The 115343-nt window shown below is 49.9% G+C and carries 98 protein-coding genes and 2 tRNA genes (2 of these 100 cut by a window edge); 52 read left to right on the forward strand and 48 right to left on the reverse strand.

What is annotated here, in order from left to right:
- Positions 1–1781: the 3' portion of an amylo-alpha-1,6-glucosidase gene (locus H6F90_RS17350; protein ID WP_190553586.1), read on the forward strand. Its footprint begins 340 nt before the window's first position; only the last 1781 of its 2121 coding nucleotides appear in the window; the start codon falls outside the window, past its left edge; it ends in the stop codon at positions 1779–1781.
- Here H6F90_RS17350 and H6F90_RS17355 read toward each other — a convergent pair whose 3' ends face one another.
- Positions 1782–2480 carry a hypothetical protein gene (locus tag H6F90_RS17355; protein ID WP_190434903.1) on the reverse strand — a complete coding sequence of 233 codons (699 nt, stop codon included), beginning with the start codon at positions 2478–2480 and terminating at the stop codon, positions 1782–1784.
- Between the two features lie 179 nt (positions 2481–2659).
- On the opposite strand from H6F90_RS17355, the gene H6F90_RS17360 reads away from it, so the two are divergent.
- The 3 genes from H6F90_RS17360 to H6F90_RS17370 are packed head-to-tail and all read left to right on the forward strand — an operon-like array spanning position 2660 to position 5565.
- Positions 2660–3382, forward strand: coding sequence for a Uma2 family endonuclease (locus tag H6F90_RS17360; protein ID WP_190553587.1), 723 nt, complete (start codon positions 2660–2662; stop codon positions 3380–3382).
- Between the two features lie 58 nt (positions 3383–3440).
- Positions 3441–4247, forward strand: coding sequence for a DUF1838 domain-containing protein (locus tag H6F90_RS17365; protein ID WP_190553588.1), 807 nt, complete (start codon positions 3441–3443; stop codon positions 4245–4247).
- Positions 4248–4254: 7 nt separating this feature from the next.
- A complete protein-coding gene (locus H6F90_RS17370) occupies positions 4255–5565 on the forward strand; it encodes a CHAT domain-containing protein (RefSeq protein ID WP_190553589.1) in 1311 nt (436 codons plus the stop codon).
- Positions 5566–5780: 215 nt separating this feature from the next.
- Here the strand turns inward: H6F90_RS17370 and H6F90_RS17375 are convergent, their stop codons facing one another.
- A complete protein-coding gene (locus H6F90_RS17375; protein ID WP_190553590.1) occupies positions 5781–6815 on the reverse strand; it encodes a VOC family protein in 1035 nt (344 codons plus the stop codon).
- A gap of 101 nt (positions 6816–6916) precedes the next feature.
- Between H6F90_RS17375 and cax the strand changes: the two genes are divergently transcribed.
- A complete protein-coding gene (gene cax, locus H6F90_RS17380) occupies positions 6917–8014 on the forward strand; it encodes a calcium/proton exchanger (RefSeq protein WP_190553591.1) in 1098 nt (365 codons plus the stop codon).
- Positions 8015–8208: 194 nt separating this feature from the next.
- On the opposite strand, the gene H6F90_RS17385 is transcribed toward cax, so the two are convergent.
- Complete coding sequence (locus tag H6F90_RS17385; RefSeq protein ID WP_190553592.1) at positions 8209–9477, reverse strand: acetylornithine/succinylornithine family transaminase; 1269 nt, start codon at positions 9475–9477, stop codon at positions 8209–8211.
- Positions 9478–9675: 198 nt separating this feature from the next.
- Between H6F90_RS17385 and H6F90_RS17390 the strand changes: the two genes are divergently transcribed.
- Positions 9676–11313, forward strand: a complete 1638-nt coding sequence (locus H6F90_RS17390) for a sodium:proton antiporter (protein WP_190553593.1) — start codon at positions 9676–9678, stop codon at positions 11311–11313.
- A gap of 112 nt (positions 11314–11425) precedes the next feature.
- Here the strand turns inward: H6F90_RS17390 and H6F90_RS31170 are convergent, their stop codons facing one another.
- Both H6F90_RS31170 and H6F90_RS17395 read right to left on the reverse strand, forming a co-directional pair.
- Entirely contained in the window at positions 11426–11551 is a 126-nt protein-coding gene (locus H6F90_RS31170) for a hypothetical protein (RefSeq protein ID WP_255525014.1), read from the reverse strand.
- Positions 11552–11701: 150 nt separating this feature from the next.
- Entirely contained in the window at positions 11702–12379 is a 678-nt protein-coding gene (locus H6F90_RS17395; RefSeq protein ID WP_190434922.1) for a TrkA family potassium uptake protein, read from the reverse strand.
- Positions 12380–12541: 162 nt separating this feature from the next.
- On the opposite strand from H6F90_RS17395, the gene H6F90_RS17400 reads away from it, so the two are divergent.
- Entirely contained in the window at positions 12542–13630 is a 1089-nt protein-coding gene (locus H6F90_RS17400; RefSeq protein ID WP_370588039.1) for a TrkA family potassium uptake protein, read from the forward strand.
- Here H6F90_RS17400 and H6F90_RS17405 read toward each other — a convergent pair.
- Entirely contained in the window at positions 13627–14268 is a 642-nt protein-coding gene (locus tag H6F90_RS17405; protein ID WP_190553594.1) for a zinc ribbon domain-containing protein, read from the reverse strand. The genes H6F90_RS17400 and H6F90_RS17405 overlap by 4 nt on opposite strands.
- A 220-nt stretch (positions 14269–14488) precedes the next feature.
- On the opposite strand from H6F90_RS17405, the gene H6F90_RS17410 reads away from it, so the two are divergent.
- Genes H6F90_RS17410 through H6F90_RS17420 form a run of 3 tightly spaced genes read left to right on the forward strand, consistent with a single transcriptional unit; the run spans position 14489 to position 17819 of the window.
- On the forward strand, positions 14489–15922 hold the full coding sequence (locus H6F90_RS17410) for a circularly permuted type 2 ATP-grasp protein (protein WP_190553595.1): 1434 nt from the start codon (positions 14489–14491) through the stop codon (positions 15920–15922).
- A 13-nt stretch (positions 15923–15935) separates the two neighbouring features.
- Positions 15936–16886 (forward strand): alpha-E domain-containing protein, encoded by a 951-nt coding sequence (locus H6F90_RS17415; protein WP_190553596.1) that lies wholly within the window; start codon positions 15936–15938, stop codon positions 16884–16886.
- Between the two features lie 30 nt (positions 16887–16916).
- Positions 16917–17819 (forward strand): transglutaminase family protein, encoded by a 903-nt coding sequence (locus tag H6F90_RS17420; protein WP_190553597.1) that lies wholly within the window; start codon positions 16917–16919, stop codon positions 17817–17819.
- 6 nt (positions 17820–17825) lie between these two features.
- On the opposite strand, the gene H6F90_RS17425 is transcribed toward H6F90_RS17420, so the two are convergent.
- Positions 17826–18593 (reverse strand): proteasome-type protease, encoded by a 768-nt coding sequence (locus tag H6F90_RS17425; RefSeq protein ID WP_190553598.1) that lies wholly within the window; start codon positions 18591–18593, stop codon positions 17826–17828.
- Positions 18594–18738: 145 nt separating this feature from the next.
- Here H6F90_RS17425 and H6F90_RS17430 point away from each other — a divergent pair, with 145 nt between their 5' ends.
- A complete protein-coding gene (locus H6F90_RS17430) occupies positions 18739–19740 on the forward strand; it encodes a nuclease-related domain-containing protein (RefSeq protein ID WP_190553599.1) in 1002 nt (333 codons plus the stop codon).
- 5 nt (positions 19741–19745) lie between these two features.
- Here the strand turns inward: H6F90_RS17430 and H6F90_RS17435 are convergent, their stop codons facing one another.
- The 3 genes from H6F90_RS17435 to H6F90_RS17445 all read right to left on the reverse strand — a co-directional run bounded on the left by H6F90_RS17435 (position 19746) and on the right by H6F90_RS17445 (position 21941).
- Positions 19746–19952, reverse strand: coding sequence for a glycogen debranching protein (locus tag H6F90_RS17435; RefSeq protein WP_190434961.1), 207 nt, complete (start codon positions 19950–19952; stop codon positions 19746–19748).
- Between the two features lie 134 nt (positions 19953–20086).
- Positions 20087–20602, reverse strand: coding sequence for a GNAT family N-acetyltransferase (locus tag H6F90_RS17440; RefSeq protein ID WP_190553600.1), 516 nt, complete (start codon positions 20600–20602; stop codon positions 20087–20089).
- A gap of 103 nt (positions 20603–20705) precedes the next feature.
- Positions 20706–21941 (reverse strand): RNA polymerase sigma factor, RpoD/SigA family, encoded by a 1236-nt coding sequence (locus H6F90_RS17445; RefSeq protein WP_242024514.1) that lies wholly within the window; start codon positions 21939–21941, stop codon positions 20706–20708.
- 774 nt (positions 21942–22715) lie between these two features.
- Between H6F90_RS17445 and priA the strand changes: the two genes are divergently transcribed.
- Entirely contained in the window at positions 22716–25232 is a 2517-nt protein-coding gene (gene priA / locus H6F90_RS17450; RefSeq protein ID WP_190553674.1) for a primosomal protein N', read from the forward strand.
- 18 nt (positions 25233–25250) lie between these two features.
- Here the strand turns inward: priA and H6F90_RS17455 are convergent, their stop codons facing one another.
- On the reverse strand, positions 25251–25739 hold the full coding sequence (locus H6F90_RS17455) for a hypothetical protein (protein ID WP_199295990.1): 489 nt from the start codon (positions 25737–25739) through the stop codon (positions 25251–25253).
- A 171-nt stretch (positions 25740–25910) separates the two neighbouring features.
- Here H6F90_RS17455 and H6F90_RS17460 point away from each other — a divergent pair, with 171 nt between their 5' ends.
- From H6F90_RS17460 to H6F90_RS17470, 3 genes are all read left to right on the forward strand, one after another.
- On the forward strand, positions 25911–27692 hold the full coding sequence (locus H6F90_RS17460; protein ID WP_190553601.1) for an NAD+ synthase: 1782 nt from the start codon (positions 25911–25913) through the stop codon (positions 27690–27692).
- Between the two features lie 30 nt (positions 27693–27722).
- Positions 27723–28178 carry a hypothetical protein gene (locus H6F90_RS17465; protein ID WP_190553602.1) on the forward strand — a complete coding sequence of 152 codons (456 nt, stop codon included), beginning with the start codon at positions 27723–27725 and terminating at the stop codon, positions 28176–28178.
- Between the two features lie 86 nt (positions 28179–28264).
- Positions 28265–29167, forward strand: coding sequence for a carbohydrate ABC transporter permease (locus H6F90_RS17470; protein WP_190553603.1), 903 nt, complete (start codon positions 28265–28267; stop codon positions 29165–29167).
- Here the strand turns inward: H6F90_RS17470 and H6F90_RS17475 are convergent.
- Positions 29153–29860 carry a DUF2834 domain-containing protein gene (locus H6F90_RS17475; RefSeq protein WP_190553604.1) on the reverse strand — a complete coding sequence of 236 codons (708 nt, stop codon included), beginning with the start codon at positions 29858–29860 and terminating at the stop codon, positions 29153–29155. The genes H6F90_RS17470 and H6F90_RS17475 overlap by 15 nt on opposite strands.
- 128 nt (positions 29861–29988) lie before the next feature.
- On the opposite strand from H6F90_RS17475, the gene cutA reads away from it, so the two are divergent.
- On the forward strand, positions 29989–30321 hold the full coding sequence (gene cutA, locus H6F90_RS17480) for a divalent-cation tolerance protein CutA (RefSeq protein WP_190553605.1): 333 nt from the start codon (positions 29989–29991) through the stop codon (positions 30319–30321).
- 100 nt (positions 30322–30421) lie between these two features.
- Here the strand turns inward: cutA and H6F90_RS17485 are convergent, their stop codons facing one another.
- From H6F90_RS17485 to H6F90_RS17495, 3 genes are all read right to left on the reverse strand, one after another.
- The gene (locus H6F90_RS17485) at positions 30422–31690 is read right to left on the reverse strand and encodes an inorganic phosphate transporter (RefSeq protein ID WP_190553606.1); all 1269 of its coding nucleotides are present in this window, start codon (positions 31688–31690) and stop codon (positions 30422–30424) included.
- Positions 31691–31727: 37 nt separating this feature from the next.
- Entirely contained in the window at positions 31728–33560 is a 1833-nt protein-coding gene (locus H6F90_RS17490; protein ID WP_190553607.1) for an EamA family transporter, read from the reverse strand.
- 351 nt (positions 33561–33911) lie between these two features.
- Positions 33912–34946 carry a diguanylate cyclase gene (locus H6F90_RS17495; RefSeq protein ID WP_190553608.1) on the reverse strand — a complete coding sequence of 345 codons (1035 nt, stop codon included), beginning with the start codon at positions 34944–34946 and terminating at the stop codon, positions 33912–33914.
- Between the two features lie 401 nt (positions 34947–35347).
- Between H6F90_RS17495 and alaS the strand changes: the two genes are divergently transcribed.
- Positions 35348–37978, forward strand: a complete 2631-nt coding sequence (gene alaS / locus H6F90_RS17500; protein WP_190553609.1) for an alanine--tRNA ligase — start codon at positions 35348–35350, stop codon at positions 37976–37978.
- A gap of 21 nt (positions 37979–37999) precedes the next feature.
- Here the strand turns inward: alaS and H6F90_RS17505 are convergent, their stop codons facing one another.
- Positions 38000–38602: a 5-formyltetrahydrofolate cyclo-ligase gene (locus H6F90_RS17505; protein ID WP_190553610.1), complete on the reverse strand. Its 603-nt coding sequence runs from the start codon at positions 38600–38602 to the stop codon at positions 38000–38002.
- Between the two features lie 401 nt (positions 38603–39003).
- On the opposite strand from H6F90_RS17505, the gene H6F90_RS17510 reads away from it, so the two are divergent.
- The 3 genes from H6F90_RS17510 to H6F90_RS17520 all read left to right on the forward strand — a co-directional run bounded on the left by H6F90_RS17510 (position 39004) and on the right by H6F90_RS17520 (position 44603).
- Positions 39004–41394: a response regulator gene (locus tag H6F90_RS17510; protein ID WP_190553611.1), complete on the forward strand. Its 2391-nt coding sequence runs from the start codon at positions 39004–39006 to the stop codon at positions 41392–41394.
- Positions 41395–41487: 93 nt separating this feature from the next.
- The gene (locus H6F90_RS17515; protein ID WP_190553612.1) at positions 41488–43401 is read left to right on the forward strand and encodes an ABC transporter ATP-binding protein; all 1914 of its coding nucleotides are present in this window, start codon (positions 41488–41490) and stop codon (positions 43399–43401) included.
- A gap of 74 nt (positions 43402–43475) precedes the next feature.
- Positions 43476–44603, forward strand: a complete 1128-nt coding sequence (locus H6F90_RS17520) for a sister chromatid cohesion protein PDS5 (RefSeq protein ID WP_190553613.1) — start codon at positions 43476–43478, stop codon at positions 44601–44603.
- On the opposite strand, the gene H6F90_RS17525 is transcribed toward H6F90_RS17520, so the two are convergent.
- The 5 genes from H6F90_RS17525 to H6F90_RS17545 all read right to left on the reverse strand — a co-directional run bounded on the left by H6F90_RS17525 (position 44600) and on the right by H6F90_RS17545 (position 49157).
- Entirely contained in the window at positions 44600–46267 is a 1668-nt protein-coding gene (locus H6F90_RS17525) for an ATP-binding protein (RefSeq protein WP_190553614.1), read from the reverse strand. The genes H6F90_RS17520 and H6F90_RS17525 overlap by 4 nt on opposite strands.
- 240 nt (positions 46268–46507) lie before the next feature.
- Positions 46508–47320 carry a cell division ATP-binding protein FtsE gene (gene ftsE / locus H6F90_RS17530; protein ID WP_190553615.1) on the reverse strand — a complete coding sequence of 271 codons (813 nt, stop codon included), beginning with the start codon at positions 47318–47320 and terminating at the stop codon, positions 46508–46510.
- A 44-nt stretch (positions 47321–47364) separates the two neighbouring features.
- A complete protein-coding gene (locus H6F90_RS17535) occupies positions 47365–48129 on the reverse strand; it encodes a WecB/TagA/CpsF family glycosyltransferase (protein ID WP_190553616.1) in 765 nt (254 codons plus the stop codon).
- A 386-nt stretch (positions 48130–48515) separates the two neighbouring features.
- Entirely contained in the window at positions 48516–48857 is a 342-nt protein-coding gene (locus H6F90_RS17540; RefSeq protein ID WP_190553617.1) for a hypothetical protein, read from the reverse strand.
- A gap of 30 nt (positions 48858–48887) precedes the next feature.
- On the reverse strand, positions 48888–49157 hold the full coding sequence (locus H6F90_RS17545; protein ID WP_190553618.1) for a hypothetical protein: 270 nt from the start codon (positions 49155–49157) through the stop codon (positions 48888–48890).
- A 992-nt stretch (positions 49158–50149) separates the two neighbouring features.
- On the opposite strand from H6F90_RS17545, the gene H6F90_RS17550 reads away from it, so the two are divergent.
- Positions 50150–53359 (forward strand): glycoside hydrolase family 15 protein, encoded by a 3210-nt coding sequence (locus tag H6F90_RS17550; protein ID WP_190553619.1) that lies wholly within the window; start codon positions 50150–50152, stop codon positions 53357–53359.
- Positions 53360–53446: 87 nt separating this feature from the next.
- Here H6F90_RS17550 and rpsU read toward each other — a convergent pair whose 3' ends face one another.
- Together rpsU and H6F90_RS17560 are read right to left on the reverse strand one after the other, a co-directional pair.
- Positions 53447–53635 carry a 30S ribosomal protein S21 gene (rpsU, locus tag H6F90_RS17555; RefSeq protein ID WP_190433231.1) on the reverse strand — a complete coding sequence of 63 codons (189 nt, stop codon included), beginning with the start codon at positions 53633–53635 and terminating at the stop codon, positions 53447–53449.
- A gap of 140 nt (positions 53636–53775) precedes the next feature.
- Positions 53776–54114, reverse strand: a complete 339-nt coding sequence (locus H6F90_RS17560) for an RNA-binding protein (protein ID WP_190433233.1) — start codon at positions 54112–54114, stop codon at positions 53776–53778.
- Positions 54115–54343: 229 nt separating this feature from the next.
- Between H6F90_RS17560 and H6F90_RS17565 the strand changes: the two genes are divergently transcribed.
- Complete coding sequence (locus H6F90_RS17565; protein ID WP_190553620.1) at positions 54344–55762, forward strand: cell wall metabolism sensor histidine kinase WalK; 1419 nt, start codon at positions 54344–54346, stop codon at positions 55760–55762.
- Positions 55763–55881: 119 nt separating this feature from the next.
- Here the strand turns inward: H6F90_RS17565 and H6F90_RS17570 are convergent, their stop codons facing one another.
- Positions 55882–56088 carry a hypothetical protein gene (locus H6F90_RS17570; protein WP_190433236.1) on the reverse strand — a complete coding sequence of 69 codons (207 nt, stop codon included), beginning with the start codon at positions 56086–56088 and terminating at the stop codon, positions 55882–55884.
- Between the two features lie 724 nt (positions 56089–56812).
- On the opposite strand from H6F90_RS17570, the gene H6F90_RS17575 reads away from it, so the two are divergent.
- The 3 genes from H6F90_RS17575 (at position 56813) to H6F90_RS17585 (ending at position 62290) form a co-directional block, all read left to right on the forward strand.
- Positions 56813–60730 carry a hypothetical protein gene (locus H6F90_RS17575; protein WP_190553621.1) on the forward strand — a complete coding sequence of 1306 codons (3918 nt, stop codon included), beginning with the start codon at positions 56813–56815 and terminating at the stop codon, positions 60728–60730.
- 65 nt (positions 60731–60795) lie between these two features.
- Positions 60796–61776, forward strand: a complete 981-nt coding sequence (locus tag H6F90_RS17580) for an ABC transporter ATP-binding protein (protein WP_190553622.1) — start codon at positions 60796–60798, stop codon at positions 61774–61776.
- A gap of 97 nt (positions 61777–61873) precedes the next feature.
- Positions 61874–62290: a fasciclin domain-containing protein gene (locus tag H6F90_RS17585; RefSeq protein WP_190553623.1), complete on the forward strand. Its 417-nt coding sequence runs from the start codon at positions 61874–61876 to the stop codon at positions 62288–62290.
- 171 nt (positions 62291–62461) lie between these two features.
- Here H6F90_RS17585 and H6F90_RS17590 read toward each other — a convergent pair whose 3' ends face one another.
- On the reverse strand, positions 62462–64861 hold the full coding sequence (locus H6F90_RS17590; protein WP_190553624.1) for a GAF domain-containing protein: 2400 nt from the start codon (positions 64859–64861) through the stop codon (positions 62462–62464).
- 259 nt (positions 64862–65120) lie between these two features.
- On the reverse strand, positions 65121–66593 hold the full coding sequence (locus H6F90_RS17595; RefSeq protein WP_190553625.1) for a glycoside hydrolase family 13 protein: 1473 nt from the start codon (positions 66591–66593) through the stop codon (positions 65121–65123).
- A gap of 193 nt (positions 66594–66786) precedes the next feature.
- On the opposite strand from H6F90_RS17595, the gene H6F90_RS17600 reads away from it, so the two are divergent.
- The 5 genes from H6F90_RS17600 (at position 66787) to H6F90_RS17620 (ending at position 71482) form a co-directional block, all read left to right on the forward strand.
- The gene (locus tag H6F90_RS17600) at positions 66787–67599 is read left to right on the forward strand and encodes a C39 family peptidase (protein ID WP_190553626.1); all 813 of its coding nucleotides are present in this window, start codon (positions 66787–66789) and stop codon (positions 67597–67599) included.
- A gap of 208 nt (positions 67600–67807) precedes the next feature.
- Entirely contained in the window at positions 67808–69097 is a 1290-nt protein-coding gene (locus tag H6F90_RS17605; protein ID WP_190433263.1) for a glucose-1-phosphate adenylyltransferase, read from the forward strand.
- On the forward strand, positions 69081–69644 hold the full coding sequence (locus tag H6F90_RS17610) for an AAA family ATPase (RefSeq protein WP_199295991.1): 564 nt from the start codon (positions 69081–69083) through the stop codon (positions 69642–69644). The genes H6F90_RS17605 and H6F90_RS17610 overlap by 17 nt, the downstream gene beginning before the upstream one ends.
- A gap of 143 nt (positions 69645–69787) precedes the next feature.
- Positions 69788–70219 (forward strand): Hsp20/alpha crystallin family protein, encoded by a 432-nt coding sequence (locus H6F90_RS17615; RefSeq protein ID WP_190553627.1) that lies wholly within the window; start codon positions 69788–69790, stop codon positions 70217–70219.
- Between the two features lie 249 nt (positions 70220–70468).
- Positions 70469–71482, forward strand: a complete 1014-nt coding sequence (locus tag H6F90_RS17620; RefSeq protein ID WP_190553628.1) for a DnaJ C-terminal domain-containing protein — start codon at positions 70469–70471, stop codon at positions 71480–71482.
- On the opposite strand, the gene H6F90_RS17625 is transcribed toward H6F90_RS17620, so the two are convergent.
- Positions 71479–72012, reverse strand: coding sequence for a peroxiredoxin (locus H6F90_RS17625; protein WP_190553629.1), 534 nt, complete (start codon positions 72010–72012; stop codon positions 71479–71481). The two genes, H6F90_RS17620 and H6F90_RS17625, sit on opposite strands and share 4 nt — an antisense overlap.
- Before the next feature lie 122 nt (positions 72013–72134).
- Entirely contained in the window at positions 72135–72746 is a 612-nt protein-coding gene (locus H6F90_RS17630; protein WP_190553630.1) for a peroxiredoxin, read from the reverse strand.
- A gap of 238 nt (positions 72747–72984) precedes the next feature.
- Here H6F90_RS17630 and H6F90_RS17635 point away from each other — a divergent pair, with 238 nt between their 5' ends.
- A complete protein-coding gene (locus H6F90_RS17635; RefSeq protein WP_190553631.1) occupies positions 72985–73809 on the forward strand; it encodes a DNA adenine methylase in 825 nt (274 codons plus the stop codon).
- A 97-nt stretch (positions 73810–73906) separates the two neighbouring features.
- On the opposite strand, the gene H6F90_RS17640 is transcribed toward H6F90_RS17635, so the two are convergent.
- On the reverse strand, positions 73907–74953 hold the full coding sequence (locus H6F90_RS17640; RefSeq protein WP_190553632.1) for a zinc-dependent dehydrogenase: 1047 nt from the start codon (positions 74951–74953) through the stop codon (positions 73907–73909).
- 89 nt (positions 74954–75042) lie between these two features.
- On the opposite strand from H6F90_RS17640, the gene H6F90_RS17645 reads away from it, so the two are divergent.
- The 3 genes from H6F90_RS17645 to hetR all read left to right on the forward strand — a co-directional run bounded on the left by H6F90_RS17645 (position 75043) and on the right by hetR (position 78760).
- The gene (locus tag H6F90_RS17645) at positions 75043–76935 is read left to right on the forward strand and encodes an FAD-dependent oxidoreductase (RefSeq protein WP_242024515.1); all 1893 of its coding nucleotides are present in this window, start codon (positions 75043–75045) and stop codon (positions 76933–76935) included.
- A 197-nt stretch (positions 76936–77132) separates the two neighbouring features.
- Complete coding sequence (gene patX, locus H6F90_RS17650) at positions 77133–77354, forward strand: heterocyst-inhibiting protein PatX (protein WP_190433277.1); 222 nt, start codon at positions 77133–77135, stop codon at positions 77352–77354.
- A 491-nt stretch (positions 77355–77845) separates the two neighbouring features.
- Positions 77846–78760, forward strand: a complete 915-nt coding sequence (gene hetR, locus H6F90_RS17655; RefSeq protein WP_190553633.1) for a heterocyst differentiation master regulator HetR — start codon at positions 77846–77848, stop codon at positions 78758–78760.
- Between the two features lie 23 nt (positions 78761–78783).
- On the opposite strand, the gene H6F90_RS17660 is transcribed toward hetR, so the two are convergent.
- Positions 78784–78857, reverse strand: a tRNA-Pro gene (locus H6F90_RS17660).
- A gap of 107 nt (positions 78858–78964) precedes the next feature.
- Between H6F90_RS17660 and lipA the strand changes: the two genes are divergently transcribed.
- The 4 genes from lipA to H6F90_RS17680 all read left to right on the forward strand — a co-directional run bounded on the left by lipA (position 78965) and on the right by H6F90_RS17680 (position 83216).
- Positions 78965–79870: a lipoyl synthase gene (lipA, locus tag H6F90_RS17665; protein ID WP_190553634.1), complete on the forward strand. Its 906-nt coding sequence runs from the start codon at positions 78965–78967 to the stop codon at positions 79868–79870.
- Positions 79871–79880: 10 nt separating this feature from the next.
- Positions 79881–80816, forward strand: coding sequence for an NAD(P)H-dependent glycerol-3-phosphate dehydrogenase (locus H6F90_RS17670; RefSeq protein ID WP_190553635.1), 936 nt, complete (start codon positions 79881–79883; stop codon positions 80814–80816).
- 503 nt (positions 80817–81319) lie between these two features.
- Positions 81320–82567: an RNA polymerase sigma factor SigC gene (gene sigC / locus H6F90_RS17675; RefSeq protein WP_190433283.1), complete on the forward strand. Its 1248-nt coding sequence runs from the start codon at positions 81320–81322 to the stop codon at positions 82565–82567.
- Between the two features lie 193 nt (positions 82568–82760).
- Complete coding sequence (locus tag H6F90_RS17680; protein WP_190433285.1) at positions 82761–83216, forward strand: Fur family transcriptional regulator; 456 nt, start codon at positions 82761–82763, stop codon at positions 83214–83216.
- 41 nt (positions 83217–83257) lie between these two features.
- Here H6F90_RS17680 and H6F90_RS17685 read toward each other — a convergent pair whose 3' ends face one another.
- The 10 genes from H6F90_RS17685 to H6F90_RS17730 all read right to left on the reverse strand — a co-directional run bounded on the left by H6F90_RS17685 (position 83258) and on the right by H6F90_RS17730 (position 90506).
- Positions 83258–84187 (reverse strand): peptidoglycan-binding protein, encoded by a 930-nt coding sequence (locus tag H6F90_RS17685; protein ID WP_190553636.1) that lies wholly within the window; start codon positions 84185–84187, stop codon positions 83258–83260.
- A gap of 140 nt (positions 84188–84327) precedes the next feature.
- Complete coding sequence (locus tag H6F90_RS17690) at positions 84328–84789, reverse strand: SH3 domain-containing protein (RefSeq protein ID WP_190553637.1); 462 nt, start codon at positions 84787–84789, stop codon at positions 84328–84330.
- A gap of 97 nt (positions 84790–84886) precedes the next feature.
- A complete protein-coding gene (locus tag H6F90_RS17695; RefSeq protein WP_190433290.1) occupies positions 84887–86410 on the reverse strand; it encodes an AAA family ATPase in 1524 nt (507 codons plus the stop codon).
- A gap of 27 nt (positions 86411–86437) precedes the next feature.
- Positions 86438–86941, reverse strand: coding sequence for a DUF177 domain-containing protein (locus H6F90_RS17700; protein ID WP_190553638.1), 504 nt, complete (start codon positions 86939–86941; stop codon positions 86438–86440).
- A gap of 94 nt (positions 86942–87035) precedes the next feature.
- Positions 87036–87563 carry a R3H domain-containing nucleic acid-binding protein gene (locus H6F90_RS17705; RefSeq protein ID WP_313930135.1) on the reverse strand — a complete coding sequence of 176 codons (528 nt, stop codon included), beginning with the start codon at positions 87561–87563 and terminating at the stop codon, positions 87036–87038.
- A gap of 43 nt (positions 87564–87606) precedes the next feature.
- Complete coding sequence (yidC, locus tag H6F90_RS17710; protein ID WP_190553640.1) at positions 87607–88749, reverse strand: membrane protein insertase YidC; 1143 nt, start codon at positions 88747–88749, stop codon at positions 87607–87609.
- Positions 88750–88938: 189 nt separating this feature from the next.
- Complete coding sequence (locus tag H6F90_RS17715) at positions 88939–89337, reverse strand: PH domain-containing protein (protein WP_190553641.1); 399 nt, start codon at positions 89335–89337, stop codon at positions 88939–88941.
- Positions 89337–89711: a ribonuclease P protein component gene (rnpA, locus tag H6F90_RS17720; protein WP_190553642.1), complete on the reverse strand. Its 375-nt coding sequence runs from the start codon at positions 89709–89711 to the stop codon at positions 89337–89339. The genes H6F90_RS17715 and rnpA overlap by 1 nt, the downstream gene beginning before the upstream one ends.
- Before the next feature lie 41 nt (positions 89712–89752).
- A complete protein-coding gene (gene rpmH / locus H6F90_RS17725) occupies positions 89753–89890 on the reverse strand; it encodes a 50S ribosomal protein L34 (protein ID WP_190433302.1) in 138 nt (45 codons plus the stop codon).
- 82 nt (positions 89891–89972) lie between these two features.
- Positions 89973–90506 carry a DUF2808 domain-containing protein gene (locus H6F90_RS17730; RefSeq protein ID WP_190553643.1) on the reverse strand — a complete coding sequence of 178 codons (534 nt, stop codon included), beginning with the start codon at positions 90504–90506 and terminating at the stop codon, positions 89973–89975.
- Positions 90507–91570: 1064 nt separating this feature from the next.
- Between H6F90_RS17730 and H6F90_RS17735 the strand changes: the two genes are divergently transcribed.
- Genes H6F90_RS17735 through H6F90_RS17745 form a run of 3 tightly spaced genes read left to right on the forward strand, consistent with a single transcriptional unit; the run spans position 91571 to position 94441 of the window.
- Positions 91571–92746, forward strand: coding sequence for a Re/Si-specific NAD(P)(+) transhydrogenase subunit alpha (locus H6F90_RS17735; protein WP_190553644.1), 1176 nt, complete (start codon positions 91571–91573; stop codon positions 92744–92746).
- A gap of 4 nt (positions 92747–92750) precedes the next feature.
- Positions 92751–93044, forward strand: a complete 294-nt coding sequence (locus tag H6F90_RS17740; RefSeq protein WP_190433308.1) for an NAD(P) transhydrogenase subunit alpha — start codon at positions 92751–92753, stop codon at positions 93042–93044.
- Positions 93041–94441 (forward strand): NAD(P)(+) transhydrogenase (Re/Si-specific) subunit beta, encoded by a 1401-nt coding sequence (locus H6F90_RS17745; RefSeq protein ID WP_190553645.1) that lies wholly within the window; start codon positions 93041–93043, stop codon positions 94439–94441. Before H6F90_RS17740 ends, H6F90_RS17745 begins: the two co-directional genes overlap by 4 nt.
- Positions 94442–94506: 65 nt before the next feature.
- On the opposite strand, the gene H6F90_RS17750 is transcribed toward H6F90_RS17745, so the two are convergent.
- The gene (locus H6F90_RS17750; protein ID WP_199295992.1) at positions 94507–95922 is read right to left on the reverse strand and encodes a glycoside hydrolase 100 family protein; all 1416 of its coding nucleotides are present in this window, start codon (positions 95920–95922) and stop codon (positions 94507–94509) included.
- Positions 95923–96296: 374 nt separating this feature from the next.
- Between H6F90_RS17750 and H6F90_RS17755 the strand changes: the two genes are divergently transcribed.
- Together H6F90_RS17755 and H6F90_RS17760 are read left to right on the forward strand one after the other, a co-directional pair.
- On the forward strand, positions 96297–98906 hold the full coding sequence (locus tag H6F90_RS17755; RefSeq protein ID WP_190553646.1) for a type II CAAX prenyl endopeptidase Rce1 family protein: 2610 nt from the start codon (positions 96297–96299) through the stop codon (positions 98904–98906).
- Positions 98907–99122: 216 nt separating this feature from the next.
- Positions 99123–100877 (forward strand): GUN4 domain-containing protein, encoded by a 1755-nt coding sequence (locus H6F90_RS17760; RefSeq protein WP_190553647.1) that lies wholly within the window; start codon positions 99123–99125, stop codon positions 100875–100877.
- A 104-nt stretch (positions 100878–100981) separates the two neighbouring features.
- Here the strand turns inward: H6F90_RS17760 and H6F90_RS17765 are convergent.
- A tRNA-Leu gene (locus H6F90_RS17765) sits at positions 100982–101063 on the reverse strand.
- 267 nt (positions 101064–101330) lie between these two features.
- On the opposite strand from H6F90_RS17765, the gene H6F90_RS17770 reads away from it, so the two are divergent.
- The 3 genes from H6F90_RS17770 to H6F90_RS17780 all read left to right on the forward strand — a co-directional run bounded on the left by H6F90_RS17770 (position 101331) and on the right by H6F90_RS17780 (position 106247).
- Entirely contained in the window at positions 101331–101852 is a 522-nt protein-coding gene (locus tag H6F90_RS17770) for a DUF2062 domain-containing protein (protein ID WP_190433314.1), read from the forward strand.
- A gap of 472 nt (positions 101853–102324) precedes the next feature.
- Positions 102325–104505 carry a BamA/TamA family outer membrane protein gene (locus H6F90_RS17775; RefSeq protein ID WP_190553648.1) on the forward strand — a complete coding sequence of 727 codons (2181 nt, stop codon included), beginning with the start codon at positions 102325–102327 and terminating at the stop codon, positions 104503–104505.
- Between the two features lie 44 nt (positions 104506–104549).
- Positions 104550–106247, forward strand: coding sequence for a serine/threonine-protein kinase (locus tag H6F90_RS17780; RefSeq protein ID WP_190553649.1), 1698 nt, complete (start codon positions 104550–104552; stop codon positions 106245–106247).
- A 46-nt stretch (positions 106248–106293) separates the two neighbouring features.
- Here H6F90_RS17780 and H6F90_RS17785 read toward each other — a convergent pair whose 3' ends face one another.
- The 4 genes from H6F90_RS17785 to H6F90_RS17800 all read right to left on the reverse strand — a co-directional run bounded on the left by H6F90_RS17785 (position 106294) and on the right by H6F90_RS17800 (position 108779).
- Entirely contained in the window at positions 106294–106563 is a 270-nt protein-coding gene (locus H6F90_RS17785) for a type II toxin-antitoxin system HicB family antitoxin (RefSeq protein ID WP_242024516.1), read from the reverse strand.
- A gap of 79 nt (positions 106564–106642) precedes the next feature.
- Positions 106643–107131, reverse strand: a complete 489-nt coding sequence (locus tag H6F90_RS17790) for a hypothetical protein (RefSeq protein ID WP_190553650.1) — start codon at positions 107129–107131, stop codon at positions 106643–106645.
- 111 nt (positions 107132–107242) lie between these two features.
- A complete protein-coding gene (mug, locus tag H6F90_RS17795; RefSeq protein ID WP_190553651.1) occupies positions 107243–107800 on the reverse strand; it encodes a G/U mismatch-specific DNA glycosylase in 558 nt (185 codons plus the stop codon).
- Between the two features lie 88 nt (positions 107801–107888).
- The gene (locus tag H6F90_RS17800; RefSeq protein ID WP_190553652.1) at positions 107889–108779 is read right to left on the reverse strand and encodes a tRNA (5-methylaminomethyl-2-thiouridine)(34)-methyltransferase MnmD; all 891 of its coding nucleotides are present in this window, start codon (positions 108777–108779) and stop codon (positions 107889–107891) included.
- A 156-nt stretch (positions 108780–108935) separates the two neighbouring features.
- Between H6F90_RS17800 and H6F90_RS17805 the strand changes: the two genes are divergently transcribed.
- The 3 genes from H6F90_RS17805 to H6F90_RS17810 all read left to right on the forward strand — a co-directional run bounded on the left by H6F90_RS17805 (position 108936) and on the right by H6F90_RS17810 (position 110959).
- Positions 108936–109880 carry a class I SAM-dependent methyltransferase gene (locus H6F90_RS17805; protein WP_190553653.1) on the forward strand — a complete coding sequence of 315 codons (945 nt, stop codon included), beginning with the start codon at positions 108936–108938 and terminating at the stop codon, positions 109878–109880.
- Between the two features lie 67 nt (positions 109881–109947).
- On the forward strand, positions 109948–110136 hold the full coding sequence (locus H6F90_RS30395) for a hypothetical protein (protein ID WP_206756190.1): 189 nt from the start codon (positions 109948–109950) through the stop codon (positions 110134–110136).
- Positions 110108–110959: a PrsW family glutamic-type intramembrane protease gene (locus H6F90_RS17810; RefSeq protein WP_206756191.1), complete on the forward strand. Its 852-nt coding sequence runs from the start codon at positions 110108–110110 to the stop codon at positions 110957–110959. The genes H6F90_RS30395 and H6F90_RS17810 overlap by 29 nt, the downstream gene beginning before the upstream one ends.
- 52 nt (positions 110960–111011) lie before the next feature.
- Here the strand turns inward: H6F90_RS17810 and H6F90_RS17815 are convergent, their stop codons facing one another.
- Positions 111012–111878, reverse strand: coding sequence for a 6-carboxytetrahydropterin synthase (locus H6F90_RS17815; RefSeq protein WP_190553655.1), 867 nt, complete (start codon positions 111876–111878; stop codon positions 111012–111014).
- Between the two features lie 297 nt (positions 111879–112175).
- Here H6F90_RS17815 and H6F90_RS17820 point away from each other — a divergent pair, with 297 nt between their 5' ends.
- From H6F90_RS17820 to H6F90_RS17830, 3 genes are all read left to right on the forward strand, one after another.
- Entirely contained in the window at positions 112176–113480 is a 1305-nt protein-coding gene (locus H6F90_RS17820; protein WP_190553656.1) for a tellurite resistance TerB C-terminal domain-containing protein, read from the forward strand.
- A gap of 117 nt (positions 113481–113597) precedes the next feature.
- Positions 113598–114794 carry a Coenzyme F420 hydrogenase/dehydrogenase, beta subunit C-terminal domain gene (locus tag H6F90_RS17825; protein ID WP_190553657.1) on the forward strand — a complete coding sequence of 399 codons (1197 nt, stop codon included), beginning with the start codon at positions 113598–113600 and terminating at the stop codon, positions 114792–114794.
- 231 nt (positions 114795–115025) lie between these two features.
- Positions 115026–115196 (forward strand): hypothetical protein, encoded by a 171-nt coding sequence (locus H6F90_RS17830; RefSeq protein WP_190553658.1) that lies wholly within the window; start codon positions 115026–115028, stop codon positions 115194–115196.
- Here H6F90_RS17830 and H6F90_RS17835 read toward each other — a convergent pair.
- Positions 115193–115343, reverse strand: partial view of an aminotransferase class I/II-fold pyridoxal phosphate-dependent enzyme gene (locus tag H6F90_RS17835; protein WP_370588040.1) — the 3' end only. Its footprint extends 1082 nt past the window's final position; 151 of the gene's 1233 nt are visible here — the last part of the coding sequence; its start codon lies off the right edge, out of view; the stop codon is at positions 115193–115195. The genes H6F90_RS17830 and H6F90_RS17835 overlap by 4 nt on opposite strands.

The raw sequence follows: 115343 nt of genomic DNA on the forward strand, positions 1-115343 counted from the left end.
TTAGCGATCGCGACTCCACGTCATCTCTTGCCCAGGGCAATACGTCATCTCGCTTTAGACACCAAACTTTGATCCAATACAGCTATGCAGGCAGTGAGGTAGCAACACTAAGATTGCGGCCTTTGATTGGCGATCGCGATTTTCACCACCAACAACGAGCCGAACCGGAAGTCCGTTTTTCCCAAATTGTGGGGCAGCAACAACTGCTGTTGCAAGCGATTCGTCCTGGTATGGTAGGCACACCGTGGCATCTACGCTGGACGCAAGGCAACTATAAACCCGATGGCCTCTGGTATTGGAACTACCACTACCCAGCAGAAACCCAACGCGGACTAGCCGACTACGAAGACCTCTACAGCCCTGGGTATTTGACTGCGGTTCTGCAACCCGGTGATCAGTTAACCCTAGAGGCTAGCGTCGGTTGGCCAGAATCAGAGCTGCCTTTGCTCAATCACTCTTTGTTCACAGCAGCCATTCAAGCCGAGCAACAGCGACTGGCCCGCGACTTTGCTGCGGTTCTACCTTCCTCTCCTCAAGCTCTAACCTCCACTCCCCCAGAAAAACCGCCTGAGTTAAAACCTAGCGATGCGAGCCATTTGTGGCATCAATTACTCAGGGCAGGCGACCAATTTTTGGTGTATCGCGCTTCGATTACAGGCCCAACTGTGATTGCTGGATATCCCTGGTTTAACGATTGGGGACGGGACACGCTGATTGCCCTACCAGGCTTAGCCTTGGCAACGCAACGTTTTGACTTAGCCAAAGGCTTATTGCAAACTTTTGGGCACTATTGCCACTTGGGTCTGATTCCGAACGCCTTTCCCGACGTGGGTGTGCAGCCTTCCTACAACAGCATTGATGCTGCTTTGTGGTGGATTGAAATTCTTGGTCTCTATCTGGAAGCAACCGCAGACTGGGAATTCTTGGCGCAACAATACCCAGTGGTGCAAAAAATCTACAAAGCTTTTATTGCAGGTACACTCTACAACATCCGGGTGGATGCCGCGGATGGCCTCGTCACCTGGGATGCTCCCGGCGTGGCCCTCACCTGGATGGATGCGGTAGTTGAGGGTAAGCCGATTACACCTCGGCGGGGCAAGCCGATAGAAATCAATGCTTTGTGGTACTCAGCTCTGCGCTGGGCGAGCCAGTGGGCTGAACGCTTAGATAAAGAGGCTGTTACTAATCCTGAGACGTTGGTTAACCAAGCTCGGCGCTACCGCCAACATGCCGATCAGGTCCAAGCGTCGCTGCAGCAGTTTTGGAATCGCGAGCAGCAATACTTTTACGACACCATTGAACCGGACGATCGCCCAGACCCCAAAATCCGCCCCAATGCGGTTCTGGCGTTGTCTCTGCACCACTGCGGCTTCCCAGCAGAACAGGCGCGTCAAGTGTTGCAAGTGGCTCGCGATCGCCTACTCACTCCCTATGGCTTACGCAGCCTCGACCCCGCTGATCCTGACTACGTGGGGTACTATCTGGGTCAACCAGGAGGGGTGGCACCCCAACCGATTCGTGATTGTGCTTACCATCAAGGCACCGTTTGGAGCTGGTTAATTGGTCCTTTTGTGCGAGCTTGGGAACGCTTCTTCGACACCCAGGACAGCGAACCCTTACCTTTTGACTGGCAACCATTGCTTGATCACCTGCAACAACAAGCTTGCCTCGGTTCGATTTCCGAAATTTTTGATGGCGATGCCCCTCACAATCCCCAAGGGGCGATCGCCCAAGCTTGGTCAGTCGCAGAAGTGATCCGCCACTGGCCAGGTCGAGAATAGCTACGCTGTTTTGGCGATCGCTGCTGGAACTTGGGACTTCAGGTAGGCCAGAAATTGGCTCAATTCGTTGTTAGTCAGCTTTGAGCGAGTCTCCTTACCTGCAAACTGCTGCTTGAGATAGTTACGGCCCTGAAGCTCAGTCCAGCCCAAACGCTTCATCTCGTGAGTAGTTTCCTGCATCAACCGCTCGCGACCCACCGGACCCTCTGCGATCGGCGTAGGCTCCCCGCTCCAACCGTTCTCCAAAGCAAACTTAGCGGCTCTGCCATCGCCTTTTCCCTGCATGTAGCGGATAAAAGATTCCTTGCCTTGCCGCCCCTTTTGCTCATCTAGGTAAGCACACAGGCCAAACTGCTCGGCTGCATCTTTGAAGGCGTTACGAAAAGCGCGCACAGGTGGTGTCCCAATGATTTTGGCTTTACCGCGATCGTTCATCTCTGGAAAGGTTTTGTCGTCGCCAATGCCAGTGCGCGTGACCCCACAGATAGTAAGTTCGCAGCGAATCACGGTATAGTCGCCTGTCGTAATCGGGTCGCTATACTGACTACTCCATTCACCAGGGCAGACCGCATTGAGCCGTTGCGTAATAATTTGGTGCGGCACAAAAAACCAGCGCCCGCCTCCGGGCAAGTCTCGCTCTTTGTGCTCCTCTGGCAGAAACCACGCTTGCAGTTGCGGCAGAATTTCTTCGAGTTTCATAGGTCGTTGGATGCAATAACTAGATGCCTGAAGTCAGGCGGGAACTTGAATCAAAATCTCTACCTTCTATTGTCTCCAATAGAACGGGCGATCGCCTAGGGGAAATCACGACTCGGTAAGGATGAGCCGGAACCCATCAGAAACTTGGCTAAACTAAGCTTAGAGTTGCCACCGCTGCCATGACTTATGCACCTAACTTGGGCACGCCAGAAGATGCACTAGAGGATGTTATATTTCCCCCCAGTGACTTGCTGAGTGATGAGCCACCCTTGGAAAGCTATTTGCATTTGCAACAACTCTTGCTGCTGTTAAAGTGCCTGGATTGGTGCTGGCGAGAACGCGACGATTATTTTGCGGCAGGCAATCTCACCATTTATTACAGCCCTCGCCAGCGGAAGTCCGAGCAATTCCGGGGGCCAGATTGCTTTGTCGTCCTTGGCACTGAGCGGAAACCTCGGAAAAGTTGGGTAGTTTGGGAAGAAGACGGCAAATATCCCAACATCATCGTGGAGCTGCTATCGCCCTCTACTGCTGATACCGACCGAGGGTTGAAAAAGCAAATTTATCAAGATATCTTTCGGACCCCAGACTATTTCTGGTTCGACCCGGAACGCCTAGAATTTGCTGGTTTTCACCTGGTAGACGGCCGCTATGAACCTCTAGAACCTAATTCTCAAGGTTTGCTCTGGAGTCAGCAATTACAGCTATTTTTGGGCATTCATAAAGCTCAGTTGCGCTTCTTTACGGCTGAAGGCCAGCTAGTACCCACGCCAGAAGAATCGGCGGAGGCGGAACGACAGCGAGCCGAGCAAGAACAGCAACGAGCCGAACAAGAGCAGCAACGAGCCGATCGCTTGGCCGAGAAATTACGAGAATTAGGCGTAGATCCTTCAGAGATTTAGCAGAGCGATCGACCAAGCATGAGCTAACTTGAGACTAAAGCATTCCAGGAGAAAATTCATGGTTGCTGAAGTTCGAGAGTTTGATGCTAAGGCTTTTGTCAAAGTACGGGCCTCTCTGGATGCGAGGGAACAAAGCTGGTTAACTTGGGCAGGCTCAATTTATGCCTTCATTCCCGGAGAGAAACGGCAACGCCTATTCAAAATGGTGGGTATGAGCGTCAGCCGCTGTATCCCAGCAGAGCAGGAAGGAGTCTGGGATTTTGTCTCGCGAGAGCTAACCTACTACCTTGACCCCAACACCAACGAGATTTTGCATCAATGGCACAATCCTTGGACGGGTGAGACATTGCCTGTAATGCATGTCGCTAACAACCCGGTGCAAGGTTACTTTCAAGGTCAGTTTCCAGCCCAAGTGGATGGTGAAATTGCCACCTTCGTATTTGATTTGTTCCCAACTTATCCCAACCCTCTAGCGGGAGACGATCGGTTTCGGGACTACAGCCCTCAAGCTATCTATCAAGCGGCGGAACTGTTCAAACTTACGGTGCCTTTGGCAGAGCTGCTCAATCCTGAACTCAATTCGGTTTCTCAATTGCACCTCGGTTGGGATCGCATTGGGCCTTGGCTACCCTGGATGAAGATGGGCGATCGCCCTGGTCAGCTTATTTACAGTGCTTACGGTAGCAAGGTAGGTGGCTTGGCTGGGTTGCCACCACAGCTACAGTCAGAGATCAACACTAGAGTTCCCGCTTACCAATCAGCTCCTCAATCTCCGCAAGATGAGTCAGATGTTACTTCTTGGCTCTACTTCAAACAGCACTTTGCCGACTATTTAGCAGGAGCCACCTTCCCAATTTCAGAGTGAGGTCGTCATGAAGCAAGTGATTCGCCGCATTGGTTTATGTCTGGTACTCTCCCTCTTCTTCGCCTCTGTTGTCCATGCCGCTCCACTAGATACTGCGCTTGACCAAGGAAGGGTAACAGAGGCAGTCCCTCTGATTGAACAAACTTGGGAAAAGCAATACGAAGATTACTTTCGCGTCAATTTTCCAGACCCAACTATTACGGCGGCAGATGTAGCCGAAACTCTCGGTCAACTAGCAACGCAGACTGGCAAAAAGCCAGCTCTAATCTATGTTGTACCCAGAGCTAAACAACTAGAACTGGTGCTCATTACCCCTGGGCAACCGTCAGTGCAGAAACGCGTTGCAGCGGCTCCTGCTTCTGTGTTGTTGCCCAAGGTCAAGCAGTTTAGCCTAGCGATCGCTGACCCTCGCCTCAAGCCTAGCAATCAGTATTTGCCAGCCGCCCAGCAACTCTATGAATGGATGATTGCGCCGTTAGAAGCAGAGTTGGCTGCTCAAAAAATCGACACGTTGATCTTTTGCTTAGGGGTAGGGCTGCGCACATTACCCTTGTCAGCGCTACATGATGGGCAGCAGTTTCTAGTCGAGAAGTACAGTCTGTCCCGGATTCCTGCTTTTACTTTGACGGATACTCTCTACAGCGATATTCGTAGGGCACCTGTTTTAGCGATGGGCGCTTCTAGCTTTAAGGAGCATATCCCTTTGCCAAGCGTTCCCGTAGAGTTATTCTTGGTGGCTCGGAATACTAAATCTCGGCGATTTTTTCTCAATCAAGACTTCACTTTGGCGAATTTGCAGCGCCAACGCACCAGTCAAGCTTTCAAAATTATTCACTTGGCAACTCACGCTGACTTTCAACCAGGATCTCCTCGCCATTCCTACATCCAGTTGTGGGATGACAAGTTGCAGCTGAACGAAATGCAGCAGTTGCGGTGGCAAAAGCCTCCGGTGGATTTGTTGGTGCTGAGTGCCTGCAAAACGGCAATTGGCGATCGCAATGCGGAGTTGGGGTTTGCGGGGTTGGCAGTGCAGGCGGGGGTGAAGTCGGCGATCGCGAGTTTGTGGTATGTCAGCGATAGAGGGACTTTAAGCTTGATGAGTGAGTTTTATCGCCAACTACAAACGGCTCCGATTAAGGCGGAGGCTTTGCGGCAAGTGCAGATCTCGCTATTGCAGAAGCAGGTGCGGATTGAAAATGGTCAGTTACGCAGTTCTAGGGGACCGTTTTCGCTACCTCCAGAACTGGCAGGGCAGAATGAGGATCTCTCGCATCCTTATTATTGGGCGGCGTTTACAGTGGTGGGGAGTCCTTGGTAGGTTGGGGGTGTTTGGGGTATAGCGAAGTCTGTTGAATCCGAGCCTTTGGGGGCGAGTGCCCCCAAACCCCCGCTGAGGGACGGTTGCGTCCTCCAGATCCCCTCCAAACGAAGCTGATGATTAGGTGTTTCGAGTTTGGGGTCGTTACTTTTTAGCGTCTGATTCCTCGCCCTTCACTCTTCCTTTTTCATCCTTCCTACTTCATCCTTCATCCCTCATCCTTCCCCACCCACTAATGTCCAAAAGTAACCATCAGGAGCAGTAAAGGAGAAGCTGGATTCACCAAATTCGTTGGGGATGATGGCTGTGATTTGTTGAGCGGAACTGGATTGGATGCGATCGCGGAATGCTTCTAGTCCTTGGACGCGGTAGGTGTAGAGTGACATGCCAAGGCTTCCGGGTTGGGCCTGGGTGTGGCGATCGCGGAGTGGAATAGATTCGGGAAAACGAATGATGTAGAGTCTACCGGAGCGGGCGGCTTGCAGGTCTGTGGTGGAGGAGCGGGGTTCGTCGAAGGCGGTGACGAGGAAGTGTTCTCCGGGTGCTAGGTCAAAGATTTGGCGTCCGGCGGGTGAGCTTTCGTAGCTGGTTTCGACGTCGTCTCGCACGCGCACTAAGCCCAGCACGTCTTCGTAAAATTTGAGAGTGGTTTTGCTGTCGTCTTGAATCACCAAGCCCATGTGAGTGAACTGGCTGGTTTGGAAGCGGGCATGTTCGTGGATGGTGCCGTAATGGGGCAGGCTGTAGCCAAATCGCTGAAACAAGACTTGGCGGGCTAGAGGTTGCAGCAGCAGCATTTCGCGCACGCCGATCGCATCTCCCGTAAAAGGGTGACTTTTGCGATCTTTGTTGTAGATGACTTCCCAGTGCGGTTGGATGTAACGGATGGGCCATCCTGCAATAGCCGCTTCTTCGGCATGGTTCCACAAAGTGAGGGCATCAGCGGTCATGCTTGTGGCCCAGCGATTACCTTTCACCTTCATAGAATCCAAACCCAAGCCTTCGTTGGTAGGGTGCTCCCAAACCATGAGGCGAATTAAGCCATGATCGGCATTTTGGTGGTACAGCCGCAGCGATCGCACCGCTGAATTCACGCCGTACAATTGCTGAGCGGTTTCTGCCGTTAACTCGCCAATTTGCCCAATTTGATAGCCAAATTGCTCCCAGTACTGAATCGGGGCTAGTGGGTCCACTACACCGATACAAACTTCGTAGATGCCTGCAACAATTTGGGGTTGGCTGGAAATCATCGAAAATGCCACCAACGAAATTGAAGTGTATAGGCAGCATATTCTAATCTAGCCTGCTAGATTGGCAATGCCGTTATCTCATCCACGCCACAAGTGGCTTTATGGTAAAAAAACTGTTTTCGCTTGGTCTATTAGTCTTTATCCCTATTTCCATTGCGGCAGAACAACTGCACTGGGGATCACTGGCTGTGTTTATCACCTCAGCGATCGCGATCGTTCCGTTGGCAATTTGGTTGAGCACAGCCACCGAAGAAGTCGCTGTCATTACTGGCCCCTCTATTGGTGGATTATTAAACGCTGTTTTTGGCAACGCCACCGAGTTGATTATTGCCTTGGTTGCACTCCGGGCAGGTCTGATTGATATTGTGAAAGCCAGCATCACGGGAACCATCATCAGTAACCTGCTTTTGGTGATGGGCCTATCAATGTTTTTGGGTGGTTTGCGCTACAAAGAGCAAGACTTTCAACCGATTGTGGCGCGGGTCAATGGTTCATCCATGACCCTAGCAGTGACCGCACTCGTCTTACCTGCTGTTGTGCTCTACACCTCCGATGGCGTTGAACCAACGGCGATGACCAACCTTTCCCTCACCGTCGCCGCAGTTCTGATCATTGTTTACGGCTTAACTTTGTTGTTTTCTCTTAAAACCCATAGTTATCTCTATGAAGTCGGGCTATCAGATTTAGAAGAATCAACGGCTGCTCAAACTTCGCACTCCGAGACAACTACGCACAAACCCAGCCTACCGCTCTGGATTGGAGTCCTGATCATAGCCACGCTGGGAGTCGCCTTTGAGTCAGAATTGTTTGTCGGCGTCGTCGAGGAAGCTACCGCAGGCTTAGGACTGACCCCCCTCTTTACTGGCGTTATTCTGTTGCCCCTAGTGGGTGGTGCCGCAGAATACGTCACCGCCGTTCGCGTCGCCATCAAAAACAACATGGACCTGTCCGTCTCCGTCGCGATGGGGTCCAGCCTCCTAGTCGCCCTGCTAGTCGCCCCCATCTTAGTCTTAGTCGGTCAGTTCATTGGTCAACCGATGGATCTCAGCTTCAACCCCTTTGAAATCGTTGCCGTCGCGATCGCCGTCGTCGTCGCCAACCTAATCAGCCTAGACGGACGCTCCAACTGGCTAGAAGGCGCATTACTCCTAGCAACCTACACCGTGTTAGGGGCAGCTTTTTACTTCCATCCAGCGTAGAGGGAAAGGATGCAGGATGAGAGATGAAAAGTGAAGACAGAGAGAAGGGATAAGGAGCCAGAAGTTAGAAACTAAGAAGTAACAACCCCAAGTATCGAAGCACTCACACTTAGATTCGTTTGGAGGGGGTCTGGGGGACGCAACCGTCCCTCAGCGGGGGTTTGGGGGCGAGTGCCCCCAAGGCTCGGATTTAACTAGACTGATAAACCAGCGATTGCCCGTTCCACCGCCTGCAAAGCCTGAGCCACCTCCGCTTCACTCACAATCAACGGTGGCACCCACCGCAGCACCTTCGGCCCTGCCGGAACCAACAACAACCCCTCCGCCATTGCCGCCTTCACAATATCGCCCGCTGTTAACGCCACCTCTGGCTGCAACACCAAGCCAGTGATCAAGCCCCAACCGCGCACCTCAGCGAGCAAGGTGGGATAACGCTGAGCGATCGCCTCTAACCCAGCCCGCAATTGCTCTCCTCTGGCTTGAACATTCGCCAGCAAGTTTTCCTGCTCCAGCGTGTGGCAGACACTTAAAGCCACGCCACAGACAAACGGATTGCCACCGAAAGTGCTGGCATGGTCGCCTGCCTCAAAGACATCGCAGAAAGACTTGCACAGCAGCGCCCCAATCGGGATACCGCCACCCAAACCCTTGGCAGACGTAAAGACATCCGGTTCAATCCCCAGGTTCTCGTAGCCCCAGAGCTTGCCAGAGCGGCCCATGCCGACTTGCACTTCATCCAGCATCAACAAAATACCTGTTTGGTCGCAAATTTCGCGAATCCGCTGGAAGTAAGCCACATCCCCCGGATTTACACCCCCTTCGCCTTGCAACGGCTCCAGTAGAATTGCCGCCACTCGCCGCTCTTGGCTGTCTAACTCGGCGATCGCCGCTTCTAGCGCTGCCAAGTCGTTGTAGGGCACATAGTGGAACCCTGGCACCAGCGGATTAAAGTTCTTCTGGTACTTGGGCTGGCCTGTGGCCGTAATTGCTGCTAAGGTGCGTCCGTGGAAACTGGCATGAGCCGTAATGATCACCGGATCGCTAATATTCAGAACCGTGTGAGCATACTTACGAGCCAGTTTGATCGCCCCTTCATTGGCTTCAGCTCCGGAGTTACAGAAAAAGGTGCGCTCGGCGCAAGAATGCTCCACTAACCACTTTGCCAATTCGCCTTGCTGGGGAATGTAGTAGAGATTGGAGACGTGATGGAGAGTTTGGATTTGCTGCGTTACAGCGGCCACCAAAGCGGGGTGAGCATGACCCAAGGTACAGGTGGCGATCCCCGCCACAAAGTCTAGATACTCTCGGCCTTCTGTGTCCCAAACGCGGCAACCCAATCCTCGCTCTAGCGCCAAGGGAAAACGCCCGTAGGTGGTCATGACATATTCATCAAACTCAGCTGCATTAAAGGGAGCAGCTGCTGGCTCTACAGGAAGATGTGGGACTAGCGTTTCTGGGCTCACAGACTTAATCCTTGTACGAGTACTAAACTGCGAAGAACTGGTCAAACTCCTAGATTAATCGAATTTTGCGAAAACCTGTGCAGCTTCCAGGCAGAGTTTATTCAAGGTTTCTTAACGACTAAACTTTGGACTGAACTATAGGGCAACTTCAGCTTGCTCAATCAATCTTGTCGTTTGCAACTACCTCTTTCCTAAGCCATGCACTTGAGCCAACTGACTGGATTTTCTGGAAACATATCTTTATTGCTGATCACTTCCAATCAAGGGCAAGTTGCAGCCTTAGTTCCCACGCTGATTATTCTGTTGCTCGTCGCCACGGTCGTTGCCTTGTTGTCGCGACGATTTCGGATTCCCTATGTGACTGGGTTGGTATTGGCAGGACTGGCGATCGCGGAATTTTTGCCCAATCGCATCGGCCTGGATTCTTCCCTGATTCTGAATTTGTTTCTGCCAATTCTGTTGTTTGAAGCGGCGATCAACACTGATATCAGTCGTCTGCGGAGTCTGATAAAGCCGATTGTATTGTTGGCAGGACCCGGTGTGGTGATCGCGTCGGGGATCACGGCCATCATCCTGAAATTTGGTTTAGAACTCGCCTGGATTCCAGCCCTTCTGCTTGGCGTGATTCTAGCAATCACCGATACAGTTTCGGTCATTGCCGTGTTTAAAGAAGTTCCAGTTCCAGCGCGGCTTTCCACCATTGTCGAAGGAGAGAGCTTGTTCAACGACGGCATCGCTCTCGTTCTATTCAGCTTGATTTTGAAGGTTTATGAAACGGGCTCCGTCACTGTAGGCGAAAGTATTCAAGAACTAATCGTGGTGATTGTGGGGGGTTCTCTAGTCGGGGCGGCTTTAGGATACTTAAGCACTGAGTTATTTGTGCGCTCAGATGACCCACTCAGCAGTATTCTGCTCACTGTGGCCGTGGCGCTCGGAGCCTTTCAGCTTTCCCAGTTGATTGCCGTATCTGGGGTGGTAGCGGTGGTCGTGGCGGGGTTAATTCTCGGCAACTTGGGCTTGTCGCGGGGGGTGTCTGCATCTAGCCGGATCACGCTGTTGAGTTTCTGGGACTACGCGGGATTCGGGGTCAATACCTTTATCTTTTTGCTGATTGGCTTAGAAATTGATTTACCCGTGCTGTGGCGGACGCTGCCTGCGGTGTTGCTAGGAGTCTTGGCCTACCAAGTCGGGCGATCGCTCTGTGTGTATCCCTTGCTGGCAGTCGTGGGTTGGTTCGATCGTGCTGTGCCGTTACGCTGGCAACATGTGCTGTTTCTCGGCAATATCAAAGGGTCGTTGTCGATGGCCTTAGCGCTCAGCTTGCCAGCCAGCTTACCTGGACGTGGCGAATTAATTGTGTTGGTGTTTGGGGCAGTGTTGCTGTCGTTGGTGGTGCAAGGATTGGGCTTACCTTGGGTCGTTCGGCAGTTGCAACTGTCTCAAATCTCCGATGCAGGCCAACAGGTGGAAGAGTTACAGGCGCAGCTCATTGCTGCCAAAGCAGCTCAAGACGAGCTGGATGGTTTACTCAAAACTGGAGTGTTGCCCCGCTCTATCTTTGAAGAAATGCGCTCTGGCTATCAGGTGCGCGTGGTATCGGCGGAAAAGACTCTACGCGACTTGTTCAACCGCCGCATTGATACTGTCAATGTGGGCAATGGAGCAGCAGAAACCTTTGGCGATCGCATTAAGCTCGATGCCATCCGCAGACGCTTACTTTTGGTAGAGAAAGGCGCACTCAATGATGCCCTGCGGAAACGGGTTTTGTCTGAAGTGATCGTGCGATCGCGTTTGCGCCAGATTGATGAGCAATTATTAAAGCTAGAAGACGATTAAGAAGCTTTATCTAAGATTTTGCTTGAGGTGGTTCTACCTTAACTTTTTGAGGGCCGAGTCAATGCCTGACTTCATCCGCCCTCAATAGCGACCACCCCTAGCAAACAACTACCTATTTCTGCACTTTAGAAGGCTCTTGACTACTAGGTGGAGTTGGCAGAATGGATTTTACCTGACCATCAGAAGGCTGAGATAATTTAGCACCAGTTTGATAAGGAATGGCAAATTCGGGTTTCATAAGTAATAAGGGTGTTTGTTATTAGATATTTCAGGTTTCATGTTAGTAGTTTGAGCCCTCAGATTTTCTCTATCTCAAGCATTGTGATGCAAGGCTAACTCCATGTAGGAGTTCCACCTCATGACATATCTCCTTCAAAAGGCTTTTGCATCAAGTGCAGCCCTGCACAAAATCAATCACCTCATGCAGGGTTCCTGGCTTAGTGACAATCAAAATGGTTGATCCGGGTTCTAACACGGTGCTGCCGTTGGGAATTTTCAGCGAGGTTTGCGGGTGGGTTTGATAGCCAATGATCAAAGATCCGGTTGGAAAGCGTTGATCTTGCGCCACTTCTGCCACACTGCGCCCGACCACATGACATTGGTTGGGAATCGCTAGCTTCAACACTTCAATCTGGCCTTGCTCAAAGTGCATGATCGATTCCACCTCTGGATATTCGATCGCATTCACCATCGTCGATACCGCTAGCTCGATCGCATTGATCACATGTGTCGCTCCAGCAATGCGGTAGGGTTCACCAAAGTCTCGATGCCGCATCCGCACCATAATTTGCGGCACTCCGTAATGCTTGCCTAAAGTAGCCATTGCCAAATTTAGGGCATCATCCCGTAAGACCGCAGCCAAAGCATCGGCTTTGCGAATTCCCGCTTCCAGCAAAACTTCTGTGCTGACAGCACTGCCTTCAAAAGCCATGACTCCCACTTGCTCGCGGGCGTAGCGGCAGGCCACTGGGTCAATATCTATCACCGCCACCGTATGCCCTAAATCCACCAATCTCTGGGCCAAGTTAAGCCCGATTAACCCTGCTCCCCCAATCAGTACGTACATTGCTTTCCCTTGATGAAGGCCCCTTGCTTTACTTTACAAGTTGTCAACAACTCGCGGCTGTACCACGAGTCACCTGTCCTAGAGAGAGGAGTGCGCAACGTTTTTGCACCACACCCCTCGATCGCGGTTATTCTGCAAACAGAGACCCTTTAGCATTGCTATGTGAATCCCGATAACCTCTTTAACTCTCAAGCCACCATTGAGCAAAGATATCGACGCATCAAAGCTGAATTGATCGGCGGCGCGATCGCTCTTATGGGAGTGTTTCTGATTGGCACGGTTTGGTATTGCTGGGTTGAGGGGTGGCGCTGGCTGGATGCCGCCTACATGACCGTGATCACCCTAGCGACCGTGGGCTTTATGGAAGTCCATGAGCTGGGCGATCGCGGACGGTTATTTACTATCATCTTGATTTTGATGGGAGTGGTGGCGATCGGCTATATCGTCAATCGGTTCACAGAAGCATTGATTCAAGGGTACTTTCAAGCAGGACTGCGGTTACAGCAGCGACGGCGCATCATGGAATCACTGACACAACACTATATTCTCTGTGGGTTTGGGCGAACGGGTCGTCAGATTGCTTTAGAGTTTAAGGCCGAGGGCATCCCCTTTATTGCCATTGATTCTGATCTGGCGGAGGTGCACGAAGCGCAGGAGCTAGGCTATGTGGCCATTCAAGGCGATGCCACGCTCGACGAAGTGCTGACTAGAGTGGGGATTGAGCGAGCCGTTTGTTTGGTAGCAGCTTTGCCTTCCGATGCCGAGAATCTCTACACCGTGCTTTCGGCCAAAACTCTGAATCCGCAAGTCCGAGCGATCGCCAGAGCCAGCACCGAAGAAGCCCTCAAAAAGCTACAACGAGGGGGTGCAGATGCCGTCGTATCGCCTTACATTACGGGCGGTAAACGCATGGCCGCCGCTGCCCTCAGGCCTCAGGTGATGGATTTTGTCGATGGTATTTTGACTGGGACAGACCGAGCATTCTACATGGAGGAGTGTTTGCTGGAGCCAGGCACTTGCCCCTATGTCGGCCAAACTCTACGCGAAGCTCGTCTGCGATCGCAAACCGGAGCCTTAGTGCTAGCGATACGCCGCGCTGACGGTAGCTTGATTGCCGGTCCCACTGCCGACACCACCTTGATGACCGGAGATGTGCTCATTTCTATGGGAACCGCCGAGCAACTGCGCGAACTCAATCAAGTTCTGGGTCCGATTCGCCACCGCGTGCCCCGCCTTCCCAAGCACACCTAAGGTGCGGTTAAAGCATGACCACATTGAGCACAAAAGCGATCGCTGAGGCTAACGGCTTTGCCACACTGCGAGCAGAAGCGCTGGGCTGATTCGGTGGAGGAAGGTGCGGGAGCGGGAGCAGGAGTTAAAGGAGTTGAAGTGACGGGAGGGGTGCCAATCTGCATTTGCATATTGCCCATTCGCATCTGCATGGGTTCTAGCTGCATTTGCATATCTCCCATCTGCATGGGTGGCATAGACGGCAGCGGCGGCAGGGGTGATAGGGGAGCGATCGGCAGCATGGGTGCCATAGATGATGCCGCATCAGCGCCAGTATTGGTTCCAGCCACTGGTTGGAGTGGTAAAGTTTCTGCCCCTGTCAAGCTGGGTGGCGCAGTCAACAGATTGAGCCTGCCCCCTGCCAGTTGCACAAAGAACTGGCCTTGAGCCGATTCAATCCGTAAGATCCAGCCAGCCGGAGTTCGAAATAAGGTGGGCGGCACCACCCAATGACCTGTGGTGAGGCTAGTCCACTGACTCTGCTGCTGACTCGTACTGGCGCTGGTCAAGGCGATCGCAGTTTGGGTTCCTACGTTCTCGACCTGGAGTTGCTCAGTACTGCTGAGATTGCCAATGTAAGCCATAGAAAGATTAAGCATGGCGATCGCGTTCACTAGCAAGTTAACGTGGAAGTTCAGAGAACGGGTATTAAGATTCCCTAGAAAATTTTTGGGCAGGTTTCAGGAACAGCGGCGAGTGATAGAAATTGTTATTTGACTCTAAAGCGTTCTAAAGAAGATTCCGTATCAGTGGCTACAGTATCGAACTCCCTCAGCCTCTATCAAGGATGAATGACTCCAGCAAGGTGGGTGGTTTGCCGTGCGATTTGATCACTATGATCCAGAGGGTTTTTATGACGAGTTGTTTATCGCCAAAAGCAAGCCCCGTCCGGAAGCCACCCTCTTAATCGAGCGGTTTAATTCTTTCTCTGCTAGTGAAATCAAACGTCGCCAGCAATCTGCCCAGATCGCCTTGATGAAGTTGGGCGTAACGTTCAATGTCTATAGCGATGGTCAGGGCACCGAGCGCATCATGCCCTTTGACATCATTCCCCGCATTGTCTCGGCGCAGGAATGGAAAGAACTAGAACAAGGCTTAAAGCAACGCATCTACGCGCTGAACTTGTTTCTGCATGACATCTATAACGAGCAAAAAATTCTGCGGGATAGTGTGATTCCGGCAGAGCTGATTTATTCAGCCACGGGTTTTCTCAAGCCTTGCCTGGGATTAAACCCGCCGGGAGGCATTTGGTGTCACATCACTGGGACTGATTTGGTGCGCGATCGCGATGGTCGCTGGTATGTGCTGGAAGACAACCTCCGCTGTCCTTCTGGCGTCTCCTACGTGCTAGAAAATCGCCGCGTCATGAAGAGTACTTTCCCGCAACTCTTCAACACCATGCCGATTCAACCCGTAGAGGACTACTCCAGTCACCTGCTAGAAACCTTGCTGAATCTAGCCCCAGAGCATCTGAGCGATCCCACTGTGGTGGTGCTGAGCCCTGGTATCTATAACTCAGCCTACTTTGAGCATTCCTTTCTGGCCCAGCAGATGGGTGTGCAACTGGTGGAGGGGCGTGATCTAGTCGTGGCGGATGGCTACCTGCAAATGCGCACCACCAAAGGGTTGCAGCGAGTCGATGTGATCTACCGCCGCATTGATGATGATTTTATCGACCCGCTAGCCTTTCGCTCCGATTCGATGCTCGGTGTTCCAGGCTTGATGGACGTGTATCGCGCCGGACGAGTCGCCCTCGCCAATGCGTTAGGAACTGGGATCGCTGACGACAAAGTCATTTACGCCTATGTGCCGCAAATTATTCGCTATTACTTGGGCGAAGACCCGATTCTCGCCAACGTCCCGACTTATCTGTGTTGGGAACCCCAACAGCAAAGCCATGTTTTGGCTAACCTAGACAAACTAGTCGTCAAAGCAGCGAACGAGTCGGGGGGATATGGCATGTTGATTGGTTCCCAAGCCTCGGCAGCAGAGCGGGAAGCCTTTGCCGAGAAAATTAAGGCTAACCCCCGCAATTACATCGCTCAGCCCACCCTTTGTCTCTCCCGAGTGCCTACCTTGATGGAAGAGCAAATCGAAGGCTGCCACGTCGATCTGCGCCCCTACATTCTCTACGGCAAAAACATCTATGTCAGCCCTGGTGGCTTAACCAGAGTGGCGTTGCGAAAAGGCTCTCTGGTCGTCAACTCTTCCCAGGGCGGCGGTAGCAAAGATACTTGGGTGGTCTGCAAGTAAGGAGATAAAAGTGATGCTCAGTCGAGTCGCAGATTCAATTTATTGGCTGAATCGCTATGTGGAACGAGCCGAAAATGTCGCTCGTTTTATTGAAGTGAATCTGAATTTATTGCTAGATTCTCCCCCTGGGGTGACTCAGCAGTGGGAACCGCTGATCCTGACCACAGGCGATTTGCCTTTGTTTCAACAGCGCTATGGTGAGGCGGCCGCAGAGAATGTGATGCGGTTTCTCACCTTCGATCGCCACTATCCTAATTCCATCCTCTCTTGTCTGTCAGCAGCGCGCGAGAATGCCCGTTCTGTGCGTGAGGTGATCTCCTCCGAGATGTGGCAGCAGCTGAATGCCTTCTACTTTATGGTGAAAGAGGCGGCTGAGACTGATTCGCTGCCAGAGTGGCAGGACTTCTTTACTGAGGTAAAAATGTCTAGTCACTTATTCGCAGGCATCATGGATGCCACGATGACCCACGGCGAAGGTTGGCATTTCGGACAGATTGGTCGCTTGTTAGAAAGAGCTGACAAAACAGCGCGGATTCTGGATGTGAAGTACTTCATCTTGCTCCCCTCCGCCAAAGATGTGGGGACCACCTTGGATGAGTTGCAATGGATGGCGTTGCTCAGGTCAGCGAGCGCTTATGAAATGTACCGTAAGCGGCAGCGGCACCGAATCAACCCCACTGCCGTAGCAGAGTTTCTGATTCTCGATCGCGAATTCCCCCGCTCGATTCAGTTTTGTATCCTGCAAGCTGAGCGATCGCTGCATCGCATTACAGGCACCCCAACCGGAACCTGGAGCAATCCAACTGAGCGGGCAGTCGGACGGTTACGCTCCGAACTTGGCTACCTGACAATTGACGACATCATTGAAGCAGGGTTACATGAGTTTTTAGATAAAATTCAGCGACAACTGAATGACATAGGCGAAAAAGTCTTTTCTACCTTTGTCGCCGTCAATCCGGTATAAGCATTGGCCCCTCACTCCTCCTGACTTTCCTTGCATTACCAAATCGCCCACACCACCACCTACAGTTACAGTCAGCCTGTGACGCTGGCTCCGCACTTGGTCAGGCTGCGTCCCCGCTGTGATGCCAGTCAATCCTTGCAATCCTTCTCGCTGGTGGTTGATCCCAAACCACTGGGCATCTCGCAGATCACGGATTTAGATGGCAATGCGGTGGTTAAGCTGTGGTTCCAGCAAGAGTTGACCGATCGCTTGCAGATTCAAGTGTTGTCGCAAGTCGAAACCCTCCGCAGCAACCCTTTCGACTATTTGATGGAGGCTTGGGCGCTGAAGTTGCCGATTGATTATCCTGCCTCCCTCCATACACAGCTCAAACCCTACCTAAGCGGGCAAACGCTGCATTACTCCACCAGCCTTGATCCCGTCGCCGTGAAATTGGCCCAGGAGATCCATCAAGCGACTGGAGGAGATGCGATCGCGTTTCTCTCCGAGCTGAGTCAACGCATTCACCAAACCTGTAAACATACGATTCGGGAATTTGGCGAACCCCTAGCACCAGGGATCACCTGGGCGCAACGCTTAGGCTCCTGCCGCGATTTGACCGTGTTGTTTATGGAAGCTTGCCGAGCGATCGGATTAGCAGCACGGTTTGTCAGCGGCTATGAAGCGGGCGATCGCCAAGCTACCGAGCGACATCTCCATGCTTGGGCAGAGGTCTATCTCCCTGGAGCAGGCTGGCGCGGCTATGATCCCACCCAAGGCTTAGCGGTGGCGGATCATCATATTGCTTTAGTTGCCAGTGCCGCTCCAGCTTACGCAGCTCCCATTTCTGGGACGTTGAATCGAGCGGGTGCAGTGCAATCTAGCCTGAAATACCACTTATCGATTCAAGCCCGCACAGACTTTGGGCTATCCCAATTTGCCACGAACACTTAATCGTTTCTAATCAATGGGGATATCTTCGTTTGAGTCTTGGAGGGCGTGCTCCCACTCAATCTCTGGCATACATTCAAAGGCTTGACGCAAGCAAGCTTCCCAATGTCTACGAATTTGAGCTAAGTAAGGTGCGCCAATCCGGAGCCGCAGTTCATGCTTGATCCGGAAGCTATCGATTTCATACATGACCAAGCTGATCGGCGGCCCCACCGAGATATTGGATTTCATGGTGGAGTCAATCGACAGCAAGGCACATTTAGCGGCTGCTTCTAGAGGCGTCTCAAAAGTTAAGGTGCGATCGAGAATCGGCTTGCCATATTTAGTTTCGCCAATTTGCAAAAATGGGGTGTCTTTAGTGGCATGGATGCAGTTGCCCTGACTGTAAATCATATACAGCTCTGGCTCTTGCCCTTTGATCTGACCCCCGAGAATCACGGTACAGGTGGCATCAATGCCATCTTGCTGCAACCAAGAGCGGTCTTGCTCCTGAATTTGGCGCAGCTTTTCGCCGATGTAACGGGCAATCTCATAGAAGTTGGGCAAGGTATGGAGATTCACTGCCGCCCCAGATTGGAGGTCTTGCCGCAGCAGGGTTAAAGCGCCTTGCGTCACCGACAGATTGCCTGAGGTGCAAAGCAGTAGAATCCGCTCTCCGGGCTGAGACAAATCAAACAGCTTTTGATAAGTGGAGATGTAGTCAACGCCAGCATTGGTGCGCGAGTCCGCAGCCATGACCAAACCAAATTTAGTCAGGATTCCCAGACAGTAAGTCACGGTGGGTTCGGGGATGAAGAATTTCCCTTGATTGTAGAGCCAGAGCCGTTCTGGGAAAACTTTTTTTAAGATGAGCGATCGCCTTAAAAGATTGGGACAAGCGATCGCCCGACTAGTTGAGCTTCAAAATCATGCAGGATAGCCAATGATTGTCAAAGAATTGGATGCTTTTGTCTCCCAAAATAAGTTTGCTAAGGCAGGGCGTATAGCCGAGGAGCAAATGGCATTCTACCTACGCCGCGCCTTTAGCGATGAGCAAAAGCTTTATGTGTTCAATGATTTGCGTCTGGAGCAAGGCGATGATGCGGCTCAAATTGACCACTTGATCCTGCACCGACATGGAGTCGTAATTATTGAAAGTAAAAGTGTTTCAAAGCAAGTCGAAGTGAATCAACATGGCGAATGGATTCGTTGGTTCAACGGCACTCCTCAAGGAATGCCATCTCCTATTCAGCAAGCTCGTAGACAAGCAGACTTTCTGAAGAAATACCTGAATGACCATGCAGATAGACTACGAGGAAAAATTTTAGGGTTACAAACTTACTTTGGTGGCATGGGCCTAGATGTTCTCGTTGCAATTTCTGACTCTGGCATGATCAAGCGCTCTGAAGGAATGAGTTTAGAAGAGATTTCTAAGGCTGATCAAGTTGTAGAGCGAGTACAGGCAATCGTTGAAAAATATCGAAAAGCCAACAGCCTGTTTAGCCTCAATCTTAAAGATGCAGGCTACTGGTTCAATGACGAAGAGCTGTCTAAGGTAGCTGACTTCTTAGTTCAGCACCATCGGCCTTTAGGTCAACCCATTTCTGAACCACCTTTAGTAGAAACGCCAAAGCTCAAAATTTCTCAGCTTGCTTCGCCCACTCAAGCAGCTACCTCCATACCAAAACTTCGTTTGTCGCCACAACCTAAAGAGGTCGTGGCTTCTCAGGCTCAAAGCTGCCAACATTGCCACAGTTCCAGCTTGTCGGTCGAGTATGGCAAATATGGCTACTACTTAAAATGCTCTGAATGTAGCGGCAATAACTCAATTAAGGCGGTTTGCCCTGCTTGCAATGCCAAAGCAAAAATTCGCAAATGTGGCAAACAGTTTTTCGCAGAGTGCGCTAGTTGCGAGACATCTACGCTATTTCACACAAACCCTTGAGGCCGTTAGTCCAGCTTTAAAGCACTCGCAGGAACTTCATCCCAAGAATTGACCGTTCGCATCGTAGCAACCCAACCTGCTTTTTTTTGGGTTTCGGTGAGGTTGCTCTCAAACGACTCATGGCAATCTTTCGCGTGATCTTCACTGCAAGAAGCGATGCAAGAGTAAAGAATGCCAGAAGGGTCAATTTGTTCGTTTACCCAAATTGTCATAGCGTCGTGTCTCCAAGCTTTGGGTTTACTACTCTATCTAAAAGAAATTTCTACAAGACAGAGCGGTTCAGAGCAAGAAAAATCGTATCGTTGTTAACAATTCCCAAGAATCTGTAACGCCAGGCATGTCGTATCTAACTAGACAGAGTGGGAGCAGGTGCGATCGCGGCCAAATTTGCCAATGACTGACCCGTGACTCGACAAGTACGCCAATTGGGTAAAACATCCGCTCCCATCCGTTCATAAAACGCGATCGCTGGAGCATTCCAATCTAAAACACTCCACTCTAGGCGACCACAGTTTCGAGTGACTGCAAGTTGAGCTAGGTAAGTTAGCAACGCTTTGCCAATTCCTTGCCCTCGGTACTCTGGCAGGACAAACAAGTCTTCTAGGTAAATTCCCGGCTGAGTCAGAAAAGTGGAATAGTTATGAAAAAACAGCGCAAACCCCACGCCTTGACCTGCCACCTCCGCCACAATTGCTTCTGCATAGGGGCGATCGCCAAACAGATGAGACTCTAAAGCTGCTGGACTACCTACCACCTCATCAGATAGTTTCTCGTACTCCGCCAAGGCTTGAATTAAGGCAAAAATAGTCGGCACATCAGCGGCGATCGCAGGACGCACCACACAAGCAGTAGACAAGGCCATAAAGACAACAGGATAGACACGTCAAGGGCAATGCCAAACAGCCCTCGCTTTAGCCTACAATCTTATTCCCCTTCCCTGGTAGGGAAGGGGTTAGGGGTTAGGTCTATTTCAGCCAACCTTTCAACCGTGCAGCCACCTGAGGACGGCGCAGTTTCCGCATCGCCTTGCTCTGAATTTGGCGTACCCGTTCTCGTGAAAGGTTAAATAAACCACCAACTTCTTCCAGGGTGCAAGGTTCTCCTGTGGCTAAGCCGTAGCGTAGAGAGATAATATCCTTCTCTCGCTGCGTCAACACATCGGCCAACACTTCCCAAATGTCTTGGCTCATCATCACTTCACTGATCTGCGCTTCTGGCGATTGGGTGTTGCCATCTTCTAGCAGATCCATCAGCTCGGTGTCTTCGCCTTTACCGACGCGATGATTGAGGGAGAGCGATCGCCGCCGTACCTGTTGCAGTTCGCGGAGTTGCCGAGGTGAGACTTCTAAAGCTTCCGCTACTTCTTCTTCACTAGGGTTACGACCCAGTTCCCGCTTTAGATCACGGTGGACTTTTTTCAGCTTATTTAGCTTCTCCACCACATGCACCGGAAGACGAATCGTCCGAGCATCATTGGCGATCGTCCGAGTGATCCCCTGGCGAATCCACCAGTACGCATAGGTAGAAAACTTGTATCCCTTATCGGGGTCAAACTTTTCAGTAGCGCGGTTCAGACCCAAAGCACCTTCTTGAATCAGATCTAGGAAAGGCACGCCCCGATTCAAATATCGTTTGGCGATCGAGACCACCAATCGCAAGTTTGAGCGAATCATTTTGCGCTTCGCTACACGGCTCTGATAGAGACGGTGTTCGAGCTGCCGTTCTGTCAATTCCAGAGCTGCCGCTAAGTCTGCTTTGCTGGGATGACGGTCTAATTCAGTTCTGAGGCGTTCATGCAGTTCGTCGATTTCAACGAGATACTGGACTCGCCGCGCCAACTCGATTTCTTCGTTGGCTTTGAGTAGCGGGTAGCGAGCCATCTCCTTGAAGAAGGCACCTACAGCGTCATCCGATACAGTTTTGTTATAACCTGACAGCCTAGTCGCGATTTGTACCGTGGTATCTGGATCTTCCAACTCTAAGAGGCTGCTATCCCCTAAATCTAGAGCGTCGGGTGTGACTAAATCGGCTACACCTGGCTCTACCTCACCTCCAGCTAAATCAGCCTCCTCAAAAGTCGTCACACTTGTGAAGTCAGGTTCTGTTTCGATTTGTAAGGTAGTGGCAGGGTCAAACTCAGAAAAGCGCATATCAAAATCTAACTGGGTGTCTGGGTTAGAGAGGCTATTGGGTGGATACATATAACGAGGTAGCACTTGGCTTAGCAGTGTTCTCTTTGGGGCTAAGATTTAAGCTTTTAAGGCGGCTAAAGCGCTTCATTCACTCAGACTGAATCCAAGAACAACCATATAAGTGATATTTGATTCCAGTTTTGAAATAGGGTACGTAAATTACCAGAGACAAATTGCTCCAGTTGGAATATTAGGTACTTCGAGAATAAAGTTGGCCAAAAATAATTTTCAGCACTTTCTTCTCTAGTACGAGTGTTAAAAAGTCAACCTAGGTCTTCTGAAGCTGATGGGGAAATCAACTCGCAAACCCTTATTTCGCAGTCCCTGGAAGCACCCTGTTCTGTCAAGCGGGGTACTAATATCCGTAGTGACTAGTCAGAAAAAGCACTAGTACTTAAAAGAATATCCAGTAGGTGCGATAAAATCATTTAACTTTTTTAGTTTTAAAGTTGGATTGATCAACTTTTCTGTAACAACAGGATCTCATATTGGCAAAAACATCCTTCTCTACCGTTGGGGAGAAATGCCCTATGCTCCTTAGATTGAAGTCTGAATCGCAGAAAATCTTTCTTATTTAATATTAATTTTATCTACCAGTTGATTAATACGAACTCAGCAATTAGCTTTATAGTTTTGAGCGTTAAATCTCTTGATTTGCCGCTTGAGCAAAGAATTTAGGACAAACTCAGGCTGGCTTCTTCTGGATCGAGGAAGTTAGGCGAAAATGAGACAGAGCGATTTTACGGGTCGTCTCGGGCCTTTGCAGTTGGGATGCGTTCTCGTATGTTTGATTCCAGTCTTAGTCTTGCTACTCCCCTATTGGCTGAGTCTGGGATCAATGACTCTTATCGTTTTGCCACCTTTTCCTGGGTTGAAGTTTTAGTAGACTGCCCTGGAGCCCAAGGGCTTTTCACTTATGCCTTGCCGCCTGATTTGACGGTGCAACCGGGAGATATTCTGACAGTGCCGTTTGGGGCTCAACAAGTCGGTGCGATCGCAATTCACCTTTTAGCTCAGCTGCCTCCAGATCTACCTCCAACCCAGGTTAGAGAGGTAGAAGAGGTGGTCAGCACTGGGTTCTTTCCGGCTACCTATTGGACTCTACTGAACCAAGTCGCTGACTACTACTGCACTTCGCTAATGGCAGTGATTCGAGTAGCTCTGCCGCCTGGTTTATTAGGGCGATCGCAACGACGAGTCCGCCTGATTGAGCTAAAAGCTTTAGATGGGCTTGATCCCAGTGGATTAAGTTCAGCCGCGCAGCAAGTTTTAAGCAGGCTCCAAGCTCAAAAGCAGGGTAACTACACTTGGCAGTATCTCCAGCAAAAAATTCCAGGTGCCGATCGCGGGCTGCGAGAACTGGTGAAGCAAGGCTGGATCGAGAGTTACCTGGAACCTCCTGCCACGGTGCGTCCGAAGCTACGTCAAGCGGTTACTTTAGTGGCGGCTAGCCATCTAGAAGACAGCCTAAGCCCACGCCAACAAGAAATTATTCAAGCCCTCCAGCGAGAAGGGGGGGATCTGTGGCTCAGTGATCTTCTTCAGCTTTGTCGAACTAGTTCTGGTACGGTGCAAACCTTGGCTAAAAAAGGTTGCATTGTTATTCAGCCGCGCGAAATTTTACGGGCTGAAGCAGGGGTCGCGATCGCCCCCGATCAACCTAAGGAACTCACCCCCGACCAAGCCCAAGCCCTCTCGACTATCACTTCACTCTCTGGCTTTGCCCAGGTATTACTGCATGGAGTGACGGGTTCCGGTAAGACCGAGGTTTATCTTCAGGCGATCGCGCCCGTCCTGCAACGTGGTCAGTCAGCATTAGTGTTGGTGCCAGAAATCGGTTTAACGCCTCAGCTCACCGATCGCTTCCGCGCTAGGTTTGGCAGCAAGGTTTGTGTTTACCACAGCGCCCTCTCGGAGGGGGAGCGGTACGATACTTGGCGGCAAATGCTTAGCGGTAGCCCCCAAGTGGTAATTGGGACGCGATCGGCGGTGTTTGCGCCGTTGCCGCAGCTCGGCCTGATTATCTTAGATGAGGAACACGACTCCAGCTTTAAGCAAGACCAACCTGCTCCCTGCTACCATGCGCGCACTGTGGCTCAATGGCGAGCTGAGTTAGTCAATTGCCCTTTGATCTTAGGTTCCGCCACTCCTTCGATTGAAACTTGGGTCAGTGCCAAGGCCAATCAAGACGTTAGCCCGCCCGCACCGCATTACTTATCTTTGCCCAGTCGCGTGCGATCGCGGCCTCTGCCACCGATTGAAGTCGTCGATATGCGGCAGGAATTTCAGCAGGGGAACCGCACCATTTTCAGTCGCGCTTTGCAGGTAGCCCTAGAACGACTTCGAGAACGAGGTCAGCAGGGCATTCTATTTATCCATCGCCGAGGGCACAGCACCTTTGTTTCCTGTCGCAGTTGCGGCTATGTGGTGGATTGCCCTAACTGTGACGTCTCCTTGTCTTACCATCACACCCACGCTGAGGCGACTCAACTGCTGCGGTGCCACTACTGCAACCATACGGCTATCCATCCGCCTCAATGCCCGGAATGTAGCTCCCCTTATCTCAAATTCTTTGGCAGCGGCACCCAACGAGTCACGCAAGAACTGGCAAAGCACTTACCTGACCTGCGCTGTCTGCGGTTTGACAGCGATACCACCCGCACCAAAGGATCGCACCGAGCTTTATTAACGCAGTTTGCCCAAGGAGACGCAGATTTGTTGGTGGGCACACAGATGCTGACTAAAGGCATTGACCTGCCTCAAGTGACTCTAGTGGGGGTGGTCGCCGCAGACGGCTTATTGCACCTGCCAGACTTTCGGGCCAGTGAGCGGGCTTTTCAGACTCTGACCCAAGTCGCAGGTCGAGCAGGCCGAGGCGATGAACCCGGACAAGTGATTATTCAAACCTATTCGCCAGAACATTTTGTAGTTGAGGCGGTGCAACGCCACGAATACGAGCCATTTGTCAGCGCCGAGTTACTGCAACGACAAACCTTACGATTTCCGCCTCACAATCGACTGGTACTGCTGAAATTTAGCAGTCCTGACCCACTAGCGGTCCAGAAAACAGCCAAACGCATTGCTGCGGTGCTCGCGCCTCAACAAGCAGAGTCAGGCTATGAATTACTGGGGCCAGCGCCAGCCAGTATCTTGCGGGTAGCGCGGCGGTATCGTTGGCAGGTGCTGCTGAAGTTGCCGCTGAATCGAGCAGTGGAGTTGCCAGACTGGAATGAGTTGCGATCGCTCTGCCCGCCCAACGTCAGCATGACCGTCGATGTCGATCCGCTAAACTTGCTCTAAATTCAGCTCTGTCAAATATTAATCAGGTGGTGACAAACCAGGCTCTACAATTTCTGTGGTGAGTTCTGGTTTGGGTGTGGATCGAGACTGATCTAAACCTTGTTTCACCCAGCTGATGCACTCAGATTCACTAGAAAAGATTCTGGGAGCAGCGATGTTCTTGAGTCGGTTGGGAGGATAGTGATCGTAGAAATATTTACCTGCCATTTCAGAGACAATAATCAAGTTATGGCAGTAGGTATAGCGATGCTTAAAGCTCTCTGGGCTGCTTTCATACAGAGAGTTTTGGGCTAAATGCTCTTGAGCAATGCGAATGATTTCATCTAGGTGACTAGAGTACATCTGAGCTGGATTTTCTGCTTGGTGGAATTCGCTTTTGTGTCCTACCTCCGCTAGCAGGCTATAGGAGTAGATGTAAGCTTTGTCCACCATGCCAAAGACAAATGGGATAATCAAATGACCTTTGTCAGGAACTGATTTTTCGTAGAGCAAACGGTTGAGTTCCATTGCCTATTTGGGGAGAAGCGAACCAAATACCACACTATATACATCGCAACTGTAGTGCGGATAAGCTGAAGCCAAGTTACGCCTCGATCTGATCACCCTGAACCAGAACTAATCTGGCAACTCATTTAAACTGAAAACAGCTCAGCTCCAAAAGATTTCAGCAATCTGTAGATGAAAATTGCGATCGCTCAACTTAATCCCACCATTGGCGATTTGACCGGGAACGCTCAGCGGATTCTGGCAGCAGCCCAACAAGCAGCGGCCCAAGGTGCGCGTTTACTCCTGACCCCAGAACTGTCGTTGTGTGGCTACCCACCCCGTGACTTGCTGTTAGATCCCAGCTTTCTAGAAACAATGCAACGAGTGTTGCGGCAGTTGGCCCAGGAGCTACCACCCAGATTAGCCGCTTTAGTGGGGACGGTGGAGTGGAATGAGCGATCGCTCGAAGAAGGTGGCAAACCGTTATTCAATAGCACCGCGCTTTTAGAGCAGCAACAGGTACGCCAGATTTTTCACAAACGGCTGTTACCTACTTACGACGTGTTTGATGAGGACCGCTACTTCGAGCCAGGTCGCCAAATCAATCACTTTCACCTGGACTCCCTGCATGTGGGCGTGACTATTTGCGAAGACCTCTGGAATGATGAAGAATTTTGGGGCAAGCGCAGCTACACGACCAACCCGATCGCCGATTTAGCCCAAACAGGCGTAGCTTTCACCATTAACCTCTCTGCTTCCCCCTACAGCGTCGGCAAACGCAAAATCCGCCAAGCCATGTTGCAACATAGCGCCACTCGCTATCAGCAGCCGATTATTTATGTCAATCAAGTCGGTGGCAATGATGACTTAATTTTTGATGGCAATAGCTTTTCACTGAATCGTCAAGGACAGCTAATTGCCCAGGCTCAGGGATTCTCTAGTGACCTAGTGTTACTGGAGTATGACCCAGAACAGCAAGATTTAAGAGCGCTGGATGCTTCTCCTGCTGCGATCGCCCCTCACCCCAGTTCGGAAATGGCAGAAATTTGGTCTGCTCTTGTCCTAGGAGTTCAGGACTATGCCCGCAAGTGTGGCTTTTCGCAGGTGGTATTGGGTCTGAGCGGTGGCATTGACTCCTCTTTAGTAGCGGCGATCGCAGCAGAAGCCTTAGGGCCAGAAAATGTTTTTGGTGTGCTGATGCCCTCACCCCATAGTTCCGAGCATTCCATTACGGATGCCTTAGACTTAGCCGAAAAACTGGGGATCAAAACTCATACGCTGCCGATCGGGAATTTAATGCAGGATTACGATCAAGGATTGGCAGACTTATTTGCTGGCACTGATCCTGGCATTGCCGAAGAAAATATCCAGTCTCGGATTCGGGGCAACTTGTTGATGGCGATCGCCAATAAATTCGGTCATCTGCTGCTCTCGACGGGCAACAAATCCGAAATGGCGGTGGGCTACTGCACCCTTTACGGCGATATGAACGGTGGATTGGCCGCGATCGCAGATGTGCCCAAAACCTGCGTTTACGCCCTCTGTGAATGGCTGAACTCTCCTTGTGAAGCTCATCAATTTTCTAGTCTCACGTCCAAAATTCAAAATCCAAAATCCGAACTGATTCCGACTCACATCCTCACCAAACCGCCCAGCGCCGAACTCAAGCCAGGACAAGTAGACCAAGATTCTTTACCGCCCTACGACATTCTCGACGACATTCTCGATCGCTTTATTCATGAGCACCAACCTCCCGATGCGATCGTGGCGGCTGGTCATGATGCTGCCGTGGTCGATCGCGTGGTCAAAATGGTGACAAGGTCTGAGTTCAAGCGCCGCCAAGCTCCTCCGGGGATCAAGATTACCGATCGCGCTTTTGGTACCGGATGGCGGATGCCGATCGCTAGTCGTTGGGTTGCCACTAGTACTCCAACTGCCGCATTGGCTTCTAAGACAGAAGCACCTAAGCAGTAAGCTTTTCACAAAATAGTCAACCGCAAATTGATGACTTCGCTTCGTCTGAGACATAATTTACTAATTCGCTGGACTCAACGATCGCTCAAGTCCTACATTTCCCTGGCCTGCACTTTGTCTTTACGAACAAGTTGGGCGATCGCAGCTTTGTTGGGAAGCAATATAAATCTGTTCTTGGCCGCTCCCGGAACCGCAGGTGGGCTAGGAGGAGCTTGGTCGGAATGGTTGCCCTCAAGAGTGACTACCCAAACTGCCTGTTTGAGTAGAACCCGACAATTTTTGCTAGCTCAGCGCTTTGTGCGCGTTGCCTCAGACGGCACCCTAACTTACGGCGATGTCAATTCCAAGTTAAATATTTCGGTATTTATGATTTGCTCCGAGTTGGGCGATCGCGTCTTAGTCTTGGTCAGCAGTCGGGATGTCAGCCAAGCAGAGCTACAAAGAATTCGCACCAACATTACCAACAGTTTTCGGGCTCAACCTTGATTGGCAGTGACAGGCAGAACCGATAATGAAAGTCAGAGCACCATTCCTGTTCTTCCCATTTCTCTCGCCGCATCCTCTGAGCCGCAATGCAGAAATTAATTTCTAAAGATGGCGTTTTTCTCAGACAACAGCTCACTCCTTACTTATTTCTGTTGCCAGCGCTGATTGTCTTGGCTCTAACAGTTTTTTGGCCTGCGCTACAGGCGTTTTACCTCAGTTTCACCCGCTTCGAGTACGACCTCACCCAAACTCCTCAATGGGCTGGATTCAGCAACCTAGAGCGTCTCTGGGCCGATCCGGTGTTTTGGCAAACGCTCCGCAATACAGTGCTTTACTTAGTATGCGTGGTGCCAATTTTAGTCATAGCACCTCTCGGTTTAGCGATTTTAGTTAACCAAAAGCTGCGCGGCATTCGTTGGTTTCGGGTGGCTTTCTATACACCTGTCGTCATCTCGATGGTCGTGGCTGGGATTGCTTGGCGTTGGCTATACGCCGACAATGGCCTGCTGAATCAATTTCTCAAGGCGTTGGGGATGGCAGAAGGCATTCCTTGGTTAACCAGTCCTCGATTTGCCCTGTTTAGCGTCATGGCAGTGACGATTTGGAAAGGGCTGGGCTACTACATGGTGATTTATCTGGCGGGTCTGCAATCGATTCCGGCAGACTTGTATGAAGCCGCCGCGATCGATGGCTCCGATGGCATCAAAAAACATTGGGATATCACGGTTCCCTTGATGCAGCCCTACTTATTTCTCGTGGCAGTGATTTCTTCAATCTCAGCAACTAAAGTCTTTGAAGAAATTTACATCATGACTCAAGGAGGACCCCGCAATAGCTCTAAAACAATTGTGTATTACCTCTACGAGCAAGCCTTTCAAGACTTAGAGATGAGCTACGCCTGCACAATTGGGCTAGTTCTGTTTTTGATCATTCTGAGCTTATCGCTTGTGCGCCTCTGGATTGGGGGCCAAGAATCAGCCGTGAGTTGAGTCGTAAGTAACGTCTGCGGTTGGTGGTGCGAGAGGCGATGATGTCAGGTCTAATTCTGGCAGGGGAGGCCGCAGACAGAGGTAGAGCAAAGGCCCAAACAGAGGTACCAGAGCGGCTAGCCAAAAAAGTTGTGGGTTATGCAGACCCCGACGCGCCATGTCATCGTTCAACAAGATCGAGAGCGGAAAGATCAGGCACATCAGGCAAAAATCAATGGCGATCAAGTGTACAAAAGACCTCGTTTGCCATTCCTGTACAAAGTTTCCCCAATCTCCTACTAGCAGCGCATAGGCAATCAAAGCGATCGCGCAAACCGTTAAACCAATTCCCATAAAGCGAGAATCTAACGTTCGCAGCCAGGCATCTTTAGGCCCAGGAAACTCTTGATTCGGCTGCCGCAATCCTAAATAGGGCAGCAAACACAGCACCCCTGTCCCATTGGATCCGAGAAAGTAAGGCCACGCCGGGATCGATTGCATCCGACCATCAGCAAACATCAGACAAGCGTAGATCATGGGCCACACTCCCATGAGCCAGAAGATCACCACCAGATAAGTATTCAAGTCTGCCCACTGGAGCGTGAACAACTTGCGGGCGATCGCCCAAGTATCAGGCTGATCGAGCGGGGCCAAGCGGATGGTATAAACGACAAACCCCGCCCAAATCCACCACAGCAAAATCTTTCTAACCATGACCAAAAAGCGCCTGAAGTAGCGCTCAGTTCATTGATGTCCGCTCAGTCTAAAGTAGAAACGCAGCGGGCTACGTCTGCCTGAAGTCAAATCGAAAGTTAAATCAGAAGTTGAGTGGGAGGTCAAGTATGGAACTAGAGGCGACCGATGGCTATGGAGTTGTTTTAGTGACAGCCACCTCCCAAGTCGAAGCAGAGGCGATCGCAGAAGCTTTGATTACAGCGAAGCTAGCGGCCTGTGTCAGTTTCACCCCTATCCACTCGATTTACACCTGGCAGGGGCAAGTCCACAAAGACCAAGAATGGCAACTTTTCATCAAAACAGATTTAGCGCAATTTGCAGCTTTGGTCGCTAAGGTTCAGGAAGTGCATTCCTACGACGTGCCAGAAATTATTGCCTTGCCGATCGTGGCAGGTTCCCCAGCCTATCTTCAGTGGTTAGGTGAGCAAGTACGCAGATAGGTTATTAGTCAACTGTAGCCTGGGCAGCAGGAGCAGCGTTTTGATTGCGGACAATCCCATGTTTTGGTCAGCCGGATCGGTTGCACTGAAGCGATCGCTTTTATAACCACAGCAGGCGAATGCCAGCAAAGATTAGGGCTGACAGCACCGCTGCAATGGGAATGGTGACTAACCAGGCAAGACCAATCTCCCGTAAGGTGGCGAATTTCACAGCTCGCCAGCTTTTCACTAAACCAACGCCGACCACTCCCCCAACCAGGGCATGAGAGGTAGAGACAGGCAAACCAGCACGAGATGCCAACAGAACGGTTGCCGCAGTGGCGAGTTCAGCACAAAATCCTCCACTCGGCTGCAAAGCTGTGATGCCCTCACCAATCGTGGCAATTACTTTTTTGCCCCAAACGGCCAACCCTCCCACAATGCCTGCGCCACCTAGAATCAAAATCCAAATAGGAACGCCAAAATCTTCAGTCGGGACTGTACCCGTTTGCTGGATATAAGCGATCGCAGCTAAAGGAGCGACGGCATTTCCCACATCATTAGAGCCGTGAGCAAAAGCGACAAAGCAAGCACTCAACACTTGAAATTGCCCAAGTTGCCGCTCTACCGGATTGCTCACATCATCCTGCTGCCCACGCTCAGCGAGTTGTTGCCAACTCACCCAGGTTAATCCCATCGTGGCGATCGCGCCTAGCAGCAATGGAATATCGTGCTGGGGTAGCGTCACCCCCAACTGAATCGAGAAAAACTGCTGAATGGGTTGGCTCAGGGATGGCAACACAATCACCCCAAACACACTGAACAAAGCCGCACTCAACCAAGGAATCCATTCATATAAGCTCTGCATCGCATTGGGTTGATCGAGAATCCAACGCTTCACCAAACCATAGAACGAGGCGGCGATCGCTCCACTAATCAGCGGTGTAATCACCCAAGTCAAAGAAATTAAACCAATGGCTTGCCAGTCTACTGCTTGCGACCCAACCGCAACCCAACCAAAGCCTGCTAAAGCTCCAACCACCGCATGGGAGGAAGACACAGGCAAACTTAAGCTCGTAGCGATTTGCAACCACAGACCGCAACTGAGTAAAACTGCCACCATCCCTGCGACTAAAACTTGGGGCTGCGTCGCAAATAATTCTGGGTTTACTACCCCTGTTGCTAGAGTTCCAGCAACCTTACGCCCAAACAAAACCGCGCCTGTAAACTCCAAAATGCCTGCAATCACCAGCGCTTGCCGCAGCGTGACAGCTTTTGAACCCACGGAAGTACCCATTGAATTGGCTACATCGTTGGCTCCTAGGTTCCAGGCTAAATAAAGCGCCAGTCCACTCGTGAGGGCTAGCGGTAGGAATGCTTGATGCAACATGAACTCCGAAGATCCAGGCTATATGCCAAGCATTCTACTAGCTCGACTTCGGTTTCAGCTGTCCTCGCAACCGTTCTAAATTCAAACCTGCTACTCCTAGGGTGACTAACAGCACGCCAAACCACTGGCGGCTTTCCAGTTGGTCTTGAATAATCAACCAAGCGAGGATCGCGGTGAATGCGGGCCCTGTGGCACTAATAATCGAGGCAGGAGCGGCACCAATTAAGCGAATACCAATGTTAGTAAAGAGGTAGCCCAGCAGAGTAGCGGCGCCTAAAACTAAACAGCCCAGCATGAAACCAGGCCACATAGCTGGCTGAATCTTGACAGTCAGAGCTTGAGCCGGGAACATCAAAACGACGCTGGAGAGAACAAAAATTGTGACGAATTGAATCAGGCTGACAGGGACCGGATTTAGCATACGGGTACACAACCCAGTCAAAATCACATAGCCAGCAAAGGCAAATCCAGAGGCGGCAGCGGCAACGCTTCCTAGCCAGAGATTACCGGTTGCGGGGCCTGTAACTTGGGGTAAGGCTAAAACACCGCCAGAGCAAATCACTGCCATGACCACTAAGCGAAATACAGTGGGGCGATCGCCAAAGATTTTCCAGGCGAGCAACACGGTAATGGTGGGATAGATAAAGAAAATGGTGATCGCAGTGCCAGCCGCAATTTGAGCCAGAGCCGTGTAGATCAGCACTTGCGACAGAAACAAAAACCCCCCACTCCCCACAACATTCCTCAAAGGCCGCCGATCGGGTGCTAGCAAAAACCGTTTAATGTCACGCCACATGGGGGGATACAGCACGGGTGCCAGTAGAGCCAGTAAAGGCACAACAATCAACATCCGCATCCACAAGATTAGTAACGAGTTGCCCAGCCCTGGCATAATTACGCCACCGATCTGACCTAAACCAAGGACCTCGTGAGACCTAAACAGGACTTTGACCACGACGTTATGGAACGATAACGCCACAGATGAGAGCAACACTAGAATTAAACCCACCTGCACTTGAGAGGGGCGCTTGGCTTGGGGCTTCACCTGAGGGGAAACGGTGGGAGGCTCCTGAGCACCCTGAGCACTGGGTAGCGGTGCAGTTAAGGGAGGTTCTGACTTGGAACTCGATCTAGGCTCGAAGGGCAGATTAATGGCTTGCGAAGATTGAGTCAGCGATCGCCCTTCTGAAGTGGCATCTAAAGACGGCATGAAGCGATCGCCTGATAATAGTTGAGCAGAGCTGTTTTCTCCTGCCTGGAGTTGCTCCCGTAGGCGCTGAACTAGCGCAGATAAAATGATTTCTCCTTGCTGTTCTGGGCTGTCCACCCGGTTCAACTGTTGTGATAGCCAGCTTTGGTGGCTGTCTAGCTCCTGCTGCAAAGTTTTGAAGGTGGTGCTAAAGGCTTTCTCTAAAGGCAGCAGCAGTTGGGAAATCTCATCATTGGTTGCAAGGCTGCCTTGGCTCAACGGGTTAGCGTTGGTTGCCTGTCCCCAAGGCTGACGAACTGGAGCAGTTGACTGGTTGAGTCGCTGCCTCAAAAAGATTTGCCAATGGTCCGCGATCGCCTGCGCTAGTTGCTTAGCCCAAGTCTGCTGCTGAACAAATTGCCGCTGACCTAACACCTCGTGACTGTCAGCTTTCAACTGCTGGTGTTGGTCGCGCAGTTGATCAATATCTTCGATTAAGTGAGATTTCTCGGCCTGAAGGCGGGCGATATCTTGAGCAAACTGCACAATTAAGTCTTGATGCAGGCGCTTCAGGTCCTGCGACACGGCCTTGAGCGTCTGCTCCGTCTGTGGCTCTCCTGCTTCCGCGCTTGCTAATGGGTCGCGGAGCGGTTCTGATGGAGTGTTATTCAGTTGCCCCATGAGCGTTTAACCTCTAACCTCTTGGCCATTGAGCGATCGCTATCCTTACAACTGAGTCAGCGTCTCTGTCAGTATTCCCAGTATTTTTTATAAATTAAGTCTAATTTGATCAGGAACTCCTCCGCCCGAAATCAGGCCCACACCGCCTTGAATTAGCGCCTTTGAGCTGTTTGATCGAGCCGAAAACAAGCCGAAATCCCTTGAGATTATCAGATTCAGCTACTCTTTTGGCTCACTTACTGAATTTCGCGGTGTATCTACAGAAATTCTTAAGGCTCAAGCTCCCAAAGTTTAAGTTACTCACTTAAGATGGCGCTGAGCTGGGTGATGCAGAAGTGGGTGATAACTACGTTAAACCGAAGGAGCTGAATCTGAAGCCAGCGATCGAGAGCAATCTGGAGCACTGCTGATCGCTCGGTTTCTACCCTCAGATTTTGCTCGCAACAAATTTTGATCGGCCCGTCGCAGCAAACTAATGCCTTTAGAGTCATCTTCTGCTTCTAAGGAAGCAATACCAGCGCTAATCGTGGCGTGGATTTCTAAGGTTGGGTCAATTCTAAAAGTTTGCTCACTAATCAGACGGCAAATGCGTTGCCCCACGATAGGGGCTTCATGACCATCGGTGTTGCTCAAAATAATGACGAATTCTTCGCCGCCGTAACGAAAAGGGGTGTCATAGAAGCGGAGATTATGCCGCAGGCGAGCCGAAAGCAGCTTGAGCATGCGATCGCCCACCAAATGTCCGTAGGTGTCATTGATCGCTTTGAAATAATCCACGTCCAACATCACCAAGCTCAAAGGCAACGTGCGAGTTCGGGCGTTCTGGATTTGGCGTGGCAACTCCCACTCCAACGCTCGGCGGTTATTGAGTTCAGTCAGGGGGTCGGAAAGGGCGATCGCTGACAGTAAATCATTGGCCCGCATCAGCTCTCGATGATTTCGTACCACTCGCAATCCCGCTTGGACTTGAGCTTGGAGGAGATGATTTTGTCTCGCCGACAATTCTGCGACAACCAGGCTGCCATGCTGAACACTCAAATTCATCACTAAGTAAGCATCGGCTCCTCGTTCTAAGGCCTCTGCCGAACACTCCACCGCTTGACTAGAAATTTGGGAAACGGCCTCACTCAGCCTTGGGGCATCATCTGCGAGCAACAGACAATAAATCCAGGCCAGCCGAGACTGTTCCTTAATTTGCTGGCATAAATAGAGGCTGTCGGAACTAGCCTGTAAGATTAGCAAATCGGGCTGCTGAGCCTGAATCAGCGGAATTGCCTCGTTGGCGCTCGTTGCTGTTTCGATGGTGCAGTCTGCCAAATCGCCAACCCGATCTAGCAGGGCGGCTAGAAAATAATTTTCTCCAACTATCAGGATCGAAGCAGTCATTGGCGTTTTAGAAGCCTAGTGAAAAAATCAAGGCCGTAACCTTAGCAAATCCAAGACTTTGCTACTGCTGTTAACGCCTAGATCTCGCAAATCCGCCTTAGGAGTGGCATCCCACCTCTAAGTGTTATTGAGTATACTCAGGCTGAAACTATCTACACCTACCATTAACGACCATCCGCAACCAGCAGTTGAATTACTGATCCCCTTGATAGGTTAGGGCTTCAGCCTAAGCTGAAGCCGTATATTTCCCGGGGAAGACAAATGATCAGGTGTAGTTGGGTTTCATGCTCACAACATTCCTCTTGAGAATCTTGATGCTACCAAAGCCTAGAGTTGGCGAATCATGCGGCATCATAGATGAGAGGTCATTGTTCAGTCTGAATTCGCTTTAAAAAGGTTCCATGTTTACCCCCCTCAGCGGCACTCAAATTCGGCAAAAGTTTCTTGATTTTTATGCAGCCAGAGGCCATCAGATACTACCGAGTGCCTCGTTGGTTCCCGAAGATCCGACGGTGCTGCTGACGATCGCGGGTATGTTGCCCTTTAAGCCAATTTTTCTAGGACAGCGATCGCCGGAATTCCCCAGAGCGACAACATCTCAAAAGTGTATCCGCACTAATGATATTGAGAACGTGGGTCGGACCGCCCGCCACCACACTTTCTTTGAAATGTTGGGCAACTTTAGCTTTGGCGATTATTTCAAAGAGCAAGCGATCGCTTGGGCCTGGGAACTGGCGACTGAGGTATTCGGACTGCCTCCAGAGCGCTTAGTCGTGAGTGTGTTTGAGGAAGACGATGAAGCGTTTGCGCTGTGGCGGGACAAAATCGGCATTCCGGCGCATCGGATTCAGCGTATGGGTGAGAAGGACAACTTCTGGGTTTCTGGCCCCACCGGACCTTGCGGACCTTGCTCCGAGATTTACTACGACTTCCACCCAGAAAAAGGCGACGCTCATATTGACCTTGAGGACGACACCCGGTTCATTGAGTTCTACAACTTGGTGTTCATGCAGTACAACCGGGATGCCGAAGGCAAACTGACCCCACTGCAAAACCAGAACATTGATACCGGGTTGGGCCTAGAACGAATGGCTCAAATCCTTCAGCAAGTCCCGAACAACTACGAAACCGATTTAATTTTCCCCATTATTCAAGCCGCCGCAGAAATCGCGGGGATTGACTACGCTCAGGCTGACGAGTCTACCAAAGTCTCGCTGAAGGTAATCGGGGATCACGTCCGGTCAGTTGTCCACATGAGCACGGATGGCATTACGGCCTCTAATATCGGCCGAGGCTATGTGCTGCGGCGCTTGATTCGGCGGGTAGTGCGACATGGCCGACTGATTGGCATTGAAGGTGAATTTACCACACGAGTCGCAGAAGCTGCGATCGCCTTGGCAGAGGCCGCCTATCCGAATGTGCGGCTGAAGGAAAACAGCATCAAGGCAGAGTTACAGCGAGAAGAAGCTCAATTCCTCAAAACCCTCGATCGCGGCGAAAAGTTGCTGGCAGAAATTTTGGAGCGGGAGAAAACTCAAGTTTCTGGCCCTGATGCCTTCAAGCTCTACGACACCTATGGTTTCCCAGTCGAACTCACCCAAGAGATTGCTGAGGAGAAAAACCTCACTGTCGATCTAGAAGGGTTTGAGGCGGAGATGGAGAAGCAACGCGATCGCTCTCGTGAAGCTCACCAAACCATTGACCTGACTGTTCAAGGCTCTCTGGACACTCTGGCTGAGCATGTTCACGCTACCGAGTTTCTCGGCTATGTGGAACGCTCGGCCACGGCTCAAGTTGCCGTATTGCTAGTCGATGGCAAATCTGCCGAAGCCGCAGAAGCAGGAACCGAAGTCCAGATCATTTTAGACAAAACGCCTTTCTACGCGGAATCTGGGGGTCAGGTAGGCGATCGCGGCTATCTTTCGGGGGATGCAGTGCTCGTGCGCGTCCATGATGTGAAGAAAGAATCAGATTTCTTTGTCCACTTCGGGCGGATTGAACGAGGCACGCTGCAAGTAGGCGGTACGGTCACGGCGCAAATTGACCAAGCTTGTCGGCGACGCGCCCAAGCCAACCACTCCGCCACCCATTTATTGCAAGCTGCGTTGAGGAAATTGGTGGATGACTCGATTTCTCAAGCAGGTTCCCTGGTGGCCTTCGACCGCTTGCGCTTTGACTTCAACTGCCCTCGCCCTCTGACTTCAGAGGAAGTGCAACAAGTCGAGGAGCAAGTCAACCTCTGGGTGGCTGAGGCTCATACAGCTCAAATTGAGGTGGTACCCATCGCTGAAGCCAAAGCCAAAGGGGCGATCGCGATGTTTGGCGAGAAGTACGGCGATCAAGTGCGGGTGCTGGATTTTCCTGGCGTCTCGATGGAATTGTGTGGCGGTACCCACGTCAGCAACACCGCAGAAATTGGCGTGTTCAAAATCATTTCGGAAACGGGGGTTGCCTCAGGCGTGCGGCGGATTGAGGCGGTAGCTGGCCCTTCCGTATTGGACTATTTGAATGTCCGCGATCGCGTGGTGCGGGATCTGAGCGATCGCTTCAAAGCCAAGCCAGAAGAACTCACCGATCGTGTCACCAGTTTGCAGAATGAACTGAAAAACACCCAGAAGCAACTGGAAACTGCTAAGGCTGAACTGGCGCTCGCCAAATCAGATCAATTGCTGGGCCAAGCTGAATCTGTAGGTACCTTCAAGCTCTTGGTGGCGCAACTAGAAGGTGTAGATCCGGAATCGCTGAAGACTGCGGCAGAGCGCTTAGCGCAGAAACTTGGTGAGGGTGCAGTCGTGCTAGCTTCGGTGCCTGAACTAGACAAAATCAGTTTGGTAGCCGCGTTTAGCCCTGCCGTAGTCAAGTCTGGTTTGCAGGCAGGTAAATTTATTGGCGCGATCGCCAAACTCTGTGGCGGTGGTGGTGGTGGCCGACCTAACCTAGCGCAGGCAGGCGGGCGAGATGCCAGCAAACTACCTGAAGCCCTTGCTGAAGCCCGCGAGCAGTTGCATCGCAGTTTAAGCAATGCCAACTAACAAGCCAGAAGATATCAGGGGTTAGACTCCTGGTATCCCTGGCACCTCAAACAGGCCAGCTTCTGTGCAAACCGCTGATAGAGGCTGGTCCCAAGCATCAACGGGTAAGTTTGGTAAGCGAGCAAACTCGAACACAATGCCAATCGTAGGTTTGGCAGCCCAGGCTGGGTCACTCAGCAGGCGATCGTAAAAACCACCGCCATAACCAAGCCGATACCCTTGGCGATCGCAAGCCACCGCAGGGACCAAAATCAAATCAACTTGCTCAGGTTCTAGAGCGGGGCAGTCGGGATGAGGCTCTTTAATTCCATAAGCTCCCGACTGCAAAGGCAAATTGCTGGTAGCGGACCAAGCATGCCAGAACAGAGACTTACCGACACAGCGCGGAAAGCCCCAAACGCGATCGCTAGCCTGATTGATTAAAGGCATCAAATCTGGTTCTTGGCGAAAACTGAAGTAAGCCAAGATAGTTTGGGCTTTAGCAAATAGAGAAGCTGCTTGTATTTGGAGACATAGGCGATCGCTCTTGGCTCGCCAATCCTGAGTTTTGATCGCTTGTCGCTGTTGCAACAAAAGTCGCCGTAACTCTACTTTTTGATTGCGTGAGTCGCTCTCAGACTTCACAGTTAAAGATTCCTTACATCAAGATCGGCAACAACAGCCTAGTGACAGCAGCTTGACTCCAACCAGCCTGACGATAGCGGCGATCGCTCCTATAGCTGAATCGTTAAACTGATACTAGAAGGTACTGAGACTCGTAAATAAAGGTTGCACAAGAGACGCTTTATTGAGGGGTTTGTCATCCTATAGAGGTAGATATAGAATTGCTACTCTTTGGGTGGCGGTCTGTTGCCTTGGGCACAGTGTTGTTATGGTGCAAATCCCATATTTTGTCAGTCTCCATCAAAATTTAGCACTGGTGCAATTATTCCATTGGTTCTTCTTTCCTCTCAGCTCCATTGGTCCGAGCAGGCCAAGCCTAACCCATTCAAGCGTTCATCCAAGAGTATGAACAAGAGGCATCCATGAACGTTGATACTACCGCGTCGGGCGTGATCTTGATCGTGGATGACATCCCCGCTAATTTGGGAGTTTTATTCGATTTTCTGGCCGATACTGGGTTTCAAGTCTTAATCGCTGAGGATGGCGAAAGTGCTTTGCAAACCGCTGAGTATGCCTCTCCCGATTTAATCTTGCTCGATGTACTGATGCCAGAAATTGACGGTTTTGAAACTTGCCGTCGGTTGAAGTTGAACTACGCCACCCAAGACATTCCGGTCATCTTTATGACGGCCCTGACCGAGACCATCGATAAAGTCAAAGGTCTAAATTTAGGAGCGGTCGATTACATCACCAAGCCACTACAACACGAAGAAGTGTTGGCACGGGTGAAGTTGCATCTCAACTTGCGGAACTTAACGAAGCAGTTGCAAGCCCAGAATCTACAGTTAGAGCAGGAAGTGGTTGAGCGCAAACGGATCGAAGCAGATTTGCGTCATCATACCGCTGAGTTGGCCGAGTGGAAAAATCGTTACGAAGCGATCATTCAAGCCAGTGGGCAAATTCTCTTTGACTGGAATTCGCAGACCCACGAAGTCACTTACGGCGGCAACTTAACTGCTATCTTGGGCTACTCGCCAGAGGAAATGGCAGGTGGGCTCGATCGCTGGGTCACTCTCATCCATCCTGAAGACCGTAGCCGCTTTCACGCAGAAATCGATCGCGTCATTGTTACGAAACAGCCCTTTCACCAAGAATTTCGGGTTGCTCGCCAAGACGGTACTTACATCACAGTCGAGAGCAAGGGTTATTTCTTTGCTGACAGCGATGGTCAGGCAATCCAGATGGCAGGGTTCATTGTAGATATTAGCGATCGCAAGCGCCACGAAGAAACGTTGCGTGAAACCAGTCAGATGCTCCAAGCACTGATCCAAGCATCTCCTTTGGCGATCGTCGTGCTTGATCCGGAAGGACGAGTGCAAGTGTGGAACCCAGCCGCCCAAGAAATTTTTGACTGGAGCGAATCAGAAGTTTTGGGCGAAATTTTGCCCATCGTGCCTACGGCTAAGCAAGGAGAATTTCGGACATTTCGGCAACGGGTGTTCCAAGGAGAATCTTTTACAGGCGTAGAGGTAAGTCGCCAAAAGCGAGATGGTTCCTTCCTAGAACTCAACCTCTCTGCCGCCCCACTCCGCAATGCACAAGGTGAAGTGACGGGCGTGATTGCTATGTTGCTAGATGTCACTGCCAAAAAACAATTGGAGTCTCAAGCCCTCCGAGCCCAGCGGATGGAAAGCATTGGTACTTTAGCCAGCGGCATTGCTCACGACCTCAACAACTTGCTTACTCCTATTCTGTCGTCGGCCCAACTGCTCCTCATGCCGACAAAGCTGCCAGAAGCTAAAAAGCAGCAATTGCTAAAAACAATGGAAGCTAGCACCAAGCGAGCCGCTGCTCTGGTCAAGCAAGTGCTGCTGTTTGCGAGGGGCGTAGAAGGTAAGCGCATTACCTTGCAAATGTCTCACCTCATTACGGAAATCAGACAAATTACTCAAGAAACCTTTCCTAGATGGATTGAAGTTGAAGTCGAGGTAGACCCAAACCTCTGGATGGTATCTGGCGACACGACTCAACTGCATCAAGCCCTGCTCAACCTCTGCGTCAATGCCCGCGATGCCATGCCCAATGGAGGCACCTTAAAGATTGCGGCTACTAATATCTGGCTAGATGAAGAATACGCCCAGCTCAATATTGATGCCAAAGTGGGGCCTTACGTTCTCATTACCGTAACTGACACGGGAACTGGGATTCCTCCCGCCATCATTGATCGCGTGTTTGAACCTTTTTTCACCACGAAAGAGGTGGGTCAAGGCACAGGACTAGGGTTATCAACCGTTGTGGGAATTGTGAAAGGTCACGGTGGGTTTGTCCAAGTTCAGAGTCGAGTTGGTCAAGGCACAGAGTTTAAGTTGTACTTGCCGATCGCCCAAACTTATGACCTCAAACCGGACGCAACTGAGTACGACGAACTCAAAGCTGGACATGGTGAAGTCGTGCTGGTAGTGGATGACGAGGATGCGATTTGTGAGGTCACCAAAACTTCCCTGGAGTACTACGGTTATAAGGTTTTAACTGCCAAAGATGGAGTAGAAGCGATCGCCATATATGTACGTCACCAAAGCGAAATTAATGTGGTGCTCGTCGATATGATGATGCCGTCGATGGATGGCCCCACCACGATTCGGACGCTGCAAAAGATCAATCCTCAAGTCAAGATTATTGGCGTCAGCGGGCTGATTTCTCATTGCCCGATGACTGAGTTTGCCAATAGCAACAACGTCAAGAGCTTTTTACCCAAGCCTTACACCTCAGAAGAGTTACTGCAAAACTTACGAGTTGTACTGACGACCTACTAAAAAACCAGACCAACTGTCACCATCCCTTCCTCAGTGTTGTTATGATGCAGCTAATTTTCATTTAGATTCAGTGAGCCTGTGGCCTACGACTCCATGACTGACACCATCCTCGACGTTCGCAACTTGCACGTTCAGTTTCAGACCGATGAACGGTTGATTAAAGCAGTAGATGGAATTTCCTTTGAGGTTAAACGCGGACAAACCCTAGGGATTGTGGGAGAGTCAGGGTCAGGCAAATCGGTCACGTCTCTAGCAGTGATGGGGTTGGTGCCTTCACCGGGTAGAGTGGCAGGTGGCGAACTTTGGTTCCAAGGGGCAGAGAGCGATACAGGGGCGATCGATTTGGTCAAGGTGCCACCCAGCCATCGCCGCACCTATCGGGGCAACCAAATTTCCATGATTTTCCAGGAACCGATGAGTTCGCTAAATCCAGTCTATACCTGTGGATTTCAGCTCACCGAAGCCATCCGTCTGCACCAAAACATTTCTGAGGCAGAAGCTCGGCGGCAAGCGATCGCCCTCTTGCAAGAAGTCAAACTTTTGCCCAGCGACGAAGAACTGAAGCAGCGTTACTTAGAAGAACTGCCTCAAAGTGAGTTAGCACATCCCTCGAGTGAAGCTGAGCTAAATCGTCATATTAATCAGCAAAAGCAAAGCATCTTAGACCGCTACCCTCACGAACTCTCTGGCGGTCAGATTCAGCGAGTGATGATTGCGATGGCGATTAGCTGCAACCCCAGCTTGTTGATTGCCGATGAACCTACCACGGCCCTAGATGTCACGGTGCAAGCCACCATTCTAGATTTGCTGCGGGAACTGCGCGATCGCCGCAACATGTCCATCATGTTCATCACCCACGACTTGGGCGTGATTGCGGATATTGCCGACACGGTGGCGGTGATGTATCAAGGCAAAATCGTAGAGTATGGCTCGGTCTGGCAGATTTTTTCTAGCCCCCAGCATCCCTATACCAAGAGCTTACTCACTTGTCGCCCCAGACCCGATCGCCGTTTGCAATTACTCCCCACAGTCTCCGACTTTATGGAAGTAGTTACCACTCCTAGCGGCGAGACTGTCATCCAAGAAAAGCCAACGGATATGTTCCAAGCGGTGCGGAACGCGGCCGAGATGAGTGATTTTGACCTAGACCATCGGCTCACCGAGCTGCAACAGCAATCTCCCTTGTTATCGGTGCGGGACTTACAAGTCGCATTCCCTGTGCGAGGAGTTTGGGGAGAAACCAAGCGCTACGTCATGGCTGTGAATGGTATCTCCTTTGATGTTTATCCGGGGGAAACCCTGGGCTTGGTGGGAGAATCGGGTTGTGGCAAAACCACCCTGGCCCGCACCTTGTTGCGCTTGATCGAGCCTACCCAAGGCCAAATTCTATTTGAAGGGCGACCTGCCCACAGCCTGGAAGGTCAAGCCTTGCGGCAACTGCGGCAAGAAATGCAGATTATTTTCCAAAATCCCTTTGGTTCGCTGGACCCGCGTATGACGGTTGGGGCAGCGGTAATGGAACCACTCAAAATCCATCGTCGGGGCAATCAGCGGCAGAACCGGGAAAGAGCCGCTTACCTACTAGAGCGGGTCGGCTTAGATCCACAATTAATGCACCGTTATCCTCACGAATTTTCGGGTGGACAACGGCAACGGATTGCGATCGCGCGAGCGTTGGCTCTAAACCCCAAGTTCATTATTTGCGATGAATCGGTTTCTGCGCTAGACGTATCGGTGCAAGCCCAAGTCCTAAACCTACTCAAAGAACTGCAAGGTGAATTTGGCCTCACCTACATCTTTATCTCTCATGACTTGAGTGTGGTGAAGTTTATGAGCGATCGCATCATGGTGATGAATCGCGGCAAGATTGAAGAAATTGGCCCAGCGGAGGCGATCTACCGCGAACCGAAACAACCTTATACTCGTCAGTTGATTGCAGCGATTCCAGTCGGTAGCTTAGAACGCATTCGGGAACGTCAAGTCGAGCGAGGCATTGCAGTAGGTTAATCTCGTATGCAGCGTTTCTTGAAGCCAAATTGCTTTTCCAGCCAGCGAGACCCAGACCCAGCGAGACCTAGACCATGAGTGAGACCATATCTGAGCTGATTCAGAATCTCAGCGATCCAGCCGTTGAGGTTCGGGCTGGCGCTGCCAAAACGTTAGGTGAACATGGTGCAACCGCCAAAGCAGCGGTTCCCGCTTTACTCAAGGCTGTTAACGATCGCTCTGCGGCAGTCAGAGACAGTGCGATCGCCTCTCTCAGCAAAATCAACCTCGGTTCCACAGTTTCAGCCCTGATTCAAAATTTGGAGGATGACGACGATCGGGTGCGAACCAGTGCCGCTAGAGGCATTTCTACAATGGTCGAGCGCTTCGAGTTGCCAGCTTCGACCAAACAGCAGGTGTTTCAAGCTCTAGCTCAAGCCGTAAATAACCGTAGTTGGTTTGTTCGTTCTACGGTGATGGCGACGCTGGGTGAGTTAGCTCCGGTGGATGAAGTGCTGCCGATTTTGATCGCGGGCTTAGCCGATGCAGAAGCAGAAGTTCGTCAAGATGCCGCGATCGCGATTCAGTGCTTTGGAGATGAAGCCGAGGCAGCCGTACCTCACCTGATCGATGCCTTTTGGCATGACATTGAGGTTTACGCAGCTTCAGCACTGGGCAGCATTGGCCCTGGAGCGCAAGCAGCCGTCCCGCGTCTCTTAGAAGCGCTTGAGCGAGGGCATGAAGATCTGAGAGCGCGGGCGGCTGAAGCGATTGGAGAAATTGGTTCTGTTGCCGCCGTACCTGCATTAATCAACTTTTTGCAGCAGGAAGATGCAGGTCTCCGCCGAGCAGCGGCTGAAGCGCTTCAAGGTCTTGGACCTGTCGCCACCGCTGCTGTCCCCAACTTGATTGTGGCGTTGGAAGACAAATCGGATGAGGTCAAGGCAATGGCGGCGAAAGCCTTAGGAGAAATTGAGTCGGAGAACACGGCGATCGCGGAGCTGCTCATGCCGTTGTTACAGGATGAAGCGGCATCAGTGCGAGCTAGTACAGCTTATGCCCTGCAACTCATGGGCAAGCATGCGGAAGTGGCTGTGCCTGCCTTGATCGAAGCCTTTAGGGATGAAGTGGAACGAGTTAGCCAAAGTGCTGCCAGAGCTTTAGCTGAAATTGCCACCCCCGAAGCTAAGGAAGCGATCGCTCGTTATCGTCAGTGGTCTTAAGTCCTGATTTGGCCTGTGCGTCCAGCGACGTTGACCACGGCTGCTACTAGCTCAGCGGGTTCAATGGGCTTAGGAATATGCATTTGGAACCCGGCTGAGAGTGCCTGGATGCGATCTTCCAACCTGGCATAGGCAGTCAGGGCGATCGCCGGGATAGTACCCCCTTGCTCCAACGCCAGTTCCCTCACTTTACGAATGAGGGCATAGCCATCTTCATGAGGCATGCCAATGTCACTCAGTAAGACATGCGGCTGGAGGCGCTCAATGGCCTCTAATGCTTCACTAGCAGAAGCGACAGACGTAACGCTAGCACCGCATTGCTCTAGCACAGCCGTCACTAATCTGCGTGCATCCACTTCATCATCCACCACTAGCACCTGCAAGCCACTTAGAACAGAAGTACCTGGAAACCCGACCTCATCGCCCGCAGTAGAGCGGAGCCTATCTAAATGCTTCAGTTCTCCGGGAATCATCATTAAAGGCAAGCTCACCTTAAAAGTAGATCCCTGACCGTCGCCTGTGCTTTCCGCATAGACGCTGCCCCCATGCAGCTCCACGAGGGTACGCACAATGGCTAAACCCAAACCCAGCCCGTTTTGCACTCTCGTAGTAGAACTATCCGACTGACTAAAGCGGTCAAAAATATAAGGGAGAAAATCAGCAGTAATTCCTTGACCTGTATCGCTAACTGTAATTTCTACGTGGGAATTAATACGCTCTAGACAGACTTGAACTTGGCCTCCCCCCGGCGTAAACTTCACGGCGTTAGAGAGCAAATTCCACATCACCTGCTGGAGTCGATCGGAGTCTCCAGAAACTGAGCCTGCGAACGGATCAAGAATGGTTTGAATCCGAATCGCTTTGGCATCAGCAGCAGGACGGACGACATCGATCGCGGCCTCTACTACAGCAGCAAGTTCTACAGGCCGAACGTTGAGGCGCAGCTTACCTTGGATGATGCGCGAAATGTCTAAGATATCGTCAATTAGTTGGGCCTGAAGCTTTGCGTTACGCTCAATCGTCTCAATTGCATGTTCTGCCTTAGCTTCGTTGAGCTGGCGCGATCGCAGTAGCCTAGCCCACCCCAGCATGGCATTCAGCGGAGTCCGCAACTCATGAGAAAGAATAGAAAGAAACTCATCCTTGGCCCGATTTGCTGCCTCTAGTTGTTCAGTCCGTGCCGAAACCCGCTGCTCAAGTTCGGCATTCAGCGCTTGAATCTGCTTCTCGGCTTGCTCTCGCTCTAAAATCTGCTGTTGCAGAGCCTGATTTGCTGCCTTTAGTTGGGCTGGACTGGGCAATGCTAAGGCTTGAGGCACTAAAGGAATAAGTTCGAGCGCTGTATAAACCGACACCATTGCTGTGGCAGCCTTGAGCGTGCCTGAGAGCCAGTAGGTAGGGTGCCACAGCGTCCAAATCTCCATTAGATGCGTGGTACCGCAGGCAATGATAAACGAGCCGAACAGGAGAAAGACCCAGCTAAACGGTAGGTCATCTCGCTTGCGGACAAAGTAAAGCAACGTAATGGGAATTGAATAATAGGCTAAAGCAATTAGAGCATCAGCTAATAAGTGAAGCCATACCAAACCTGGCTGCCATAAATAACAATGTCCGTGGGGAATGAAGGGTCCTGAAGAAAATAGGTTATTCAGGAAGGCTGGCATACGATTTTCCTGGGTACCGAGGGCGATTTAAGCTAGTGGGCATGAATTAGGGTTGCGCTTGCTAGCAAGTATCTCCTATCAGTATTCCCGATAGTGCCCTTGCGCTTAATCGCTATTGGCTCTGCTAATACAGCAGAATCTATTTCTGGTAAATTTTAATACCTAATGTTTCGCAGTAAGTCCTTCATAGGGGGACTATTGCAGGTTGCGGCTGCCTATGCCACACGTTTGGTCAACCCATTAAGATTTTACGGAGCTTAACCTGCCATTTTTGATTTGTACGACGGGGTGGTTAGACATTCTCACCAGTTGCTCATCGTGAGTGGTCACGATCACCGTAATTCCAATCCCATTGAGCTTTTTCAGGATCTTGATCACTTGCCAAGAATTCTCTGAATCCAAGTTACCTGTAGGCTCATCGGCCAGCAATAGCGGTGGTGTACTAACCACAGCACGGGCAATGCTCACCCGCTGCTGTTCTCCCCCAGACAATTCATCAGGGAAACAGTCGGCTTTATCTTGCAGACCCACCATCCGGAGCGTGGGCTGCAACCGTCGCTGAATTTCCTTGCGGGTATAGCCTTGAGCTTGCAGGACAAAGGCCACATTCTCAGCCACTGTCCGACGAGGAATCAGCTTGTAGTCTTGAAAGACAATGCCAATTCGCCGCCGCAGCAGCGACAAGCGATCGCCCCGCAGCTTGGATAAATTGTAGTCATCCACTACTACATCGCCTTGGTTCGGACGTTCTGCACCATAAAGCAGCTTCAAGAACGTAGTTTTACCGGAACCAGAGGGGCCAGTCACAAATAAAAAGCTGCCCCGCTTAACTTCTAAATTCACGCCTAACAAGCCACGACTGCCATTGGGATAAGTTTTCGTGACGCTTTGCAACTGAATGATCGGTCTGGTGGCAGCAGGCTGCGGTGTGGAGTTGCCTGGGGACTGAGTGTCACTGAGCGGTGCCTGGAGGTGGGCATAAACATCGCTGGCTGGGGAACCAGAACTATTAGCAGCAACCTGGGGAGATTTGCCGTGCAAAACCTGGGGCATAGAGAAAAACAGTGCCTTTGAGCAGCGTGATTGTGACGTAGAGATTATGGTAGCTGTTGGCTGACTGGATGTCTCTGGGTCAAGCGATAAATTAGGGCTCGAATTGCAAATTTTGGTAACGCCAGCATCCGTCGCCACCGCCAAGGTTCTTTATATAGCCGATAAACCCACTCCAAATGGTTGTCTCGCAACCAAGCAGGGGCTCGCACTTTCTCCCCTGCCCAAATGTCGAAGCTACCACCTACCCCAATCCAAACGGCTTCTGGGCAGAGGTGACGATGCTCGGCAATCCACAATTCTTGGCGAGGCACGCCCAATCCGACAAAAATTAAGCGAGGTTGTAAGGTTTGCAGCATTTGTCGAAACTCTGGCTGAGCTTCGGCGGGAAGAAAACCATTTTGCACTCCCGCGATCGCTAAACCTGGAACTTGCTGTTGCCAATGGTTCGCCGCAGTCTCTGCAACACCAGGAGCACCGCCGTAAAAGAACACAGACCAAGGTTCGGCTGCTTGTCCTGCCCGCTGTAAAAGGGCTTCTGCGAGTTCAATCCCTGGACACCGTTCTATCCGTCGCCCTTGCGATCGCAGGTACAACACTACCCCAGCGCCATCGGGAATCACTAACTCAGCTTGGCGAATAATGTTAGCTAAAGCAGGGGAATCTTCTGCCTGCATGGTCATTTCCGCATTGAGCGTGACGACATGCACCCCTCGTTTTTCTTGCAGCCGAGCGGCAAGCCAACCTGCATAGTCGTTCGATAGGTGAACTGGAAGGCCCAGTACAGGAAATGGTTTGAGTGCTTCAGACATGGACCGCACTTGCACTGCCTCACGCATCTAGTAATGGTTGTTGAGTAGCCCTCTCAGGCGCTAGATTTTACCGCACTCTAGCCCAGAGCGCTACTAAATTGCTGCTGGTTTCGCAGTTTTCGTTTCAACTACCCATTACGGGTGCGATTGCCACAAATCCTGACAAATCACATAACAAGTAAAACTTAATACATAAATTCGGGTTAGAGACTCAGGTTATACGTAGGCCAAGAGGAGGCGATCGCCTCACCATGTTGTTGGCAAGAAGCACGTTTTATGGCCCTGGCTCAACTAATCCTCAAGCATTGTCTGCCACAAAAAATCCATTCTGATCTAATTAGATAATCATATAAATAGACTACGCTCCATAACGGTTCAACGGATTGTCAAGTTAAATGCAGACGATATTGGTTGATAAGCAAATCAGCGTAGACCTGTATACCCCTGTGAAGAACATCTCCAATACCCCAATTTAACTGAGCCTCATTAAGCCAATTAATGGCAGCATCCAACTCGGCAGCATCATAGCGTTTGTGTTTGATAACATTATTTAGCTGCTTGATCCCAAGTAAATCTGTTAATGGAATAATTTCGATTTTCAAGGTTGTTTCTTGCCCTGCGTATATTGCGGGTCTGACCTCTTCTGAAAATATGGTAGTCACGACATGCAATTGAAGGTGGCGTAGTTCACGGAGAAGAATTAGCATTGCATTTTCCGTTGTTTCCATTTTTAACGGCTTCTCGTCCAGCCCTCTTTCTTACAAGTCAAATAAGAGAACCTCTTCCATAGCAACAAATTCCATGAGCGACGCCCGTAGGTAAGCAACCTGCATGATCTCCTTATCCTCATCTGAGACGAAATGAGGATCACCGATCTGCTGTAGAAATCGAAGTGCTGCCACAGAGCGCTGATACACACGTGGAAGAGAGCGTAGAGCATCTTCTGTATCTCTTTTGAGAAAACAGAACATTGGGGTTGATTCAAAAATTGGTTGCCCGTCAAGGCGAAGTTTTACTCGAGGAGCCATTTTTGTTCATGTGGTTTCAGTGTTTATTATGTCTAATTACTCCATCTATGATCTCTGATCTTGAATTAAGATGTTAAATAGGTTGATCTCAGCTAATCCGGCAATTCTGATATTCGGGTAAGCTAGTTTTTTATATATTAATTCAATTTCAATATTCGGACAAAAGCTTTGATGTTTTCGATGTCCCAAAGTATAATTCAGCCTAACACTCTTGAGTGGTGAATAATTTTGAGTTGCAATAAAAAATCCCAAAAAACTGGCTTTTCAGGGAAAAAGCTAGATTTCTGTTCCTTGTTATTTAATTAGCTTTTTTAATATCAAAAATTACAGAACCCCTTGAGGATAAGCAATTAGAAAACGGCTTGAGCCTCAAGAGTATGCAAGTCAAAAATCAGAAGAATTAAGAGAAGCGATCGCTTGAATGAAACTTAAATTACAGAAAACAATTCAAAAACACGATTTCATAGTTTTAGAACTCGCAGCGCTTTAGAGAGCCATCAGCATACATTTCCATTGGAACGAGTTCTAGTTTGCCGTTTACTTTTACTTGGGAGTAAACAATTTTAAGAAAAGGAGATTTATTTTGATTACAGCGACGGGACATACAAAGCACCTCGTAATAGGAGTAAGAAATGAGTAATTTGTCTGCTCCTAGCTTCAATGCATCCAATTAGCCGAGCAGACTACTTCTGCCAAATGATCGATTCCGTCTTGTTCTTTCACCCTAACTCTTGTTCTACCGGATTCCTCGTAAAGATACGGACATGGCTTCAAATATTTCAGTGAAGATATGGTGAAATTACTGGGATCGAGCGCACCAGAGGTAGCGATCGCGTCTTTGCAATAAATCACTCTTAAACCGGGGATAATAAAGGCACTCAGCCTGTAGCTCAGCAGGCTTTGGCAACGCCGCGATCGCATCACTCAAGCGTGGCCGAAAGACTAAAATTGACTTCTACAACTTTAGGCTCAGTTCTCCAAGTAACCGAAACATGGCAACCGCATCCCTTGATTTGCAAGCGCGCTTAGATGACTACTACCGCCAAATCAACACCATCATCCTGACGCGCCAAAATCCCATTACAGGGCTGCTACCCGCCAGTACAGCAGTTAATGCCCACGGCGACTACACCGATGCCTGGGTGCGGGATAACGTCTATAGCATTCTGGCCGTGTGGGGGCTGGCACTGGCTTACCGCAAAGTAGACGAAGATCAAGGGCGTACTTACGAACTAGAGCACAGCGTCGTGAAGTTGATGCGCGGCTTGCTGTTTGCCATGATGCGGCAGACTCATAAAGTCGAGAAGTTTAAGGCGACACAATCAGCGCTAGATGCACTCCACGCCAAGTACGACACTCATACTGGCGATACGGTCGTAGGAGATGGGGAATGGGGCCACCTACAACTCGATGCCACCTCCTTATTTTTGTTGATCTTGGCCCAAATGACCGCTTCCGGACTGTCCATCGTCTACAGCATTGACGAAGTCAACTTTATCCAAAACTTGGTCTACTACATTGGGCGGGCTTACCGCACCCCAGACTACGGCATTTGGGAACGGGGCAACAAGACCAACCACGGCAATCCAGAGCTAAATGCTAGTTCCATCGGCATGGCGAAGGCAGCGCTGGAGGCGATCAATGGTCTAGATTTGTTTGGCGTGCGGGGTAGCCAAGCATCAGTCATTCACGTGTTACCCGACGAGATTGCGCGGGCGCGAATTACCCTAGAATCCCTATTGCCACGGGAATCTGGCTCTAAAGAAATTGATGCGGCTTTGTTGAGTGTGATTGGTTTTCCTGCGTTCGCTGTGGAAGATCGCCCCTTGATGGAGCGCACTCGCAACGCCATCATTAAAAAGCTGCAAGGCAAGTACGGCTGTAAGCGTTTCTTGCGAGATGGTCATCAGACAGTTTTGGAAGACACCACCCGCTTGCACTACGAACCTTGGGAGTTGCAGCAATTCGAGCATGTGGAATGTGAGTGGCCGTTATTCTTCACCTATCTGCTGCTGGATGGCTTGTTCCAAGGCGATCGCACTCAAGTAGAAGACTACCAAGCCAAGCTGAAAACATTGCTTGTCGAGCAGGATGGTCTGCACCTGCTGCCAGAACTGTACTACGTCCCTCAGGAAAGTATTGATGCTGAGCGCCAGAAGCCCCAGAGCCAGAAGCGTTTACCCAATGAAAACATCCCTCTGGTTTGGGCACAGAGTCTCTATTTTCTCGGCTGTATGGTCAGCGATGGTTTAATTGCCTTGGGAGATATTGATCCTCTAGGACGGCATCTGTGCGTCGGGCGGCATCGCGAACCGCTGATTCAGATTGCAATGCTGGCTGAGGATGAAGCCATTCAGGAGAAACTCGCGGCCTATGGTATTGCCACCCAAACTCCGAAGCAGGTAGAACCGTTACAAGTTCGCCATGCCACTGAGTTATCGGCAGCGTACACCCAGATTGGTCGCAACGATAAACTTGCTCTGAGTGGTCGGCCTATACGACGTCTCCGCAGTCTCACTACTTGCCGCGTCTTCCGCATTTGTGGCGAAACGATTGCCTTTTTGCCTTCTTGCCTCGATCCGCAACAGTTTTATCTAACACTGGACTACCACTTTCTAGTCGCTCAGATCAAAAGTGAGTTGGCCTATATTCAATCCCATTGGTGTCAACTTGGTAGACCCACTCTCACATTGCTAATCACCAAAGCAATGCTAGAAACAGGTCGCGGAGCGCTTCTGGATTTGATACAAGAGTTGCAGAATGGCTACTGCAATGGCATTGCTGTTCGATTGGGACGACTGAATCAACTGATCCTGACGGCAGGAGTTGAGCGGATTGATTTTCTGCATAATTTTGAGTTTTCTAGCACTTCAGTTCAAGATGCTTCGCCTGTTTGCTCGTACTTGGCGCTCAATCCAGAGAAGAGCGGCCCCTTGGGTTACACTCAGGAATTTGTCTTGGAATGTGAAACCAACATCGATTTGCTGCTGAGCAGGTTGCGAGAGACGGAAAACATCTACGAGCAAATTGAACTCTTACAAACCTTAGTAAGGTTGCGAGGGTTAGAGTTTGAGACGGGGTTTGAAGGCCCGCAACGCTCGGTGACAGTGGTTGATCTCCTCAATGAAGTCTATACCAAAGCTGGCACGTTGCAGTTGTGGGCAGTCGTACGACGAGCCGCAGGTCTACTCAACAAAGTAGACATCGGTTTATCGGATGCGGTGACCGATATTTTGGTGCGGCAAAAGCAAATCACGGTGGGCAAGTCCTACAGCGAAGCTTCCTTGATTACCCGTCCCATGTCTTACACCGAGGTGATCGACAAAATCAAGGAGTTCTGCGGTGAAGACATTCGCGATCGCGTCCTCACTCAAGAAATTTTGATCTACTGCGGGTTGCTGATCCAATCGGAGCCACAACTTTTTGATGGTTTGCTTACCCTACAAGTGGGCTATCTAATTTTGCTGATTACGACTACTCTATCTCGCGAGTTGCAAGTCACCCAGGACGAAGCTTATGAGCAGTTGATGGGACTCAGCCCCTTTGAGATCAAGATGCGTCTTCGCCAAGTGCTAGCTAGGTACGAAGGCATGAACCAAGCCCTATTTCAGCAAGAATCGCTGCACGTCAAACAACAACAGGCGATCGACTGGGTGGTGCTGCCAGAGCAATCCGATGCCGAGTTGCCGACGGGCAGTTGGTTACAAAAACGTCAATTGGATGGAGCCCTCAACCGTGTACCAGAGGACTTTTACTTCAAAGTTTGGCGAATGCTGAAGCACTGCAAAGGCTTGGTGATTGGCGACAAGCTAGAGCGCCGCAACCGCTTGGATAGTCATTTAATTTTGGCGGAGATGACGCCTGGAGAACCCAATTTTGCTTTGCGGGTAGAGCACTTGCTAAACAAGATTCCAGCGCCAGAGTACCGCCAAGTGAATATCGAAACCTTAATGGAATTGGCCGCGATCGCAGAACGCAACCCCAACCTACAAATTGAAGAAGCGATCGCACTTGATGTGTTGATCGGTCACGCGGTGCGCCTCGCTTGGCTAGACAAATTTCCCGATCGCGCCGACCAATACCCACAATACAAAGCCTCAGCTTGGCGATCGTTCTATGACACCTCACCCTATCTCTGTGCCAGCTATGTAGTTAAGGCTCTCCAGTTCTTGGCTCAACTCGGCCAAGCGAATCCAGTCTAGCAGCGTGAGGTGCATTTAAAGCAGTAGGAGTGTAGCAACGAATCACTACACTCCTATACTTCAACCGCTATACATAAAATCGGTTGTTTAACTAGCTGAATTAAACCGTCTCTTCCGTCTTCGAGCGATCGCCTTGCGCTTCTTCTTCTCGATCGGAGTCTCAAAGTGCCGTCGTCGTCTAATATCCGAAAAGATTCCTGCTTTCGAGACCTGACGCTTAAATCGGCGCAGCGCCGACTCAATTCCTTCGTTTTCGCCAACAGTCACCTGGGTCATGCGATTGCCTCCTGAGCTTGACTACTTGCTAGGTGGTTGTGAATCACCCCAGTGCATCTTCAGCAAAGTGAGACAAGGGCTGGCCTCTGCCTCACTCGCTCACAACTCTAAAGTTAAAAGCCTTGCTTTAAGACTGAGGTTTAGTAGCGGCGAGAGAATCCATCTCTGCTGCCACCACCACCGCCGCCACCGCCACTTCTGCGGTTACCACCGCCACCACCGCCGGGGCTTCTCTCTTCACGGGGTTTAGCTTTATTGACCTTAAGATCACGGCCCATCCATTCTGCTCCGTCCAGAGCTTCGATAGCTGCGGTTTCTTCAGCTTCGGTTGACATCTCAACGAAGCCAAAGCCACGCATGCGGCCTGTTTCGCGGTCTACAGGGAGTTGAACTCGCTTTACGGTACCGTATTCCGAGAAGATGTCACTCACATCCTCTTGGGTAACTTCATAAGATAGGTTGCCGATGTAGATTGACATGGAAAACTCCAGAATCAGAAAAAGTGTAGAGATTGAGATTCGGAGAGATGCCTGTCAATCTAAGAACAAACCCGTCAGCCGAAACTTAATGCTCACTAGACACGGTAGCACAGAATCTTTAGCCCTTCCAGGCCATCTCTTGTTCCGTTGACAAAAATGGCAAAGCTCGTTTTCGTTACTGAGTCTAGGTTTTGCTTCTTTAACATTAACTTGTATTAACTTACTTACGATGTTTCAAACTACTCGGCGGCGATTAGCTTTGTGGTACACCACAGTAACTGCTGTACTGCTGCTGCTATTTGCAAGTGGCTTCTATCTTTATGTCCGCAGTACCTTAATTGAGCGGATTGATGACACGCTCAACCATGTTGTAGAAGTGGTGCAGCGATCGCTAGTTCTAGAACCCGTGGACTTCCATAAAGAGGGTGGTCCTTTACGGATCAATATAGAAGCGAGTTTTCGCAACAATGCCGACACGGTCGAAGATGATCATATTGACTTAGAGTGGTTTAGCCCTGAGGGAGACCTGCTTTGGTCTACTCTTTCGGCACCGTTGAATGTAGCTCTGCATCCCAACAGTACTGGTGAAACGGTACATCTCCCATCGCAGCCTAGTGATGGGGTGCAGGAACCCGATCTGCTGCGGCAAGTGACGCAACGGGTCCAAGTAGGGCGGCAAGTGCTGGGTTATTTGCGGGTCAGTCATCCCTGGTTTGAAGTTACGAAACCAATTCGGCAACTAATCTTTGACCTGAGCTTGGGGACTGGCCTGATGGTTGTGGCAGTTGCGGCTATTGGTTGGTTGCTCTCTGGGTTAGCAATGCAACCAGTGCAAGCTTCCTACCAACAACTAAAACAATTTACCGCCGACGCTTCCCACGAACTCAGAAACCCGATCGCTACGATTCAGACTAATGTGCAAGTGGCGCTCTCCGATCCCAATCCTGATCCGCAATGGCAGCAACAGCAGTTGAAAGTAGTGGAGCGTCTCACTCGCCGCTTGGGACGCTTAGTCGATGATTTGCTATTTTTGGCGCGGCAAGACAGTGGGATAGTGCAGCCTCGCTGGACAACGGTGGCGTTGGATGCGCTGTTGATTGATGTCGTGGAAGAACAACAAGCGATCGCCTTAGAAAAAGGAGTGAGTTTATCTCTAGATTTAGAGGAACCCGCAGAAAACCCACCAGAGCATCGTCCCCGCAATGGCAGTAAAGGCGAAATTCCTCCCGAACCTTTTACATTACAAGGCGATCGCGATCAGTTGGCCCGACTATTTACCAACTTGGTAGGCAATGCGGTGCAGTACACGCCCGTAAATGGACGGGTTGAAGTGATGCTACAACAAGTGAAGCGCAATCATATCGTGCAGTTGCAAGTGCAGGTGCGGGATACAGGTATTGGCATTCCGTTGGAGGCGCTGCCGCATATCTTCGATCGCTTCTATCGAGTTGACCCTGCCCGCACCCACGAAAACGCTGAAATTAGCATTGCCAAACCCGCCACTACGGGTTCTGGTCTAGGACTCGCGATTGCGCAAGCTATTGTGGAAAATCATCAAGGCAATATTGTTGTTGAGAGTAAACCTGAGCAAGGAACCACGTTTATCGTTGCTTTGGCTGGTCATAACGCTTCGATCGTCAGAGTTTAGAGCCGTTCCTTGTTATCTACTAGTAGGGAAGACGAAATTAAAGCCCCAAAAAATAGAGGCTGCCCTTGTGGACAGCCGATTAACAGGAATGAGTCTATAAGACTACTGCTTAACTGCGTTTACTCGGCAATTTCTACCGAGCCATCTGCCAAGATCGTGAGGTTGTCGGGATCAACATAGTGGCACACAGCGTCATTCATGCAAATCAGCGCCCAGCCTGATTGGTCGATTCCAACTAATTTATAGTCTGTATCTTCAACAAAGAAGCCCTTGTGGTTACGGGTTCCTGATTCAACTTGAACATTATACTTGTCTGTAATAGACATGGTTTTTCTCCCCGGCATTAAGCTTTTTTAAATTCACTATCGATGTGTTTGGTTCACATCTTCGCTTGATTCCTAAAAGCTTATCACTAGATAGAGAGAGTGATCATTAAGTTATTTAAGAATTTACTAAAAGATAAAGCAGCGTTTGTTACACAATTTAGGGATCATCAAGAATCGACGTTAACCTATCAAGAACGAGCGATTTAACCAAGTGATTTGAGGGTTCTATGCTCTCTATCCTTAGATAGAGGAGAAATCCAAATCTCCTAGAGGTTAAAGGGTTTCAGTCAATTTAAAAGACTAAATTCAGCCAAAATTGCTACAGAAAGTAACGCAGCAATTTATTCAAGAGAGATACCGCTTACAAAACTCAACGTTACTGCTTGAATCAGCTAGGTATTTATTCTCAATTACAAAAGTTTATCTACTTAATTCTTGTTGTTTTAGACCACAAAAGCAGGCTTTCAAATAGCTTGAGGGACGCACTTCAGCCCAAGTAACTGTTGCTTTAGTGTCGCATTGCTGAGCGTTGGATTAGTCCTCAAAGACCTGGCTTTGTAACGTACAATTCATTAGTTTTTGGAGTTGGTTTATAGGCGATCGCTCTGAGTAGCCCATCTCTGAAGGGATGATGCTTAATAAAGTGCGAGTACTGAGCAGCCAGGTAGAAAAAGCTTGTTATCTTGCTAGCTATCTCGAACGTGGACTGGGAGGGCAGTGAAGCATGGCATCTGGCTCCGATCGCTTGATTAGGATTGAACTCAGCGTCCAGGCGAACTCTGCCTTGTTGGAAGGATTGGAGGTATGGCAAGACTTAGGACTACTCTCAGAAGAGCAAGTTAAGCAGATCGGCGATCGCTATCTCACCTGTGCCTTACCGGAGCCCATTCCAGTTAATGACGCCTCAGTAGGGGATGCTGAACCTGACTCAGACTTTCTGATTGAACCAGTTGAGCGATCGTCGCGAAGACCCCGGATTAGAACAGGCGCTCGATCTTCTCCAGTTCGCTCTGACAGTGCGGCTAGCTCCACTAGCGTTGGTGGCACGACTATCAGACAAAGCAACTTCTTAGCCGAACGCCTGCAATCATTGATGGCTGAGATTAGCGTCATCTGGCTGCTATTCTTGGGCGTGTTTATGGTGGTAGTTTCGTCGGGAGTGCTAGCTGCGAGCCAGTGGCGCAACTTTCCTCCTACCGGGCAGTACTGCATTTTATTTGCTTATACTTTGGCCTTTTGGGTTGCAGGTTTATGGGCTACGAAACAACCCAACTTACAGCTCACAGCTCGGATGTTGCAGACGGCGACGTTGCTGATCATTCCGGTCAACTTCTGGATGATGGATGGGTTTAAGTTGTGGCAACAACCTGAAGGTGGAGCGATCGCAGTTGTTGCAGCATTTGGTCTGACGGCCTTGCTGATGCAACCTTTGGGATTCAGACGCAACTCGGTCCACCCTGTAGCTACTTCACGTTGGCTCTTGCTAGATGCTGTGGCCTTGAGCTGGCTGCATTGGGGCTGGGGGTGGTCTGGATTTCCGCTAATCGCTACCTATCTGGGTACGGTCGGTACGGCGTTTGTATTGTTGCAGCAAGACCAAGCTTCAGCAGCTATCACGGCTCAGACAAGCTCAGAAGCGCGATCGCCTGACTCAGAACGCGTTTCGTCTTCGATGACGGGACAGACATGGCTAGCTCCTAGCATCATTGCGGTTGCAGCCTCAGCCTTGCTACTAATTGCCAGAGCTGTTTTGGTCGCCCAAGTTCCAATCCATCGACTAGGCTTGGCGGTGGGAATTTGTGGCTGGCTGTTGTGCTGGCTGGCGAGACAAAAACCAGGCAGAATTTTGTGGACTCAGGCAGGCGCAGCTTTATTGCTACTGGGATGGTTAGTCACAGTATCGGTACAACCGCCGTGGCAGGCGATCGCGATTAGTGGCTTGGCCTTGTGGCTGCTTAGCGATCGCTTACGGCGCTTGCCTCAAGCTGCCTTGCTCACCGCTGCTTTTCTAGTAGGGCTACAAGGTTACTGGTTGCTGTGGTGGTTAATTCCAGTAGACGGGAGGCAAGCTTTTCTACGTTGGAATGAGCAAATCGTAGGCAGTTCATTCACAGCAGCGAGTTTAGTTGGAGTTGGGTTCTTTCCCTACTTAGCGTTGACGCTAGTAGTAGCGCAGTATTGGCGACAACGACAACAACCGCAAATAGCTGACTGGAGCGAAGCCTTAGCTTTAGGCTTGGGCATTGCTTTGACTTTGTTTAGTCTGACCAATCCCCTGCTGCGATCGCTCAATCTAGCTCTCTCGACCTTGACCTTAGCGGTGGTGGTGCGGCAGCGGTCTCAGGCTTCTTCTGGGCTGATTTACTTGACCCATGTCACGGGTTTAGCGGCGATCGCTTCTGCGCTTGACCTCCAGTTTCCGAATTTACCAACTCAGCTTTGGGCGGGAGTGTTGCTGGCGGGAGCGCTATTGGAGTGGAGTTTTACATTGGCTCCTCGTTGGCCTGTCTGGAAACGCAGTGCTTGGTATTTCGGCTTACTCTTAGCCGCGATCAGCTACACACTGTTTGGCAGCCTTTGGTTGAGTGAATCGAGTGCAGTAGGGCGTTTTTGGTTGCTGGCTCCCGCTGCCATGACTGGTTTGGCAACTCGCAGACAGTGGCCTCATGCTCGACAGGCAAGCTGGTTGAGTACGCTGGCGTTAGTGGTCGTGCAACCTTTGACACTGGGCTTTGCGACTCCTCGCTTAATCGGCTTAGGTGTGGCGACTAGTTTGATGCTGGTAAACACTTACCGCTTGCAGCATGTAGGTGCCGCCATTCTCACCGTGGGTTTCAGCTTGGGTTTGGCGATCGCAGTGATTTGGCAGGGTTTCTCGACTCAGCTTACATTGCCGATCGCGCTGAACTTGGTGGCGAGCGCAACGCTGATCCTTTGGTTGCTTCACGATATTGGCCGTAGACAAACTCAAACTTTAGCCAAAATCTATGCTCAAGTCAGTAATGGTTGGGCGATCGCGCTCAGCATTATCAATCTGCTGATTTTGACTGGTTATGATTTAGCTCTTTACGGTAGGTTCGGCGATCGCTCTGTGGGTTACACCGTTGCGATCGCTTTGACGACATTGGCGATTGGCTACCGCATTTGGCAGCAAGCGAGCAATGTAGGGTTTTATGGCTTGGCTTGGGGCATCGAGTTACTGGTGGTTCGGCTGCTATGGTCGCCGGATGTCTCCTTAGTTCCTACCCTGCTGGAACGATTGGCGATCGCAAATCTGGCTTTGGGATTGGTCGCGCAACTAGCCAGTGATTGGTGGGTGAGGCGAACTCAGCAGCCTTATCTCATGAGTTGGCATGTGATTCCGGTAGTTTATGCGGCTTTGGCTCTGATGGGCGCTCACACTACCTTCACAGCTACCACAGGCTTGTATAGCTTCGGTGCCGCTCTCATTGGCATTGGCGTAGGCCGACAACAACCTCGACTCGCATTAACCTACCTCTCAATCGTGGGTATCTCGATCGCGGCCTACGAGTTGCTGGTCTACCAGCTCATGCAAGCGACAGGCGGCAATGCAGGCGATGGCATCTTATTGCTGGGGGCTTTGGCGGCTGTAATTGCGATCGGCGATCGCCTGCTGTCCCGGTGGTTGGTGCCGTACCTCCGCCTTGACGCGCCCCGAATTCACGCGATCGCTCACTTGCACTGGATTATCAGTAGCGGTCTCATGCTGCTAGCGCTGTTCAATTCGCTCAGCCCCACCGGAGAACTGCTGTGGGTGGGGATTACGGCTGTGCTCGCCATCTATGCCCTCCGGGAAGGTCGAGACAGTGAGTCTTGGACTTACACCGGAATTGTCACCAGTTTGCTAGCGATTGGCTATCTGCTTAGTCTGTGGCTATCGGATGCCACTCTAATCGCTTGGGGAGCCGCGATCGCCAGTGCTATAGCTTATGGCATGTACGTTCTACCTTGGCAACGCGGAGGTTGGGCGTTGGAGCCTTGGCAGCAATCAGCCATTCTGCTGCCTGGGGTGATCGCGGTTGCCAATGCGGGTGGGGTGAATTTGCAAAGTTTGCTGATTGTGGCAGCTTTTTATGCGTGGGTGGCCAAAACTCGCAATCAAGCACGGCTTAGTTATCTCAGTATTCTGCTGGCAGACTGGGCGATTCTACGCTTTTTCAGCGATCGCGCCTTAGAGGAACCATTGTGGTATGCCGCCGTTTTGGGTGGGTCGCTGCTCTATGTAGCGCAAGTTGACCCAGCTTTGCGATCGCCCACTGAACGCGAGAAACGCCATTGGCTGCGGAGTTTAGCCGTGGGTTTGATTTGTTTAACCGCGATCTATCAATCGGAAACTAGTTTAGCGATCGCCTTAGGAACGCTGGGCTTTAGTATTGGGCTGATTTTGGCGGGACTAACCTTGCAAGTCCGCGCTTTTCTCTACGTCGGTACAGCCAGCTTCATGATTCAAGTTTTGCGGCAAGTTTGGCTCTTAATTGACAACTACTCTTTGCTGCTGTGGGCGTTGCTGATTGTTTTAGGTTTGGCTTTAATTTGGATTGCGGCCACCTTTGAGGCGCGGCGCAGCCAAGTTTCGGCTTTGTTGCAGCATTGGGTGACAGCACTCAACGAATGGCAGTAACCCTGTGGCTGTGAGAAGCCAAGACCAAGCTAATCTAGAAGACTAGGATATTCAGTGGAACTGTAATGACTGCTGCAACAGATTCACCAGGCGAACTAGTCGTATACGATCGCCCGACGGTAGTAGAAACCAATAACCTCCGCAAAGTCTATCGCACCGGGTTCTGGTTCAATCAGCGCGTGGAATCCTTAAAAGGCTGCTCCCTTACCGTCTATCAGGGAGAAACCTTTGGCTTGTTGGGGCCAAATGGCGCAGGCAAAACCACTCTGCTTAAAACCTTGTTGGGCATTGTTCGCCCCACTTCTGGTAAGGCTTTTTTATTAGAGCGGCCCTTGGGCGATCGCTTAGTGAAGCAAAGAGTCGGTTACCTGCCAGAAAACGCTTACTACTACGACTACCTGACGGGCTGGGAGTTCTTGCAGTTTGTCGCGGGCCTCTTCCAAATTCCGCGCTCAGTGCAACGGCAACGGATTCCGCAATTGCTCGAACTCGTGGGTTTGTCGCAAAAAACGACGCGCAAGAAACCACTACGGCAATATTCCAAGGGTATGTTGCAGCGCATTGGCATGGCCCAAGCCTTGATTAACGACCCAGATGTAGTGTTTCTCGATGAACCGATGTCTGGGCTAGACCCGATGGGGCGTTACCAAATTCGAGAGATTATTCTGTCGCTGAAAGAGCAAGGCAAAACAATTTTTTTCAATAGTCATGTGTTGTCGGATGTGGAGCAAATTTGCGATCGCGTCGCCATCTTGGCTGAGGGCGAGTTAATCTGTGTCGGCTCCTTGAATGAGCTGCTGGGTACGGCTGATACTTACTACGTCAAGGGTAAAGGTGGCAGCTTGGATGTACTGAAGAAGCGCATGCTCAATCTAGAGTTTGAAGACGGCTTCTGGGAAGGGAACCTGCGGGGCGATCCTTACGATTTCTTAGCCAGCCTCAGCCTCATGGGCGCGCAAATCATCACGGTCAGCTTAGCTCGGCCTACTTTAGAAGAGTTCTTTATGGAGCAGTTGCGCCAGCGCAATATTCAATCCACTCATTAAACCTAGCCGAGTCAGCCTGTAGCAAGATGCCGAGTCGGTTTCTGGCTTCTATTTCTTAACAAGAGACCTACTTTATCGAGAAGCTAAATAAGCAACTATGGCTGACCTCTTAGAAACTGCTACCCAGGCTGGATCGTTTACTCAACTACTGAGTGCGCTTGAAGCGGCTAATTTAAACGACGTACTGAGAAACCCTGGCCCCATAACGGTTTTGGCTCCTACCGATGAAGCCTTTGCCAAGCTACCGGAAGGCACCATCGATGGGTTATTGCAAGAACCGTTGAAGCTAAAGCGGCTCTTGACTTACCACGTAATCTCTGGCGATGTCCGCTCGGATGACTTGGCTCAGATCGATGAAGCTCCCACAATGGAAGGCTCGATTGTAGCTGTAGGGCAGGAGGGAGGCTTGAAGGTAAATGATGCCAATGTACTTAAAACCGACATCTTGGCTGATAACGGTGTCATCCATGTGATCGATACGGTGCTGATGCCGACTTTGGCGATGGCGGAGTAGCCTTTCCAATAATGCTGTGGGTGTTTAGGTCACTGGCTTACTGAGTGCTCATCAGATTGCGACCTAACCCCCAGCCCCTTCCCTATGAGGGAAGGGTAGCCATATTCAAAGTTCCTCTCTGACGCGGAGAGGGGTTTGGGGAAAGGTTTCGATCGCGTAAAATTTATGGTTTCAGGAAGTTTGAGGTTGAGTAGGCAGGTGAACGGTAAAAGTCGTCCAGCCATCTGCGCTCTCCACTTGCAAAACTCCCTGTAACTGCTCTACTAGCTTCTGCACTAGCGCCAGGCCTAAGCCTGTACCCCCCTGTTGCCAAGGATCGGCGTGAGGGACTCGGTAGAACTTCTCAAAAACTCGATCTAGTTGAGCGGCAGGAATATTGGCTTGATTGCGAACCCTTAAAGCAATGACAGGCTGGGGAGTTGGGGCGATCGCTAAAGACTTAGATTCACACCAGACACTCAGAATAATCTGATGACCTGCCGGGGTGTACTTGCAAGCATTGTTAATTAGTTCGGCTAAGACGCGCCCTAAGTTGGCATAGTCCGAAATCAGCGGTGGTAAATCGGCGGGCACATCCATGTGCAGGATTTGTTGGCGTTCTTGGATGCGGGAGCGAAACGGTTCAATCACGCTCGGTAACCAATCGGGTAGCAGAATCGTTTCTTCTAAAGCGATGCCATCAGCTTGTGATTCTAAGCGCTGGAGATCGAGCAGATCGTTAATTAGCTCAATTTCTCGCGTACACTCCATTTGCAAAATTTCGAGATAGCGCTGTCGCCGCTCTATGCTGGGCGCAATTTTGAGCATTTGAATCGCCATCTTCATGTTGGAGACAGGGGTTCGCAGCTCATGGGAAACCGTGCTTAAAAAGTCATCCTTAAGTTGGTTCAGCGCTTCTAAAGCCTGGACTTGGGCTTGAGCAGCTTGATACAGCCGAGCTTGCCGCATAGCGATCGCACATTGGTTGGCAACCTGCTGCACAATCCGCACCTCTGCCTCATCGAAATATGCTTGGGGAGTTTTGCACAAATGCAGGCTCCCTAAAACCTCGTGATCATCACTGATGGGGTAACTGAAAATTGCTTCCGGTTCGCCGTTGGTTTGGGAGCGGGAATAGATGGGGCAAAATTGCACGCCTTGACCTTGTAGCAACTGCTCATATACATCGGGATACTCGGCGATCGGCACTACCTGACCTGAGTAAGTATGTGGGACTGCTGTAAATTCATAGGCGATCGCAGAAGTTTGTTGCGCTAAGTCATGCAGAGCGGTTTCACAGCGCTTCACTTGTAGTCCTAAGCCGAGTTCCTGAACCGCAGTTTGCAAAATCTGCCCTTCATCCAGGCTGTCCCGTACTTTGTCTGTAATGCGCTTGAGCAAGGACTCAAAACTCAAGGCTCGTTGCAGTTGTTGGGTGCGCTCTTGCACCTGTTGCTCTAGATTGGCATTCAGTTGCTGCACCTGTTGGTACAGTTCCGACTGCTGAATGGCTAGGGCGAGTTGGTCGGCGATCGCACAACCTAAATCCACTTCCGAGTCTTGCCAGGTGTGAGGCGAGTCTCTTTGCGATAAAGTCAAGCTGCCCCAGAGATTGCCTTGATACTGCAAAGGAATCAGCAACCAGGCACCTGGAAACTCTTCTGCTAGAGAGCTGTTGATCGGATCATTGAGCACCTGAGTATTGTCAATTCGTACCACTTCTAATTGCTTCAGGCGAGCTGCCAAGGGGTTATCCGCATCCGGAACCTCCATTCCTACACCCGTAGGCACCAAACCAAGCTGCTGCTCGTACTCAGCGACATTCAGCCAAATTTGCCGCTGCGGTACATACTGCAAAATCGAAACATAATCAATTTGCAGCATCTGACCAATTTCTTGGGCTGCGGTCGCAAAGATACAATCGATGTCGAGAGAGTTACGAACCGCTTGAGTAAAACGATTTAAGGCTCGCTCCCGTTGCACCTGATACTGCGTTTGTTGGTAGAGCTGCTGAAGCTGCGTTTCTGCTTGTTTGCGCTCGGTAATGTCATTCAAGAAAGCAAGAGCACATCTTTCCCCGTCTATCTCCAAAACATCTACAGAGACTAAAGCATCTCGCATCTCACCCGACTTCTTGGCATATTTAGCTTCTAAGCTGCGGACCAAGCCTTGACGGTTTATCAATTCGATTAGCCTTTTTCTATCTTCCGCACTGGGCCAGATAGCCAGTTCTAAAACCGTATGATTAATCAGTTCTTCACGGCTATAGCCCACCAAGTCTACAAAGCTATTATTTACGTCAATAAAACGTCCCTCAGTGATGGTAGAAATGCTAATTGCGATAGGACTCGCTTGAAATATTTTCGAAAGCTTTTCCTCTGATTGACAAATTAGGAACTGCGCGTCTTGATTATTAGAACTTATGTCATTATTTGAAGGGGTCGGCAGCGCTTTTGTGAGGCTCGAAAGCTCATCCAGTGATGTTTTTAGAATGGCTGCTTGATCGGCAGAGAGTTGCTCAGCGAATTGAGCTAAGGAGGAAATTCGTTCCTGAATTGTCTCCATCCGTTGCTCAAAACTATGCAACTCCACACCGAACTCCTAGTAATTTTTAATCTTTAAGCTAACTTGATTTGTGCATCAATTGAGTGCAGATCATCCAATGCAACTTTTTTTGCGAATAGCAAAATAAGGCAACCGGAACCCCAGCTGCCCCTCGCTTAACATTAGCTCTCAAACTGGCTTAAATATCATCCCTATAGGGAGATGGTTTCCAATCAAGCAACGTTGGTTGAATATCTTCTTGCCAGCAGTTGAAGCAGAATTTCATCTGTTTGATCACGAAGCTACTTTATGACGAAGCCGCAGTCAGAATACAGCCTGTCCGAGCAGGAATGGTCAAGCTCAACTGGGAAGGATTCTCTTCACCCCACTCCAGTTCAGCGGAGCCGTAGAGAATCTCGCTAGGACGCGATCGCAATCCTGTCTCATCCCAACTAATATGGGCCTTCCCGGAAGCGGTTCCCACATTTACAGCGACAATCACCTCTTCGCCACCCAGAACTCTGGAAAAGACATAGACGGTGGTTTCCGCAAACAACACCTGATAGGCTCCCGTTCGTAAAGCTGCGTAGCGGTTCCGCAAATCAATCAGGTAGCGATGGTAGCTGAGAACATCTTGCTCCCACTTGTCTTCCATGGGGAAAGCTCGTCGTGAATCCGGATCGAGCGCTCCTGGCAGCCCCACTTCATCCCCGTAATAGATACTAGGAGCACCTGGATACGTCATCAGGAGAATCGTGGCTAGCTCTACACTGGCGCGATCGCCCCCCGCAATCGACAGCAAACGAGCGGTATCGTGGCTGGCCAACAAATTTAACTGAGTCAACTGAATTTCCCAGGGATAAAGCGCTAACACTTCCTGAATTTTCTCAGCGTATTCCTTGGCAAACAGCGGCGGATAAGGATGATACGAGCGGCCCTGCACCTGTTCCATTACTACGCGATCGCCCGCCGCAAATGCGATCGTAGGAGCAGCAAATAGATAATTCATCACACCGTCGAACTGGGTGCCATCTAGCCACTCGCGGGAATCTTCCCAGACTTCCCCCACAATGTAGGCTTCTGGGTTGATCGCTTTAACGCGATCGCGAAACTCTTGCCAAAATCCGGGCGCTTTCACCTCAAATGGCACATCCAAACGCCAACCATCAATGCCAAATTTAATCCAATATTCCGCCACCTCCATGATGTACTCCCGTACTTCTGGATTGTCGTGGTTGAACACGGGCAAAGCTCGGTTATTATCCCAGCCTTCGTAATTTGCTGGGTACTCCCCGTTATAGGGAGACACAGGCCAATCATGAATCTTGAACCAATCGACCCAAGGAGAATGCGGCCCATTTTCTAGCACATCGTGAAAGAAGAAAAAGCCTCGACTCGCGTGGTTGAACACACCATCCAGCACCACCCGAATATTGCGCTCGTGAGCCGCCTCTAGCAAATCCCGAAAGGCTGCATTCCCCCCCAGCATCGGGTCCACTTGGTAGTAATCGTGGGTGTGATAGCGGTGATTACTCGCAGATTGAAAAATAGGGGTGAAGTAGATAGCATTAATCCCCAGATCTTTGAGATAGTCTAACTTCTCTATTACCCCCCACAAGTCGCCACCTTTGTAGCCTTGCAGCGTTGGCATCTCGTCCCAGGCTTCCCAACTGGCATTTTTTAACAATTTTTTGTGTGGATGGTGGCTTTTGGCAAAGCGATCGGGGAAAATTTGGTAGAAAACTGCGTGCTTGACCCAGTCTGGCGTATAAATCTGCATAAGTAGCTCTCTAAGCCTCCACTGACAAGGTACAGGCACAAACCATTTCGCAATTCTTTCCCCTGGTAGAAAGTCAGCGATTAATTGTGATTCGATGACGAAAACTTGACTCCTAGCCTTGTTGATATAACTCAGACCAATCTAGAGGTTCCTGATCCCCCGACTGGAACCATATATCTTTAGGTGATTTGTTATGAAGCTCAAAATCCTGCAAAATACTGTTTTCAAATTACAAACTGCTCAGGCGTCCGATCTACCCGCTGACCAAAAAGAAGAAATCACCGCTGGCCAATTGCTCGATCTACACTCCTACAAAGTTGAAGGCAAGCTCATCAAAGTTTCCTTTAAGAATGTTGAGTTCAAAGGGCGCAATACTTGGTACGCCTTTGCGGATCATGTCCGCTTAGTGACTTCTCAAGAAGATGTGGTCGCTACACAACAACAGCTTTCACCTCCGACACCGGGGGAACTACCCCGCCAACACCGCATTAAAGACTTTCCTTATCTGGCCCAAACTGATAATCGCTACAATCCAGGCGGCTCCTGCAATGTCACCAGCGTAGCCATGTGTCTCTCTTTCTTTGGTGCTAAACCCACTAGAGAAGCCCAACTCGAAGATGAGTACTACGATTTCTTGATTGAGCAAGGTCGCTCCAGACACGATCCCTACGACTTGAAGTGGTTAGTGGAGCAAAAAGGCTATAAAGATGACTTCCGCGAAACTGCTTCGATTCAAGATGTAAAGAAGTGGATTGCTCAAGACAAACCCGTGATTGTGCATGGGTACTTCACTCGCTTTGGTCACATCATTGTTGTGGTGGGTTATAACTCCGAAGGTTTCATCGTCCACGATCCCTACGGTGAGTATTGGGATAGTGGCTATGACATGAACACTGATTGGGATAAAACCAAAGGCAAAGGCTTGGTTTATTCCTACAGCTTAATTGAGCGCACCTGCTCCCCCGAAGGCCCAGGCAATATGTGGTGCCACTTTATTTCCAAATAGCCCTTGCTTGTTAATGAAAGGCGATCGCCTTCCTCACTCCATAAGTGCGATCGCCCTCCCTCACCCCTTAATCTCCCCTTAAGCTAAACCTCCTCTGCCTTTGGGCGGATCGACAAAACTCTCTGTTATCTTCCGATCCCCTCTTGCAAACTGCCACACTCAGACCGACACTTATCTTGGGAGTTGACTGGCAGTTTAGAGGTCTTTTGTGAAAAGAGTATTATCGATTATTCTCGGTGGGGGAGCCGGAACCCGCCTTTATCCATTGACCAAGCCTCGTGCGAAGCCTGCGGTGCCCCTCGCAGGCAAATACCGTTTAATCGACATTCCTGTTAGTAATTGCATTAATTCTGAAATATTCAAGATTTACGTTCTGACTCAGTTCAACTCAGCCTCCCTCAACCGCCACATTGCCCGCGCTTACAACTTTGCTGGCTTTACTGAAGGATTTGTTGAGGTACTTGCGGCGCAGCAAACCCCCGAAAACCCCAACTGGTTCCAAGGTACGGCTGACGCAGTTCGTCAGTACATGTGGTTGTTCGAAGAGTGGGAAGTCGATGAGTACTTGATTCTCTCTGGAGATCACCTGTACCGCATGGACTACCGTCAGTTTGTGCAGCGCCACCGGGATACAGGAGCCGACATCACGATCTCAGTCGTGCCAATGGATGAGCGACGAGCGTCTGACTTTGGCTTGATGAAGATTGATGCTTCTGGGCGAGTTGTAGACTTTAGCGAGAAGCCCAAAGGTGAAGCGCTGAAACAGATGCAGGTAGATACCAGCATTCTAGGGTTGGATGCTAAGCAAGCTCAAGAACGGCCTTATATTGCCTCAATGGGCATTTATGTCTTTAAGCGCGATGTCTTGATGAACCTGTTGAAGCAGTCGCCTGATCGCACTGACTTTGGTAAGGAGATCATTCCAGCTTCCGCCGCAGACCACAACGTCCAAGCTTATTTGTTCGATGACTACTGGGAAGACATCGGAACGATTGAAGCTTTCTACGAAGCCAATTTGTCGCTAACTCAACAACCGCAGCCACGCTTTAGCTTCTACGACGAGCAAGCACCGATCTATACCCGTGCCCGTTACTTGCCTCCTAGCAAGCTCCTAGATTGCCACGTCACCGAGTCAATCATTGGGGAAGGGTGCATTCTGAAAAACTGCCAGATCCAACACTCTGTCTTGGGTGTGCGATCGCGCGTAGAATCCGGATGCGTCATCGACAACTCCCTGCTGATGGGTGCTGACTTCTATCAACCCTTTGCTGAGCGCAATACCAACTGTGAAACTCGCACAGTACCGATGGGGATTGGAGCCAACACCACCATTCGACGGGCGATCATCGACAAAAATGCCCACATTGGTTGCGATGTACAAATCATCAACAAAGATCGGATAGAAGAAGCTGAGCGCGAGGACCTAGGGTTCTATATCCGCAATGGCATCATCGTAGTGATGAAAAATGCCGTGATTCCGGATGGAACCATCATCTAGGCAAGAAGTTAGGGGTGTGGAGTTAGGGGATGATGACTCTCTAACTTTGCACCCTGCGCTACCTATCACTCGCCTGATTATCTTGATGGGGTTGCCAGGAAGCGGCAAAACCACCCTGGCTCAACATTTACTCACAGCTAGCCCGGAGCGTCGGTTAATTTCTACTGATGCAATCCGGGCTCAATTGTTTGGCGATGAAGCAGTCCAGGGGCCGTGGTTGCAAGTATGGCGCGAAGTCCAACATCACCTACAGCAAGCCGTTAAGCACATCTCCCAAGGCCAAATTCCTGATGCGATTTACGACGCTACCAATACGGCTCGCAGGCAACGGCGACGGGTATTAACGTTGGCGCGATCGCTGGGCTTTAGGGAGATTATTGGCTTTTGGCTAGATTTGCCTTTGGAAGTGTGTTTAACCAGAAATCGTCAGCGCGATCGTGTGGTTCCAGAAGCTGTAATGTTGCGCATGCACCGACAACTTTTAGGTGCGCCTCCAGCCCTAGAGGAAGGATTCACGAGCTTAATTCGTCAGTCTTGGCATCAGTAAAACAGGCAATGGCGGAAATTGCGATCGCATCTCGTGCAAGAACCGAACTCTGCGCTAACGCCACCTCTGATACCTTAAATCTAGTTAAAGAACCCACAGCAAGGGACTAGATAGACATTGAGAGGTTTTGAGAGGTTAAAGTTATGGCACTCATTCGTTGGGAACCCTTCCGTGAAGTTGACACCCTACAGCGGGAAATGAATCGGTTATTCGATAGCCTCGCTCCCGAAGTCAACCAAACTGCCTTTGTTCCTGCCGCAGAAATGCAGGAAACCTCAGAATCCATTCAGCTAAAAATTGAAGTACCTGGGATTGAAGCCAAAGACCTGGACGTGCAAGTAACCGCAGAAGCGGTCTCAGTTAGTGGAGAGCGTAAAGCTACTGTCCCCAGCGAAGAGAGAGCCGTCTTTCGTTCCGAGTTTCGTTACGGGCGCTTCCAACGAGTCATTCCCCTCCCCACTCGGGTTCAGAATACCCAAGTGCAGGCTGAGTTCAAAAACGGCATTTTGCATCTCCACCTACCCAAGGCTGAAGAAGAACGCAACAAGGTCGTTAAGGTGAATCTAGCAGGGTAATTGGAGTGGCGATCGCGCCGGATTAGATGCCTGGTTAAATCGGGTGTTGGGCAAGCTGGTTGCTTAAATCCGCACTTAATTCGGTAATAGTTCAGGGGAGGGCGTGAGTCAGCATCGCTCTGCCCTGAATCTATGTATAAGCTATTGAAGTTTAGCTTTGCCCCTTACCGCATCCAGATTGTGGCGTGGCTAAAGCAGACGATCATAGATATAAAGACATAAACTGAAACTATTAGAGGAGGTAGGTGGATGGCTGCAACCGACTATAAAGATTACTACGCTGTCTTGGGAGTGAATAAAACCGCCACTGCCGACGACATTAAAAAAGCATTTCGTAAACTAGCCCGCAAGTACCATCCAGACGTTAATCCAGGCAACCAAGACGCGGAAGCCCGGTTTAAGGAAGTCAACGAAGCCTACGAAGTGCTATCTGACCCAGAGAAACGCCAGAAGTACGATCAGTTTGGCCAGTACTGGAAACAAGCGGGTGGCGGGTGGCCAGGTGGCGGAAGTAGCCCCAATGTTGACTTTGGCAACTTCGACTTTAGCCAATACGGCAGCTTTGATGACTTTATCAACGAGCTATTAGGTCGCTTTGGCAGCCCTGGCGCTGGCCCTAGCCCTGGAGCTGGACGACAAACCTATAATTATCGCACCACTCCGGGTGGCCCAGGCTTTGGGGACTTCGGCGGCTTTGGGGGTTTTGGCGACACTGCTACCGCTCCAACTCAAGACAGCGAAGCCGCGATCGCTCTAACCCTGAGAGAAGCCTTCCAAGGTGTGCAGAAACGCCTCAATCTAGGCAGCGAAGTGATTGATGTCCGCATTCCCCCCGGAGCTAAACCCGGTAGCCGCATCCGCGTCAAAGGCAAAGGGCCAGCGAGTCCCTATAACCAACAACGCGGCGATCTCTATTTGGTCGTCAACATTCAATCCCATCCCTTCTTTCAATTTGAGGGCGACAATCTAGTCTGTGAGGTGCCCATCGCCCCGGATGAAGCAGTGTTAGGGGCACAAATTGAAATCCCTACTCCCGATGGCAGCGTCACCATGAATGTGCCTGCTGGCGTGCGGGCAGGGCAATCTCTACGCTTACGAGGCAAAGGCTGGCCCAATCCCAAGGGCGGACGCAGTGATCAAATCGTCAAGATTGCGATCGCCTCCCCCAAGGAACTCAGTCCCCAAGAGCGTGAGTACTACGAAAAAATTCGAGCCATCCGCAGCTTCAATCCTCGCAGCCAAATCCAAAGCATGCAGCTCTAGAGCGCCGCCAACAACTCCTCCACATTGGCGTTGTGCGACAAAAACGAGAACATATGTCGGAAGCGCAGGTTACCTTGAGTGTCCAAAACAAACTGCGCTGGAAGGGGTGCGCCTAGAGCTTGCCCAACTCGGTAAGCGCGAAATATTTGGCAGCTAGGATCACTAAGAAGTGGCATCTTTAGGCCCAAATCGCGCACCACAATTTGGCTTTGGCGCGCGTCAGTACTGGTAATCATCAAAACTTCCGCACCGCGACTCGTAAACTTCTCGTAGTTCTCGTTTAGCGCCTTGATGTGAGGGAAGCAAAAAGGACAGTACTGCTTTTCGGTAAAGATGCGCGTAAAAGCTAAAATTACGGGTTGCTTTCCCCGGTAAGCCGCTAATTTAATCCGCTGACCCTGAGTGATATCTGGCAACTCAAAATCAGGAGTTTGCTGGCCTAACTCCAAGGAACTCGTTGCTGGAATCGGGAAAAAGTTGTTGAAAAAGCGCTGATTCAGCAGGCCGCTAAAGTCTGTTGAGGTTAGCATCGCTAGCTATAACTGATGTCTGTGAAGTAAGGTTCGGAACTACGGTCAATCATAAAAAAGGGTGAGCATTGCCCACCCTATCAACAAATTACAACTAATCGCTAATTGCTAATCGCTAGCAACTATACCGCTGCGAAGTATTCTTTGGACTTCACAGGGTCAGGATTCATGGTGGCATCACCAGGCTTCCAACCCGCAGGGCAAACTTCATCGGGGTGAGACTGCACGTACTGGATGGCCTGCAAGGTCCGCAAAGTTTCATCCACACTGCGACCAAAAGACAGGTTGTTAATGGTGGAGTGCTGGATCACGCCATCTTTGTCGATGATGAAGAGACCGCGTAGTGCCACGCCTGCTTCAGGATCGAGCACGTTGTAAGCAGCGCTGATTTCTTTCTTGATGTCGGAAACAAGAGGATAGTTGAGGTCACCCACTCCACCTTGTTTGCGATCGCTTTGAGTCCAAGCGAGGTGAGAGAATTCACTGTCTACAGACACGCCTAGAATCTCAGTCCCAATTTGCTTAAATTCGTCGCAGCGATCGCTGAAAGCAGTAATTTCAGTGGGGCAAACGAAGGTAAAGTCTAGGGGATAGAAGAACAAGACAACATATTTGCCTCGGTAGTCAGACAGCTTGATGGTCTTGAACTCTTGATCGACCACAGCCGTTGCAGTGAAGTCGGGGGCAGGGCGACCAACCCGGAGGCAACCTTCGGTATTGTAGGTCAAGGTCATGTACTTGATTCTCCTTGAAGAGTCTACAGGTCTACATTTGCTGAGTCATAGGTAAGCAGTGAGCAACTCACTTTCTCCTACGCAGGCAACGACTGATTATTTAAGAACTGTTACGCAATATATCATAGTCATAACGATTTTGAGTAGGGCCTGTGGCAGGTTTGCCACAACCTTGGGAGCGCTAAGTAAGGCTTTTTGACATAATATTGAGTCTGCTTCTGCTTCACAGCCTGTTTTGATGCCACCTCAAACTGCTCCATCTATCTCTCCCCGTCCCTTCTTAAAATGGGCAGGCGGAAAGAGTCAACTCATTTCTCAGTATCAGCCTTACTTTCCTCAAGAGTTTGTCACTTACTACGAACCTTTTTTAGGAGGGGGGGCCGTTTTCTTTCACCTCTTACCAAAGCAAGCGATTCTTACAGATATTAATCCAGAATTAGTGAATGTTTATTGCTGCGTTCGAAACCAAGTTGAACCTTTGATCCTGCGTCTACAAGAGCATCAGAAACAGCATTCCCACGACTACTATTACCAAGTAAGAGCTGAAAAGCCTGCAACTGATTTGGAGCGGGCAGCTCGCCTAATCTATTTGAACAAAACTTGCTTCAATGGCTTATATCGAGAAAATTCCAAAGGGAATTTTAATGTACCCATTGGACGCTACAAAAATCCTGGAATTTGCAATGCAGAGTTACTGCGATCAGTATCGCTAGCCTTACGCTCGGCTACGATTTCAATCAAACCTTTTGAGGCAGTTTTAGATTGCGCTAATCGTGAGGATTTCATCTATTTTGATCCGCCCTATTATCCTCTTAGTTCGACCAGTAACTTCACTGCTTACAGTCGCTACGCCTTTGATCAAGAGCATCAAATAAGACTAAGAGATGTATTTGCAAAGCTGGCAAGCCGAGGTGTGAAGGTGATGCTTTCTAATTCAGATTGCGAGTTTATTCGGGAGCTATACGCAGGCTTTAATATTCACGCGATCGCCGCTGCCCGATCGATTAACTCTAAAGCGAGTAAGCGAGGAAAAATCACAGAGGTTTTAGTGACTTCCTATTAATCCATAGAGTGATTGAGCGGAGAAAAAAGAAAACTTAGTTTTCCTAAAATCCGGGAGGCAAAATCCTGTTTAACCCCCGGATTCCTACTGGATTAGTTTACGGATATATCAAAATTTTGTAGGTTTCTGGTCCCGGTGAAACAGCTTGCTCAACAGCTTGGGATAGATCCTCTAGGGGATAGCGATCGCTAATCAATGCTTCGACATCAATGCGACGATTAAACACAATATCCGCAGCCAAATTTTGTACCCGGAAAGAAGAGCTGTAACTGCCCATTAAGTCAATTTCCCGGCGGTAAAGAATATTAGGGTTAATGGGAATTTCAACTTCATCGGGAAACTCTGCAAAGAACAAAATTTTGCCGCCTTTGCGCGTGCAATCTAGCGCTTGGAAGAAGGCTTTGTCGCTAGGCACCGCGAGCAGACTCACATCGACACCCATGCCTTGGGTTAATTCCTGAACCTTCTGAGCAATTTCAGGATCGCGGGCATCAAACGCGGCATCGGCTCCCACACTCAGAGCTTTTTCAATCCGAGCAGGAATTAAATCTGTGGCGATCGCTCTAGCACCGAAGTACTTCACCAGCATGATGAACATCAGCCCAATCGGGCCTGCGCCGGTGATCAGTACGGTTTGACCGGGGGCAATTTGGGCTTTTTTAACGGCTTTGAGGCAGCAGTTGGTCGGCTCTACAAAGCTGGCTTGCTCAAAACTAATGTCGTTGGGAATGGGAATCAAGCCACCGTTTCGGACAATATGCCCCGGCACTTTGACATATTCGGCAAAACCGCCACCGCTGGGAGCAAACCCTGCTGTTGTCGTGACGTTTTTGTAAACATCGCACATAGAGAAATTGTCATTGAGGCAATAGTTGCAATGCATACAGGGAATGTGGTGCATTACGACGACGCGATCGCCCACTTGCCAATTTTTGACTTCAGCCCCGACAGCCGCGATCGTGCCAGCAGTTTCATGACCAAAAATTCTGGGGGGTTCGTAGAGAGGATAGAGAATTTTTTTAATGTCAGATTGACATAGCCCCACAACTTTGACTTGCACGAGCACTTCGTCTGCGCCTAATTCAGGCACAGGCAGTTCCTCGTAACTCAGCTGCTTTACCCCACGAAACACTTGTGCTTTCATACTCCCCTCTAATGCTGCTAATCTGCCGCTAAAGTGCCGAAATTAGGTTTTTGCAGACCCAATGATCATAAACTTTACCAAGACTCGTTATGCGCCACGCCGCCAAAGTCAATTCCATGCCGCTCACCTTAGAAGAATTAACTGCTGATGTTTTAGTTGTGGGTGGAGGCACAGGCGGCACAGTTGCAGCCATACAGTCGGCCCGACGAGGAGCCAAAACCGTTTTGGTCAGCGAGTTGCCTTGGTTGGGTGGCATGCTGACCAGTGCAGGAGTCTGTGCCCCAGATGGCAATGAGCTGGCTGCTTTCCAAACTGGAATTTGGGGAGCTTTTCTCCGAGAATTACAAAAACGGCAACCGGGCGGCTTAGATCATGGCTGGGTCAGCTTCTTTACCTATGACCCTCGCATTGGTGCCCAGATTTTCGCCGATTGGGTGCGAGCGCTGCCTAACTTGCAGTGGATTAGCGGTCAAACACCTGTAGAAGTTTTACGCCAAGCTGATCGCGTTACGGGCGTGCGGTTTGCAGAGGTGACAGTCAAGGCCCAAATTACCCTAGATGCCACCGAACTAGGCGATTTATTGGCTTTGGCAGAAGTGCCTTACCGTTGGGGTTGGGAACTGCAATCTGAATGGCAGGAACCGAGCGCTCCACCCTCTGCCAATGCTTTAACTCAGCTCTGCCTAGTACAGTCGCCTACTTGGGTAGTGATTCTACAAGACTTTGGTGCGGGCAATCATGCCCCAGCGCTCGCCCCTCCACCCAATTACGATCCAGCCCAATTTGCTGGTGCTTGGGAAGGTTACAGCCCAGAGCAGTTTCTCAACTACGGTCGCTTACCTGGCGATCGCTTCATGCTCAACTGGCCCCAGTGCGGCAATGATTACGGCCTAGGTGTGGATCGTTTGGTTCAATCGCCGCAAGCGCAACAGGAGTTTTTGCAAGAAGCTCGCTGGCATACTCAAGGTTTTGCTCATTTTATTCAGATAGAATTGGGCGATCGCTACGGTTTAGCCGCTGATATTTTTCCCGACCTACCTGGAAATTTGGGAGGTGGAGCTTACGCCCTGCATCCCTACTATCGCGAATCTCGCCGCCTGCAAGGACTGGTGACCGTCTGCGAACCAGATATTTTGCCTGTCCCAGGAGGCCAAGTTGCTGCTTTACCTGTAGATGAGCAAGGCCAAGTCACAGCGATCGCGATCGGCAACTATGCAAATGACCACCACTACCCGACGCATATCAACGGCCAAGCTTTACCGAGCGTCAACCTTAAGCCCAAGTCTATTCGGTGGGGCGGACGCTGGACCGGAACTCCTTTCACCATTCCTTACGGTTCCTTGATACCGCTAGCAACGGATGGCTTATTAGTTTGCGAAAAAAATATTTCTGTTTCTCACATCTCTAACGGGGCAACTCGCTTACAACCTGTGGTGATGAATATTGGTCAAGCCGCAGGCATGGCTGCCGCTTTATGTGTAGAACACAACTGCCAACCGAGAGAACTCAAAGTGCGATCGCTCCAAACTGTTTTACTGGAAGAGCCTACTGCACCTGCTGTGATCGTTCCTCTCTTCAATTCGCTACCTCATCATCCTGACTGGCTTCGGGGGCAAGCTCACTATCTAGCTCATCCAGAGACTTACCCCACCGATGGTCAATGCAGTCGAACCAAGCTCCCAAAGGAACAACAAATTGCAGCAAGTTCTAGCTCTGAGTCAACTAGCGCCACCTCAATGGTGCTGAGCGGTGTTTTTCGCCGCGATCGCCCTCAAGAGTACAATTTGATTCCGTTCAGCCCAACGGCACCATCAGAGCACCCTTTAGCTGCCACTATTAGCCTGATCACCCTATGCCCTCAGGTTAACCAGCAACTAGAATCTTATCCACATCAACAACCGATACAAATATCAGGGCGATTGAACTCAGCGGGCAATTGGCTGTTAGTTGAGCAAGTTTCCCCATTGGCGGGATCAGCGTGAGCAGAAAAATTGCTAACAGCCCTAGCGCGCTCTTTAGCACTTGATTACAGCCATACTAGTTAACGAAAACCAACTGCTAAAAATCAACTTTTTCTTCAGAATTTAGCCAAAGCAAGCCTGGCTACCACAATTTTTTTCCTGATCCGAGGTCAGAAGTTCCGTATCAGAAAGTAGCAGCTCTGAGATGGATACTTCCCATGCACATTTATCAATCTGTCATTGCAGTTCAATTGCTGACAGTTGTTTTGGCATTTGGCTGGCAGCCTACTAGCTATAGCTTACACAATTCTCCGCCTTCTGCTCAAACTCAAGCAACTTTAGCCGCTCAAGCAAGTCGAAGCACTGATGTCGCCCCTCATCGTGGTAGTGGACGGCGTAGCCTAGGCCAAATTGCTCGCTCGTTTCAGCCTCAAATTTAACTAGTTCAAGCGCGACACTAGAGTATAAATTATAACCAGCTTTGGGTGAGGATACAAACAACCTAGAGCTGCTTTTCCGCATCAAGAGATAGGTGACAGAAAGACAGGTAATTTATAGGGGTAAGCCTACTGTCATAACTCTTGCAGTCAAAGGAACTCAATGCTAAATCAGGATTTCTCAGACCGCTCAGCCTGGGTGACTAAAATGGCTCGATTTTGTCAGCCTAGATGGCAATAGTGGACCAAGAGAATTTCTTGAAATGCGTTTCCAGGAAAGGAAATTCAGCTATTTTCAAATGGCTGATCGATAATCCTTGTTTAAGAAAAATCACTAGTGCTTAAAATACCTGCATGCTTTAAGCTTAAGGGTGTTCGATGAAGAGAGTAAATCGATTGTTCTGCAAAAGAGATAGAGCTATCAATAAGTGCTCAAATTTTTATACACAAATTGTATATTCACCTAGTCGCTCCTGCGGAGTATGGCTACTGCTATGACTAACGACTTAGATCTGATCAAACGTCTTAGCCCCAGTGCAATGGATCAGATCATGCTTTACTTGGCATTTAGTGCCATGCGTACTAGCGGACATCGGCACGGGGCCTTTCTAGATGCGGCTGCAACTGCTGCCAAGTGTGCTATTTACATGACTTATTTGGAGCAAGGACAGAACCTGCGTATGACAGGTCACTTGCACCACATTGAGCCCAAACGGGTCAAAGTGATTGTTGAGGAAGTCAGACAAGCACTAACGGAAGGCAAACTCCTGAAAATGCTGGGGTCTCAGGAACCTCGGTATCTGATTCAGTTTCCCTACGTTTGGTTAGAGCAATATCCTTGGCAGCCTGGACGATCGCGCATTCCTGGGACAAGCCTCACCTCCGAAGAAAAGCGCCAGATTGAGCAGAAACTACCCGACAATTTGCCAGACGCTCAACTGATCAATTCCTTTCAATTCATGGACTTGATCGAGTTTCTGCATACGCGATCGCAAGAAGACCTCACCGCAGATCGTCAGATGCCTTTAAGTGAGGCGTTGGCAGAACACATTAAACGCCGTTTAATTTACTCTGGCACTGTCACACGCATTGAGTCGCCCTGGGGCATGCCCTTTTATGCGTTAACCCGTTCTTCCTACTCCCCCGCCGATGATGAGGAGCGTACCTACATCATGGTGGAGGACACAGCTCGCTATTTTCGCTTGATGAAAGACTGGGCTGATCAGCAACCTCGTGTCATGCGAGTGCTGGAGGAACTCGATATTCCTACCGAAAAAGTGGATCAAGCACTGGAAGAACTAGATGAAGTCATCCGGGCTTGGGCCGATCGCTACCATAAGGTAGGCGGACAATCCATGATTCTGCAAATGGTACTCGGTCCCCGCGAGGAAGAAGGCTCCTCTTGGTAGTTTCCTTTTTATCAAGTTAAAAATCGGGATGACTGGATTCGAACCAGCGGCCCCTTCGTCCCGAACGAAGTGCGCTACCAAGCTGCGCTACATCCCGTCATAGTCTCAACTAACCAAGTTTAGCCTATCACAGCACAAATATATTGTGATGCGCCGCTACTTGTTAAGATTAAGCATACATAACTTCAGCAATCAAAACTCAGCGTGGTTGTTAAGCCAGAGTGGTTACGGGTAAAAGCTCCCCAGTGGGAGCGAGTTGGTAGTGTCAAAGAAATCCTCCGAGATTTAGCACTAAATACGGTGTGTGAGGAAGCGTCTTGCCCCAACATTGGTGAGTGCTTTAATCATGGCACAGCAACGTTTTTGATCATGGGACCCGCTTGTACAAGAGCTTGCCCTTACTGCGATATTGATTTTGAGAAAAAGCCCAAACCACTCGATCCCACTGAACCCGATCGCTTGGCTGAGGCAGTGCAACGATTGCGCTTGAATCACGTTGTGATCACCTCTGTAAACCGAGATGATTTACCCGATGGCGGTGCATCTCAGTTTGTCCGGTGTATTCAGGCAATTCGAGAAACTTCTCCCAGCACCACCATCGAAGTTTTGATTCCAGATCTGTGTGGCAATTGGCAGGCACTAGCAACCATCTTGCAAGCACAACCAGAGGTGCTGAACCACAACACAGAAACCGTACCTCGGCTTTATCGGCGGGTGCGTCCTCAAGGCCAGTACGAGCGCAGTTTGGAACTTCTCAAGCGATCGCGAGAGCTCGCCCCTTGGGTTTACACCAAGTCTGGCATCATGGTGGGCTTAGGAGAAACCGACGCGGAAGTGCGGACAGCCATGCAGGATCTGCGAACTGTAGACTGTGACATCCTCACGATTGGGCAGTATCTACAGCCCAGCCAAAAACACTTAGGCGTAACCAACTTTGTGCCGCCAGAGCAATTTGAGGCTTGGCGACAATTTGGCCAATCTATTGGCTTTTTGCAAGTCGTGTCCTCCCCCTTAACCCGCAGTTCTTACCATGCGGAGCAAGTGAGGGTATTAATGGAACGCTACCCCCGCACTGCTGCGCCCTCTGCTAATTCCTCACCACTAGATTGAGCAAAGGGTTGTGCAAACTGTAACGCTGGCAGTACTTGGGGCGGGCGCGTGGGGTTCAGCTTTGGCAAATTTAGCAGCCAAAAATGGTCACTCTGTGCGCCTATGGTCACGCCATCAAGCTCAAAGCTTGAGAGAGGTAGTAGAAGATGCTGATCTGATTGTGTCTGCGATTTCCATGCAGGGCGTGAGAGCCGTAGTTGAACAGATGCAATCCTTAGCGATCGCAAAGCCAGCGATTTTGATCACCGCAACCAAGGGGCTAGATCCAACCACCACACTCACTCCTTCCCAAATTTGGCAAGCTGCTTTTCCAGGCCATCCAGTTGTGGTGCTGTCTGGACCCAACTTATCCAAGGAAATCGAAGCAGGTTTGCCTGCGGCCACTGTGGTTGCCAGTGAACAAATGGTAGCGGCTGAGGTTGTGCAAGCGGTCTTCTCGTCTGGAATCTTTCGGGTTTATACGAATCCTGATCCCCTAGGCGTCGAATTGGGTGGCACGCTCAAAAATATTATTGCGATCGCAGTTGGGGTATGCGATGGTCTGCAATTAGGCACCAATGCCAAGGCCGCCCTTGTAACTCGTGGTCTGACAGAAATTATTCGGATTGGTACCCACTGGGGTGCAAAGACAGAAACCTTCTATGGTCTCTCTGGCTTAGGCGACCTGCTGGCAACTTGTAACAGTGTCCTAAGCCGTAACTATCGCGTTGGTTATGGCTTAGCTCAGGGCCGAACGCTCTCAGAAGTACTAGCGACATTAGAGGGAACTGCTGAGGGAATCAATACCACTCAAGTACTAATCCAAGTCGCTCGGCAGCACAATATTTCTATACCTATTTCCCATCAAGTGTATCGCTTGCTAGAAGGTGAGATTACTCCGCAACAAGCAACCGCAGCCCTAATGCTAAGAGACACTAAGCCTGAGAATAACGTTCTCAGGTTCTAAGCTAAGTTGACAGAAACATCATTAGGTTGGCAAAACCTACATCAAAGCTTGTTGAAGCGTAGACCTGTTTGCAGATCTGGTGAAACTTAGCAAGTGATCAGGAAATCCTATGTAGGGTGATGTAGATTAACTTAGCATCGGACCTGAGTCACTCGTGGATTCCTATTCTCTCCTTATAGTTTGGATAGACGAGCTAAACAGGTTAACTGCATCTACCAAAAAGTAGATCTAAAGTTGGGTGCAAGTAACAAGATGGGTGCCTACTGTAGACCTAATTGAAGCATGAAGCTAGCCCTTGAGCCGTTAAAGCTCGAATGCTACCCAGAAAGCCTGGCTATTCAATTCGCCGCTGATGATCGTGACCCAAGTTATGTCAGAAAAAGTTGACCTAACTTAACCCTGGAACTCTCAGCCGCGTTCTGAAGTCTGACATGACGGGAACAATAGCAGCGAGACCTAGCTAGCAAGCCCCATAATTACCCGGAGCGACTGAGACGATCACTATGCCAGCAACATCTTTTTACGCTGATGCAGAATATGACGATCAACTGAACGCTACTAGCTTTCGGTTGAACAATGAAGACATCGAGCCAAGTGCCGATGATCTCGTTGACTTAGACATGGGGTATGCCGATCCAGCTAATGGTTTACGTAAAAGTGTGAGCCGCCGCACCACTGATCTAGTGCGCTTGTATCTCCAGGAAATTGGTCGGGTTCGCTTATTGGGGCGAGATGAAGAAGTTTCAGAAGCGCAGCGGGTACAGCGCTACATGCGATTGCTAGAGTTACGCAATGAAGTAGCAGCCGCAGGGGATGAACCAATTAAGCGTTATGTTGATTTGATTGAAGCCCATGACTGTCTAGCATCTCAGCTAGGTCATCGGCCTTCTCTAGAGCGATGGGCTACTCAAGCAGGCGTTACTGTCGCAGACCTCAAGCCAATTTTAGCCCAAGGAAAACGTCGCTGGGCAGAGGTTGTAGCTCTAGAAGTGACGGAATTGGAGCAGATTCAAACAGAAGGTCTGCGAGCCAAGGAACACATGATCAAAGCGAACTTGCGCTTGGTCGTATCTGTTGCGAAGAAGTACCAGAATCGAGGCCTAGAGCTGCTTGATTTGATTCAAGAAGGCACCCTCGGCTTAGAGCGAGCGGTAGAAAAGTTTGACCCAACCAAAGGTTATCGCTTTAGCACCTATGCTTACTGGTGGATTCGCCAAGGAATTACCCGGGCGATCGCAACTCAGAGCCGCACGATTCGCCTACCAGTTCACATCACTGAAAAACTGAACAAAATCAAAAAAGCTCAGCGCAAGATTTCTCAAGAAAAGGGCCGGACGGCCACTATTGAAGACATTGCTACTGAGCTTGAGATGACGGCTCCGCAAGTTAGAGAAGTATTACTGCGAGTCCCCCGCTCTGTTTCTCTAGAAACCAAAGTAGGCAAAGAGAAAGATACAGAACTAGGAGATTTGCTAGAAACCGAAGATGTATCCCCTGAAGAAATTTTGATGCGGGAAGCCCTGCGTCGAGATCTTCAGCAATTGCTTACAGACTTGACTAGCCGTGAGCGTGACGTGATCTTAATGCGTTTTGGTTTAGGCGACGGTCATCCCTATTCCTTGGCTGAAATTGGCCGAGCTTTAGACTTGTCGCGGGAGCGCGTCCGTCAGATTGAAGCGAAAGCTTTGCAAAAACTGCGTCAGCCTAAGCGTCGTAACCGAGTGCGAGACTATCTGGAATCCCTTAGCTAACAACTGCTAGCGAAAGCTTGGAGAGACTTTTGTTTGCCAATTGCTCTTCAGGTTTTTGAGTAAGTTCTAAATAGTAGTAGATTCGTACTAGGTACCTAATTAAATATTATTGTCAACAAGGCGATTCTCTTGATAATCACCTTGTTGATTGTGTATCATTCTCAATAAAGAGACTTTATTGGGAAGTTTACTTATGTCTCTCTACACAACGTCTTCACTGAAGGCTGAACTCAACGAGCGAGGCTGGCGTCTTACACCCCAACGAGAGACAATCTTGCAGGTATTTCAGAATCTTCCCAAAGGGAATCATCTGAGTGCCGAAGATCTATATAACGAACTACAAACAGATGGAGAACGGATTAGCCTATCTACCATCTACCGAACTCTGAAGTTAATGGCTCGGATGGGAATTCTGCGTGAGCTAGAGTTGGCAGAAGGCCACAAGCATTATGAAATCAATCAGCCTTACCCTTATTACCATCACCATCTGATTTGCGTACGCTGCAATAAGACAATTGAGTTTAAGAGTGACTCGATCCTAAAAATTGGCACAAAAACCGCTCAAAAAGAGGGCTATCATTTGCTGGATTGCCAGTTGTCGATTCATGCGATCTGCCCAACCTGTCAGCGTTCACTAATGCCTGCTTAAAAGCAGAGCTAGGTTACTAAACTTGCGCATCGGGGCAAGCGCTAGAAGCGCCCGTTCCGGACATCGCGATCGCTCACTCCATAAAACCGCTGGGCTGCCGCGATCGCTCTTTGGGTCGTAGGTCCCATACTGCCATCTAAGGCACCAGGATAAAAGCCTCTAGCCTTGAGTCGTCGCTGCAACTCTAAAACACTAAACTTTTGGGCAGGACGCGCATTCTCCCCAAGGTAACCACCTTGCCCAAGGCCTGAGTTAGGGCTACGAGCCGTATCAAAACTAGAGGAGCTACCCAAGCTAGCCCAAGTGCCAGAACCAACCACACCATCCCCCGTTAAATTACGATCGCGCTGAAATTGAATTACGGCTCGCTCAGTAGCTGGACCAAAGACCCCATCTATCGGCTCAAAATAGTAGCCTAAGGTATTTAGACGTCTTTGCAAATCTTCAACGGTAGCACCGCGATCGCCTAAGGACACAGTTGCCTGAGCAACAGCGCTATTGTAGAACTCTGAACCAAAATTGCTCGGTTCGCTGCTGTAGTAGGAAGTGGCTGAAACTGAACTTGAGCTGAGTTGAGCACAATTCAGGGCTCTAGCTGTTGTAGAACCAACCACACCATCCGCTGTTAAGCCGCTGTCTTGCTGAAATTGCACAACTGCTGCTTCAGTTTTAGACCCAAAATAACCAAATGTGCTGGTGTCCAAGTAGTTTTGATCGACCAGACATCTTTGCAACACTTCTACTTCGGGGCCTTCGTCTTCACGTTGTAGCGGCAACGCTAACACGTGGTCAGCTAGGGTGAGCGCTGCCAAACCAGCAATCACAGTGAGCAGTCGGATTAAAAACCCACTCGAAAGTTTTGCCCAATTTAGATCGCTGAACAGTTCTAAGGTTTTGTCAGCGGGAAATAATTCAACCCTTGGAGGTGCTTCGTAGCTTGAGACAAGGTGAAGATAAGCGAGGTTTTCCATAATTTTCCCGCGATGCACTGAAAAGCTGAGCAAAATCCAAAGTTCTCAGGCTCTAGGTCTGAGAAACTTTTCCAATATCTTATGCGATTTGGTTACTGGTGTTCAGTATTTTCACAGGGATTTTACAGTTGCTACATAACTTAATTCGAGCGCTCCGTGTTACCTGCTTTTACCCAGCCCGCGCGATCGCTGTTTTCCAGGCGAACTCGTTGCCATTGCTTATCAGAGCTTTCCTCTAGCACCACAACTCGGCTGTTAAATTCGATACCACCAATCTGGTTGGAATCGCGGCCAGGGCCATCTCGCAAAATTAAGCCAATCGGTTGCACGACACGAGCTTGATAAGCCCCTGGTTCCAAAACTGGAGCTGAGGCAGTGCTGGACACCTGAGAAGATTGAGCATTTCCAGCAGCAGGCTTAGAAACTGTAGCGGCTTTATTAGTGAGCGGCTTGTCATTAGCAAACGCTGGTCTGGGGGGAGGAGCGGTGAGTTTAGTGACAAGATACCGAGCAGCCACCACTCCTCCTAGTCCCAAGAGGGCGATCGCCAGCGCAAAACCCAGCAGAAATTTTATTAGGTTTATCAGGCCAGACCACTTCATGGCTAAAACCAAATCAGACTGTATTCTACATTGCTGCTCCCGAATTTATCTGGATTTGGATGAGGAATTCCGACAAATCCTAAAATACAAGTTCGCTTTAGTCAGGAGACTGTATGGAGCGAGAGACCCGGCTACTTAAGCCACCATGCCGAGAAGCTAGACGCGCTTTGCCAGCCGCTGCCCAATCCTGAAGAAATTGAATTTGCTCCCGTGCTGTTTGAGCCAAAGGAACCATTTGACTAGCCGCCTCCAGAATATCGTCAGTCGTAAAGTCCCGATTTTGGCTAAACCCAATATGCATTGCCTCTATGATGGTTTGCTCAATCTCTGCGCCTGAGAAGTCAGGAGTTTCATAGGCGAGGCGCTCCAAGTCGTAACTCTTTAGATTGTGAGATCTTAAACGAGACAAATGCACCGAGAAAATAGCTCGACGTTCTTCTTGACTGGGCAAGCCGACGAAGAAGATTTCGTCAAATCGGCCCTTACGCAACATTTCAGGTGGCAACGCCTGGACATTATTGGCAGTTGCGACCACAAAAACAGGAGAAGACTTTTCTGCTAGCCAGGTAATGAAAGTGCCGAAGACGCGGCTAGTCGTCCCAGCGTCTCCTTTACTGTCAAATCCTGAAAAAGCTTTGTCAATTTCGTCAATCCACAGCACACAGGGAGCTAACGCTTCAGCTAGCTGAATCATTTGCCGAGTTCGAGATTCTGATTCACCCACCAACCCAGCAAATAATCGTCCTACATCTAATCTAAGTAAGGGCAAATGCCAGTGGTGGGCGATCGCTTTAGCGGTTAAGGACTTACCAGTTCCCTGAATTCCAGCCAGTAGCATACCTCTAGGATGCGGCAAACCATACTGTCGGGCGCGCTCAGAAAAAGCACCCCCCCGTCTCAATAACCAATCTTTGAGGTTATCTAAACCACCAATGTCTGAAATTCTTTCAGTAGCAGGGTAAAAATCTAAGATTTGCGTCTGGCGGATGGTCTGCCGTTTCTCTTCTAGGATCAAATCCACATCGTCTGGTTGCAGTTCACGATGTGTGGCGATCGCTCGAGCCAACACCCGCCGAATTCGTTCGATGGAAAGACCCTGACAAGAGCGCACCAAATCATCTAGCGTTCGACCTTCCAGAGATTGACCTGTTGACACCAGCAGACGCTCAATCTCAACCTGGATATCATCAGGAGCAGGCAATGGAAACTCTAAAACAGTGATAACCTCGCTCAGCTCATCTGGAATGGTGATCTGCGAAGCAACGAGAACGACATTCTTAGGCTGAGATTTGAGCAATCGAGCCAAATTCCGCAGTTTACGCGAAACAGAAACATCTTCTACAAAGCGATGAAAGTCACGCAGGATGAAGATAGCAGGAGCAGTTGCGGGTAGTTTTTCGACAAATTCTAGGGCTTGTAGAGGATTGCGCTTACCAAAGCCTGCATCATTAGCGTTGCCCTGGTAGCCATCAACAAAATCCCAGATGTAAACTGCGCGATTGCCTTGGTGCTTAGCAGACTGCGCGATCGCCGCTTCTACCCGCTCTTCTTCGCGAGTGGGAATATAGATCAAGGGGTAGCGAGCTCGTAGCAGTAGCTCGAACTCATTGCTAAAGTTCATAAAACTATCCAACTCAGAACAGTGGCATCAAGAAGGTAGCTGTTTTCTCAAAGCCTCCAAAGAAGCCCAACGACTATCTGTTCCTGAAGAAGAAAGTGAGTCAGATAACTTAATGCCGGTACAAGCCGGGTCACATAGCTGGCGCTGAGGAATTGCCAAACATAGCTGTTCGTAGAGCCATTTAGCAGCATCGAAGTTGCCTTGAGGCGATAAGCTTTCTACTAAATCTTCTAGCCCCACTTCGCGGCCTAGAATAATTGCATCTGCATCACCAGCCGACTCATCCAACCAGATAAGCTCGGAAGCATCCACATCCAACCGATGATTATAGTTTTGCAAGCAACGATGACAAGCCAAAGTAATAATGGTTTCGGCCTGCACTGAAACTTCTAAATAATTGCCGCGATGAGTGACCTTTAACTGTCCCTGAACAGGGGTCAAAGTTTCCAGATCGGGAAGAAACTCTTTAAACTCAAGAACTTCTGTCTGCTCAGGAGCCCTCGTTAACTGAGGGATGTAAATGGCGTCCATACAGATTCTGTGCCAGTCAAAAAGTTGAGATGTTACTCTACCCTAGCAATTTATAGCTTTGAATTTAGCTGCGATGGTAGATTAGACAGCTCAGTTAGCTAGGTTCTGTCTGCGTCTGCTTCACCACTAAGCGCCGATCAGGTTCTCGGCCTCGACTATAGGTTTCCAAGTCAGGATACACCTTTAGGAAAGTGTGAATCTGCCGTCGCTCGGCTGAAGAGAGCGCTTTCATCTCCACCTCTTGACCCGTCTGGCGAACTTGGTCCGCTGCCTGCTCTGCCAAAGATTGCAGCTCAGCTTGACGGCGGGCGCGATATCCTGCCAACTCAATCGTGTAGGCTTTTTGCTGATCCTCAGCTTGGCCTAGGTTGAGAATAGTATTAGCAAGATATTGGAGCGCGTCCAAGACGGCCCCATTAGGCCCCGTCAGTTGTTGAATTTGTTCCGGAGTCAGGCCTGTTTCATCAATGGTCAGCCAATAGCTAGCCCTATCTTCTAGGGTTGCTTCAGTACCAGACTGTGTTGAGGTGGGGTCATGGGCCGCCTGCTCAGCGACTTGCACATCTGCTGGTAGATCCACCAAGCTCAATAATTCCTGAAGCCACTCTCGACCTTGTTGCACGCGATGACCGTCCTCCGGAAAGTAAATATGCCGACTACTCCAGTTAGGCCTTTTTCTTAGCCCGTCCTGGTTCAAAAGGAAGGGCTTCTCTGTCTGTACCACTACCACCAGAGGTTTTGGCCTCTTCATCCACAATCTTCTGCAAGTTTTCGGGTAGAGGCTCCCGTGACAGAATAAAGGTTTGGAAGGTTTGGAAGATGTTAGCTAGCAGCATGTACATCAAAACACCAGCTGGAAGCGGGAAGAACAAGAACATCCCAGAGAAGATAATTGGCGTAATCTTGTTGACCGTTGCCTGTTGGGGATTGGAATTAGGTCCTTGACCCGACAAGATTTGGTTGATGTACAAGCTGATACCAAAGAAGAGCACCATGCCAACGATGTCCCAATGGATCGTGCCATCGTCATCAAAGGCTCCAACTCGACCTAAGGCATCAATGAACAGAAATCCTTTGTCTGCTGCCAAACCTGGGACGACACCCTGAACGCTCACTTCTCCTGGCTGGAGGGCTTCTAAGTTGCCACTCTCATCAATTCGAACTCGATCTTCGCCTTTGGTGATTTTCCAGCTAGGTTGGATTTTGGTTTCAGGATGCTCTTCTAATAGCGTACCTAGAGGCTTGCCATCTACGGTTTGAAACTCAATTTTGGTTTTTTCTCCAACGGCTAACCGGTTACCGCCTGGCAGGAGGGCAACAACAGGTGCGTGGACCTTGTCAGCGATAAAGATGTTCTGGGGAGAAGTTGCAAACGCTTGAGGTTGAACCTGGGTAATCTGCTCCTGAGGTAGGATTTGCAGATTGACGCTGTAGTTAGCATCTGAGAACGGTGAACCACGCAGCGTTGCAAAGAGGGCAAATAGCACCGGCATTTGCAGCAAAACAGGAAAGCAGCCTGCCAGCGGATTGCCAAACTCTTTGTAAATTTTGCTCATTTCCTCCTGCTGCTTAGCAGGATCGTCTTTGTGACGCTCTTGAATTTCCTTGACCCGCTTCTGCATAACGGGTTGGGTGACGCGCATCCGACGCATACTCCGGATCGAGCCAGCGCTGAGAGGATAGAGGGCAAAGCGAATTACTAGTGTCAGAGCCACGATGGCTAGACCGTAACTAGGCACAATCCCGTAGAAAAAGTCCAGGATTGGCAGCATGACATTGTTGGAGAGAAATCCTACACCGAAGTCCATTCGCTCTAAGTCAACCTACGTGCTCTGAATGTTCTAATCTAATCTATCTGATATTAATTCAGCCTGGAGAGGCATTGACATAAATAAAGCCCTTAAAAGGGTGAAGGTAGCAAGTCTTGGCGATCGCAAACTTAGTTACTGAATGCTGAGGAAGCCGCTCTGTCGCTCTCTATCGCTGCATTCAGGGAGTTAGGATTTAGCGCCCACTGCACCGCTTGCTTGCTGAGCCCTTGTAGAGAGCTTGTCGTTGATGTAGTCGTAAACCTCTCTAAAGTTAGGCACTGATCGCAGCTCTAGGCGGCTGCCATCTTTTAAGGTGATGACCATATCACCCCAAGCACCCAATCCACGAGGTACAGTGACGATCTTGGCAATTTCAGAGTAGATGATGTCGGAGCGATCGCGCCCCATCCAACCACCAGTGACAGAAATGCGACGATTGGTAATGCGATAACGAACCCACAGGGCGCGAACAATAGCACCAACGCTCAGTGGGATACAAATAATGGTGAATCCCAGTAAAAGGTTGATGATCAGATCGCCAATGTGAGGACCGCCCTCGTAGTATGCTTCCTCGTTAATCGCCATTACCTTAAAACCTCAGCATCTGCCAACAACTGCTCTAATTCTCGCAGAATTTGATGATAATCGCACTGAACGGCAGGGGGACGCACCACAACTACTAGCTGCCAGCCCAGAGGCAGCTGGGGCAAAAACCGTCGTAGAGCAGCCCGAATTTGTCGCTTTAGGCGATTGCGGACTACAGCACGTTTACTGACTTTTTGACTAACAGAAATACCAATCTGAGTTGGTAGGGCTGGAGAGTGGCTGGAATGGTTGAGATGACCTTGTTTGTTTAAGGCTCGTAAGGTTATGTTCGCCGTTGAGCGACGAATTCCACCTTGATAAACGGCACTAAAGTCTTGTCGCCGTTTAAGCCGATTTGACTGGGGCAGGGACACTTCAGTCTTCGAGCCACTCCGTTGATTGCAATAAGTACTGCCTAGACTGCAAGACGTTGACGGCCTTTTTGTCTGCGGGCCTTGATGACTCGCTGGCCATTCTTAGTACGCATGCGGGCCCGGAACCCGGAAGTTCTTTTTCTTTTGCGAGAGGTACCACCCAAAGTCCGCTGAGTCATAGTTCAAGTTGCTCCAAACGTGCTAATCGATTAAGCGTGAAAAAAGCCACAGTCTACCATCGTACCATCGATTTCGCACTGATTAGCTAACGCTGAGTTCCCAAGTGCCCAAGTAGCGTAACAGCGGCACATCACCGGGAGACAGAATCTGACAGTTGAAGTAAAAGATGCCAGGATTGGAAGGGTTTTTAACGTTGGAGAACACTAATTCAACAGCGCTGTTGGCGGGAATGGGTTCTTCGGGAATCAGCTCAATGACTCGGTTCTCTTTATTCCAATTCACTTCTTGGAGGGGAACACTCTTACCTTTGACCCGAATCTCCATATCGTCTTTATCGAACTTACCTTTGTAGTAGTTGGGGTAAGTAATGCTGAATTGAGCTACTGCTAATTTCATTTTCTTAGCTGGAACTCGGAGTCGATAGCGATCCCAACCGTTGGTATGCCCCCCAAAGTCTAAGCGGTAACTGAGCCGATATTCTGGCTTAACACCGCTAAAGATGGTCAATCCAGGTAAGCTTTGAGCCAATGTAATGGCAGGAATTGAACCCAATAAGCAACCTGCGATCGCAAGAGTTGAGAAAGCGCCTCGTGCCATCAATTTCTTAGAGAACATAAGCTTTGTGCGTGGACAATAGGGTTGAGTGATTCAGTTGCAAAACTTCATCAATATTGACTTTACCAGGATTGATGAAGTTCCAACTGGGCTGAGTGACGCCGAGCCAAGGGAAAAAGTGCCATTAACCCAAGCCTAGGCGCATCCACTGGGGAAAATCACTAACACAGCTTTATATCTAGTTGCTCAGGTTTTAGGTTACTGCACTACCTAATCAAATCAGGACGACCCTCAGAAGCACTTAATTTGCTTTCAGGATTTAGAGGGCCTGGTTTTACTAAGTAATGTCTTCAAAGTTGTGTCTTTAAATATTGAAATCTATTAAAACAAGTTAAAGATACCAATCTGATTTTGGGGATCAACATACTATGCAAAATACACCTCTACGCTTACCTGGGAATTTCTTGAATTGTTTGTTCTAAGTCAAGTAAATTTACAAGCTAACCGCATCCGTTATCACTGCTCAGGACAGTATGGCCGAGTTAGCCAAGATGAAGTAGAGCTTGTCTTTCGACAACGTGCGATCGCTGGCTTGAAAGGGAAAATAATAGCAGGAGTGCTATTGAAACCAGCATCACACTCGGAGGTTAAAGTTTGACATTAGTTATGGTAGAAATGTCGCTCTTAACCCAAAACTAAGTTGACGAGTCTGCTGTTTGAGGTTTTGAAACCTGAAGATTTGCTGCCATGACGACAAGGCTCAGCCTGAAAAAAGCTTCTCAGCCACTTAGTAATAGATCCGGCTAGCCTTTACTAAACAGGCTAGGTGCTGTGCTGAAAAAGCTGACAGAGCTTTATTGTCGTTAGTATCAGCAGTAAAGCAGATGTGAAGAGTAGCTGATGTGTGTTTTACCAGCAAAAGTAAGCGATCGCCCTCTTTTTGTTTTTGCTTTGCTGGCAATGAACTGATGGGTAGGAGTTTTTACTGCTTGAGTTTCACAATTACCTTTTAATAAATCGAGGCTCAGCTCAGGGCTGAAGCCAGGTAGCAGTCGAAATTTCACGACATTAATTGCCACTTCAAAGAGTGACGAGTCATTGATATTGATTACGAAGGAGAGTTCATGAAAATAGCAGTTGCTAAAGAAAGTGAAGTCGGTGAGCGTCGGGTTGCCCTAATCCCAGATACGGTGGCTCGTTTAGTGAAGCAGGGAATAGAAGTCTTGGTAGAAGCGGGTGCTGGGGAACGAGCTTGTTTCTCGGATGCTACCTACGAAGCCGCCGGAGCCAAAATTGTGAGCGATACAGCGACTCTCTGGGGAGAAGCTGACGTGCTGCTGAAAGTGTCGCCCCTTCAAGAGCGAGGAGATGGGCAGCATGAAGTCGATTTGCTGCACGAAGGCCAAGTGGTAATTGGTTTCCTCGATCCCTTAGGCACTCCAACTTTGGCTCAGCGTTTGGCAGAGCGCAAGATTACTGCTTTCAGTATGGAGATGATTCCACGCACCACGCGAGCGCAAAGTATGGATGCTTTGTCGTCTCAAGCCAGCGTTGCGGGTTATAAAGCTGTGCTAATTGCTGCGGCAGCAATGCCTAAATACTTCCCGATGTTGACGACAGCAGCAGGAACGATTCCACCTGCCAAAGTATTCATCATGGGGGCTGGGGTGGCGGGTCTGCAAGCGATCGCCACTGCTCGCCGCCTCGGTGCTGTAGTAGAAGCATTCGACATTCGTCCTGCGGTTAAGGAAGAAGTGCAAAGCTTGGGCGCGAAATTTATCGAGGTGCCAATCGAAGAAGATACCGTGGCAGCAGGTGGATATGCCAAGGAAATTTCTGAGGCCGCTAAACAGCGATCGCGCGAAGTGGTAGCTGAGCATGTCAAGACCGCTGATGCTGTGATCACCACGGCTCAAGTTCCTGGCAGAAAAGCACCTCTGCTTGTCACCGAAGAAATGGTAGCTCAAATGAAACCAGGCTCAGTGATCGTAGATTTAGCAGCGGAGCAAGGCGGCAACTGTGCCTGTACCAAGCCAGGAAAGGATGTACTGGTCAATGGTGTGACTGTAATTGGCCCCATTAACCTGCCTTCCTCGGTGCCCATCCATGCTAGCCAAATGTACGCCAAGAACGTTTTGACCTTGGTGCAGTATTTGGTGAAAGATCAGGCACTGAATCTGAACTTTGCTGATGACATTATTGATGCGGCTTGCATTACCCATGCGGGAGAAATCCGCAACCAACGGATTAAAGATGCCTTGGCCGCAAACAACGAACAAGTAATGGAAAGGAGCCACTAAAGCAATGGCAGCAGGATTAATTGCAGGACTCGTCGTTTTTGTCCTTGCCTCTTTTATCGGGGTGGAAGTGATCAATAAAGTGCCACCCACACTTCACACACCACTGATGTCTGGCTCCAATGCCATCTCAGGTATTGCTGTGATTGGTGCCTTGCTAGTAGCTGGCCCCAGAGACTCCAATCTCAGCGTCATTTTGGGCTTGATTGCCATCGTTCTCGCAACCATCAACGTCGTCGGTGGCTTTCTAGTTACAGACCGGATGCTGCAAATGTTTAAGAAAAAAGAGGTGAAGGCATGAGCATCTTTGGTCCTACTGGTATTGAACTAAGCTACTTAATTGCCTCTTCTCTATTCATTATTGGTCTGAAGCGTTTAGGCTCACCTGCTACGGCTCGGCAAGGCAACACGATCGCGGCGGTTGGGATGTTAATCGCTGTCGTCGTTACCTTGCTTGATCGCAATGTGCTCAACTACGAAATGATTTTGTTGGGCATTGCTGCTGGCTCTGTGATTGGGGCGATCGCGGCCCAAAGAGTCGCCATGACTGAAATGCCTCAGATGGTGGGTCTGCTCAACGGGTTGGGTGGTGCGGCCTCGGCTCTAGTTGCGGTAGCTGAGTTTTGGCGGCTACTAGGCACCGCCGCCGCAGTGCCATTGGAAGCCACAATCACCACGATTTTAGGGGTACTAATTGGCGGGGTGACGCTCACAGGCAGTTTGGTCGCTTTCGCCAAGTTGCAAGGCATTATGCCTGGTGCCCCAATTACTTTCCAGTTGCAACAGCCTTTTAACCTTTCTCTCTTGCTGATCTTTTTGACTGGCAGTGCCTACCTAATAGTTGAACCTCACAACGTTCCTATTTTTCTAGGATTAGTTGGCATTTCCTTACTCTTGGGTGTTCTATTCGTAATCCCAATTGGTGGAGCAGATACGCCAGTCGTGATTTCGCTACTGAACTCTTACTCTGGCTTGGCGGCGAGTGCAGCAGGGTTCATCCTAGGCAACAACATGCTGATCATCGCGGGTGCCTTAGTCGGTGCTTCCGGAATCATCCTGACGCAGATCATGTGTAAGGCGATGAACCGATCGATCACCAATGTGTTGTTTAGCGCTTTTGGCAGTGGTGCCGCTGCAACAGCAACCGAAGGGGCTCAGGGTGACAAGGTAGTTCACTCCATCGACCCAGAAGAAGGCGCGATGATGCTGGGCTATGCTCGCTCGGTGGTAATTGTGCCAGGATACGGCATGGCAGTCGCCCAAGCTCAACACTCGGTCCGAGAATTGGCTGACCAGCTGGAGAGACTGAATGTGAGCGTGAAATACGCCATCCATCCAGTAGCAGGTCGGATGCCTGGTCACATGAACGTATTGCTAGCAGAAGCGAATGTGCCTTACCCCCAGCTCTGCGACATGGAAGACATTAACCCAGACCTCGATCGCACAGATGTAGCACTGGTGATTGGGGCCAATGATGTGGTGAATCCAGCCGCACGGGACAATGCTAGCAGCCCAATCTATGGCATGCCGATTCTAGAAGTAGACAAGGCACTACACACCATCGTGATCAAGCGGGGCATGAGCGCAGGCTTCGCAGGAGTTGACAACGATTTGTTCTACAAGGACAAAACGATGATGATGTTTGGCGGTGCCAAAGAAGTGGTAGACAAGTTGGTTTCGGAAGTGAAGCAACTCTAGGTCAAAGACTTTAAACAGCCAAAAAGAGGGGTTCTGAATTCAGGCCCCTCTTTTTTATGACATTTTTAGATGATTCCCAAGTCCTCAAAGCAAATGAGGGAGAGGTTGCTGGGTTTCTGAATTAGCTCTTTGGCTAGTAAATAACCCGCGATCGTCCAGGTTTGGTATCGTCTGGCTTCCTTGCCCACTAGGCGTCCGTTTTTGCCGTCATAGTATTCGGGCCACTCATCTTCAACCAAGCGACGCTCAGCAATTTTGAGGGCTTGCTTACCAATTTCTGGCCGACCTGCTTTCTGGGCTGCTGCTGCCAGCATCCAAAGTAAAACGGGCCAACTGCCACCGTTGTGATAAGACCAAGGCCGATTCTTGGGGTCACAACCAGTCAGAATTTTCCAACCTTGGTCCTCCAGCGCCGGGTAACAAAGTTTCATTGGCATATCACCCACTAGGTCTTCCCAGCGAGACTCAATCAGTTGCAAAATTCCTTGAGACTGCTCCTTACTCGACAGGCTAGACAACACAGCCATCAGGTTGCCCACGGCAAAGAAACGACAGTCAATTTGGGATGGCCCTAAGTTACCTGCCAAGTAGCCGCCTTCTGGAGGTAGCCACTCAGTAAGTTGATAAAACGGAATGGAATCAGAGTAGATATTGAACTGGTTGAGGGCTTGCTCGCCGTATTCTTCCACTTTGTAGCGGTAGATGACGTTGAGACGGTGGGTATCGAGCCAGTAGTTTTCGCGGATGTGCTTCGTGACTGGCTCTAAGCGAGAATTGACAGCATCGACGAAATAGCGATTGTGCTTGGTGGGCAGCAACAACTCTTGAGCAGAACGTAACGCGGCGTAAAACAGCGATTGAATTTCTAGCGGGTGACCATAAAGCCCCATCCGACGGTCAATCATGCAAGCGCCGTCCGGAACCAACAGGGTGGGGTACATATCGAACCGCGCCACCAGGCAAAGCTCGACAATCAGCCGAATCCCTTGCTGGAAGTCATCCCGGTTGACTAATTCTTCGTCGTGGGTGGCTTTGAAGTAAGCCCGGAGCAAAATTAGCCACCAGAGGCAGGAGTCAACGGGTGCAACTCTCGCGATCGCATGTTCCCCAAAATCTGCCTTGAGCCGTTCGTGCCCGTGAGACGACTCAACCTTGAAGCTAGCTGGCATCAAGCCACGGCCTGGCTTGGAGCAGTCAAACTGGCGTTTCTTAGGTTGCAGCTTGAGGGTTTCTTCTAGGAAGTTGCGAACAATGTCGGTTCTGCCTCTGATCAGGAAGACGAGGGCGGAAGAAACAAAGTCACGAATAAAGCACTGGTCGTAGTTAAGGGCTGTTAATTCTGGATCGCGGGCCGCTACTGTACCGACAGGACGGTCTTGATAATAAATAATGGATTGTTCTAGGGCTTCCCATGCCTGTTTTTCGAGTACTGACTTGGCCACTTGGGGTGCTGCTTGTTGGTCTAAAGTTGCTTTGCTCAATGTTCCATCCCTCACCTATTGCTTTGTCTACATCTCTATAAAACTTATGAATAGCGCTATGACTCAGCTGATGGAGCCGAGTTGCGTGTAATTCTACGAGTTATCTCGGTTGAAGTGCTGTTTCAACTTAGCGCAACTCAAAACCCTGCGCTTCTAACCTAGGAAAGCGATCGCATCAGTAGGGCTATGGCATTGAGCAGAATTTTGTGAGTTGTGGCAGGAAAACGCCTTAGCTGATTCTTTAAACAATCAGCATGGGCGATGAAATTTAGCGGTGAATGGTCGGAAGATGGGAACAATGCTTGAACTAAAGTGCTTTCCCAAGTGCTTTCCCAGGAGCCACTACCAAAGCACAACATTATGGCTGCAACAAAATGGCTCTACGAAGCATCAAACAAAAGTTATGCCAGAGCGGGAAATACCGTTTAGGTGTTTCTGTTTTGTTGGCAGCATTGGCCGCGATCGCCTGCTTGTTACTTGTGCCTAAACCCAAGCCAGCGATCCAGGCAACTGACTACGCCATTCACTCACAGTTAAGCTTCAATCAACCCCAGTTTTATCCTCTGAGCCAAAAACTGCCAACCGATCTCTATCAACCCGTGGGAGAGTGGGTGGGTCGGCTGATCTTACCCAGTCCAGGCTTGTCTGACCCAAAGCTGCCAGATACTCAGCAGTTGCAAGTTGATCAAGCAAATAATGCTTCAGTTTCAGATTGGGTTTGGCTAGAAGTGCAACACGCACCCAGTGAGGCGCAAAGCTTAGTTGGGAAAGTTGTCCGGTTGGAATGGAGTCCCCAGCTAGAAGTCCAAGCTTATGTGCGAGCCGTCACGCAGAATGTCAGCTTTACGGCTAGGACTGAGACCAGTAAACAGCAAGGCAATATTCATCCCGATCGCCTTAATGGTCATAAAGATGTAGGGCCGTTGCAGTCTTTGGCTGGAGCTAGACCCAATGATGATGTCATCGTCACGCTCAAGGATGCCACCGTACGTCAAGCAAACACCTCTCCCAGTATTCTCCAGATTAGTCAAGAACCTGTTTTAGCCACAGGACGCTTGTACGGGTTGGTGAAAATTTTAGGCGTAGATGACCAGGCAGCTAAGCAAGTAGCACCCAGCCTCTGCCAAAAATCACCCACCTGCGATCGCGAGTTTTTTCGCGTCCAACATTACAATTCAGTTTCTAAAAAATTTGATGGTGTCTTAGAAACCATTCGCATCCCACAACAACTTGCTGGACGTAGCGGCATTGCGCCCTCAACTCCCCGCCACATCGAAACTTCCCCGGCGGGAAAAGCAGGCTGGTACATTTATGGAGCTAAAAGTGCTGAGGGAGTTTTTGTGGTGCAAGCGATTCAGCCGCGATCGCTGGTACAGTTGCAGTCCGATCGAGTCGTCTTAGGTCATCCAGCAGGACTCACTTACATCAACCAGCAAAACTGGCAGAAGGTGGAAACGCAGAAAGGCACTGTTCGGAAAGTTTTAGTTAAACCTGGCTCAACCGTCACGAAGGCTAAAGCAAGACCTTTCAAGTGGAAGCTAGGCGATCGCGCGATCGTTTTACATACCTTCGGCGGTATTGGTGGCAGAAAAGCAGAAGCAGCCTTGGGTTATACCGTCACGGGCCACTTTTCCTATGGGCTAGCTGAAGTAGTTCGTGAGCCGCTAACCCAAGAGTTACAGTTTGATGTCCAGTATCAGCAGGTTTACGCCCACAATCCCGATGCCATTATTTCGGGCACCACAACCTGGCCTAATTACATGGGGAACTTACAGTGGGGCTGGTTGGGAACTCGGCCTGTTTCAGATGTCCTGGTGAAATTTGACCCAGTGCTACGCGACTATGACTTTGGTGGCATCACGCTCTCGCCGCTACGAGAATTTCAGCAACAGTTACAGGTAATGATGGCGCGGTATCGAGTGGGAGATGGGACAGGGAGCGCTACCGTAACGCCTGCAACCTCTTGTGTGCAAGACTCTAACCAAGCTCTCTATGCCACAATTCTGCACATCAAGCAGCAAGTCAGCTCCACACCAGCAATTCAAAGTTGGCTAGCCGCCCATCCTAAGGATGAGCAAACCCTACGGTTTCAGCAGCTCGTATCCTTAGCCAAGGATCTTGAACAGCGGCTGATTCCACTCGGAATTTTGCGATCGGACTGGCAGCAAAACGCAACCGTTTTAGCGGGCACCAATTCTCAACCAGACTTTACGAGTAGCCGCGACCCGTTAGCAGGGTTGACCAGTTGGCGGACTATGATTCCCCGGCAAGCCCAAGATGAATTGGCTAACCTATTTTTACAGCATGGAGCACAGCTCTGGTTTCTCCGCACGAATCAAGTCGGCGGCTGGAACCCAGATATCGTCCCCGTTGCGCCTACTGCCTTGTTAGGCCAGTTGACCGTTCCAGTCGCGAAAGCTCCGATCGCTTCTATTTTGCTCAATCGGGTTTTGAGTGCTCTGAATCCTTCTGATCTACGAGGCTGGCTGATTACAGTAGGGCTGCTGTTCCTTTATGGAGCGATCGCTTTACCTCTAGGCTTTGCCTCTGGTTTTTTACAAGTCAACCTTTGGTCTGCGAATTGGCTCAGCTATTGTTTGCTGGCATTCAGAGCATTACTCACGCCAGCGCTATTAGAGGAATTAGGCTTTCGAGTGTTGCTACTGCCACATCCCACGGTGGGAGTAGCCTGGTATATCTGGGCTGGATGGGCAGCGTTGAGTTTGCTATTGTTCATCCTCTACCACCCGCTAAACGCCAAAACTCTGTATAAGGCTGGCGCAACTACCTTTCTAGACCCTATTTTTCTCACTTTGACAGGCTTGTTGGGGCTGACTTGTACAGCAGTCTATGCCATCACAGGGTCTTTATGGGCGATCGCTTTTGTCCACTGGGTAGTTGTGGTGGTTTGGCTAATCGGGTTAGGTGGACATCAGAAACTTAGCCTAGCTCCGTCACATAGCTCAAAATCCTCCGAACTCTAATCTAGAGAAGCGATCGCATCCATAAAATTACGGCATTGAGCGAAATTTTTCACTCTGCGGCTGATGGGGCAACAGCTTCTGCACATTTCTGAAGCTGTGGTCTGGCTGATACTCGTTTAGTCCGTGGTGCTGAGATTCCTGACGGTGAGCGCTGGAGCGCATTGACCAACTCAAAGTTAGAGTAGTGAAATTATAAATGGCAATAGCGTCATAGGTATGGCAAAAATCGCGCTGCTGATTGGGATTACCGACTATCAAGAGGGGCTAGAATCACCTGACACTCAAGCGGACATGCAAGAGATGCAGCGTGTTTTGCAAAAGCCTGAAGTCGGTGATTTTGATGTCGTGGAGTTGCTACTGAACCCTGACGCGACGCAAATGCAACTAGCGATCGAAAAACTGTTTCAAAACCGCAGTTCAGATGACTTAATCTTGCTCTACTTTTCTGGGCATGTAGTTAAAGATGACAACGGTACGCTTTACCTTGCCACCTTCTATACCCAGAAACCTCAAAAAGGACGAGTTTTTACGACTAGCACAGAGGTTCCTGCGAGCTTTATCCAAAACTGCATGAACAGTAGCTTCTCTAAACAGCAAGTACTAATTTTAGATTGTTGCTTTAGTAGTGCTTTTTGCAACGATAAGAAAGCGAAGCAGGCAGATGAAGCGGTTGATATTAAAGCACAGCTAGGGGGCGAAGGTCGCGCAGTGCTAACTTCCTCTGCTGCAATCCAATTTTCTTACGAAAAAGAAGAATCGGGCATTTATACTCGCTATTTGATAGAAGGATTGGAGACTGGAGCCGCTGATCGCAACGGTACTAAAGCCGCCGATCGCAACGGTGACGGCAAAATTTTTGTAGATGAGTTGCATGAATATGCCACAAAGAGGGTACAGGCCTCAGCACCCGCTATCCAACCAGAAATCTATGCGAGCGAGGGCGACAAAATCCTGCTAGCTCGGTCACCGAAAGGAGATGCAAAGCTAATCTACCGAAAAAACTTACAAGCCTCTATCGAATCGAAAAATGGTAAATTCCTACAATACGAGAGCTTTTGGTTGAAATATCCTCCCGGCACCAGGGTCGGGATGTCTTCTAACAAACAGATTTGCCAGGAAGTTTGGCAACCCTATGAAGCATTCTGGGCCAAGATGCAAGTGGTTGAGCAAGCCCTGATAGAAATGCTGGAATACGACCCGCAGATAAGTACTGCCAGTTTGGATGATCTGCATTATCTCCAACGGGTCTTGAAGCTACGAGATGAGGATGTGCAATTGATACTTGATGCTTATGGTAGCGGTTGCAGCTCGCCCCCACTAACAACTCCTACTGCTCAATCTTCTACCTTGCCGAAAGTAGTCGTAACGCCCTCACCTCAAAATCTAGAAGACGACCTCAGCTCTGAAATAGGAATCGATTACACAAGATTGCGAGATCTGTTAAAAGCAGGGGACTGGAGTGGAGCAGACTTAGCAACTTACCTAATCATGACTAGAGCAATGAGTGAAAAAGTTTTTGATTTGGATCTAGCAGCTACCCATCTCCGGATTGGTGCAATCAGTGAAGAAGATTTGCCTTTGAATTTACGTGACTTATGGTACTTGGAACCGTTAAGCTTTCCTTGCGCTGACCTCAAGACGATTGATCGCCTCTGGACAAAGTACAGCAACGGTAGATTTGGCTTTAGTGTGCAGAAGAAAATCTATTTAGAATGGGGTGGCAAACCGTATTGCAGCCTCTATTCAGATGATGAAGTCTGGTGGCATCAGTTTTGCGATCGCGTCGGCTGGCGTAAAAATAATGAGTGGGTCGAATACTACTATTTTTGTTTCGATAGCGCAAAAGCCCCAACTGGTCACCTCCCGATTTTGTTTAATAGTAGGCCATCTGACTGTGGTACTTTTGAGCTTAGACGTTTGAATCTGAGTTTCGATGCTCTTGTATTGAGACTTTTACAGTGTAGGCTATAAGGCTCTCTGGGTTTTCAACTGGCTACCCTTGTACCCTGCCCCAAATGCAAAACCCCCACATTTTTTTGAAATGCAGGGGCGATCGCTTTTGATTTAATTTTTAATGCGGATGAAAGGACTTGAACCTTCACTCCGTGAGGAACTAGAACCTAAATCTAGCGCGTCTGCCAATTCCGCCACATCCGCCTGTTATCTGGCTTAACTATGATAGCAGAGGTAAACGAAAATCAACTACTGGCAGCGAATAAATATTGAAATTGGAGCTGGAAGTTAGGTGCGATTGCCTAAATTTCAGTACTCTAGGGCGGGGGATCGGCTTTCCACCTGGAGAAGGAGCCAAGAGGAACCAAATTTTCATAACTTAAAATAGAGAGGACAATCTCTAAAGTAGATACGGAATATTGATCTACTCCCGTGTAATTTTTGTTTAGGGACGTAGGAACACATTAAGTCATGAAGCAGTGGCAACGGGGGCTCCGTTATCTTTACCTGAGGTTCGTCCGGTTGCAAGCGACACCTGAGCAGATCTCGCGGGGATTCGCCTTGGGGATTTTTTGGGGGATGTTTCCGCTACCCGGATTGCAAATGGCGATCGCAGTTGTGAGCGCAGCCGTTGTTCGTGGCAGTAAATTGGCAGCGGCGGCAGGAACTTGGTTCAGCAACCCTCTGACGACTCTACCGTTAACTGCATTTAACTTTCATGTGGGACAGTCGGTGTTAGGGCGAGAGTGGGAAGATTTGCCAACGGAAAATTTGCGATCTCTCGATAGCTTTCTTGCCTTAGGCACGGACTTTATTACTGGCTACTTGATGGGCTGTTTGATTGTCGGGCTGGCCTTTGCAGTAGTTAGCTATTTCGTGGGTATTCCAGTCGTTGATGCAATTCAGCGGCGCAATGCGGCTCGCCGATTAAAGCGACGAAAGGCGCGTTTCTATAAGCCTTTGAAGTATCGCGATCGCTCCCAGTTGCACTAACAGTTAGTCACCAGAACGTAGGTTGATGTGGTAGCCAGATTAAGTCAGCCGTAGTAATAACTGAGCGGCGATCACAGCAGCCTGGAACTTGATGAGTTGGGTTGCAGTCAAAGTTAACAAAGCAGCCAACGTAACCCAGATATTATGCGGTGACGTTGACGGCTACAACTCCTGCTCGCTCAGGTTACTAGACAACATTTGCCATTCAAACTTAATTTTGTGGTGTGAAGGTTTAGCTCCTTGCTAAATCACAGGACTTGTTTGAGTTTTTCAACAGTTCATGAAGCAATTAATGTATTTCTGCAACCTTATACAAACTGACAGGTTGCCTTTAAAGGTTAAAGCAAAGAGCAAGGCAAAATAGAGGGCAGTGTTGACGCTGAACCCGATTCATTACAAGCAAATGTTGTAGGCATGGCGAGAAAGCCTTTTGTGACGAATTAAACCCAGATTGACAAACGAAGTGACTGTTATGCGTGTCCCAACTCTTGCACTTTGTACCCTAGCTGCTGTGGCAGGCTGGGATTTAACTCACCAAGCGAGTGCTGGTCAGGCACCGAAAGCCGTCGTCCCACAGCCTACAGCGAATAATTTTGTCGTCCCTGCCGAAACCACTGCACCCACGCCAGTCGAAGCGATCGCCCCGCCAGAAACCTTGGTGGCTCAGCAGTTTTCAGAAAGCACAACCCAGCCGAGCGACAGCGCCCAGTACTACCAGCAATATCAACCTGCTGTCGTAGTGCCAACGGCACCCGTTGAATCTCAGACTCGACCTGCTCGCTTCCCTGCGCCAACCACAACTGCGCCAACTGCTACAACCACGGCTCGCCCCAACGCGATCGCCCCATCTCCGCAAGTCACTGCCACACCCAGCCGTACGACTACGCCACCCAAAACCAATAACGCCAATGGGAATTTGGTGGTGACTGCGACCGATGTAAAAATCGTAGGGGCCAACGAAGAACTGCAACAAGTAGTACGCAACGTGATTCGCACCCGCCCAGGCGGCACCACGAGCCAAAGTCAGTTGCAAGACGATGTCAGCCGTATTTTGAATAGTGGGCTATTTGCCAATGCCAATGTTAGTAGCCGCAGCAATGCCACAGGCTTAGATGTCACTTACCAAGTCACGCCAGTGGTGGTGCGATCGCTGCAATTGACTGGGGCGAAGGTACTCACTCCTGCGATCGCTCAAGAATTGTTTGCGACTCAGCTCGGCAATCAAATTAGCCCTGCCGCGCTCGATCAGGGGGGGCGCAACATTAACGATTGGTACAAGCAAAATGGCTACTCCTTGGCGCGGGTTGTTGCCATTGAACCCAGCCAAAACGGCGTTGTTACCGTAGAAGTGGCTGAAGGAACGGTTGGTAAAATCAACTTCCTCTTCGTGAATAACAAAGGAGAAACTGTCGATGAGGAAGGCAAAACGATTCAGGGTAGAACTCAAGAGTCGTTCCTGAGACGAGAAATTCAGTTGCAGCCAGGGCAAACCTTCCGAGAAGACGTAGTTCGCCAAGATTTACAACGACTCTACCAATTGGGCTTGTTTGACAACGCCGAAATCACATTAAACGGTGATTCGCGGCAGGTAGATGTCACCTACAACCTTACCGAGCGTCCACCGAGAGCGGTGAATGTGGGAGCTGGCTACAGCGAAGATAGCGGCATTTATGGCACCGTCAACTACCAAGACCAAAATATTGGTGGCGTAGGCCAAAGCGTCGGCGGCAATGTGCTGGTAGGTCGTCGGGATGTGCAGTTTGATGTCAACTTCAAGAGCCCTTACCGAGTCAGTCAACCCGACAAGATTGGCTATCAAGTCGATGCCTTCCGCAAACGGGGTCTCTCCTCCACCTTCAACGAGGACATCGGCCTACCCAACGGCGACAAAGTTCGCGAAGGCAAATTTGGGGGTGGTGTCACACTCCAAAGACCGCTAGGAGATTGGCAAGGTTCAGTGGGACTAAACTACACCCGCACCAGCATTCGCGATAGCGATGGTAAGATTTCGCCAGTGGATGAGTTGGGTAATCCTCTATCCTTTAGTGGCACTGGCATTGATGACCTAACGACGGTTTCGTTTGGGGCCACGCGCGATCGCCGGAATAACCCAGTCAACCCCACCGATGGTTCGGTGCTAACACTCAGCACCGCCCAATCAATTCCTGTGGGACAGGGCAATATTCTCTCGAATCGTCTGCAAGCGAACTACACGCAATACGTCCCCACTCGCATCATTAACTCCAGCAAGAAAGAGCCAGAAGTATTTGCCTTCAACTTGCAAGGGGGAACCACAATTGGTGATTTACCTCCCTACAGCGCTTTTAACTTAGGTGGTCCGAATACAGTGCGAGGTTACGGCCAAGGGGAAGTTGCCACAGGACGCAGCTATGTCTTGGCCTCAGCGGAATACCGCATTCCAATTCTGACCTCGCCTGTGAGTGGAGTCGTGTTTGCTGACTTCGCCTCCGACTTAGGCTCTGGCAACACGGTTCCTGGCGATCCAGGGGCAGTGCGGGAGAAACCAGGTACTGGATTTGGCTATGGTGTGGGCGTGCGAGTCAAATCACCTCTGGGCATTATCCGGGCTGATTACGGCATCAACGACCAAGGTGACGATCGCCTACAGTTCGGTCTGGGTCAGCGTTTCTAAGCTAGAGTGAACGAGAAGGCGCGATTGGCGGTTAGCTGCTGGACATGGACACACTTCTCGGAAAAACCTTACAGGGTGGCAAATATACCCTAGAACAAGAACTAGGGCGGGGTGGCTTTGGCATTACGTTCAAGGCCATCCATCGCTATTTGGGGCAACCTGTGGTGATCAAAACCCTGAATGAATCGATGCGCCAGCAACCAAACTATGCCGAGTTTGAGCTTAAGTTTCAAGATGAAGCGCGGCGATTGGCGTTATGTGTGCATCCCAATATTGTGCGGTTGAGCGACTTTTTTATTGAAGATGACCGCTCTTATATGGTGATGGACTACATCCCAGGCCCCACTCTAGAAGCGGTGGTGTTTCCAGATCGTCCGTTGCCAGAAGCGATCGCTGTGCATTACATGCGGCAGATTAGCGAAGCGCTGAAAGTAGTGCATCGCAATGGCATGCTGCACCGAGACATTAAGCCGCAAAACATTATTTTGCGCCAAAACACTCAAGAAGTGGTGCTGATTGATTTTGGCATTGCGCGGGAGTTTACTCCTGGGGTCACCCAGACCCACACCAGCATGATTTCGTCGGGTTATGCGCCGATTGAGCAATATGTTTCCAACGAAAAGCGCACTCCAGCTACGGATGTTTATGGTTTAGCAGCCACTCTGTACGCTTTGCTGACGGCGCAAATTCCAGTCGCTTCCATTTTGCGCGATCGCCAACAAATGCCTGCACCGCGAGATGTACGGCCCGAACTCAGCCCAGCAGTAAACCAGGCCGTGATGCGCGGGATGGCAGTGGAAGTGCGCTATCGCCCCGCCACGGTCGATGAGTGGTTAGCAATGCTTCCAGAAGCGGCACCTGCAACTCCTGTCGCTCCTGTAGGGGCAACCCAGACGGTAGCTACGGTGGCAGTCGCTCCCCGAAATCGTGAGGCAACACCTCAAGCAACACCAGTGGGCAATGCTACGAATGCTGTAATTCCTGCTACACGCACTGGTGCGCCTTTACCTCTGCTCCTGGGAGGCGTAGCGATCGCGACTGTAGCTGCCGTAGCTCTAGGAACTGTGGTGTTGAAGTCCCGCCAACCCGCCACAGAAACCACGGTGACTTCGAGTGTATCCCCTAGCCCAGAGGTTACACCCACGCCTACTCCTGCCCTCTCTCCTTCACCTAGCATCACGCCTGCTGAGCCTCCGCCGCCAGAACCCTCACCCACCGTTACTCCTACTCCAGTCATAGAGCCTTCTCCACCGATCAGTTTTGAGGAACCATCGGACCAACCCGATGAGCAACCAACAAAAAACGAGGCGGGCGATCGCAGTTCCACGATTCCAACCAACCAACCTGTACGCGGAATTCCCACGGGCACGTCAAAAAGTGAAGTGGAACAATTATTAGGCGCACCCGCTAGCCTAAAAGCAGGCTATTGGCCTAACACCCGCTCGGCTTTGTATGACTTGGGCAATGGCGTGAACTTGGGCTATATCTACGATCGCGACTCCAACCAGGTGCGGCAAACGGAAGCGTCTTTTCCGCCATCGGCTGATCCGTTGGTGATGCGGACAGCGCTGAATGGGATGTTGAGTGGCAGCTCTAGCGAGGAGATTGAAGCAGCATTACGGCAAGTGCGCGATCGCCAAACTAACCAATATTCATTCGAGCGCAATGGCGTGAAGGGTGTCATCCAGCGAGATGATCGCGATCGGATTTACATCGGGGTGTGGGATGCGGATTTGCATTAGGTAGCACCCTGCTTTCGGCCAAGCTCAACTTTCTTCAACCAACAATTTATGCAAATAGCAATCGGCCTTTAGGTTCTGGAATGGGTCGCCCTAATTCCTGCGCGGTTTCAATCCATTCTTGAATCAAGATTTCGACATTTTGCACAACTTCCTGGTAGGTTTCGCCATCTGCTGTACAACCGGGTAACTCTGACACTTCGGCAATGAAGGCTTGATCAACTTCACTCCAATAAATAATCAGTTCGTACTTAATCTTCATCTTGGCCTCCGAGTTGACTAGCAGGATTTTGACCAGTAGTTTATCTCGCTGACTCATTTAATCCCTGGCGGTCGCTTTATTAGCAGTACATTCTTCAACAGTCCGCTCCTAACCAATGGTCAAACTGCAAGCCTTGCTAGCTGTTGAACTTGTACTTGTTGAGTTGCTCTATTGCCTCACCTCTGAAGTGTAAAACTCCAAAAGCATCCAAAACTCCAAATCCCTGCTCTTTCACTTGGTAGGAAATAGGCTGACCACTCACGACTAAACGTGCCCAATGCTCGCAATTCCAACCCTGAACTCCATACTTCCACTTTCTGTGAAAGGCGGGGATAGATGAGGTTAAATCTTTAAATATTTCAGCCTTGGGCAAATACGGAACTTGAATTCCATCTTTAAACTCGGGACCAAGCTCATGTATTACAAGAGAACCTTGATGATAAAGCTGCAATGCTTCACTAGGTCCCCAAGAAATTGCTGAAGTGTCCGATAGTGCCACACTGTAGTGCCAAACACCATCGAATCGCTGTACTAAGGTTCCTGAGCGTATTGATAAAGGATTCCAACATTGCTTTAGTTCCTTGACAAGCTCACTATCTATCAATATTTCTTTGTGTAGACTCATGTAAGGCTATATTTATAACTTGTTGATGAGTGAGATGTCTGTACTTACTAACAGGTGACTTAGTGGGGTGTCCAGGAGGTAACTCTCCATATATCTTCTCAAACGTTGACATTAAATATTTTCAATTGTCATAAGCAGCTCTCGAAAGACGATCGCTAAGTCTTTTAGTTGATAATGAGCATTCAAACCGCTGGGATTCGGTAGTACCCAAATAATCGCGCCATGTAATGTTTCTTCTTGTCGTCCTACTACAGCCTTGGGTTTGCTGAAGGCAGTTCGATAAGCACCAATTCCCAAAATTGCTAAGCAACGGGGGTGATATTGTTCTATCTTGGCTGCTAGATTTTGACCGCCAATCAATAGTTCTTGCTTGGATAACTCATCGGCTGTAGCAGTGGCGCGATCGACGACATTGGTGATGCCATAGCCGAGTTTGAGCAGGTCACGGTCTTCAGCAGGATGGAACAGGCGATCGGTGAAACCTGCTTGATGCAAAGTCGGCCAAAAGCGATTGCCAGGACGCGCAAAGTGATGACCCACCACAGCGCTGTAGAGGCTGGGATTGATGCCACAAAACAGCACCTTGAGATCAGGGGCGATGACATCAATCATCGTTTCGCCGATCGCCGCTCGGATTTCTTCCTTAGTTGGTTTACGCAGGGATGCCATTTATTTCCAATACCCTAACAACGGTAGGGGCGAAGCATTTGTAGCAATAGTTGGAAGGAGCAAGGAATCGGGTGCAAATGCTTCGCCCCTACTTGATGCCCCAACGTCGTCGCCAACTGGAAGTAGATTCTCGTTGAGATTGTGATTGTTCGTCTTTTTGGCGCTGCAAAATCGTTTCCGCGCGATCGCTCAAATCGGGGTTACGGAAAGGAATGGCGGCTCTCGTTTGTAGATGTTCTTGCTCCATCTGCGAGAGGGGATACAGCGTTTCAGGATTAAAACTGCCCACGGTGCCTTGAGACCATTCATGCGACTCGTAAACTTCTCCCTCACTAAGGGGAATGGTGCCAATAGATAAGCCTGCTGCTTGCATGGCCGATCGCACTGAAGCCGATCGCGAGTAGGTAGCCAACTTTCCGGTAGGAGCCAAACAATTTACGACCTGCGTAAAGAACTCTACCGTCCATAACTGCGGGCAGCGACGGGGAGAAAAAGGGTCAAAGAAAATTGCATTGGCTTGAAACTGAGCGGTAGCCAGGGATTGGATGGTTTGGCGAGCGTCTCCAATCAAAAGTTTGGCTTGTAGGCGATCGCTTTTATATTCATGTTCCTGCGCTAACTCAATCAAAATCGTTTGGACAGTGGGCGACCAAGACTCGATCAAAGGAGGGGCGATCGCGGCTTGGGGGACAGTAGCATCGAGCTCCAGCCCATAGACTTCTACCTGGCAGTCTGGGTTGGCTGTCCAGATGGTTTCTAGAGCGGCAGCGGTGTTGTAGCCCAGGCCATAACAGACATCGAGGAGCCGCGCTTGACCTTGCTGAGCTTTCTCCACCAAATCGGTCGCTTTGGCGAATTTGAGGAATGCTTCTGCTTTCGCACCTTGGCTGCTGTGAAACGTCTCGTTAAATTCCTCAGAAAAGAAGGTGAATGAGCCATCGTCAGTGAGTTGAGGCATCCAGATAGCAGCGTCGGGCATGAGTTCCGTAGAAACAAGACAAGCAACTCTTCAATTGTGCCTTGCGCGATCGCCACCTATCCCTACCCGTCTATTGAAGTTCTTAAAGCTGCGCTTCCTCAGGCGGGGAGTTTGCGATAATTGAGCTTGTTGAAAGCTGTGTTTTGACATCACTCTATGACTGCGACTGCCGCCAAGACTGCTCCCCGCTTAGCTTCTCGCTTGGTGAATGGAGTACTTTCGATCAAACCGCTCGCCAAGCTAGCCAAGAACCGAGCGCGCAACATGATGATCAAACGGGCTGAAACCATTGGGGTTTATTGGCCGAAGGAAGTGAAAGCACTCAAGGCACGGGGTAGCACTGCCGAGTTTTCACCCGAGTGGGAAGCAGAGCTGGCGCAAGTTCAGAACCCTAACCTGGCTTATCCTGACTATTATTTGACCTCATTCCATGCCTACGAAGAAGGCAATATGGGTTGGGAGCCTGCGACGGAAGTTGAGGTGGCAGCCCACGCGGTTCATGCGCGGATTTGGCCCGAAGCAGGAGCGCAGGGAGATGCCATGCTGCGCCAGAGTTACCACAATGCCGTGAAATCGCAGATTCTCGCAGAACCGAAGGATATTTTGGACTTGGGATGCAGCGTCGGCATGAGCACGTTTGCGCTACAAGAAACCTATCCACAAGCCAGGGTAACGGGTCTAGAACTGTCTCCCTACTTCTTGACGGTGGCTCGCTACAAAGCCCAGAAACGCCAACTCCAGATCAACTGGGTTCATGCTAAAGCCGAAGAGACAGGCTTACCCACTGCCTCATTCGATTTGGTTTCGGCTTGCCTGGTATTCCACGAACTACCCCAAAGTGCTGCGATCGCCATCTTCCAAGAAGTGAGACGAATACTTCGTCCCGGTGGTCATTTCACCATCATGGACATGAACCCCAAGTCCGAAATCTATGCCAAGATGCCGCCCTATATCTTGACGCTACTCAAAAGCACAGAGCCTTATCTCGATCAATACTTCGCTTTAGATATTGAAAAGGCAATGGTCGAAGCGGGCTTCCATCCGCCCACTATCACCGCCAACAGTCCCCGCCACCGCACGATCGTCGCCCAAGCCAAATAACCCTAGTGGGCTGTAAGGGCGAAGCATTCTCGCAACTCATGAACGGTTTTATTTAAGGCTATTGAGAATGCTTCGTCCTTACCTAGTGTATGAACACTTACACATTAGTCTTTTGGGCGATCGCACCTCCGCTCTTAGCCCTGGTTTACTACTGTCGCCAAATACGCCCAGTTCCCGTCCCACCTCAACTATTGCTTGGGTTCCTGCTTGGAGGGCTAGTTGGCCTTATGGCTCTGGGCCTGGAGTGGGGTTTTGAATTTTTGGCTCAAAGCATTTTGCCTTGGCAGCAAATCACGCGATCGCTCCTCGGTGCAGGTTTACGACAACTGTTGGAAATTGGCCCCATTGAAGAAGGCAGCAAACTCGCAGGAGTGCTCTTACTTTTGGTTGGCCTGCGCAAGTGGCAACCGCGATCGCCCTCAAGCAGCACCATCCTGCTATACACCATTACTGTCGCTTTAGGATTCACTGCCGAAGAAAATCTGTTTTATCTCTTCAATGGCGTCGCGTCTATTTTCGATCGCACAATCGGTGTTGCTGTCCACGCTTGGTTTTCTGCACCTTGGGGTTATGTACTAGGTTTAACGCTCAATCGCAGACACACGTTAGGTCTCTTTTTTAAGCGAGATTGGGCAGAGTTGCTAATTGCTTGGTTAAACGCAGTCGCTTGTCATGCTCTCGTCAATACCCTTTCTATAGCTTGGCGCTACGATCCACCGATTCAGCTCTTGAGCTACAGCCTCTTTCCGTTTTTCCTTTGGATGGCGTGGCGACTGAATAATTTGCTGAGGCGATCGCAAAACCAACCTCTACCGACGCTAATCTCTGGAACTACGCGACCAGAACGTTACTGGCAGAGTGGTCTAGTTCTGTTTGCGCTGCTGCTAGGAGGCAACGCGATTTTTGGCTGGTTTTTATTGGGTCGAAGCGTCAGCAGTGTCAGTTGGGCACAACTAATCGCCACACCAGATTTACTCCAGTTTGCCCTCAGCCGTTTTGCGCTCAACTTAATTCCAGCAGCGATCGCCTGGTTTATTTACCGCTATCTCAGGCGTAGAGGCGATCGCCCTCAACCTTGATTCTCACTTTCTCCCCCTCTTTCGTAGGGAAGGGGCCAGGGGTTAGGTCGTCTTAAGCTAGGGCTGCTTCGCGTTGTTGACCCGCTGCCTGATTGAAATCAGCTTCAGTGCAAAAGACTTCGCAGGAGTTGTTGGGGCTTTCGATCAACTTGATTTTGTGCAACTGTGCGCCAATCTCGCGGATGGGTTGTTGGAGCAAGTCGCGAATGTGCACCGCAATATTTTCAGCCGTAGGCACGACTTCAGCAAAGTAGGGAATGTCTTTGTTCAGAAACGTGTGGTCGAAGGGTTCCACCACATAATCATCCACCGCTTTTTGGAAGGCTACTAAATCAGCGATCATGCCTGTGCGGGGGTCCAGCTCACCTTTGATCGTGACTTCTAAGTGATAGTTGTGGCCGTGACCGTTGACACGCGCACATTTTCCGTAAATCTCAGAGTTCTGCTCTAAGGTGAGGTGAGGCAGAGCGAGGCGGTGAGCGGCGCTGAAGTGAGTGCTGATGGTGAGGTAAGCTTCCATTCCGTTTCCTTTGTAGTCGGCCCAGAGTTCAGGATGTTCAAGCAGTTGAATATTGGTGATCGGCAGGTGAGGCGCAAGACGCTGCCAAATTATCCGCGCAATATTTTCGGTAGTGGGTAAGGTTTGCTGAAATTCTGGCAAAGCATCGTTGAGGTATGAGAAGTTGAGATAATGGGTCACTTCTCGCTTAATCACATGCTTTACGTCCGACAGATTCAGCACCATGCCGTACTCATCGAGTTCACCTGCCATCGAGACATAAAAGACATAGTTATGTCCATGTCCAGGGGCGCGGGCGCAGAGACCAAACTGCTCTGTGTTTTCCGCTTCGCTGAGTTCAGGCAGCCAGTAACGATGGCTTGCTGAGAACTCAGCTCGACGATTGATAATGCATTTCATGGGCGCAGGGGAGGGAGATGGTGTGTTAAGTTCCGTAAACCAGCCTCCTTTCAGAATAAACCAATTTTCTTAGGATTTCGGGTATTTACGGCTTCTGGAACAGCTTTACTGCTCTAAGATTCCCTTTAAAAGAGATAAAAACGATCGCTACAATCTCCTGTCCAATCAGTCAGTTTTCTGAGAGATTAAAGGGGCGATCGCATATACTCCCTCCCCCACAACTAAACTAGTGTGAACTGGTAGTGTGAACTGGTTCAACCAGATCCAGGTAACTAAGACGCGCGATCGCAGTGAGCTATGGTCAACAATCGGTTCCTTGTTGGGTCTGTTGCATTTGGTGTCAGCTTTGGCCTCAGCTTCTTGACCAACCGACACATGGGAAAAGCCTTTTCCAGTGGGTTGATCACGCTGCCTGCTGCCTTGGTTGCAATGGTCGTAGTAGAAAATCGCCGCAGCTCCCAAGCCAAAAGTACTTTGGCGTTTCTCAACACTCAGATTCGGGCGTTGCAGCGGCAGGGTGAAGATTTACAAGACCTACTATTAGATTTAACTGACGAACGGCAGGAAGTCGCAGCCCACCTCAGTTCGCTGCAAGCTCAAGCACAACAAGCCAAGCTGCAACTTGCGGATTATTGGAACCACAAAGAAGAATTGGTTTGGAAGTTAAATGCCCTAAATGCTCAGGAACAACACCAACTAGAGCAAATCAACCAACGGCAATCTCAGGTAAAAGCCTTAGAACGGCAAGAATTGGAGCTGAAGCGATCGCTCTCCAGCATTGACACGATCAAGGAACAAACAGAAGCAAACTTGGCGACTTGGCGAGCAGAACTCGTCCAGCTGGAAACGCGACTGATGGAGCAACGCCAACAAGAAGCTTCGCTCGACCAAGCTCTGCTACTGCTACGACAACAAAAACAGCAACTTGAGCCAGAAGTCTACGGGCTGCAAACGCAAATTCAACAGTTAGAGCAGCGCAAATTAGAGGTCAGCCAATCACTTTCGGTTTTGCAAGCAGAAAAACAGCAGGAAGATGCGAGTTCTCATCCGCTCCAAGCTGCCATGCAACAGTTACAAACTCAGGTAATCTCGCTGCACAAAGAACTGGAACAACTAGAAACCCAAATCTTAGAGCGACGCAATCGCAAAGAAAGCTTAGAAGAGGAACTTGCCACACTCAACCTATTGAAGCTGCAAGCGGAAGCCTATGAAGTGCAACCAGTTCAAGCAGTTCAACCTCAGACTTCCAGCCGCAAGCGCAAAAGTGCTAGCAAAAAAGGAGCGATCCTACCTTTTAGACCTCCCCGTGAGGAAACCTTACCCTCGGAGTGGACAGAATTTCTGCTGCAACTGCCGATGGCTGAGTTTCAGGTGCTGAAGGCGATCGCGGAACAGGAAAATGCTAGCGCTGCCATCAAGCAAATTGCTGAAGCCAACATTATGATGCCAGAGCTGTTGATTGACTCGATCAATGAACGAGCCTTAGATACCGTGGGCGATGTGGTGGTGGAGCCAAGTTCTAGCCCACCCGCGATCGCCTCTGAATATTTACCAGCAGTTAAGCAACTGATCAAAACCTACGAAGACCTTCTAGCCGAATAGCAGAGCTTGCTTCAAGACTTGCTTAAAGTTTCATGACCATCCTTTAACGGCAACCACAAGAAAGCATTAAGCTACCTTAAGCAGACTTTACGCTTGTGATTCATTAGCTGCCATAACATGACCGCCTCTGTCCGTCCTCACCAAAAAGCTAAAGCCCTCAAACCTTCTAGCCGTCGTCCTGCCAAGGAACTCTGTAGTGAGTGCGGCCTGTGTGATACCTACTACGTTCATTACGTCAAAGAAGCTTGTGCCTTTATCAATCAGCAGATTGCTGAGCTAGAGGCTGAAATCCACGGACGCAGCCGTGACTTAGAGAACCAAGACGAGTGGTACTTCGGTGTCAACCAAGACATGATGGCTGCCCGCAAAACTGAGCCGATCGAGGGTGCCCAATGGACAGGCATTGTCAGCACGATCGCGATCGAAATGCTGAATCGCGGCTTAGTCGAAGGTGTGGTCTGTGTGCAAAACACCGACGAAGACCGCTTTCAACCCAAACCTGTGATCGCTCGGACTCCAGAAGAAATTTTGGCGGCACGAGTCAACAAACCTACGTTATCGCCTAATCTTTCGGTGCTGGAGCAGATCGAGCAGTCGGGCATGAAGCGACTGTTAGTAATTGGTGTGGGTTGTCAAATCCAAGCACTGCGGGCGGTAGAAAAGCAACTCGGATTAGAAAAGCTCTATGTGCTAGGGACACCTTGTGTCGATAACGTCACCCGCGCAGGTTTGCAGAAGTTCTTAGAAACCACCAGCCGATCGCCGGAAACGGTCGTACATTACGAGTTCATGCAAGACTTCCGAGTCCATTTCAAGCATGAAGATGGCTCAATCGAAAAAGTCCCCTTCTTCGGTCTCAAAACCAATCAACTCAAGGATGTGTTCGCGCCTTCCTGCATGAGCTGCTTCGACTACGTCAACTCTCTGGCCGATTTGGTCGTGGGCTACATGGGTGCTCCTTTCGGCTGGCAGTGGATTGTAGTACGGAACGATCGCGGTCAGGAAATGCTGGATTTGGTGCACGACCAAATTGAAACGCAGCCAGTCATGTCTCAGGGCGATCGCCGCAACGCAGTGCAGCAAAGCATTCCCGCTTACGACAAAGGCGTCACCTTACCAATGTGGGCGGCTCAGCTGATGGGTGTGGTAATCGAAAGAATTGGCCCTAAAGGCTTGGAGTACGCTCGCTTCTCCATCGATTCGCACTTTACCCGTAACTATCTATATTTGAAGCGCCAACATCCGGAGAAGCTGGAAGCTCATGTACCGGAGTACGCTAAGCGAATCGTAGGGCAGTACAAGTTGCCAGAATGAGCGAAAAATAGGAGCCAGGAATTAGAAGCCAGGAGTCAGAACAATCTCTGATCTTGGCTTCTGTTTTCTCTAACTCAAGAATTTTAAGTAAAGGTTAAAACATTACACTCAATTTATATAAATTGATAAATTCGTTACAGAAATGTCAACTTTGTAAAGTCGTATCCAGTCATACTAAATACACTAAGAAATAAATGATTTTAGTTACCAATCATTAGCAGTTGTTAAGAAATGAAACTTCAGACGGGCGAGCTTTTAGTTGCTAAGAATGGCAAACAATATCGGGTGGTGGAGTGCTACGAAGACAGCATTTCTCTCATGCCCGTTGATGGCTACACGTTGTTTTCTTGCCGTCGCCTGTTTGTCGAGTTTTCCTTTCGCCCCGCTGCTAGGGTTGCTTAAGCGGGGCCAACTGCCTCGATCGCAGCTTCTAAAGCGATCGCCACATGGGTCCAGTGAGTGCCTCCTTGGCAAAACACTACAAAAGGCTCACGCAGCGGCCCATCGGCTGAGAACTCAGAAGTACTCCCATCAATAAACGTGCCGCCC

The sequence above is a fragment of the Trichocoleus sp. FACHB-591 genome (assembly GCF_014695845.1).
Taxonomy (GTDB): Bacteria; Cyanobacteriota; Cyanobacteriia; order FACHB-46; family FACHB-46; genus Trichocoleus.

What these genes read in the sequence shown, in the direction of transcription:
- H6F90_RS17355 (WP_190434903.1), bottom strand. Translation starts at nt 2,480, where the DNA reads ATGAAACTCGAAGAAATTCTGCCGCAACTGCAAGCGTGGTTTCTGCCA.
- H6F90_RS17360 (WP_190553587.1), top strand. Translation starts at nt 2,660, where the DNA reads ATGACTTATGCACCTAACTTGGGCACGCCAGAAGATGCACTAGAGGAT.
- H6F90_RS17365 (WP_190553588.1), top strand. Translation starts at nt 3,441, where the DNA reads ATGGTTGCTGAAGTTCGAGAGTTTGATGCTAAGGCTTTTGTCAAAGTA.
- H6F90_RS17370 (WP_190553589.1), top strand. Translation starts at nt 4,255, where the DNA reads ATGAAGCAAGTGATTCGCCGCATTGGTTTATGTCTGGTACTCTCCCTC.
- H6F90_RS17375 (WP_190553590.1), bottom strand. Translation starts at nt 6,815, where the DNA reads ATGATTTCCAGCCAACCCCAAATTGTTGCAGGCATCTACGAAGTTTGT.
- cax (WP_190553591.1), top strand. Translation starts at nt 6,917, where the DNA reads ATGGTAAAAAAACTGTTTTCGCTTGGTCTATTAGTCTTTATCCCTATT.
- H6F90_RS17390 (WP_190553593.1), top strand. Translation starts at nt 9,676, where the DNA reads ATGCACTTGAGCCAACTGACTGGATTTTCTGGAAACATATCTTTATTG.
- H6F90_RS31170 (WP_255525014.1), bottom strand. Translation starts at nt 11,551, where the DNA reads ATGAAACCCGAATTTGCCATTCCTTATCAAACTGGTGCTAAATTATCT.
- H6F90_RS17395 (WP_190434922.1), bottom strand. Translation starts at nt 12,379, where the DNA reads ATGTACGTACTGATTGGGGGAGCAGGGTTAATCGGGCTTAACTTGGCC.
- H6F90_RS17405 (WP_190553594.1), bottom strand. Translation starts at nt 14,268, where the DNA reads ATGCTTAATCTTTCTATGGCTTACATTGGCAATCTCAGCAGTACTGAG.
- H6F90_RS17415 (WP_190553596.1), top strand. Translation starts at nt 15,936, where the DNA reads ATGCTCAGTCGAGTCGCAGATTCAATTTATTGGCTGAATCGCTATGTG.
- H6F90_RS17430 (WP_190553599.1), top strand. Translation starts at nt 18,739, where the DNA reads ATGATTGTCAAAGAATTGGATGCTTTTGTCTCCCAAAATAAGTTTGCT.
- H6F90_RS17435 (WP_190434961.1), bottom strand. Translation starts at nt 19,952, where the DNA reads ATGACAATTTGGGTAAACGAACAAATTGACCCTTCTGGCATTCTTTAC.
- H6F90_RS17440 (WP_190553600.1), bottom strand. Translation starts at nt 20,602, where the DNA reads ATGGCCTTGTCTACTGCTTGTGTGGTGCGTCCTGCGATCGCCGCTGAT.
- H6F90_RS17445 (WP_242024514.1), bottom strand. Translation starts at nt 21,941, where the DNA reads ATGTATCCACCCAATAGCCTCTCTAACCCAGACACCCAGTTAGATTTT.
- priA (WP_190553674.1), top strand. Translation starts at nt 22,716, where the DNA reads ATGTTTGATTCCAGTCTTAGTCTTGCTACTCCCCTATTGGCTGAGTCT.
- H6F90_RS17455 (WP_199295990.1), bottom strand. Translation starts at nt 25,739, where the DNA reads ATGGAACTCAACCGTTTGCTCTACGAAAAATCAGTTCCTGACAAAGGT.
- H6F90_RS17460 (WP_190553601.1), top strand. Translation starts at nt 25,911, where the DNA reads ATGAAAATTGCGATCGCTCAACTTAATCCCACCATTGGCGATTTGACC.
- H6F90_RS17465 (WP_190553602.1), top strand. Translation starts at nt 27,723, where the DNA reads ATGACTTCGCTTCGTCTGAGACATAATTTACTAATTCGCTGGACTCAA.
- H6F90_RS17470 (WP_190553603.1), top strand. Translation starts at nt 28,265, where the DNA reads ATGCAGAAATTAATTTCTAAAGATGGCGTTTTTCTCAGACAACAGCTC.
- H6F90_RS17475 (WP_190553604.1), bottom strand. Translation starts at nt 29,860, where the DNA reads ATGGTTAGAAAGATTTTGCTGTGGTGGATTTGGGCGGGGTTTGTCGTT.
- cutA (WP_190553605.1), top strand. Translation starts at nt 29,989, where the DNA reads ATGGAACTAGAGGCGACCGATGGCTATGGAGTTGTTTTAGTGACAGCC.
- H6F90_RS17485 (WP_190553606.1), bottom strand. Translation starts at nt 31,690, where the DNA reads ATGTTGCATCAAGCATTCCTACCGCTAGCCCTCACGAGTGGACTGGCG.
- H6F90_RS17490 (WP_190553607.1), bottom strand. Translation starts at nt 33,560, where the DNA reads ATGGGGCAACTGAATAACACTCCATCAGAACCGCTCCGCGACCCATTA.
- H6F90_RS17495 (WP_190553608.1), bottom strand. Translation starts at nt 34,946, where the DNA reads ATGACTGCTTCGATCCTGATAGTTGGAGAAAATTATTTTCTAGCCGCC.
- alaS (WP_190553609.1), top strand. Translation starts at nt 35,348, where the DNA reads ATGTTTACCCCCCTCAGCGGCACTCAAATTCGGCAAAAGTTTCTTGAT.
- H6F90_RS17510 (WP_190553611.1), top strand. Translation starts at nt 39,004, where the DNA reads ATGAACGTTGATACTACCGCGTCGGGCGTGATCTTGATCGTGGATGAC.
- H6F90_RS17515 (WP_190553612.1), top strand. Translation starts at nt 41,488, where the DNA reads ATGACTGACACCATCCTCGACGTTCGCAACTTGCACGTTCAGTTTCAG.
- H6F90_RS17520 (WP_190553613.1), top strand. Translation starts at nt 43,476, where the DNA reads ATGAGTGAGACCATATCTGAGCTGATTCAGAATCTCAGCGATCCAGCC.
- H6F90_RS17525 (WP_190553614.1), bottom strand. Translation starts at nt 46,267, where the DNA reads ATGCCAGCCTTCCTGAATAACCTATTTTCTTCAGGACCCTTCATTCCC.
- ftsE (WP_190553615.1), bottom strand. Translation starts at nt 47,320, where the DNA reads ATGCCCCAGGTTTTGCACGGCAAATCTCCCCAGGTTGCTGCTAATAGT.
- H6F90_RS17535 (WP_190553616.1), bottom strand. Translation starts at nt 48,129, where the DNA reads ATGTCTGAAGCACTCAAACCATTTCCTGTACTGGGCCTTCCAGTTCAC.
- H6F90_RS17540 (WP_190553617.1), bottom strand. Translation starts at nt 48,857, where the DNA reads ATGGAAACAACGGAAAATGCAATGCTAATTCTTCTCCGTGAACTACGC.
- H6F90_RS17545 (WP_190553618.1), bottom strand. Translation starts at nt 49,157, where the DNA reads ATGGCTCCTCGAGTAAAACTTCGCCTTGACGGGCAACCAATTTTTGAA.
- H6F90_RS17550 (WP_190553619.1), top strand. Translation starts at nt 50,150, where the DNA reads ATGGCAACCGCATCCCTTGATTTGCAAGCGCGCTTAGATGACTACTAC.
- rpsU (WP_190433231.1), bottom strand. Translation starts at nt 53,635, where the DNA reads ATGACCCAGGTGACTGTTGGCGAAAACGAAGGAATTGAGTCGGCGCTG.
- H6F90_RS17560 (WP_190433233.1), bottom strand. Translation starts at nt 54,114, where the DNA reads ATGTCAATCTACATCGGCAACCTATCTTATGAAGTTACCCAAGAGGAT.
- H6F90_RS17565 (WP_190553620.1), top strand. Translation starts at nt 54,344, where the DNA reads ATGTTTCAAACTACTCGGCGGCGATTAGCTTTGTGGTACACCACAGTA.
- H6F90_RS17570 (WP_190433236.1), bottom strand. Translation starts at nt 56,088, where the DNA reads ATGTCTATTACAGACAAGTATAATGTTCAAGTTGAATCAGGAACCCGT.
- H6F90_RS17575 (WP_190553621.1), top strand. Translation starts at nt 56,813, where the DNA reads ATGGCATCTGGCTCCGATCGCTTGATTAGGATTGAACTCAGCGTCCAG.
- H6F90_RS17580 (WP_190553622.1), top strand. Translation starts at nt 60,796, where the DNA reads ATGACTGCTGCAACAGATTCACCAGGCGAACTAGTCGTATACGATCGC.
- H6F90_RS17585 (WP_190553623.1), top strand. Translation starts at nt 61,874, where the DNA reads ATGGCTGACCTCTTAGAAACTGCTACCCAGGCTGGATCGTTTACTCAA.
- H6F90_RS17595 (WP_190553625.1), bottom strand. Translation starts at nt 66,593, where the DNA reads ATGCAGATTTATACGCCAGACTGGGTCAAGCACGCAGTTTTCTACCAA.
- H6F90_RS17600 (WP_190553626.1), top strand. Translation starts at nt 66,787, where the DNA reads ATGAAGCTCAAAATCCTGCAAAATACTGTTTTCAAATTACAAACTGCT.
- H6F90_RS17610 (WP_199295991.1), top strand. Translation starts at nt 69,081, where the DNA reads ATGGAACCATCATCTAGGCAAGAAGTTAGGGGTGTGGAGTTAGGGGAT.
- H6F90_RS17615 (WP_190553627.1), top strand. Translation starts at nt 69,788, where the DNA reads ATGGCACTCATTCGTTGGGAACCCTTCCGTGAAGTTGACACCCTACAG.
- H6F90_RS17620 (WP_190553628.1), top strand. Translation starts at nt 70,469, where the DNA reads ATGGCTGCAACCGACTATAAAGATTACTACGCTGTCTTGGGAGTGAAT.
- H6F90_RS17625 (WP_190553629.1), bottom strand. Translation starts at nt 72,012, where the DNA reads ATGCTAACCTCAACAGACTTTAGCGGCCTGCTGAATCAGCGCTTTTTC.
- H6F90_RS17630 (WP_190553630.1), bottom strand. Translation starts at nt 72,746, where the DNA reads ATGACCTTGACCTACAATACCGAAGGTTGCCTCCGGGTTGGTCGCCCT.
- H6F90_RS17635 (WP_190553631.1), top strand. Translation starts at nt 72,985, where the DNA reads ATGCCACCTCAAACTGCTCCATCTATCTCTCCCCGTCCCTTCTTAAAA.
- H6F90_RS17640 (WP_190553632.1), bottom strand. Translation starts at nt 74,953, where the DNA reads ATGAAAGCACAAGTGTTTCGTGGGGTAAAGCAGCTGAGTTACGAGGAA.
- H6F90_RS17645 (WP_242024515.1), top strand. Translation starts at nt 75,043, where the DNA reads ATGCGCCACGCCGCCAAAGTCAATTCCATGCCGCTCACCTTAGAAGAA.
- patX (WP_190433277.1), top strand. Translation starts at nt 77,133, where the DNA reads ATGCACATTTATCAATCTGTCATTGCAGTTCAATTGCTGACAGTTGTT.
- hetR (WP_190553633.1), top strand. Translation starts at nt 77,846, where the DNA reads ATGACTAACGACTTAGATCTGATCAAACGTCTTAGCCCCAGTGCAATG.
- sigC (WP_190433283.1), top strand. Translation starts at nt 81,320, where the DNA reads ATGCCAGCAACATCTTTTTACGCTGATGCAGAATATGACGATCAACTG.
- H6F90_RS17680 (WP_190433285.1), top strand. Translation starts at nt 82,761, where the DNA reads ATGTCTCTCTACACAACGTCTTCACTGAAGGCTGAACTCAACGAGCGA.
- H6F90_RS17685 (WP_190553636.1), bottom strand. Translation starts at nt 84,187, where the DNA reads ATGGAAAACCTCGCTTATCTTCACCTTGTCTCAAGCTACGAAGCACCT.
- H6F90_RS17690 (WP_190553637.1), bottom strand. Translation starts at nt 84,789, where the DNA reads ATGAAGTGGTCTGGCCTGATAAACCTAATAAAATTTCTGCTGGGTTTT.
- H6F90_RS17695 (WP_190433290.1), bottom strand. Translation starts at nt 86,410, where the DNA reads ATGAACTTTAGCAATGAGTTCGAGCTACTGCTACGAGCTCGCTACCCC.
- H6F90_RS17700 (WP_190553638.1), bottom strand. Translation starts at nt 86,941, where the DNA reads ATGGACGCCATTTACATCCCTCAGTTAACGAGGGCTCCTGAGCAGACA.
- yidC (WP_190553640.1), bottom strand. Translation starts at nt 88,749, where the DNA reads ATGGACTTCGGTGTAGGATTTCTCTCCAACAATGTCATGCTGCCAATC.
- H6F90_RS17715 (WP_190553641.1), bottom strand. Translation starts at nt 89,337, where the DNA reads ATGGCGATTAACGAGGAAGCATACTACGAGGGCGGTCCTCACATTGGC.
- rpmH (WP_190433302.1), bottom strand. Translation starts at nt 89,890, where the DNA reads ATGACTCAGCGGACTTTGGGTGGTACCTCTCGCAAAAGAAAAAGAACT.
- H6F90_RS17730 (WP_190553643.1), bottom strand. Translation starts at nt 90,506, where the DNA reads ATGTTCTCTAAGAAATTGATGGCACGAGGCGCTTTCTCAACTCTTGCG.
- H6F90_RS17735 (WP_190553644.1), top strand. Translation starts at nt 91,571, where the DNA reads ATGAAAATAGCAGTTGCTAAAGAAAGTGAAGTCGGTGAGCGTCGGGTT.
- H6F90_RS17740 (WP_190433308.1), top strand. Translation starts at nt 92,751, where the DNA reads ATGGCAGCAGGATTAATTGCAGGACTCGTCGTTTTTGTCCTTGCCTCT.
- H6F90_RS17745 (WP_190553645.1), top strand. Translation starts at nt 93,041, where the DNA reads ATGAGCATCTTTGGTCCTACTGGTATTGAACTAAGCTACTTAATTGCC.
- H6F90_RS17755 (WP_190553646.1), top strand. Translation starts at nt 96,297, where the DNA reads ATGGCTCTACGAAGCATCAAACAAAAGTTATGCCAGAGCGGGAAATAC.
- H6F90_RS17760 (WP_190553647.1), top strand. Translation starts at nt 99,123, where the DNA reads ATGGCAAAAATCGCGCTGCTGATTGGGATTACCGACTATCAAGAGGGG.
- H6F90_RS17770 (WP_190433314.1), top strand. Translation starts at nt 101,331, where the DNA reads ATGAAGCAGTGGCAACGGGGGCTCCGTTATCTTTACCTGAGGTTCGTC.
- H6F90_RS17775 (WP_190553648.1), top strand. Translation starts at nt 102,325, where the DNA reads ATGCGTGTCCCAACTCTTGCACTTTGTACCCTAGCTGCTGTGGCAGGC.
- H6F90_RS17780 (WP_190553649.1), top strand. Translation starts at nt 104,550, where the DNA reads ATGGACACACTTCTCGGAAAAACCTTACAGGGTGGCAAATATACCCTA.
- H6F90_RS17785 (WP_242024516.1), bottom strand. Translation starts at nt 106,563, where the DNA reads ATGAGTCAGCGAGATAAACTACTGGTCAAAATCCTGCTAGTCAACTCG.
- H6F90_RS17790 (WP_190553650.1), bottom strand. Translation starts at nt 107,131, where the DNA reads ATGAGTCTACACAAAGAAATATTGATAGATAGTGAGCTTGTCAAGGAA.
- mug (WP_190553651.1), bottom strand. Translation starts at nt 107,800, where the DNA reads ATGGCATCCCTGCGTAAACCAACTAAGGAAGAAATCCGAGCGGCGATC.
- H6F90_RS17800 (WP_190553652.1), bottom strand. Translation starts at nt 108,779, where the DNA reads ATGCCCGACGCTGCTATCTGGATGCCTCAACTCACTGACGATGGCTCA.
- H6F90_RS17805 (WP_190553653.1), top strand. Translation starts at nt 108,936, where the DNA reads ATGACTGCGACTGCCGCCAAGACTGCTCCCCGCTTAGCTTCTCGCTTG.
- H6F90_RS30395 (WP_206756190.1), top strand. Translation starts at nt 109,948, where the DNA reads ATGCTTCGTCCTTACCTAGTGTATGAACACTTACACATTAGTCTTTTG.
- H6F90_RS17810 (WP_206756191.1), top strand. Translation starts at nt 110,108, where the DNA reads ATGGCTCTGGGCCTGGAGTGGGGTTTTGAATTTTTGGCTCAAAGCATT.
- H6F90_RS17815 (WP_190553655.1), bottom strand. Translation starts at nt 111,878, where the DNA reads ATGAAATGCATTATCAATCGTCGAGCTGAGTTCTCAGCAAGCCATCGT.
- H6F90_RS17820 (WP_190553656.1), top strand. Translation starts at nt 112,176, where the DNA reads ATGGTCAACAATCGGTTCCTTGTTGGGTCTGTTGCATTTGGTGTCAGC.
- H6F90_RS17825 (WP_190553657.1), top strand. Translation starts at nt 113,598, where the DNA reads ATGACCGCCTCTGTCCGTCCTCACCAAAAAGCTAAAGCCCTCAAACCT.
- H6F90_RS17830 (WP_190553658.1), top strand. Translation starts at nt 115,026, where the DNA reads ATGAAACTTCAGACGGGCGAGCTTTTAGTTGCTAAGAATGGCAAACAA.